We start from the raw sequence: 90783 nt of genomic DNA, 5'->3' as shown, positions 1-90783 counted from the left end.
GTAGTAGATCATCGGTTTGTCGTAGACCGGGACCAGCTGTTTGCTGACGCCCATCGTGATCGGATGAAGCCGTGAGCCCGTGCCGCCCGCCAGAATGATTCCCCGCATGAGCCCGAAGTCTTCCAGACCTTCCGATCACCCGTGCGGTTGTGCCTTCCCCGTTTCCGCTGCGTGAGCTCCGAGGTGCACCTACGCTCGCCGCATACGCAGCCTTCCGAGAGATCCGAGGACAACGATCGTGACGAGCCGCACCCAGATCGAAACCGGTATCAGCCAGGTCACCGCTCTGCTCTCTGCTGTGACCGCAGACGAACGCGCGTCGGCCACGCCCTGCACGGAGTGGACCGTCGCTGACCTGACGGACCACCTGGTGCACACCGCGGCCAACTTGGTGACGATGGCTCGAGGCGGGGAGATCGACTGGTCGGCGGTACCCGAGCCCTCCTCGGATCCGGTTCCGCTGTGGACCGCCCGGACCCGTGAACTGCTGACCGAGCTCGACGCAGGTTCACCGCTGCCGGCCGGCATGGTCGCTGCTGAGCTTTCGGTGCACGCGTGGGACCTTGCGACGGCACTCGGGCGCGGTACCGACGACTTCGACCAGACCGTGGCGGAGGAGGGGATGGTGTTCATGTCGGCCAATATGACCGATGAGCGCAGGGGCGGTGCCTTCGATCCCGAGCAGCCTGCACCCGACGGGGCAAACGCGTACGAGCGCATCGCGGCTTTTGCCGGGCGTACTGTTCGACGGTCCTGACACGTCCAGCGACGCTCACTCCCACGGGATTCGATAGGGCTGAGACAGGGCTTCGGTCGTCGGTGTCGGCCATTCCGACGGCCACACGATCAGCGGATCGGCTGTGAGCTCGTGCACCTCCGGAGGCAGCGGATTCGCGTCCATCTGGATTCGTTCCCAACTGCATTCGCCCGACGCGACGCGGCGTGCGTAGTGAATCAGGTCGGCCGACGCTCGCGGTGAGGACGCCACGCGGGCCAGTAGTTCCGTTGTGACGGTGCGGGTTTTCAGGTCTGCTTTCGAGGCGCGTGTACGCGTGGCTTCGAGCTCTCCGCAGGATGCCATCAGTCGGTCGTAGGCAGCGCGGGTGTGTGGAGGCAGGGACTCGATCATGCGTCCCGCCATGGTTCGTCGCCGGTGCCGACGGAGAAGTCCTCGTCCGGTGTGTCGAGTACCGGTCGGATATCCGCGGTCTTGCCCGCTTCGACGGCTTGCTTGCCGTAGTCGAGGAGGTCGTTCAGCGGCCGCAGCGTGTCGTCGATCTTCTGGCCCACCTGGCCTTCGGGGTCGCCGAGCGCGTCGAGGAACCCGCCGAAGTCGTCGACCACCTGCTCGATCTTCACAATGAGATCCTTGGACAGATCCATTGCCGTCAAGCATATTTCGATGATGCTCTGCACCTGCCATGCAGTGCCGACCACCGGCACTTTCTTGAGCATGACCTTCAGTGCACCGCGGGCGTTGTCGACGGCCACTTCGGACTCGAGCAATTCGACGATCTTGCGGACCACTGCCAGCGCTGCGCTACGAAGTTGCTCGGCAATGGCTGTACAGATTGCGGCGATCGTTCGGCCGGCATGCCCTTCCCATCGCATTGCGGCGAGTTGTCGGTCGGCATAGTCGGTGAATGCCTGAGCGGCTGCGCCGTCCCAGTGACCGTCGACGCGGCGTACTCCTGCAGCCAACGACTCTGCTGCGGCTTCCATGGCGTCGCCCGCAATCTGGTACGCCTGACCGATTCGACGGATTTCGTTCCAGTTGCCGGTGACAGGAATGGTCGCTTCGCGTAGCGGACTCCACCCGGCGAGTTCGAAGATCGTTCGGTCGATCTCGCCGAGCCGCTCGGAGGCATCGGCGAGCACGTCGCGGATGTCGTCGATGACGGGATTGGTTGGAGGATAATCGATTCCGTGAGGATATCCGTAGTCAGCGGCACCGTCGAATTCGTCTACATGCCCGGCCGCGGCGTGATCCGAACTCCCGCGGTCGCTGCCGGGTAGCGGTGGTACAGATGTGTGGGCGTTGAGCAGGTCGTAATTCTTTCGATCTTGATCGGCATACAACCAGGCAGCTTTGTTCAGCTCGGCCCCCATCTCGCCGCAGTTGGCCGACAGGTGAACGTGTCGGGTGCGGGTCATCTCTTGGAAGCGTGCGATATACGGACGCAGCTTCTTCAGAATTTCTCCGACCACGTTCTCGCCGAGGCCCGCGTTGTCGAGCAAGTAGTGGTGACTGACCAGGGTATCGGCACCGATGCGATCGAGAAGGTTACCGAGACCGGCGATTTCGGATGTCTTTGCCGCGAGCTGTTCGGTCATTCCGTCGAGCTCTTCCGTAGTGAGGAGATGAGGCCTTCGACGTCTTCGTCCGTCAGTGCGTTCTCGACATCACGGTCGGCGAGCACGACGAAGACCGCGACCTCTGCGGTGGCGAAACCGGTAGTCGTGACGACGTCGAATGTCGCGCGGGGAGGAGGGCAGTACGGCGAGTCCGGTATGTCTTCCACCAGGGCTGTGTAGTGGACAGCCGGAGCTCCGTCGATCTGCAGATACTTGGGGTCCCCGATCCTAACGGTGGGTTCCAGAGACCCATCTTCGTTGGTGAAGATCATCGACGCTTTCTGCACCTCTCGATAGGCGAGGACAGTCAAGTCACCGGCACGGCGACCGGTCATTCCGCTGATTGCCGAAGACTCGAACTCACCGGCTGCGCAATCGAATCGACCGTGAAGACCCATTGCGCCGTACGTTGCGGTCGACCCGTCCTCACCGACCCACTCCGAGAATCCGTCGTTCCAATTCTCCCAGTCAGCCGGAATGTCGTAAGTCCAGCCGAATTTGGTGGCGATGGGCTGCGGCTGCCCGTCGGGCACCTCGATTTGCGGTGGCGGGCGTTCCATCGACGGAAAACCCCGCGGCAGGGGCGGCGGCACGGTCGTCGAGCCCGTGGGTTTCGGCGACACCGGTGGCAGAGCCCGTACACCCTCGTACGGTTCCGGTACTTGCGGAGCCAGCTGCGGAATTGCCCACATGAACCCGAACAGCAGCGTTATCAGTGCCGCGAGACGGACAAGAATTTTTCCCAGACCCATTGACGTACTCCCCCCGAAGTCGAACAGAAGCTAGCACGCGCGCCCGACAAGAACGGCCCACACGACCCTCCAGCGGTAAAGTGCCTGTTCATGAGAATTCTCGTCACGGGTGGGGCCGGGTTCATCGGCGCGAACTTCGTCCATCAGACCCTCGCGCAGCGCCCCGACTCCCAGGTCACCGTGCTCGACAAGCTCACCTACGCCGGCAACAAGGCCTCCCTGGACCCCGTCGCCGATCGCATCGACTTCGTGCACGGCGACATCGCCGACGCCGATCTCGTCGACAGCCTCGTCCGCGAGACCGATCTCGTCGTCCACTTCGCCGCCGAATCCCACAACGACAACTCCCTGACCGACCCGTGGCCGTTCGTGCACACCAACGTCATCGGAACCACCACCCTGCTCAACGCGGTCCGCGAACACGACGTCCGCTACCACCACATCTCCACCGACGAGGTCTACGGCGACCTCGAACTCGACGATCCGGCACGGTTCACCGAATCGACCCCGTACAATCCGTCGAGCCCGTACTCCTCGACCAAGGCGTCGAGTGATCTGCTGGTGCGTGCCTGGACCCGATCGTTCGGGGTCCGCTCCACCATCTCGAACTGCTCCAACAACTACGGCCCGTATCAGCACGTGGAGAAGTTCATCCCGCGTCAGATCACCAATATCCTCAGCGGCTCACGCCCCAAGCTCTACGGTGCGGGGCAGAACGTGCGCGACTGGATCCACGTCGACGATCACAACAGTGCCGTCTGGGCCATCATCGACGGCGGCCGCATCGGCGAGACCTATCTCATCGGAGCCGACGGCGAAGCCAACAACCGCACCGTCCTCGAAGCGATCCTCGAAGAGACCGGCAACGCACCCGACGCATTCGATTTCGTCACCGACCGCCCCGGCCACGACCTTCGCTACGCCATCGACTCGACCAAGCTCCGCACCGAATTGGGTTGGACACCAACCTATGTCGACTTCCGCGCCGGATTGAAAGCGACCGTCGACTGGTACCGCGACAACGAGCAGTGGTGGCGACCGCAGAAGGATGCCACCGAGGCCGTCTATGCGGCGAAAGAGTCCGTACTGCCTTAACCTCTGCGCGACATCCGGTGTCGCAGCAACAGGTACACGGCGCGCCGCATGAACGAGGTCATGAGTGCCTTAACGTTTCCGATGCGAACGTCACTGTCGGACAACAACGTCGGGTCGTTCGCCTGGAGGGAGCGGTGGAAGTCGGCGGCCTGACGGGCCTGCTGGGTGGCCAGCTCGACGCTCCACTGTCCCGAGTTGATGCGGAACGACGCCAGCGGCTGGGGAATGGCAACGATGTCGCCGCGCAGCGCTACGGCGATGAAGGTGGCCTGGTCGATCAGATACGGGTGACTGTTGTCCCACAGTCCTACTGCGCGCAGTTCCGAGAGCTTCATCATGACGCCGCCGGGTTCACCGAAGATGTTGGCTCCGGCCCGAACTGCCGTTCTCGCGGCCACTCGACCCGACGTCTTGCCCTGTAGTCCGCCGAGTCCGCGCGCGGCGATGACGGTTTTGCTGTTGGCGTCGATCAACGTGCGCTGTGCGGCGACGAGTACCGCGGTCGGATGGGCGTCGAAAGCCTGTACCTGGGCGGCGAGCGCGGTGCGGTGGATGGTGTCGTCACCGCACACGAGTTTGATCAGCTCACCCGACGCTTCCTCGGTGACGCGATTCCAGTTGGCCTGTGCCCCACCGCCCGCAGGTGTGGTGAGGAGGCGAATGCGTGGATCGTCGTACTTCTGGGCAACGGCCAGGGTGCCGTCGGTCGACGAATGGTCGGCAATGACCAGCTCGAAGTCCGTGAACGTCTGGGCGAGAATCGAATCGATGGTCTCGGCCAGGTATTCGGCGTTGTTGTACGCCGGGACGACGACGGAAACTCGGGGTGTCATGGTGTGGGGTCCTGGCTCTTTCTGCGAAACGAGAAGTCGCGGTAGCCGAAGAAGCTGACGACTGCCATCACTGCTGTGACGACCAATTGGGAAGGGATGGGCGGGAAGTGGAATACCGAGACGGCGAGGGTCATCAGTGAGATGTTGGCGAGGAACGCTCCGAAGTTGACCACGAAGAACCGGAGCAGATCTCTGAAGAAGTGCCCGCGAACGCGAAACACGAGGTAGCGATACATAGCGAACGCGCACAGTACGTTGCACAGATACCCGAGCACGATGGCGGCGTGGTAGCCGTATCGCTCCCCGATCAGCAACTGCCACACGATGAACCATGCAGTGCCCAGTGCGGTGTTGACGCCGCCGACGAGCAGAAATGCGATCTTCTGATTCTTGACGATGCGCATCAGCGGTCCCGGTGCACCGTTCATGCCGGCCGGGGGTGCGGGAGTCTGCGGCTCGGTCATCGGCCCACCGCCAGTGCCTGACGCGTCGCGAACAGGGTCGAGGCAATGCCCGCAGGCAGTGTGCGGTGGGTGCGTCGATCGATCTGCGGCCAGACCGTCGACCGCAGGCGTAGGTCGCGTCCCTGGAACGCCGCGAGGGGAGAGGCCGCGAGCACCACGTTGGGCCGTCGACGAAAGACCGTTCGACAGGCACCGAGAATGGAACCGATGGTGACGGCCTCACCCGAGGCGAAGATCTTGATCGTCGGAGCGATACGCCGTTCGGCGGAGACGGCGAGGGCATCGGCCACCATTTCGGCGGCGTCGCTGACGTAGAGGTAATCGCGCAGGGTGTCCATGGGGACGTAGATCGACACCGGTGAGGCCATCAGGTATCCGCGGCACAGGTGCGAGATCAACCCCTGAGGTTTCGCGAGATTCTGTCCCGGGCCGTAGAGGTTGGCGAATCGGCCGACGACAACGTTGACCCCGGTGCGGACGCCGAATTCGGTCGCGACCGACTCGGATTGCAGTTTCGCGAAACCGTAGTCGCCCAGCGGGATCGGCGGTGTTTCTTCGTCGTGTGGGGCTCCCAGTGCGCCGGCGTAGACGCCTCCGGCAGACGAGGCGAGAAACACCGTTCCGGTGTCCGTGCGGTCCGCGGCGACGGACTCGACCCGGGCCAGTACGGTCCGGATCAGATCGTTCTCTTCGGCGAATTGTGCTGCACTGGTGCCGTTCACGCCGGCTCCGGCGGCCCAGACGACGTTCCACGCGCCGGTCCGGAACGAGTCGAAGAAGGCCGAACAGCGTTGCAGCAGAGTTTCTTCGGCCAGTGATCGGTCGGACCACGGGATTGCACTGGTGTGCACGTGATGTCCGCGTCGTCGAGCTTCCCGCGTCACCGATGCGCCGAGCAGTCCGCCGCTGCCGACGACCCAGGTGTGCGTCGCGCTCACGCCGGCGGTGCGGGATCGGTCGACGGTCCGGTGCGTCCGAGCGGCCCGTTTCCAGGGTCGGTCACGATCAGGTAGGGCGGCTTGCCCATGGCGGTCTTGACGTTGACGCCGACGTACTCGGCCACCACTCCGAGTGAGAACAGGGTGGCTCCGAAGCCGAACAGCAGGATCACCATCGTCGATGCCCAGCCTCGCACTTCGGCACCGGAATCGAAGACGAAGTACGACACCAGCACGTAGGCGACGAGAACGAGGCCGAGTAGCGCGAACGCGATGCCGATGAAGGACACCAGTCGCAGACCTTTGGTGCCGCTGGAGAGCACCATTCGCCAGAAGTGCGACAGAAGCGTCCGCAGTCGGTATCCCGATCGACGGTCCACTTCTTCTCGCAGTGCCACCGGGCTCGTCGTGACGTCGCCTGCAATCCACCCGAGTGCGATGTCGAGGTATGCCTCGGAGCCGGCGTAGGCGGCAACGGATCGACCGACTTCGCCGAGGACCAGGCGGTAGCTCTGGTAGTCGACGGTGTTGTCTCCGGCCAGAGCCTTGGCGATGAGCCACTTCGCTCCGCGTGAGGCGGCGTTGCGCCAGAGTCCGTGCGGTGCGACGTTCGTCGGCTTGGCGTAGACGACGGTGGATTGCCGGTCGAGGGCGGTATCGAGCATGCCGCCGATCGCGGCCGGGTCGTGTTGGCCGTCCTCGTCCATCGTGACGATCCATTCGCCGCCGCTCGATGCCATGCCGGCGAGGGTGGCGGGGTGTTGGCCGAAGTTACGACTGAGCCACACGCCGCGAACGAACGTATGCGCCTCGGTCAGCTGCCGGATCACGGCTGCGGAGTTGTCGGGTCCGTGATCGAACACGAGGAGAACTTCTTCGACGATCATCGGCCGCCCGAGGGGCGTGTGGGTGACCTGCGTCAACGGGATGATCTCGTCCATCAGCGCGCTGAGCGTCCGTTCGCCCTGGTAGACCGGAACCACGATGGAGATGCGGTGCGGAGCAGCAGCGTCGGACGTCACGAGGTCTGACCCTATCTGCTGGACGTCGTACTGCCGAACTCCGGCGCGGAGGGGCGTCGACGGCGTCGAACATCGAGTACGACCAGGCCGATCAGCACCATCACCCCACCGGCCATGGCAGCGAGTCCGAGTCGTTCACCGGGCGGCCGGAAGGTGAGTTCCAGGTCCGCTGCGTCGGTGCCGGGCGGCAGGTCGACGTACAGGAAGATATCGGCCAGGCCCTTCGTCTGCAGCGGTTCACCGTTCAGAGTGGCGGTGTAGCCGGGCCAGGCCAACCGCGAGAAGACGACGCTGCCACCGGCGGGCGCGGAGACGGTGACGTGTTCGGAGTCCGCGTCGGACGAGATCGGGTCGGCGGAGGCGTTCACCGTCGCTACGACGCGTCCCGACGCGGCAGGAATCAATCCATCGACGCGTTCGAGGACGTAGACCTGCCGAGCGGAATCGGGGGTGGGTGCGGTGACCCACTGCCAGCCTGCGGGCGCGGGTTGGGAATCCGCGAACGGATACTGCAGTTTCTGCAGCACGACGCGGTCGAGCTGCATCAGATCGGCGTAGGTCTTGCCGGTGTACGGCTCGATCTCGAAGAGCCGGTCGAAGGCGTCGGTGCAGGTCGAACCCTCGTGCTCGAAGCACAGCAGGTTGGCGAAATCGAGGTAGCCGACGGGGGTGTAGGCGTTGACGTAGTCCAGGCCCATGACCTTGGCGGAGTTGCCGTAGACCTGGGAGTGCCACGGCAGTTGCGGGTCGTCGGGCCCGTCGGCTTCGGTCTCGGTCAGCGCGCGACTGCCGAGCTGCAGCGTCGAGCCCTGCCACTGCGGGAACTGGGCTTTGGCCTCGGACTGAGAGGTGGGGAGCCACCATTTGGCGAACGGCGGTTGGTATCCGGCCACCTGGTACATCGCGATCGGCGCGATCGTGACCAGGATCAGCGTGGCGGTGGCCTGGGTGGAGAAGCGGTGGACGAGCAGCAGGGCGAGTGCGCCGACCAGCAGGATCGCGAGCGCAGCAACGATGTGGCGGCCGAAGAACTCCGGACCCGACGAGCCTGCACGCAGCAGCAACACCAGCGTCAGCAGGCCGGCGGCGAGCAATCGGGGCCGCAGCTTGTCCAGAGTTCCGTATCGGCTGATCAGGGTGACGACGAGGATCAACGCGACGATAGCGACGAAGGGGAGGATGCGTGCGGGCCAGCGGATGGGGCCGATGTCGCTGGGGCCCGCGGTGAAGACCAGCGCGAATGCCAACAGAATCAGTGGTGCGGCCAGCTCGCGCAAGGATGCGGGTACCCGACGCCACGCGATGAACGCGAGCGCGGGGACGAGGAACCAGGCTATGTAGGTGACCGGGGATTCGGTGGTCTCGCCTGCCCACGATTCGATGCTGGTCACGGCCGTCGGGATGCTGGCGGTCAACGATTCCGACCACGGTGCCGTCAGGAAGTTGTCGTTGAACGTTCCCTCGTCACCGCTGCGCCAGGTGACCGCGGACGTGAGCACTCCGGGCAGGAAGGTGACGGCCCCGCAGGCGGCGGCAGCGATGCCGACGCTGCACACCTTCAGCGCCGGACGCCACAGCCGCTGGAACAGTCGCTCGCCGATGGCGACGGATCCGATCATCACACCGGCCATGACCGCGGCGTGAACGTATCCGACGCTGATGGCCAGGTAGAGGAACACGAACGGCACGACGGGGCCGCTGTGGCCGCGGGCGTACTTCACCGAGCTCGCCCATGCGTTGGTGATGTACGCGGTGCCGATGAGGGCCGTCACCCACGAGGTGTTCTCGAAGAACAGGGTGAAGCCGACGAACGGCGCGCTTGCGCCCGCGACGGCGGCCCAGTTGGCGCGTGCCCCGTAGACGAGCGCGACGCGGTACACCCCCCAGGCCAGCAGGATCGAGAAGCCCAGTTTGACGACCGTCGCGAGCAGGACCAGGTTGTCGATCGAGGGCGAGATGTAGTTGATCGCCATCTGCACCGGGTTCCACAGTCCGCCCTGGCCTTCGACGGGATAGTTGCCCGCCATCCACTGATCGAGCACGAGGGACGGGAAGTGACCGTCACGCATGATGCGCCCGAGTTGAAGCCAGTTGGGGATGGCACCGGATTCGGTGTCGTCGATGTAGAAGAAACGCGGGTCGACGCTGAGCACCAGGAGATAGCCCAACACGACGACGGCCGCAATTGCCGCTCCCCATACGAGGCGCTCTCGTCTGCTGTCGGGCAGGGAACTGCTCGCGATCTGGGTATCCGTGGTGGGCAAGGGTCAACTCCGTGAGTTCGGGCAAAGACACCCGACTGTAGCTGTCGTCTTGCTCTCGAGCCGAAACGCCGAGGCATGCATCACGCAGATGTCCGCAGGAAAGCGGCTATTGCGAGTGACCACTCTCTAAGTTATGGTTTCGTCATTCTATGACGGAGGTCACATGAACCCGAACATTCCTTTCGACGTCGTCATCACCGGCGGGACCGTGTACGACGGATCCGGCGGTCCTGGAGTTCGGGCGGATGTGGGCATCGTCGACGGCGTCGTGCGGGCCGTGTCGGCCACGCCGCTCAAGGCGGGCGCGACGACCGAGGTGGTCGATGCCACCGGTAAGTGGGTCACGCCGGGCTTCGTGGACGTACACACCCATTACGACGCAGAGGTGTTGGTCGGGCCGGGTCTCGAAGAATCCGTCCGGCACGGGGTCACAACGGTTCTACTGGGTAACTGTTCGTTGTCGACTCTCTATTCCACTCCGGTCGACATCGCGGATCTGTTCAGTCGGGTCGAGGCGCTTCCGCGAGATCATGTCCTCAAAGCCGTCGATGCGCACAAAAATTGGAACAGTCCCGACGAGTACATCGCAGCCCTCGAGCGCCTGCCTCTGGGTCCCAATATCGCTGCGTTGGTGGGTCATTCGGATCTCCGTGCGCACGTCATGGGTCTCGACCGCTCGACCGACCGCAGTCAGAAGCCCACCCGCGAAGAATGGCGTGCCATGTCCGACGCGCTCGAAAAGGCGCTCGACGCCGGGCTGCTCGGAATGTCGACCATGACGAACCCGTGGGACAAGTTGGACGGCGATCGATACCGGTCTCGTTCGTTGCCGTCCTCGTACGCGCGGTGGAGCGAATTCCGTTCTCTGCACAAGATTCTGCGTCGACGCGGTCGGTTGTTGCAGAGCATTCCGAACCTGAACACCAAGTACGACATGTTGTTCTTCCTCGCCTCGGCCACCGGGGTGGGCCGCACTCCGCTCAAGATCTCGCTGCTGGCGGCGGCCGATGCCAAGGCGTCGCCGTGGATCCATCGCGTCTTCGGCCCGCTCGCCCGGATGGTCAACGGCCCGGGCAAGGGCCAGTTCCGCTGGCAGCACCTGCCCACCACGTTCGACGTGTATTCCGACGGCATCGACCTGGTGGTGTTCGAGGAGTTCGGCTCCGGCCGCGCCGCACTGCATCTGCGAGAAGAGTTGGGCCGCAACGAGTTGCTCTCGGACGAGGCCTACCGCCGCTGGTTCCGTGCCGACTTCGAGAAGAAGTTCAGCTCGCGCGTCTGGCACCGCGACTTCGCCGACGCCGAGATCACCGAGTGCCCCGACGCGTCGGTCGTCGGAAAGAACATCGCGGAGGTCGCGGCCGAGCGCGGTGTGCACGTGGTGGATGCGTTCCTCGATCTGGTGGTCGAGCACGGCCGAAAGCTGCGCTGGCACACGACGGTTGCCAATCACCGTAAGCGGCAGATGGACAAGCTGATCAATCAGCCCGGGGTGACCGTTGGTTTCTCCGATGCCGGCGCTCATCTCCGCAACATGGCGTTCTACAACTTCGGCATTCGGTTGCTGCACCGCGTGCACGACGCGCGAAACGATCGCAGGCCGTTCATGACCGTGGAGAAGGCCGTGCACAAGCTCACCGGCGAACTGGCCGACTTCTACGGTGTCGACGCCGGTCACCTGCGGGTGGGGGACCGCGCCAATATCGTCGTGATCGACCCGGAGGGCTTGAACGAGGATGTCCTGGCCTATCGCGAGGAGACCATGCCGGAATTCGGTGGCCTGAGCCGCATGGTCAACCGCAACGACCGAGCGGTCACCGCCACTCTGGTCGCGGGCCGAGTGGTGTTCTCCGGCGGCACCTTTGCGCCATGGTTCGGGGTGTCGGAGCGGGCCGGTAGCTTCCTGCGGGCGGGCACTCCCACGGCTCCTCGACGCCGGGAGCGTGTGTGAGTGGCGAGTCAACAACAGCGCCGAACCGAGACCATCGGAAAGCTGCTCGACGCGACTATCGCATCGTTGTGCGAGAAGGGCTATGCCGCAACCAGTGTCAGTGAAATCGTCAGCCGGGCCGGGGTGTCGTCCGGTGCCATGTTTCGGCATTTCGACACCAGACTCGACCTGATCGTCGCTGCAGCCGACGAGGTTCGTCGACGTCAGTTCGAAGAGTTTCGCCGCGGCCTGTCCGGTTTCGGTAGCGCGTCCATCGAGCACTGTCTCGAACTGCTCAGAGCAGCGTGCCGCGCCCCGATCAACGGGGCCTGGTACGAGCTGCTGACAGCCGCCCGCAGCGACAACGAGCTGCGAGAGAGGCTGCAGCCGTTCACCGTTCGATATCACGAGCAGATCGCAGAGCTTGCTCGTGCGCTTCCCGTTGCCGGTGTGATCGATCCGCAGCATCTGGAAACAGTGGTCTTCAGCGTCGTCCACCTGCTCGACGGCGAGGCGTTGGCAGCAGTGGTCCATCCGCAGCCCGAGCAGGAAGCCATGCGGCTGAGGATGATTGCCCACCTGTTGCGCGGTGGCGCACTGCATGCCCTGACCGACGCAGGATGACCCACTGGACCGTACGCACATCGGGGGCCGAGCTTCCCGTCTTCGATTACGGGAACCCGGCCGCGAAGTCCACGGTGTTGCTGGTGCACGGCTATCCCGACAACCATCACGTGTTCGATCCGCTGATCACCGCGCTCGGCGACACGGTCCGGGTGATCGCCTACGACACACGAGGCAGCGGAGCGTCAGTGCTGGAGCCTGCGGCAGACGTCGCCATCGAGCAGCTGGCGCGGGACGCCTTCGCGGTGGTCGAGTCGATCCCGGGGCTCACCGGCAAGGTCCACGTGTTCGCCCACGACTGGGGGTCGGTCCAGATGTGGGAGGCGATGGCCTCGCCTCGGGCGAGCACTGCATTCGCGTCGTACACGTCGGTGTCCGGGCCCAGTCTGGATCATCTGCGGCAGGTGGCACGGGCGCGGTCGGTCCGGCCGTATCGATGGCCGTCGCTGGTGGGGCAGTTGGCCAGGTCCTGGTACGTCTTCGGGTTTCACGTGCCCGTTCTGCGAACGCGAATACCGGCTCTGCTGGCCCGACTGCAGGCCGAGGGCGAGCCGACCCCGACGGCGGCCGACCAGCAGCGCGGCATCGCGCTGTACCGGGCCAACGTGCTGCGGCGGGTGCTCCGTAGGCCCGATCCGCGATGCGTCGTCCCGACCACCGTGGTGGTCCCGACACACGACCCGATGCTGTCGACGAACCTCACCGAGGGTCTCGATCGGTGGATCCCCGACCTGCGCGTCGTTCACGTCGAGGCGGGCCACTGGTGGCCGTACACGCACCCGGCCGATGCCGCTCGTGTGCTGCTGGAGAGGGTGCGGGAAGGGGAGTAGGTGGCGGGCAGTGCGGCGAGCGTCGGACGGATCGGCCTCGGGCTGTGCAACCATGGTAAGTGGTCTTCTTCTCGGTACGGCCACACCTGTGATCGCTCGAACTGTCACTACTCGAACTGGATGGGGTATTTCTCGGTATGGACGGCACTGCTCTCGATCGTCTCGGTTCCTCGGACGTGCCGGCTGCCGCCGGCGGTGACGACACGGCCGAACTGACAGTTCAGAGGCTTCTGTTCGACGGCCCGTCGCCCCTGGTCAGCGCGGACATGTACAGCGAGGTCGGCAAGGGCAATGCCGAGCGCACCCGCACCGGTGTTCGGATCGCCAAGCGCAGCGTCGTACATACCAACAGCTACTTCGGACGGTTCCCGGCCAGTTACTGGCAGCGGTGGACGACGGTGACCGAGGTGGTCTTCCAGGCCACCGTTGCAGGCGCGGGCCGCGTGGATCTGGTGGCCACCGACTACAAGGGCCACCAGCGCACGATGGCCAGCACCACCGTCGATTCCGCGAACGCGTCGACGCGATTGTCCGTCCCCGTCGCAACGACGCAGTTCCTCGACGGCGGCGCACTGTTCGTTCGCTTCACCACGACGTCCAGCGAGTTGTCGGTGCAGGATGCGGAGTGGACCGTCGCCGCTCCCGAGAAGCTGCGGCCCACCTCGGTGGTGATCTGCACGTTCAACCGTGCCGACGACTGCGCCAACACCGTCGCGGCGATGGCCGACGACCCGATCGCGTTGCTCGGCGTCGACAACGTCTACGTCGTCGATCAGGGCACCGATCAGGTGCAGACGCGGGAGAAGTTCCAGCGCGTGGCGGCCGAGCTCGGCGACAAGCTCGTCTACATCACCCAGCCCAACCTCGGAGGTGCCGGTGGGTTCACCCGCGGCCTGTACGAGGTACAGGGCAAGGGCGGCGATCCGGCCAACGTGATCTTCATGGACGACGACGTGCTGTGCGAGCCCGAGGCGATCGTGCGCATGAACTCGTTCGCCAACATGACCGTCGAGCCCGCGATCATCGGTGCCCAGATGCTGTACCTGCTGCACCCCGACCGGGTGCACGTCGGTGCCGAGGTGGCCAACCTGCAGAAGCTCGAGGCCGGAGTCCACGTCAAGAACGCGGTATCGGACAAGAGTGCATTCAAGCGCAAGCGTCAGCAGGACGTCCGCGTCGACGCCGGATACAACGGTTGGTGGTCGTGCCTCATCCCGTCGGAGATCGTCGGTCAGGTCGGCTACCCGTTGCCGCTGTTCTTCCAGTGGGACGACATCGAGTACGGATACCGTTCGCGCGCAAACGGATTCGCCACCGTCACGCTGCCGGGCGCAGCGGTGTGGCACGCCGACTTCGCGTGGAAGGACTGGGACGAGTGGCACCGCTACTTCAACCTGCGCAACGGCATGATCACCGCCGCCCTGCACATCGAGCTCGACGGTAGGACGCTGGCCAAGCAGCTGTTCACCGATCTGCTTCGCTACCTGGTGTCGATGCAGTACGGCATGGCGTACACGCTGATCAAGTCCGTCGAGGACTTCCTGGCCGGTCCGGAACATCTGCTCGACGGCGGCATGGACGCGGCCGGTTCCATCCGGCGTGAGCGCGCAGCGTACGGAGAAACCAAGCGGCACAACGCCAACGACGTTCCGGGGGTGCGTCCGGCCGATATGTTCATCACCCCGGCCGGCCCACACCCGAAGAAGAGCATGGAATTCGCCGTGCTCGCCAAGCGCGTCCTCAACCAGTGGCGCGGCACGGTGGATCCGGGCCCCGTTTCCATCTCGGCCGACGACGCGCACTGGTGGCACGTCTCGCTGTTCTCCCACGCGATCGTCACCGACCGCTCGCAAGAGGGCGTCCGAGTTCGCAAGCGCAACAAGGCACATGCCGTCGAGCTGCTCAAGCGCGGGGTGACGGCACTCAAGCGTCTGCGCACCGAGACACCCGCCGTGGCAGCGTCGTACCGCGCCGCCGTCCCGCAGCTGACGAGCCGCGAGAACTGGGCTCGTCTCTACGGACAGTAGCTAGTTCGACCGGACCTTGGGTGCCGTGCGAATTCGTACGACGACCTGTTCGTTGTCGGCGGTGTACCCGAGGTAGTCGAATTCGGTGCCGGTGCGTGCGACGAATTCCGTCCACGCCCGGTACTCGTGGTTGCGCCAGCCGGGGAAGTTGAAGTACTCGTCGAACACGATGACGGTGCCCACTGCGAGTCGATCGGCCACGAGGTCCAGCACGGTGACCGTCGACGAGTACAGGTCGGCGTCGAGGTGCAGGAAGGCCAACTTCTCGTGGTGGCCCTTCAGGAAGCCCGGCAGCGAATCTTCGAACAATCCAGGGACGATCTGTGCGCCCGGCACTTCGGGGATGGTGTCCTGCTCGAACAGTCCCTTCGGGAAGCCCGTACGCCAGGTCTCGGGTAGGCCGGAGAACACGTCGAATCCGGCGACGACGGTGATGTCCTTACGCGACGCCAATTCCTCGGCGATGATCTCGAGAGTCGTCCCGCTGGCCACTCCGAACTCGAGCGCCATGCCTCGAATGGAGACCTCACCGAGTGCGAATCGCAGGGTTGCGTGCGGCCGTAGGAAGGTCGGTGCCTCCGGCATCATCTCTTCGGCGAACTCTGCGCTCTGGGCGGCGGCTTCGACGTCGGAAGCGTACGGAATGTCGCGACGCATCCGCATCTCGAGACCGCGAATGAAGGCGTGGAGGTCGTCGATCTCACGTCGCTGACGTTCGAGGACGTCGAGCAATTTCGCTTGCTGATCGTTGGTCTGCTCGGCCAGTTGCGCGGTCTGCTGCGCCAGAACCTCACCGATTGCTCGTTGAAGTTTTTCTCGAGCCGACGACTTGATGCGATCCGCGAGCTTCCGAGGTTCCGTCATGGGCACACGGTAGCTGGTGAGGACGCGTTCGCAAACACGTCAGGGCTTGCGAAAGTGCTCTCGACGGCCGAGCCCGCGCAACCGGAACCACTCCGCCAGACCGCGAGGATTCCTGGTGGTGATCAGAAAGAACCAGGTGAACCGAATCCACTCCTGCGGCAACAGCTTTCGCATGCCTGGCTGCGACATCAAGTAACCGCGGTTGCGGTACGTGAAGTAGCGCTTGGTTGCGTCCTCTGGGTACTGCGTGTGCATCCGGCCACCGAGGATCGGCTTGAACTCCTCGGCCCCGTTGGGGTGGACGTACGCGGTGGTGAGGCACGTTCCGAACTTCAGGCCCGAGCGCTGCAGTCGGCGGTGTACTTCCACCTCGTCGCCGCGCACGAACAGCCGCAGATCGGGCACGCCCACCGCATCGATCGTCGACGCCTTGAACAGGGCACCGTTGAACAACGATGCGATGCCTTCGAGCAGATCGTCGTCCGGGTTCTCCGGGTCGATCAACTCCGAACGAAGACGACGCCACTCGACGCCGCGGCGCAGCGGAAACGCCAAGCGATCCGGATCCTCGATGTCGCAGACGACGGGGGAGACCTCGTCCAGTCCGTGCGCGAGCGCGCAGTCGTAGAGGGTCTCGAGCACCTTCGGGCCCTCGGGGCGGCCATCGTCGTCGGCGAGGAACACCCAATCGGCACCGAGGGAGAGCGCATACAGAATCCCGAGCGCGAACCCGCCTGCGCCGCCCAGGTTGTGCTGCGAGCCGAGGTACGTCGTCGGCAGGGCCGTCGATTCCACCAGTTCGCGTACAGCCGGCTCGTTCGCGTTGTCGACGACGACCAGATGATCGAGCGGACGCGTCTGAGCACCGATCACATCGAGCGACAGAGCCAGCAATTCACGCCTCTTGTGCGTGACGATGACCCCGACGATCTTGTCAGCCACCGGCTTGCCCATCAGGTCCGTCTTCCCGCTCGATCTCTTTCAGGATCTGCGCGACGTGGTCACCGGCGTCGTCGCCGTCGTATGCCCGCACTACTTCCTCGATGCCGCCCTGCTGCCGAATCTGGCCGTGATCGATCCACATCGCGGTATCGCACAACTGAGCCAGGAATTCGTTGGAGTGGCTGGCGAACACCAGGATTCCCGAGCGCTTCACCAACTGCTGCAGTCGGTGCCGGGCCTTCTTCATGAACTCCGCGTCGACGGCCCCGATGCCCTCGTCGAGCAGCAGGATCTCCGGGTCGATGCTGGTGACGACGCCCATCGCGACGCGCACCCGCATACCCGTGGAGTAGGTGCGCAACGGCATGTCGAGGTAGTCACCGAGTTCGGTGAAGTCGGCGATCTCGTCCATCTTCGCGAGCATCTGCTTGCGCGTCTGGCCGAGGAACAGGCCGCGGATGATGATGTTCTCGTAACCGGAGATCTCCGGGTCCATACCGACGCCCAGATCGAACACCGGCGCGACGCGGCCGCGGATGCTCGCGCTGCCTCGCGTCGGCTCGTAGATGCCCGAGAGCAGCCGCAGCAGCGTCGACTTTCCGGCACCGTTGTGTCCCACCAGTCCGACGCGATCGCCGTCCTTCAGGCTCATGGTGATGTTCTTGAGTGCTTCGACGACGACGACGTCGGAGGAGTTGCGGTCGATGGCACCACCGGCTTTACCGAGGAACGCCTTCTTCAGTGACCGCGTCTTGGCGTCGAAGATCGGGAAGTCGACGCACGCGTCATGGGTATCGATGCTGATGGACAACTGCTGACCCCTAAACCCAGTAGGGCACGCGGGCCCGGTACTTCTTGAGAGCGAGAATGGCCAGCGCCCATCCGACGACGGTGAAGCCGAGCACGATGTACCAGTGGTACGCCTGCTGGTCCTCGCCGATCAGAGGGGCGCGGATGATGTCCAGGTAGTGGAAGAGCGGGTTGATCTCGACGAGCTTGGCGCGATTCGCGGCCTCGCCGCCCATCTGCACGAGTCCCGATGTGGTCCACACGATCGGCGTCATGAAGAACATCAGCGTGACGAAGCTGCCGAGGATCGGGGCGATGTCGCGGTAGCGGGTGGCGATGATGCCGAAGAGGATCGACACCCACACCGCGTTGAGCAGAATCAGGACCAGCGCCGGAATCGCGAAGATCACCGTCCAGTGCAGTCCGCCGGGCGGCCAGAAGATCGCGATGATGATCACGTAGATCAGTAGGTTGTGGCCCAGGAGTAGCAGCTGGCGCCACACCAGGCGATACACGTGCACGCTGAGCGCGCTGGGCAGCTGCTTGATGAGACCCTCGTTGGCGACGAAGACGTCTCCGCCCTCGAGAATCGCGGCACTGATGAGGTTCCAGATGATCAGGCCGACCGTGACATGCGGCAGGAACGAGCGCAGATCGATGTCGAGAAGCACCGAATACAGCAGGCCCATGGCGATGGCCTGAACGCCGGTGGCGATGGTGATCCAGAACGGCCCGATCACCGACCGCCGATAGCGCTGCTTGATGTCCTGCCAGCCGAGATGCAGCCACAATTCACGCTGGTTGAAACCGGTCCGCAGATCGCCGAACGCGCGCCGATAAGTCTGTGAGTCCGAAACCGGAGCAGGCATCTGTTCTCCTGCCTCGCTCTCGGGATCCTTCGCTGGTGCCGACACGACGGTCGACACTACCCGTCTTCGACCGAGGGACTCATGTCGAGCTTGCTACAGATACTGGCCGGTACCGCTCCCGCCGTGGCCGCCGCTCGGTGTGGGCATGACACCGGGAGGCAATGCGCCCTGACGCATTTGCTCGAGCTGGGCCCGTGCGGCCATCTGCTGAGCGAACAGTGCCGTCTGGATGCCGTGGAACAGTCCTTCGAGCCATCCGACGAGCTGAGCCTGGGCGATCCGCAATTCGGCATCGGTGGGGACGACGTCGTCGCCGAACGGCAGCACCAGACGCTCGAGCTCGTCGCGTAGCTCCGGGGCCAAGCCCTGCTCCAGCTCCTGGATGGACGATTTGTGGATTTCCTTGAGCCGATTGCGGCTGGCGTCGTCGAGAGGTGCCGCGCGCACTTCTTCGAGCAGTTGCTTGATCATCGTGCCGATGCGCATCACCTTGGCGGGCTGTTCCACCATCTCCGAGAGGTCCGATCCGTCGGACGACTCCTCGTTGGCCGCCGAGCCGGAAGCGCGGGCTGCAGCAGCGGTGGCTTCTTCGCGGCTCAGTGCGAGTGGCTCTCCGTTGGGGCCGATCACGACGACGTGATCGCCGGGTGCATTGTTCGACTCGGATTGCGTCATGCATCCATCTTTACGCGTCGCCTGCCGTTGCGCGATCGACAGGGGCGATTATCCTGGTTCGGTCGTTCGCAACCGGGGTGTCAGGAGGATCGAAGCGTGCGTTGTCGGCTGCCGTTTCCTGGGGAAACGGGACGTGAAACACACCTCCGGCGGGTCGGCGCTTAGAGTGTCCGGCATGGGGTACGACGTCGCACGGGTCAGAGGGTCCATTCCCTCCCTCGGCGACGGGTGGATTCATTTGGACCCTCAGCTGGGAATGCTGATTCCGGATCGCGTGTCGACGGCCGTGTCCACGGCGTTCCGGCACAGTGCGTCCAATCATTCGGCCGGCAACATCGCCGCCAAGCGGAGTGCTGCTCTGCTCGAATCCGCCCGCGTCGCAATCGCAGATCTGGTCGGTGCCTATCCGTCAGGCGTGGTCATCGGACCGGATCGGGCGACGCTGCTGTCGTGGCTCGCCGATTCTCTGAGCTCTCGGCTCGGGCTGGGAACCGGCTTGGTGCTCACTCGTCTGGACGAGGAAGCCAACGTCGCACCGTGGCTGCGGGTCGCCAGCCGAACCGGCGCACACGTGCGCTGGGCCGAGGTCGAGATCGATACCTGTGAGCTGCCCACGTGGCAGTTCGAGGAACTCATCACCTCCACCACCCGGCTCGTCGCGGTCACGGCGGCGTCGCCGATCGTGGGTAGCGCTCCCGACGTTCGCGTCGCGGCCGATCTGGTCCACGAGGTCGGTGGACTCATCGTCGTCGATGCCGCCGGGGCAGCCCCTTACGCACACGTCGACATCAAAGAGCTCGGAGCCGACGTTGTCGCGATCGACGCGGCCGCGTGGGGCGGGCCGTCGGTGGGTGCGCTGATCTTCCGGGATCCGACACTGCTCGACCAGTTGCCGTCGATGTCGCTGAACCCGTCGGCGAAGGGACCCGAGCGGCTCGAGGTCAGTGGTCATCAGTACGCGCTGCTGGCCGGTGTCGTGTCGTCCATCGACTACCTGGCCAATCTCGACGACGCAGCGACGGGCACTCGACGTGAGCGGCTCGAGCTGTCCATCGGATCGCTGCAGCACTATCAGGATCGGCTCTTCGAGCATCTGATGGCTGCGCTCGCCACCCTCGATCACGTCATGGTGCTCGGCACTGCGCCCACGCGTATCCCTACCGTCAGCTTCACCGTCGACGGTATGCCCGCGGTGAAGGTGTCCGAGCAACTCGTGCAGGCCCGAATCGGCAGCGTCAGTGGAGTCCACGGTGGCAGTCGTCTGCTCGACGCCTTGGGCGTCAACGACGAAGGTGGGGCCGTCACCATCGGACTCGCTCCCTACACCACCCGGTACGAGATCGATCAGCTCGTGAAAGCTCTCGCTGCGCTCGCCCTGTGAGAGCGGCTGCGCCGCACGTGCACGAGGTGCCTCCGGGTCGTTCCGCAGGCTCCACTCCGGCCTCGTAGCCCACTACGAAGTTCCACGCACGACCCTCGGACGCACATCACTGCACGCGCAGGATGACTTTCCCGATCGTCTCGGCGTCGTCGAGCATCCGATGGCCTTGTGCTGCTTCGGTTATCGGGATTTCGGCATGCACGACGGCGGTGACGCGGCCCTCGGAGATCATCGGCCACAGGTGTGCGGTCATGTCGGCGACGATGTCGGCTTTGCTCGACGGTCCGGTCTCGGGGCGTCCACGCAATCCGGCCGCGTGTACCGAGCCGCGCTTGGCGAGGAGCTTGCCGAAGTTCAGCTCACCCTTCACGCCGCCCTGCATTCCGATGGTGACGACGGTGCCGTCCATGGCGAGCGCGTCGAGGTTACGGTCGAGGTACTTCGCACCCATGTTGTCCAGGATCAGGTCGGCACCGTGATCGTTTGTCTGTGAACGTATTTCGGTGACGAAGTCTTGGTTCTTGTAGTCGATGAGGATGTCGGCACCGAGGTCCGCGCACATGTCCAGCTTGTACGTGGACCCGGCGGTCACGGCGACGGTGACGCCCATCTGTTTCGCGACCTGGATTGCGTGCGTACCGATTCCGCTACCTCCGCCGTGGATCAGCAGCACCTGCCCCGAACGCATGTGCGCATCCATCACCAGGTTTGACCACACCGTGGACGCGACCTCCGGAAGTGCTGCTGCCACATGGAGATCGAGGCCCGCAGGGATCGGGAAAAGCTGGGTGGCAGGCACGGCGACCTGCTCGGCGTACCCGCCACCGGCCAGAAGCGCGCAGACCCTGTCGCCGACGTTCCAACCGCTGACGCCGTCACCGAGCTCGGAAATGATTCCCGAGCACTCGAGACCGAGGATCTCGCTGGCACCCGGGGGCGGCGGGTAGTTGCCCTGACGCTGCATCAGATCGGCGCGGTTGACGGCGGTGGCCGAGACGTCGACGATCACCTGTCCGCGGGCCGGTCGTGGATCGGGAACCTCGGTCCACTCCATGACGTCGGGATCGCCGAATTCTTTCAGTGTGATTGCACGCATGCATCCATGATGCGCCACCGCGGTCGCAGGCGCTTTACAGGTCCCAGAGGTTGATGCCGAAGTCGCCGGCGTGACTGTCGATCTGTTCGAGTTCGGCGTCGGAGAAGTCCAGATTGTCCAGCGCCGCGACGTTGTTCTCGAGCTGCTCGACGCTCGATGCGCCGATCAGTACCGACGTCACTCGTCGGTCGCGCAGCGCCCAACTCAGCGCGAGCTGAGCCAGTGACTGACCGCGGGCCGACGCGATGTCGTTCAGTGCGCGAAGGTGGCCGATATGGTCGTCGGTGAGCCAGTCCGGGTTCAGCGACTTACCCTGTGCTGCGCGCGAATCCGCGGGAATACCGTCGAGGTACCTGTCGGTGAGCATGCCTTGGGCGAGGGGAGAGAATGCGATGACGCCTGCGCCGATCGCGTCGAGTGTGCCCAACAATTCGGGTTCGATCCACCGGTTGACCATCGAGTAGCTGGGCTGATGGATCAGCAACGGAACACCGGCGTCGGCGAGCAGATCCGCCATCTTCTGCGTGCCCTCGGGCTTGTACGAGCTGATGCCCGCGTACAGGGCCTTCCCCTGCTGGACGGCGCTGATCAGAGCGCCGGCTGTCTCTTCGATAGGGGTGTCGTGGTCGGGGCGGTGGCTGTAGAAGATGTCGACGTGGTCGAGTCGCATGCGCGTCAACGATTGGTCGAGTGACGACAGCAGGTACTTGCGGGAGCCGCCGAAGCCGTACGGGCCGGGCCACATGTCCCATCCCGCTTTGCTGGAGATGATCAGCTCGTCGCGGTAGCCGGCGAAGTCCTCGGAGAAGATGCGGCCGAAGTTCTTCTCGGCGCTTCCGTACGGCGGACCGTAGTTGTTCGCCAAGTCGAAATGGTTGATTCCCAGATCGAAGGCGCGACGAAGAATCGCGCGCTGCTTCATCAGTGGAACGTCGTCGCCGAAGTTGTGCCACAGGCCCAGCGACACAGCCGGCAGTACCGGCCCACGCGATCCCACTCGGCGATACGACATGGATTCGTAGCGATCGGCGGCGGCAACGTACGGGGGGTCGATGTAGGGATCTGTCATAACTCGACCCTAGGTCGCATCGGCGAAACGGACCCCGAACCACGGCAAGCTACTCGTGAGTAGATTTCCTGCCTAAGATGACTCGCGTGACGGCCGAATTAGCCATTGGTCCCGGGGGGGACCCGCAGTGGCTCGACACTGCGGAAATGAGAGCTTGGCGTGCCTATGTCGACGGCGGTCAACGATTGATGGAGGTATTGAACAGGGATCTACAGGACAGACACGACCTGTCGATGGCCGAATACCGCATCCTGGTGATGCTGTCCGAGGCGGACGACGGCTCCATCCGCATGAGCGAGCTGGCCGACGGGGTCCTGTCCTCCCGAAGTCGCCTCACCCACCAGATCAGGCGAATGGAAGTCCAGGACATGGTGCGCCGCAGTACCTGCGCGCACGACGGCCGTGGCGTCCTCGCCGTCATCACCGAGGAAGGTCGACGACGACTGACGGAGGCAGCACCCACACACGTCCGCAGCGTCCGGCAACATCTGGTCGATCTCCTCACTCCGACCGAACTCGAGGTCCTGGGCGACATCTTCCAGAAGGTGGACGCCGCAATGGACGCATCGGCAACCCGACCCCGACGCTGACAGACCGGCAACGAGGGGCGATTGGGCCGGTGCCGCCCCGGCCGTTAAGATCGCACACGGAAGCGTGGCAGAGCGGCCCAATGCACTCGCCTTGAAAGCGAGAGACGTGTAAAAGCGTCCGGGGGTTCAAATCCCTCCGCTTCCGCCACATGTTCGTTGTTCGAACCCGGTCCACCCCGAGGGTGGACCGGGTTTGTTCGTTTCCGAAGCAGCGAATTCTTGGCGTGGCATCAATACCGGTTCAGTGGGTACTACCTGCCAATGAGCGAAGAAGCGCGGCGCAACGACGGCGACAACGAGGGGCCTCTGGAAGAGGAGCTCGAGGAGAGTTTCGACGCTGTCGTCACCGAAGGTGGCGAGCGCTTGCACCGGACCGTACGCACCGTGCTGATCACCGGACTCTTCGGCGGACTCGAGGTCGCTCTGGGGGTGATGGCGTACCTGGCGGTGCTGGACGAGACCGGCAGTCACCTGCTGGCAGGCCTGGCGTTCGGAATCGGCCTCGTGGCCATCTATCTCGCGCACGGTGAGCTGTTCACCGAGGATTTCCTGATGCCGATCGCAGCGATTGTGGCCCGCAACGGCACGCCTGCGCAGCTCGCGAAGTTGTGGGTCGGGACTCTGCTCGCGAATCTGCTCGGCGGTTGGTTCGTGATGTGGTTGATCGCGCACGCGTTTCCGCAGTGGCTCGAAGTGTTGTCCGAGTCGGCGCATCATTTCGTCTACGCACCCTTGGATCTTCAGTCGATCTGCCTCGCTGTTCTCGGCGGCAGCACGATGACACTGCTGACCCGCATGCAGCAGGGAACCGAATCCGATGTGGCGCGCATCATCGCCGCCATGGCGGCAGGTTTTCTGTTGGCCGGATTGCAGTTGTTTCACTCGGTCCTGGATTCTCTGCTGATCTTCGGGGCCATCCACGCAGGAGCGGATGTGAGCTACCGCGATTGGATCGAATGGTTCGGCTACACAGTGCTGTTCAACATCATCGGGGGAGTCGTGTTGGTCACTGCGCTGCGCTTGGTGCGCACGAAGGAACTGGTGAAGTCCGAGCGTGACCAAAATTCTGAATAGCCAGCGGAGCCCGGAGTCACGGACCTCAGTTCTACACCCAACGCTCCAGGCTCCGTCGAGTCTCTAAGCGTCGCAGAGCTTTCGAGATCGGGTCGATGAATTCGATTGCACTGGCGAGTAATTGGAGTGGAGCCGTGAAATCGTCGACGGCTCGGCCGGTTGCCGTCGGGTAGAGGTCGTCACCCAGGATGGGGATGCCCAACGAATTCATGTGCAGACGTAGCTGGTGGGTTCGTCCCGTCGACGGTGTCAGTCGATACCGTCCGATGCCCTCGCGGTGTTCCAAGAGTTCGACGACGGTGTGCGCGTTGGGTTCTCCGGTCACTTCGCGTGCAGTGAACTGGCCCTTGTCCGAGACGATCCGACTGCGTACCTCGGTGGGCAGGGTGAGCGACGGTTCGTAAGCCGCGATGGCCTCGTACTCCTTGCGGACCTTTCGATCCTGAAACAACGTCTGATACGCCCCGCGGAGGGCAGGGTCGACGACGAACAGCGCCAGGCCAGCGGTGACGCGGTCGAGTCGATGAGCGGGCACCAGTTGCGGCAGATCGAGTTCGAGGCGCAGTCGCACCAGAGCGGTCTGCAGAATGTGGCCGCCGCGCGGGATCGTCGGTAGAAAATGCGGCTTGTCGATCACCAGAATGGCGTCGTCTCGGTGCACGATCGAGATATCGAATGGCACAACGGTTTCCGTCGGCAGGTCGCGGTGAAACCAGACAGCCTCACCGGGGACATAAGAAGCATCCGCGGATAGAGGGCCGCCCATGTCGACGACCTCACCCGCAGCGAGCATCTCGTCGATGCGCTCCGGCGAGATCCGTTGCTCGGTCGCCGTCAAGAACTCGCGGACGGTGGGCCATGAGCCGTCCTCGGGCATTCGGACGCGCGCGGGGTCGAGGCCGTAGCGCTTCGCCAGGGGTGGTTGCTGGCGTCGTCTCATCGAGCGAGCGTATCCGCCCGCCGAGATCGCACTTGTGCAGACGATCGACAGCGATTCACCTGCACAAGTGCGAACTCGCTACTCGCAGCCGATGCCGTCGTTGTCGCGGTCGAGGTGGGGGCCGTAGCCGTACTGGCCGCGGTAGACCGGTGCAGCTCCGGCGGCGCGGGCGGCGTCGCAGTTCTGGTACTGGAACCCACCGTTGGGCCGGGGTGCGGGGGCGGGCGCACCCTGCGGTGCGGGCGGAGGAGCGAAGGCAGGCGGCGGCGGAAGGATGCAGAACTGCGCCGAGCCGGCACCACACAGGAAATCGGTGATCGGATCGGCCGAAGCGAGGGCGGGGGTGGTGACCATGGCTGCTGCAGCGATCGCGCTTCCGATGCCGATTCTGACCAGCAGGTTCTTCGTCTTCATGTTGCTCCAATTCGAGGGGGTGCGATGGAGCTTCCTCGCCGGATCCTTGAACTGTCAACGAAGTCATTCGCGCGACCGACGGCCGTGCTGAGCAGGGCGGCACCGAAATGGCAGGGTCGACGCGTTTGGAAACCGGCAATAGAGCGTATTTACGAACGTATGAGCGAAAACGAGCAGGTCAATCAGAACCCCGAGAAGGATCCCGACGACTGGGTCACCGGCGACGAGCCGATGACCGGCCCGCAGAAGAGCTACCTGAGCACCCTCGCGCAGGAAGCCGGGGAGGAAGTTCCCGACGACCTGAACAAGGCGCAGGCGTCGGAAATGATCGACAAGTTGCAGGGCGAAACCGGCCGCGGCTGAGCCTGCTCTGCCAGAAGTCCACTCGATGTGACATCGACCCCCGAAAAGTCCACCGAATGTCACATCGAGTGCCTTCTGAAGCACCTCCCGACGGCAGCATCCGACCAGGTAGACCGTTATTTCTTCGGTACATGTAACAAAGGATTACGCAGACTTTTGTACCTGAGATTTCGCGGCTACTGTGAGCGGACCCACAGCCCTCGGCGTGTCTGCGTCGCGGTGGGTACGTTGTGAAACGGATGTTGTTTGTGTTGCGCCCGCGAGGGTGCGCCTGGGGAGGATGGCAGATCAGATGCACCGTCGTGTGTTGGCAGTAGCGGGGGCTGCGCTGGCTGTGACCTTGCTGTCGTCGGGTATCGCCGGAGCGCAGCCGCTTCCGGGTACCGGCAGTGCCGATGGTGGCGGGGCGGCACCTGGCATGCAGGCCCAGTCCGCGCCCATGCCTGCCGCAAGAATCGACCGAGTCGACATGCTGACTCCGCGTCGTGCGGCCGTGTGGGTCGATTCGCCGGCCATGGGTAGGGCGATCCAGGTGCAGGTACTTCTTCCGGCCGCGCAGGCCGTGTCCCGTCCGACGCTCTACATGCTCGACGGGGTCAGTGCCGGCAAGGAATCCGATTACAAGGAAAGCACCTGGACGCAGAAGACCGACATCGTCGATTTCTTCGCGGACAAGCCGGTCAACGTCGTGTTGCCGGTCGGCGGATCGAGTAGCTACTACACCGACTGGAATGTGCCCGACCCCGTCCTGGGTGTCAACAACTGGGAGACGTTCCTGACGGCGGAGTTGCCGCCGCTGATCGACGCGCGGTTCTCCGGTAACGGCACCAATGCCATCGGCGGAGTGTCGATGGGTGCCCAGGCCGCGATGGATCTGATCACGCGTCACCCCGATCTCTACACCGGAGTAGCCGGTTTGAGCGGGTGCTACGACAACTCGCAGAACAACCTCAAGGACGCCGTGCGCGCCACGGTCGCCACCAACGGCGGCAATGCCACCAACATGTGGGGCGAGAACGCCGACGCGAAATGGATCGAACACGATCCGTCACGCAACGCAGAAGCATTGCGCGGCAAGGACGTCTACGTGTCGGTCGGCACCGGCCTACCCGGCCCGCACGAGCTGGGCCCCGGCGGCGGTGGAGTGCAGGAGGCTGCGATGGGCGGACCGCTCGAAGCTGCAGCGCTGTACTGCACCACGCTCTTCGACACACGCCTGCGCTCACTCCACATACCGGCCACCTTCACCTACCGCCCCTACGGCATTCATCAGTGGCCGTACTGGCAGGACGATCTTCGTGAATCTTGGCCGACGCTCGAGCGCGCGCTAGGACTGTAGAGCGAACTTCAGAAACGCGTCGTTCTCGTGCGGGTCGCCGATGGTGACCCGCACTCCGTCGTTTCCGTAGGAACGCAACAGCACGCCCTGTTCGGCTGCGCCCGAGGCGAATTCACCCGAATGTTCGCCCAGCGGCAGCCAAATGAAATTGGACTGGGATACGCCCACGTCGTAGCCACCCGAGACCAGGGCGTCGCGCACTCGATCACGTTCGGCGATCAACGCATCGGTGCGAGCCAGCAACTCGGCCGAGGCTTCGAGCGACGCCAGAGCCGCCTGCTGAGCAATGGTGCTGACGGCGAACGCAATTCGAACCTTCGACAGTGCGGTGATCACCTCGGGGTCGGCCACTGCGTAGCCCACCCGCAAACCGGCGAGGCCGTACGCCTTCGAGAACGTCCGTAGCACGATCACGTTGCGCCGACCGCGAGCGATCTCCACCCCATCGGTGTGATTACCTGCCGCGTCGGGGCGGGTGTACTCGAAGTAGGCCTCGTCCAGAACGACGAGGACGCTGGACGGCACCGCGTCCAGGAAGGCCACGAGCTTGTCGCGCTGAACGACGGTTCCGCTCGGGTTGTTCGGGTTGCAGACGAAGATGAGCCGGGTGCGCTCGGTGATGGCGTCGAGCATCGCGTCGAGATCGTGCACGTGGTCCGAGGTCAGCGGCACCTGAACGGGCGTCGCTCCCGTCACCCGGACGATGATCGGGTAGGCCTCGAACGAGCGCCACGCGAAGATGACTTCGTCACCGGGGCCACAGGTGATCTGGACGACCTCCTGGCACAACGCGACCGAGCCGTTTCCGGCGGCCACGTTCTCCGGGGGCACTCCGAGCTTCTTCGCCAACGACTCGACGAGCGCCGTCGCGCGGATGTCGGGGTAGCGATTGACGCCGCCGGCCGCTTCCGCGATCGCTTCACGGACACTCGGCAGAGGGCCCTGTGTCGTTTCGTTACTTGCCAGCTTGATCGCACCGGGAAAGCTGCGGCCGGGTACGTAAGCGGGGATGGCGTCGAGGTCGGGGCGGATGTGCACGGTCACGCCCGTCATTATGCGCCGACCCTGTCGGCAGTCGACTTCTGCCTGTCCGCGTCAAAGCTGTGCAGGACGGCCGGAATCGTCCTATCTTCGTACAGTATGTCGGGAACTTTCAGCGACTTCGCAGTCCTTCGGTCCGCCCCCGCGCCCACAGTCGGCGCGGACGACGAGGTGGATACGGCCGCATCGAAACCCGTCTCGCAGGAGAAAGTGCCGTTGACGGCCGTCGAGCCCGAGGGGTCCCCGCGCGGCGGCATCGTCGTGTTGCACGAGGCCAGGGAAATACCTGATTCCCTGAAAGATCTCCTGCGCGCGCTCGCGTTGGAAGGATGGCTGGCGGTAGCGCCCGACCTGTTCCATCGGGGGCACGGCGACGACAAGGAAGTGTTCGGCGACGACCTCTTCGCCGATTTCGACGCCACCTCCGACTGGCTCGTCCAGCGCGGGGTGTACTCCGATTGCATCGGCGTCATCGGATTCGACGATGCCGGAACTGCCGCGTTGATCGTGGCTACCAGCCGTCCGGTCGGAGCAGCGGTCAGCGTCGCCGCAGCAGGGATCGTGGAGCCGCTCAATTCGGACGCCGTCGCATTGGTCGACGCCGCGCCCAAACTGCAGGCACCGTGGCTCGGCCTCTACGGCGAGAACGACCCCCACACCCCACCCGAACACATCGAAGCCCTTCGCGATGCCGCCACGCGCGCCTCAGTGGCCACGAATGTCGTCAGCTACTCCGGGGTGGAGCATCGCGCCGATCATCCTCGGGAACAGCCGGGCAGCAGCGACGACACCGACCCCGCGGAAGCTGCTCTCGTCGATGCGCAGACGCGCATCTTCGACTGGTTCGACAGCTTCATGCGTTGACGAGCAACAAGCATCTTTTACGCGAACGCCGCGCGAACCTGGGGCGTCGACCAGCCGTTTTGCCTTCTGGCCTCAGCCGTGTGTAATCTCTTTCCTCGGCGGTCCGAGAGGGCCGGCAGCCTAGGAGGCGTGCCAGAGCGGCCGAATGGGAGTCACTGCTAATGACTTGACCCTTCACCGGGTCCGGAGGTTCAAATCCTCTCGCCTCCGCCACGCTGATCCGCAAGGATCGGCACGTCGGTTCCTCGGAACCGACACAACTGAACATGCGCCCGTAGCTCAACGGATAGAGCACTTGACTACGGATCAAGAGGTTAGGGGTTCGAATCCCTTCGGGCGCACAGAAGAGAAAGCCCTGAACTGCAGCGATGCAGCTCGGGGCTTTCTCGTTCACCATCCGAGTTGCGGCCGACTCAACACTTACTCAACACATTGGCCGGATTTCGGGGCGAAAGTGTTGAGTTTGACGCCGCCGAAGGCGATGTCGCCAACGGGTTGAGGCTCGACGACCGTCATCTCCTATCAGTCAATCGGGTCTCACGGACTCCGTGCACCCGTTGCCTCGGCGAGCCCCGTCGCTTGCGACTGCCCGGTTTGTAAGCTGTGTGATGCCACGGTTTACCTCGCTCACGCGATTGGGCCCCTGGCTCGTCCGTTCGAACGAAGGGTTGGTCGGTGTCCATCGAGGAGTCGTCAGAGTATGCAGACGCGCGCGCTGATGTCATCCTGTTCGAGTCGGACTGGTGGATGCACGACCCGGAAGTAGTCGACCTCTGCCGGAGAATTCCGGGTTTGCGCAGCGGGTTATCCGCCGTGCGCGCAGAGACCGGTCGTGTCGACACCGGCAATGTCTACGCGTTGGTGAACGATGACCCGCAGTGGCCTGCAGACTGGCGTAGTTGCAGGCGGCCGGTTCACGATCAGCTTTTAGGAGATCGTCGGAGCGGAAGGGGCCTTCTAGGCAAGAAACCACTAAAGCCCATGGCGTTCATTACTCTTGGGTTACCCGGCAGTGGAAAGACCGGGGTATTGAGACAAGAAGCATGGAATTACTATCGGTCGACGATCAGCGCCAGGGATCGCAAGCGGGACATCGAGGGGTATCCAGCGGGGGCCGCGGTGCTTGATGCAGACGAGGTCCGTGGTCGACTACCCGAGTTTCAAGGGGGGATCGGCAGCGCCGTGCAGTCCTCCCGCTCAGAAGGAACCCGCAAGACCTACGCGGCCGCGTGGAGGCGGTTCACCAGGTGGTGCGAGACGAATGGTCACGTGACACTTCCGGCGCACCCGATCACCGTCGCCGCATACCTCGTCGACGCCGCAGACACCCGCACCGAAACAGGGGAGCGGGCCTACGCCGTCGCCACCTTCGGCACTTGGATCGCCGCGATCAACCACCAGCACCGCACCACCGGCCACCTATCTTCGTGCGCACACGAACTCGTCACCGCAACACTGTCGGGGATCCGGCGAGAATTGCGGCAGCGGGGGACCGACCCCGCACCCCGCGGGACCCGTTGCTGGTCGAGGACATCAAACTGCTTGTGGAGACGGCGCGGAAACAATGCAAAGGTTGGGCAGATGAGGTCTTGGAACGCCGCGACTCGGCGATCCTGTTACTCGGGTTCGCCGGTGCGTACCGCCGCAGCGAACTCTCCGAGCTGGTGTGCGGAGACGTCATCATGCATCGGCACGACGGACTGCACGTGCGGCTGCGGAAGTCGAAGACCGACCAGGAGGGCAGGGGAGCGATGAAAGCTCTGCCGTACACCGACTCTCACGAGACGTGCCCGCCCTGCGCGTATGTCCGCTGGGTGCAGGTGGTCGCCGCGTTCGATGTCGGCGGCCGCCCCTCAATCATCCGGCTACTGCGCAAACGGGAACCCTTTGACGGACATGTGTGCCGTGGGGGAGTGCCACGCACCGCCGCACGATCGCCGTTGCTCCGGGCCGTCGCCAAGAACGGCAACCTTGGCAGCACTGCACTCTCGGGCGCTGCGATCCACCAGACCATCCGCCGCCGCGCTGAACACGCTGGCTACGACCCCGCCGCGCTATCCAAACTCGGCGGACACTCGCTCCGCGACGGCTTCGTCACTCAAGGCACCCGAAACGGTGCCGAAGGATCTGCCATCGCCCGCCAGACCGGCCACGCCAGCCTTGACTCGGTCGAGGTGTACCGACGTGAACACGCACCTCTAATAGGTAACGCTGTCAACGACATTGGGCTATAGCGAGTAAACAAGCGCAATGTCTACGCGTGCAACGCAGTTTGGAACACCAGTTCGATTCCGCAGACCTCGCGTTAGGTCGGTCCAGAGTCGAACTCCGCACTACGAGTACCACCATCCTTGGGTACGGCGATTTGGGCGTTTCTGATTCCGCCCGGTCCGCATCGGTTCCCCGCGGTTCCGGTAATCGTCGTAGCGTCGGCAACCGTGGTCGTCGCTGCGCTTGCATTGGTTCTGAGTCGATCGCGACGGATCAGTAGGCAGTCCCTGTTTGTGTGGAGGGCCCCGTTGGTTATTGCCCTCGCCACGACGGCTGGGTTCCGGGCGCTGTCCTCAGTCTGGATGCCTCGAAGTCTTGGTTTCACCTTCACTGCCCTTGACGGTTTGCTGACCTGGCTGGCGGCGAATGCCCTGTCAGGCAGCTGATTGGATCTACCTCGTAGAGCGCCTGGCGGTCGGAGCCCGGACCGGAGGTGCGGTGTCAGCCTTCGCGGCGCTCGGGCAACCGGCGGAATGAACAAACTTCGGGTCCCTCGCACTGAACCAGTATGCAACCAACGCGATTCGTAGATCGACTACCTGGGCGGGAGATCTCGGCGATCGGCGTGCCCTGCCTGTGTAAGCTCGGCCGGCGTCGAGTTCACCATTGTCGGGGCTACGACCGTACTCGTTACAACAGCATGCACTTCGGACCATCCGGCCACCGATTCGGCTCACCCTCCATTCGAAAAGTGTGCCTCGCGAGGATCCCGCTCGAGGCGGGTAGCACCGAGCAACCGGCGCGCGTCCACGGTGGCATCAACCGATCGGTTGACTCGTCAGTAACCATTTGGTTGATGTAGCGGTGCGCATTCTCAGCGACTGTAGATGCATGCCGATTATCGAGGTAACTCATCTGAGCAAAAGGTATGCGGGAGGTCGGGGCGTCGACGACGTGTCGTTTGCCGTCGACGAAGGCGAGATCTTCGGAATTCTCGGACCGAACGGTGCCGGGAAGTCCACTACGGTCGAATGTATCGGCGGTCTTCGGGTACGCGACGGGGGCCATCTCCGGGTCGCTGGTCACGATCCGGGGCGAGAGCCCCTGGAGCTACGGAAGATACTAGGGATTCAACTGCAGGAGTCCGTCCTGCCGGACAAGATGCGTGTCGGCGAGGCAATGGAGTTGTTCGCCTCGTTCTACGACAGGCCCGCGAACACGGACGAGTTGATCGAGCGACTCGGCCTCGGGAAGCACCGGAAAATGTTCTTCGCCAATCTGTCCGGCGGCCAGAAGCAGCGATTGGCGATCGGAATCGCACTGGTCGGGCGCCCTCGCGTGGCCATCCTGGACGAACTCACCACCGGACTCGACCCGCAGGCCCGCCACGAGGTGTGGTCACTTCTCGAGGATCTGCGCTCGACCGGACTGACCCTGCTGTTGGTCTCCCACTTCATGGAAGAGGCGCAGCGTCTGTGCGACCGCGTGGCTGTCATCGCCGACGGCACTGTAGCTGCTCTCGGGTCGCCTGCGGAGTTGGCTGCGCGCGGCGGCAGTGCTCAGATCGTGTCCTTCATTCCTTCTGGTCCGGTGGACGTCGAGGATCTTCGGGTTCTGTCCTCGGTTACCGACGTCGATCAGCACGGCCTCGAAATCCGCGTTGCCGGAAATGAAGACGTTCTCGACGAAGTCCTCGCAGCATTGCGGTCACGCGGCGTCAGGGCCGCACACGTGCGAGTGGATCAGCCCACGCTCGACGACGCGTTCGTATCGCTCGTCACCGACAGGAAGGCAGACCGATGACAGGTCTCGACACATCCGAATCAACTGCTGCACAGAGCTATTCAGTACGCTCGCATCGGATCCTGAGCTCTCTGTTCATTTCCGAGGCACGATTGATGTTGCGCAATGCGGCGTTGCTCGCGTGGGTGGCTGCAATTCCGGTCGTCGCGTCCATCGCCCTCGGCGCGATTCCTGCGACGCGGTCACCGATCGACGGCCTCGATGGGTCCAGCTGGTTCACGGCCTATCAGCCCATTCTGGTGATGTTCTCGGCCGTTCTACTGAGCGTGCAGATACTTCCCGACGTACTCACCAAGTATCGAGAAACCGGAATGCTCAAACGTCTGCGAACAACTCCGGCATCACCGTCTGCGCTACTCCTCGTTCACGTTGCGCTGACCTTGATCATCGAATTGGTCGTCGCGGCCGCTATGGTGCTATTACCCGCCCTGTGCGGTGCGCCGCTTCCCCGCAACGTGGTGGGATTCACGATCGCCTTCGTGTTCGCGGCGGGTGCGATGCTCGCGATCGGCATGATGCTGGCGAGTGCCATCAGGAGTAACAAAGTGGCCACGGCGGTCGGCACCGTCCTGTTCTTCGTTCTGCAGTTCTTCGCTGGGCTGTGGCTTCCCCGCGCCGCCATGCCAGGCTGGCTGGTCCACGTCTCGGACGCCACACCCAGCGGCGCGGCAGTCGCGGCGCTCACCGAAAGCGTGCAGGGCGGCTGGCCCGGTCTGATGCATCTGGCGATACTCGGCGCGTGGATGGTGGTGCTCTCTGTCGTATCGGTACGCATCTTCCGTTGGGAGTAGCGGTGTCGACACGCCAGCATCGAGGCGCGAATGCGTGCGACACTGAGCCCATGCGTGTCGAGCGCAGCAGCGCACGCCCCCTCCGCTGGGATCGATTCGATATCCCCCCAGCTCTATTGATCGTGATCCCTGGTGGGTTGTTGGTGGCCTCGGCGGCGATTACCGTTCTCTCCGGGTTCATCGGAGGCGGACGGCCCCTGCTCGAGCTGATCGGGCTGTCCGTCATCGCCTTCGCCCTGCATTTTTCGTGGATCCGCTCGACGGCGTTGTCGAATGCGGCGCGAGTGTCGATCTTCCTCGTTCAGTTCGTGGTCAATGCGGCACTGGTGTGGCTCAGTCCGTTCTACGGCGTCTACGTGGTTACCGGGTATCTGACCGCGCTTTTGATGTTCTCCGGCGCAGCATTCTGGGTTGCCGTGTTCGCGAATGCCGCTCTGTCCGCATCCGCTCAGATCGGCGGAATTGGACAGGTCCCGAATTCGTGGCCCGCATTCGTGTTGCTGGCCGCTATCAACACCGGTCTTGTCTTCGCGTTCACCTGGGTAGGCAGCCGACGCGATCGAATAGTCGAAGAAAGAGAAGCTGCGGTGCGCGCACTCGAAGCCGCCCAACTGCGGAATACCGAACTCCAAGAACAGCTTCTGCAGCGCGCTCGAGAACGTGGTGTCCTCGAGGAACGAGCCCGGCTCTCTCGCGAGATCCATGACACCGTCGCGCAGGATCTCGTGGCCATCGTCAGCCAACTCGAAGCCATCGACGGCGACACCGAGTGGAAACCGCGCGTGGAGACAGCCAAGACACTTGCCCGCTCGGGACTGGGAGAGGCGCGTCGGGCCGTCTACGCCTTGCGTTCACCGATGCTCGACGCCCAGCCGCTGCCGTCTGCCCTCGACGAGTTGGTCCGAGCGTGGGCCACAGTCCACGACGTGCGCGCGCACGTTCGCGTCGACGGAGATCCGGTACCCACCGATATGGATCAGGACCTGCTCCGCATTTGCCAAGAAGCGCTGTCGAACGTATTCCGCCATGCCGAGGCGAAATCGGTCGACGTCCGTCTGTCCTACGTAGACGAGGGCGTACTTCTCGACATCCAGGACGACGGGCAGGGATTCGAGCTGCGCCACGTCCGAGAAGGAAACGGCCTCAGAGGCATGCGAGAACGGGTGGCAGCGTCGGGAGGCACCGTGGACGTCACGACGCAGGTCAGCGGAGGTTGCCTGATCAGTGTGGTGGTTCCAGCATGAATACCGACATCACCGTCCTGATCGCCGACGACCATCCCATCGTGCGAGACGGCGTGAGGGGAATGTTGTCCACCGACAGCAGCATTCGGGTGGTCGCAGAAGCATCGTCCGGTCCGGAAGCGTTCGCTCTCGTCGCTCGTCATGACCCGGACGTACTGCTGATCGATCTTCGGATGCCCGACGGCGACGGCGTCCCGACCATCACCGATCTGCGGCGACGCAACGCAGATCGTCCAAAGATCCTGGTATTGACCACCTTCGACTCCGATCGAGACATCGCCACCGCCATCGATGCCGGCGCCGATGGCTACCTTCTCAAAGCGCTGAGCCGTCAGGAGCTGATCGCGGGCGTCGTCGATGTCGCTGCCGGGCGCAGTGTCTTGTCACCGAGTGCAGCGCATAGCTTGCTGGCTCGACGCACAGTAGAAAATCTCACCGGACGCGAGGTAGAAGTTCTGAAAAGAATCGCCCTCGGCGGCACCAACCGCACCGTTGCGCAGGCTCTCGTGATCAGTGAAGCCACGGTCAAGACCCATCTGCTGCACATCTACTCCAAACTCGGGGTTCGCGACCGAGCCGCAGCAGTTCGAGTGGCATACGAACGCGGGCTTCTCGGCTGACCGGCATACCCGCCCGCCCCCGCCTTGGAAGCTGTTGATTTGAGCCTGCCGTAACGTAAGCGTCTAGCTTCAGGGCATGACCATCACGGTTCTGGACACATATGCTGGTATCGACCATGTCCTCAGCGGCCCGGTCGCAGAACGCTCGGCACGACTGATCTCGATGCTTACTCCTATGGCGGGGATGTACCGGTACTTCTCGGGCGAAGTCGATCTCGAAGCAATACACCGGATGAGCTTCGTTCGTGCATGGACCGGTTCGGACGGTGATGTACGAAAAGCGTTGCAAATAAACAAATATAGAGTCCAGAGTAGTTCAGGTAAATCCACTTCTAGGGACTTAGAATCCGCACAGTGTCGGTTCGAGTCCGACTGGGGGCATCAGAGTCCATGTGGATCCGAAAATTTCTGCCAGCCGACGAGTTCCGGCGGGTGTCGTGGACTTCGGTGAACTTCGCTGGTTTTGAATAGACAAGTAAAGCAGCAGATTTGAAATCCACTGACGGGCCGGAGCCTGCTTAATCGCTTCCAGGCAAGTATGCGCAGTTCAGGGCAGGTCGCTGCGCCGAAATTCGGCGTAGCTACTTCGTCGACAACAACGATCTCACCACATAGATTTGCGGCAAACCGAAGCCCATTTTTTCGGTTGCGGCGCGAGTACAGGGTGGTCATGGCACCATCAGACCGGCGGGTCGGGACCACATAAACGAAAGTAGCCACCCAGATGCGCAAGACCACAACCGCCGCCCTCGCGGCCGCAGCCGCGATACCTATTGTCTTCCTCGCCGCTACACCCGCCTCGGCAGCACCCGGCGACGTCGCCGCCGTCTTCACCGCTACACCCAACAGAGGGGGAGGGGACAGCACTGTCACCGGAACATTCACCGCAACGGGAGAAAACGCGCCGGCCTACTGCATGATGGTCGACAACAATGTCATCAGTGACGCCGGCGGAGAACGCAATTTCGTACTGGTTGGCAACGCGTACGCATCCAGCGACACACCCAACGCAATCACGGTCGTCGACATGTCCGTGCCTGCCGGCACCTACTCCATCGACTGGGTGTGCTTTCAGAACTCGGGAGTTCTGGACGGTACGAAGTACAACACCGGCGACGACAGCTACGGCGAACCGACGACACTCGTAGTCCCGGTCGCACCTGAAGCGCCAGGTTGCATCGGATCGGTTTGCCTCCCCACTGGATCAGCATTCGGGTTCTGACACCGAAGCGCACGATACTCCGCCACTTCCTGAGTGGCGGGGCATCGTGGGTGCTTTGAGCATCTGCAATAGAGACGTATCGGTCACCGCAGAGATGCAGTCGAGCGAGGACCGTGCCGCGCAATTCCGAGATCTTCTCCTCCGGCCGCAATTCAGTGGCATATCGGATCGCCTTCGACGTGACAAGGTATCCGATCCTGACGCCGCCACCGAACTCTTTTCGGGGCCCATCTTTGATCGCTGGTTGCTCCGCACAGGTCCGTTCGACTCATCGTGGGTAGCGTGTCACGTCGCTCGCACGGTCCGCGCCTATCCCGACGGTCCGGACCATGCCGATCGAGCCGGATGCCGGTGCCATTTCCTCGTCTGGGCACTGTCGAATCAGAACAAGCAGACCTCAGTGCTGTAAACGGTGAGCTGCATCGGTGTTCATCTTCGTTCGGGCCGGGTGGCGCTCCCTGCCGACGTTGCGGAGGGGTGCGTCACGGCGGCGAGGGCGAGTCCGACGATGAACCCGCCGGTGAATGCGAGCCCGTGAGCGTCGCCCGTCACCACGAGACCGGCACCGACGATCACTGCTACGCCCGATGCGACCACGACCCCTCGGGTCAGGCCACGCACGAGAAGCATGCTCAGTACAGACGTGGCCAAGAAGAACGTCGCGCCCGAGTTCCCCCCTCCTGCAGACGGATATAGGTAGACGGCAGGCAGATCGAATGCCGCCGTCGCGAACACGAACAGTCCTCCCGTCCTCAGCCCGCCCCACAGCGGAACTGCGAGCGCTGCGACGATGTAAAACATGACGAGGTTGGTGACCGTCCCGAATACCCCACCGTCCTGAACGTAGGCCGAGGTGATCAGTCGCCACCACTCATGACCGTCGCGGATCGCATCCGGTTGCCGGGAGAGTGCGTCGTATATGGCCGGCACAGCGAACTGCGCAATGGACGGAACCGCGACCATCGACCACAGGACAAGCGCAGATCGGTGCGGCCTGCGCATCAAGGCACCGGCGTCGATGACGGTGTCGACCCCACGGAACACCGCGAAGATCACGACGGCATACGCCAGCGCGTTCAAGCCCCCGCCACCCGATGTAGTCACTGTTGCAGCCTGAACCACATCTCGCGCGCGCGCAACGACATCAGACGAAACGCTCGCAGGCTCGATAGGATCGGGCGGGGGTGGAGGTTCGAGCAGTTGGCGACGCACGCCGCACAGAGCCAAGCTTTCTCTCACTGTCCGGCGGGGAGCGGCAACGAGTTCTGATCGCACGCGCGTTCGCGCAGGAACCGAAGGTGCTGGTACTGGACGAGCCGACCAACCATCTCGACGTCCACCATCAATATGCTGTGCTCTCCGCCGCGAAAAAGCTCGGTGTCACCGTCGTCGCTGCCCTGCACGACCTCAACCTCGCAGCCCAGTACTGCGACCAGCTGTTCGTGCTCGGTGCCGGGCGGCTAGTGAGCCTGTTGCGTTTGCGCGCGTCGGTTAACGTCGCGGAATGGATATGGTGACGTCGGTTCTCTTGTCGCCGCGTGGGCGGTTATTCTCCGCGACCATCGCCTACAAGTGCAGTACGTCGCCGAGCGGCCCTGATTATTACAATCCCCGGACTGGGGTCGCATCGGTCTGTGTCGTCATGTGACCAGCTTGACGGCCCGATGCAGTCGCCGCATGACCGTGCGTCCACCGCACCTGATCATCCGTCTACATCGCTACCCGACTCGGCCGTGAAGTGGCTTCCATTCGTGGATAACAGTCTCATGGATCAAATTGTGGACAGAAAACGGATCACCGGCCAAGATCTCGTCGAGATCGAGGCGCGATGGTGATTCGAAGATCAGCAGGCCTCCTGATCCATCTGCGAACGGCCCTGTGCACAAGGCTGTTCCGCGAGCGATGAGCGATTGTAACCACTCATTATGCTGGGGTCTGGCTGACTGTCGTTCGCCTGCCAGCTCGGGGCTGTATCTGTACTGCACTGCGTACACAGTCATGTAGGGCCTTTCTTGCGCTAGACGGAAGCGACGATATTCGCGATGTCGTCGAGATATGGTGGGGTCACGTCCTGGCCGTGAAGTATGGATCTGGCGATGAGATCTGCTTGTAGGAGCGTGCGCGAGTTGACCAATGGCCGCGCGCCGATGGCCGTGACCCACTGGACCGATTCGGTCGGAGGTCCGTAGGTGTAAAGATGGCGTCTAGCTGCCCCTTGGGCGTCGATCAGTCGGAATGATCGATCGTCGACGTCGATTCCGCCGGTTTCGTAATGCTCGCCCGAGATGTCTGGGATGGAGTGCGCCCGGCACAGCCCCCCGTCGCGGACCGATTGCAGGAGCGGGTCTGCTGCGAATCGTATGTCGTTCTTCGGGAGGAACGCGTCGATGGAGACGTTTGCCATCTTCGGTTCTCCGCCGACGCTGTCCGAATTCACCTCGAAGGCGTGGGCGGTTTCGTTGATAGTGACCCGAGTGTCTGGTCCGGCGAATTCGATAATTCCGGCGTCGACGAGCGCGATGAGTTCCGCGATACGGCTTCGAGGCGGTCCGGAAGCGACGAGGTTGTTCAGTCCGCTGAACCAATGATCGATGTGGTCTCGATACGACCGTCCACGTAGACCTTGATGCGAAATAATTTGTCTTACTTCATCTCTGAGGTCTCGCATTATCGCACCGACGGTCTTGAGTGGGTTCACCCCAGGTCCCTCACATGAAGCGCGGTAGTCCGATTTCAATGCCGATCGGACCCACGCCGTGAAAGCTTCTCGTGTCGAGAACGTGCGGCCGAGGGTGGGCTTGTCGATACGGTCCCAGTCGAGCCGGTCGTTGCTATCTGGAACCAGCTGTGCAATCGATTCTTCGATGCGATGGTCCCCCCATGGGTGGGAGGACAGAAGGTCCAGAAGAGCATCCTTGCCTGTGGTGTCGTCGGCGAGGAGTGTGCTGTAGTAGACCCAGGCAGTCTCCTTCTGCACCAGCGGCCACACATCGTCGAGGAAGTCCAACGACGCGTTACCTACCTGTGAGCGGAACTTCGCGATGGTTTCAGCACTGATGAACTTCGGCACGTAGCGGGTGGAGTACTCCTGCTCGAATTCGGCGCGAGCGAGATACGGTACGCCACGGCGTGATCCGGCAATCAGCCGAGGTTCGCGACCTGAGGGCGTGTATTGGAGGGATCCGTCGCTGACGTTCTTGAATTGTCCGCCGCGCTCTGTCGTCAAGAGTGCGACGTAGTCGAAGAAGTTCAATCCCATGCCCTGAAGCGCAACGGTATCGCGTGCTGTGATCGAGTCCAGGTCTACCTCCGAAGCGTTGGCCGGTGGAATGTATGTGAGGTTGTGCTTTCGCGCCTCGGCGAGTTTCTTGACTACCGATGGGTCGGTCGCAGTGTCGAAGTGCCCCATGGAGAAGATGACGGCGTCGACATCGAGGTGGTCGTCTCCGGTCAACGTCAGCGAATACCTGCTTCCAGTCTCGGAGATCGCTGTTGCTTTGGCGCGATGAAGTCGAACCCTGACATTGGAAGGCGCGCCGTCGATGATCGATGACAGGGCCCAGGTGAGGTATTCGCCTTGCATCGAACGGGTCGGGTACGTCCACGGCAGGGTCATCTGTGCACGGTGGGCGACGGACACGGGTGCAGCTATGCGACCTGCCGCAACCTCCTTGGCCCATTGGTAGTGGCTCAGACCTGGCGTGATGGGTCCTTCGCAGTCGACTGTGTCATCGGTGAAGACTGTGATGTCGGCTGCAACGGTGTTCATCAGCAGCGACTGGGGCTGGTTAGTGTTCCAAATGCGTCCGCTCCCAGGTGGATACGGATCGATGAGGTGTACGACTATCTCGACGATGTCCGCGAGTTCGGCACCGTTAGCGCACAGACGCTCGAGTGCGATGGTTCCACGTGGTCCTGCTCCAACTACAGCGATCTCGACACTACGCATGGGTCTCCCTATCGGAGGCAGTCGCGCAGACGGCGCGACACAAGGATGGTTATGCGGTGATCGACTGGGGCGAACGAATCGGCCCACAGGACTAGCTGGCGGTTGGCCGACAGCTGTTGTGCCGCACCGCGCCGCCAACATACCAGGCGGTGTGCTCCTCATCCACTTGTCTCCGGGCTCGCATAAGCTAGAGGAAGGGGGGTGACTAAATGCGAATCAGTGAAAACGGCGCCGACAGTGACGATTCGGGCGTGCAAAGCGGGTGGACTGTAGTCGACGTGCAGGTACCGGGCAGGGAGCTGGTTATCGTGCACCGCGGCACTATCGCGCAAGGTAAGTCTGCTGCGCGACTTCGGCCGTCTCGACTCGGAGAGGCTGCGGTGCAGTTGTCGCGCCGAGCCAGCGAGGCAAATCACGATATCGATGAGACACTGGTCCGGCGGGGTGTGCGTGAGCGGCACTGCGCACGGGTGGTTCGTGGGGCCGACGGAGTAGTCCACTCGGTCGCAGTCTGGGTGGGCCCGCCCGAGAGCGAGCCACCGGAACCTCCGGCCACCGGTGCCTGGACGTGGGTGCTCGACAGCCGCACCACCTACTGGTCCGACTCTCTCTATCGAATGTACGGAATCGAGCGCGACGGAGGCCGTCGTCACGCCGTCCACCAGTTTCTGCAGATGCTCAATCCAGCTGACGCAGTCCGAGTTGCTCAATTGTTTGCGCGTGTATACGACGCCGAAATACATCAATTCCTTGGGGAAACGTTCTCCATCGTCACCCCGAACAACACAGTGCGTCGACTGCACGCACTGGGGAGGGTGATCGAGACCTCGGCAGGGAAACGGCTCTGGCGGGGCACCAGTGTTGATGTAACGAATTATTTGGCGGACTCGCCTCTAGTACCGACGCTCATCGGAATTGCGCTTCCCGACCCAACTGGAATACAAACCGCCCTGATTGAGCTGCCTCGACTCCGCCTGCTTCGATGGTTGTCACAAGGAATCCCTGACGTGGCCTGGCCTGTCGACGGGGATCTATCCACGGCAATTTCCGGTGAGTTCATAGGCACGGACGGAGTCGACGCGACCAAGATCTCAGCTTGGTCGAACGATGTTCCTCCGGCTGTGGCCGTCATACTTCGCGCTCTGGACGGAAGTTTCCATGAGGCACAAATGACAATTCAACTGTTGACCGAGCCGTCGGCAACGACACCGGCGTTGATCGTCATTCAGCGGGTTGGATAACGACCGGTCTCCTTGACACTAGGTAGCCGTTTCCGGATGATGAGAACAGTTCCCGTTTCCGACGGGGTGTCCCGGGTCATGGCTTCGTGCCGCCGGTTGACCGTTCGAGCAGAGCTCTCCACGTCGTGGCGTACCCGCACCATCCTGTGTGCCGTACCTCGCTCTGCAACGAGATCCATTGTCAGTCCGAGTGCCTTGATCTAGGCCAACCAACGACAAGAGGACCGAACGTGCTCGAATCATCATCCCGCGTACCTCGCACAGTCTCTGCAGGTGATCACACCGCAACTCCGCTGAACCCACGCGATGAAATGCGGCGCCTGCCGAACGTTCTACAAGTACCGTTGACCTTGCTGACCGGCAAGCCGTACACCGGGCAACAGCGAATCTCACTGAGCGTGTCCTTTCACGTCGTCGGTGCAGTGGCCAGCATGTCGGTCGGCTTCTCGATGGTCGCCATCGCCCTGACACTCGGCGGCCCATGGACTCTCACAGCTGTTCTCGGAATGGCCGTGACGCTTCACGGCATGCGCAACGCGAGAATGATGGTCCTCCATCAGGCCGCTCACAAGAACCTCTACCGGCGAGCGCGCACGGATCAGCTGCTTGGACAAGCATGCTCGGTCATCCTGTTGGTGCAGAGCTTTTCCCAGTACAGCAGCGAGCACACCGGTGAGCACCACTCGCGACACCACATGACGCTCCGCGATCCAACAGTCCAGGCATTTTTGATCGGACTCGGGCTGGCCCCGGGAATGTCTCGCCGGGAAATGTGGACACGGGTTCTTGCCAAGTTGTGTTCACCGTGGTTCCACACCGTCTTCGCAGTAAGCCGGTTGCGCTCGTTCTGGTCGGGAGCCAACCGGGGTGAACGTATCGGTGCGATCGTCTTTCACGGCTCGGTAGTCGCAGCAGTGTCGGTGACGGATTCGTGGTTGGTTTTCCTGCTGGGCTGGGTTGTCCCGTTGTTCCCATTGTTCCAGGTCAGCAATACTCTTCGACTCTGCGTCAAGCACACATTCCCTACAGCGAACGACGAACCCCTCACAGGAAAGGATCGGATGGCGGGTCTGACCAACGCCATTTTCATCGGAGAATCTGTTCCTCGTGTGCAACCGACACGGATCGCAGCATTCTGGGCGTGGACCCGGTGGACGATGCGTATGTTCTTCGTCCACCTCCCGGTGCGTTACCTCGTGCTCACCGGCGACACCGTATGCCACGACTTCCACCATCGATTTCCGCGGCACAAGGCTTGGTTCGATTACATCAGCGAACGCGCGCTCGACAGTATGTCTCCCAAAGGTGGATGGCCGGCCTACACGGAGGTCTGGGGCCTTGCGCATGCGATCAGCCACGTCTTCGACTCGCTGAGCAACGCCGATCCGAAAACTTTCGACCGCAGCAAGATCGGCGGCGTGAGCACCCGCGCACTCTTCGCCGCATTCGACGACTAATTTCACTCTTACAAGGAGCCGATCGTGCACCCAAAGCCCATCGAACCCAGACTCGGAACCGTAGTCCTGGGCGTTGCTGCAAGCGATGCTCACGCCGTCGCGAATCACCTCATTGCTCGCGATCTCCGCGAAACCGGTTACGACGTGGTCAACCTCGGAACTTGCACGCCCGTATCGGAGTTCGCAAGTGCAGTGCGCGAACGCCCGGACGCGATTGCAGTGTTGATCGGCAGCCTCAACGGTCATGTGCACGAGGATCTGCGAGAGCTTCCACTCGCCAAAGCATCTGGCGACATCCATTGCCCTGTGGTCGTAGGCGGAAACTTGTCAGTAGGCAGTGACAAGTCCGGAGATTGGCTCGAGCGCTTGTACGCGCTGGGCGTCGACCACGTACTCGAGAATGCAAGCGCTCTGCGGCCATTGTTGGCAAAGTTGACCGGCAGTAGAATCGAACAGCCGCAGGCGTCCTGACATCATGGCGGTCACAGACGCTGTCCCCAGCATCCCTGGTCTACCCCCAGACCTCCCGTCATTACGAAACAGTGTGCAATACATCGAACAGCTCGGTAAATCGAGCGCAGTCGATGTACTCAGCAAGGCCAACGATGCCGGAGTGTTCGCGCTTCAACCGCGATGCGGGGTGGGCGGCCACGATGAGATGCGAACACTCCTCGGCACGCTCGAGCATGCGGCCTCACCCGACATCCTCTCGCTGACAATCGATTCCCATACACGGCTCCAACGCTTCGACAGCGCATTGCGTTCACTAAATACACACCCCGGATCTCTCAACGGCTATCCCTTGGTCACGCACGGATGGAGACGAGGACGGGAGCTGAACGAACATGTAAGCGCACCGTTGGAGATCCGACACGGCTCACCTGATGCCCGCGCCTTGTTCGAGGTGGCAGCCGCCAGTGGGATCACATCGTTCGAAGGGGGCGGGATCTCGTACAACTTGCCATACTCGAAGGACGTACCACTCGCTACCTCGATACAAGCATGGCAGGACGTAGATTGCCGATGCGGGGAATTCGCTTCGCACGGAATCATCATCGACCGAGAACTCTTCGGCACGTTGACCGCAGTACTGATACCTCCGTCGATCAGCCTCGCCATCAGCGTGATCGAGGCGCTGCTGGCTACGGCGGAGGGTGTTGCATGCATCTCGGTCGCGTACCCCCAGGGTGGGCACCTGGAACAGGACGTGGCAGCGCTGCAGGCAATTCCAATTCTCGCGGACCGCTACCTCCCACCGGATGTATCCGTGTTCTCTGTCCTGCACGAGTTCATGGGCGCGTTTCCCGGAAGTCGCTCCGGCGCTGAGTCTTTGATTCTGTATGGGGCCTTCGCTGCCCGACTCGGAGGCGCAGACAAACTCATCACCAAGACACACCAGGAAGCCGTCGGCATACCCGATGCGACGGCAAATGCAGATGGCATCCGACTAGCGCGACTCGCTACATCTCCGGTGTTCGACTTCGTCGGCTACGACAAAGATCGGGTGAACGACGAGCTGAGGTACATCCTCGACGAGGTCGACGAATTGCTTTCGCCCTTGGATCTGGGGTCCGGTCTTCGGAAGTCGGTCACTGCAGCTTTCGAGGCGGGCCAACTCGACATACCGTTCAGCGCGAGTGTGCATGCACGATCCGCTGTAGTTCCGCGAAGAGATAGCGTTGGGGCCATTCGATATCACGACGCCGGTAATCTGTCGCTGTCGGACGCCACTCGCCGACGCCATCACGCCCAACTCGACACCGGGACGTCCGAGTTCGGCGGTAGCTTGTTCACCCGGCTCACCGACGACATCAACCATTTCGTCACCATGCTCGATTGCTGACCATACCGGAGAGTTCGTCGTATCCTGCGGTGGCACGAAGCTCCCGCAGGATACGACGGATCGGTGCTCCTGCTCTCTTGCTGTTACTGCCGCGACGGAACGTACCGGTAGGACAAGAAGACGATTGCGCCGAAAGCTACTGCGGTGAGGATGATCCCTAGCCGCATACCGGTCACCGGGTCGGCGAGTGCCAGGCAGACCCCGAGGACCGCGACCCCTATCGCCATACCGACCTGGCGCGAGGTGTTCAACACCCCTGAAGCCAGGCCTGCGTACCGACGGTCGGCGGACGCCATTGCTGCGCCGTTGCAGCTCGGCCCGAACAGTCCGCATCCGAAGCCGACAACTGCAGAACCTGCAAGCAGGATCGGCCAACTGTCCGGGCCAGCCGCCGCCAGGCACACCAGCGCTCCTACGAATGCGATTGTGGCCCCGGTGACCAACAGCCAGCGCATGCCACGGCCTGACCACAGTCGATTGAGCACCAGCGTCGCGAACGTCCACAGGACCGCGAACGGAAGGAAGAACAAACCGGTGGTCCGAGGATCGAAATCCCACTGACGCTGTACGAACAGTGCGAGCATGAACTGCAAGCCGTACGCACCGAACTGGAACGCAAAGCCGTTCACGATCGACGCCGTGAACGCCGGAACACCGAACATCCCCAGCGGCAGAACCGGTGCCGACACACGTCGTTCGACCACCACGAACGCGCCCAACACCGCCACCGCCGCGACCAGCAGAAGGATCGTCAACACATCATCCCACCCGCGCTCACCGGCCTCGATCAAACCGGCAACCAGCAAAGCCAAGCCACCGATCGCGAAAGCCTGCCCGAGCCAATCGAAGCCCCCATCGAGTCGCCGATCGGTTTCGGCGACCGCCCAAACAGTCAGCGCCAGTGCGAGCAGTCCGATCGGCACGTTGATCACAAAGATCGACCGCCACCCGAACGCCTCGGTCAGCACACCCCCACCCAGCGGACCAGCCACCAATGCGATACCGCCGACCGCACCCCACACCGTAATCGCCTTCGCACGCTCGACCGGGTCAGGATAGGTGCGGGCGATGATCGCCAGAGTCGTCGGCAAGACCCCAGCCGCGAAGACACCCTGGACGAAACGGAACACAACCAGCGCTCCAAGACCGGGTGCCAGAGCACACGCCAACGAGGCTGCGGTAAACCCAGCCAGCGAGATGATGAACACCCGCCGTGCGCCCCAGCGGTCCGCGAAAGTGCCCGCGCTGAGCAGTAACGCCGCCAACGGAATCGTGTAGATGTTCACCAGCCACTGCAGCGCCCCCATCGACGCACCGATCTCACTCTGGATCGATGGCAGCGCAATGTTCAGTGCGCTGCCATCGAGCAGAACCATGAAGAACCCGAGACAGAGTGCGGCCAAAGCAAGCGAAGCGTGTTGCGTGGGAGGCGCGTCACGCAGCTTCCTCTGTGTCGTTGTGCGTGCACCGATCGTCCCCATGAAACCTCCCCGAATATTGTCACTGTACCTACAGGTCCAGAAGTGTACCTCGAGGTACACTGAGGTGGTGGAAACCAGAGAGCGGCTCATTGCGAGCATGCAGGAATTGTTGTGGGAGAACGGTTACGCCGGGACCAGTCCACGCGCTGTTCAGAAACTGGCGGGTACCCGCCAGAGCAGCATGTATCACTTTTTCGACGGCAAGTCCGAGCTCGCCGTCGCGGCGGAGTACCGCATGAGCGAAGAGCTGAAGGCGCAGATCACCGAACGACTCGCGAGCGGAAACAGCGCTCGGGACAAAGTTGCGGCGTTCTTGTCCATCGACGAAAACGTCCTGCGGGGCTGTAGGCTCGGTCGACTGGTGCAGGATGCGGAGGTTGCCTCCAATGATGCGCTGCGCGAACCAATTCAAGAAATGTTCGAGTGGATCCAGGCCAGCATCGGAGAAGTTCTGCATCGAGCACACGCCGCAGGTGAGCTACCGGCCGACCTGGACGTAGAAGCCCTTTCCACTGCTGTCCTCGCGCTCAGACAGGGTGCCTATGTCCTCGCGCGGGGCGCACAGTCACCAGAACCGTTCCGCCGCGCAGTGATCGGCATACTGCAGTTGATCCCGTCTACGCAGGCGACGGGATGAACTCGGCAACCAATAGCCACCCCAACCTCGCATTCTCTCCATCATCAGACCCACCGACGGTGGTGCCGGTCGGAGTGACGCGATCGCCGCGCCGGAGCCAGGTGTCTGTCGAACTCGACTCCGATTACTACCGCTCAGGCGTCGAGGCACGTCGCCGCGCCCACACGGCGGCGTTGGCCGATGTAACGGATTTGGTCGACGACGTCGAGGACCGCATCGAACAGCTCCTCGAACGCACCCTGCAACTCATCGGCTCATCTGACAGCGGTGGTAGCACCTGACACACCGAGCCCGAGATCCGGCGCACGAAGACCCCGCCGTCGTACACCTCATCGAGCACAGCGATCGGACACCAACTCGTTGCCCAGAAGGGACCCAGCGCCTCAACGCGTAACCGCGACAAATGACGTGTGGCCTACGGGCTCAGTCTCGGCCCCTTCGTCAACCTTTCTTTACGGTGCGGTAACTGTCGTTTAGGTCGGGCGCGCCCGAGGCCATCGTGTTCGCACGGCGAGATCGGTGCCGATATGCGCAGTCACTTGCTGCGTCGTCGGACCTCCGTGCTCGTCGACGCACCGACCAGTTGGAAGGGTCCAGCCTAGGTGGCACCGGGCCCGCTAACCGGGCAGACGTTGATGGACTGCGTGAGACCTCGCAGGACGCTCGACCCTGGAACTCGCTCAACACTTACTCGACACTTTGATCTCGGTTCGGGTGGCTCCACGCGAACTTCGGTGGATACTTGAATTGCAAAAACCCCTGGCCGGATGGTGTATGTGGATCCATATCGGTCCGTAAATCTGTGTGAGCCACTACCAAGAGGTTAGGGGTTCGAATCCCTTCGGGCGCACAGAAGAAAGCCCCTGATCTGCGAACGTCCGCAGGTCAGGGGCTTTTTGTATGTGCTGGATGTGCCTTCGACTCAACACAAACGACCTGCACTGCGTCGGAAGTGTCGAGTGATGTGGACTCGTGTGAACGTTGGTGGCCGATCGACGGATTGCTTCGTGTGGGTGCGCTTCGACCTCAGCAACGAGATTTCGATGTCCAGAGGCGTTCGTACATTCCCAGCGAACTCTGAGTGGACACATGACATCGGAACGAAAGTTTCGGCGACGGCGCACTGCTCGACCGGCAGCGGCGAGGAGCGATCGAAAACTTGGCTCAGATGATGCTGCGGTAAGTGGCCTTCAGCGTCGCAGCCCGGTTGATCGATGGTCGACCACGATTGCTGTGCCCGCCGTGATGAGACACGTCGCCGCGGCGTACAACGCGAAGACTGTGTAGTTCGATGAGAACGTCTCGCGCAGGCTCGGTGCCGTCCCGCCGATCGATGCAACGGCAACGGCGTAGGGCAGACCGTTACCGACCCCGCGACTCGATCGCGGAAAAAGGGCGCTGATAACCGCGGGCAAAGCCGCACACAGTCCCGCCAAGGCCACCGTTGCCAGCGACGTGCCTAGCAAGTACATCGCCAGTGTCGCCGATGGCCGGGTCAGATACAGCACGGGCAAAGCGAATACTGCATTGGTGACCGCGGAGGCGGCGTACAGCCCGGTGCGGGGTCGGTGCCGCATCAGCACTCCGGCGCAAACAACCAGTCCAGCGAAACCAACCGTCTGCACGAGAGATATTGCGACCATGGTCGATTCACTAACGCCCAAATGCGTGACTGCATAGGGAACGGTGCCGGCGACCCAAATGTTGTAGGAGAGAGTGGTTCCCGCGGTGAGCGCGCAGACTGCCGCCATTCGAGCCAGCATCGCCGAACCCTGGAGTTTCGGCGCGGTGCTCACCTCTTCGGATCGTGATCGAGCGGCGTCTGTGCCATGGGTTGCGGTTATCGCCAGCAGCGCACCTGCCACCGCTCCGGCCGCGTAGGGAATCCGCCAGCCCCACCCGGCCATCTGCTCATCACCGAGCGAGGCAATCGTCACCAGGGTGACCGTCAGTGACACCACTTTTCCACCCGCGGCCATCGTGTAGATCAACGCCGACGGGTCCAATTTCCGCCCGCCAGAATGCATCTCGTACATATGCGCGTTGACCACCGCGGCCTGTCCGCCGTGTGCGGCACCCAGAATGACACGGAAGATCAACAACAACACCGGAGCTGCCCAGGCCACTCCGTCCATCGCGGGCGTGATGGCCATTCCGGTAGTCGCGCCGGCCCCGATCCACAAAGAGGCGACAAACGCCGTTGTGCGGCCTCGTCGATCAGCAATACTCCCGAGGACGTAAGCCCCCACCGGACGAGAGACGAACCCGGCGGCAAAGATTGCGAGGCCGACTGTCATCCCGGTTTCGTCGCCACCGAACAGCTCGTGGGTCATGTAGGGAAGCAGCGTAAGGAACGTCACCCAGTCGTAGCCCTCCACGGCCATCCCCGCTGCGACAACGGCAACCGATCGTCGGTTCGGTGTCATCGGACCACTATGCGGGCCGAATATCGAATCGACACGACACCAACACATGACGTGCGCCACTGCCGAATATCTGTGCAGCAAGTCACTCATGATCCGACAGTGTGACTTCATGCTCAGTCGGTTCTCGGGCGCGACGGAACTCGTTGCGCGCGCTAAGCTACTGCCAGTCCGAACAGAGTCGCTTGAGAGCCCCTTGCTTACAAGCCCGAGACCTGCCGGATCGCTTGAGACAAATCGCAGACGTGATCGGTGCCCGTGCGGTGCCCAGCAATACCTCGCGTCTGTGTTTCCGTCCGAACCTTCAGCAAGGGGCTCACCGTGACATCTACTCTTTACCCCCCACTTTCACATTCGACTCTGGTCCCGCGCGAACACGTGCACCGCGACGCATTGTCGGAGGTCTATCTCACCGACATCATCTGCGATCGGTACCCCAACTTTCGCGTCGGTATTCATCTTCCGAAGTCGCACAGCTACTACAGCGATCACGTCGGGCCCGCTGCCGGCCGATACGACCCGTTGCTCGTCCTGGAGTGCTTTCGGCAGGCGTCGATCTTGATCGCCCATCGCCACGTGGGAGTCGAGTTCGACCAGTCCTTCATTTTCAATGCCGGTTCCTTCACCGTTGTTTCGGATGATGCGATGACGGTGACGCCCGCCCCTGGCAACGGTGAGCTGAGTGCGGTGATCGTCGGCGAGAAGGTCCGCGACACCACGATCATCGGCATCACACTCGACATGACGGTCACACTTGCCGGGACGACCGCGGTCACCATGACCATGTCGATTCAGTGGATGCCGAAATCTGTCTGGTCTCGGGTCCGAACATCGGGACGGGCAAAGCTGGGACTGGCCGAATATCGCAGCGGCATAAGCCCTTTGCCCGGGCGTCACCCCCACCCGCTGGTCGGTGCGCATGAGCCGGAAGCCCTCGGCCGTAGCTTGGGTCGCAATGTTGTCGTCGGTGCTGCACGCCACGTATCGGGCGGCGTCGACATCGATGTACTCGTCGACCAGCATCACCCGAGTCTGTTCGACCACCCGCTCGATCACATCCCCGGAGCGGTCCTCTTCGAAGCGGTACGCCAGGCTGGGATCATCGGTGCCGACGAGTACTTCGGACTCAGTGCACGACGGCTCCGAATACGTTCTCTGTCAGCGACATTCATCCGATTCGGCGAGCTCGACCTACCGACCGATGCGCTTGTCCGGCCGCAGACCGACACCTGCGACCAGAGTGTCGGTTTCGACATCGACATCACGCAGGAAGGCGTAGTCATCGCCTCCTGTGAAGTGCTCTTCGATCGGTCGCACGCATCCAGCCATGTGGCGGTCGCGCGATGACCGCCTCAGCGCACGTCGGGACCGTCCCGCCGGTATCCGCCGCGTCGCGATACACGACGGTTTTCCTGGACTTCGGTGGCGTGCTCTCGCCCCCCATCGAAGACCTGTTCGTCGATTACGAACGCAAGACAGGTATCAGCCCAGCCGATCTCAAAGCAGCGATGGCGGGCGTCGCCGACGGTCTCGGTGTCGAGGTGCTCGCCCCCGTCGAACTCGGCCTGCTGACCGAGGCCGAGTGGGTGAGTCGCATGCACCGATGGCTCACATCCCGAGGGATCGACGTCTCGCGGGCGGAGAGCGACTTCGGTCGACAGTGGTTCGCAGGCCATCAGGTCAACACGACGATGCGCGACCTGGTCTACGAGCTGAAGGCGCAGGGATACCGAGTCGGGATTCTCACCAACAACGTCCGCGAGTGGGAGGCCCACTGGCGCCCGATGGTCGGACTCGACGACGACGTCGACGCGATCGTCGACTCCTACGACGTCGGGTGTCGCAAACCGGAGCCGGAGATCTTCGCGATCTCCGAGACTCGGATCGGGGCCGCCCCTGGAACCGCCGTCCTCATCGACGATCTCGAATCGAACTGTGCCGCCGCACGCAAATTCGGTTGGGGAGCAGTCCGCTTCGTCGACAACGATCGAACCCTCGCCGACCTCGTTGCGCTGCTACGCGCAGATCTCGGTGATATCGCAGACAGGGAGACCAGCGCATGACCGCACCCGCATCGTCCTCGACAGTCACATCGTCCGCCAAACCCAACCTTCTGTTGGCGGCGATCCTGCTCGGCGTCGTCGTCGTACCCACCGGTGTGTCCGGAACCGGTGTGGCGTTACCGCACATCGCGGCCGATCTCGGCTCCGATCCGGCACTGCTGCAGTGGGTCGTCAACGGTTTCAATCTCACTTTCGCAGTGTTCAGCTTGGTCGCTGGATCCATCGCCGATCATCTCGGCCGCCGACGCGGCCTGGTCCTGGGCGGCGCGCTGTTCGCCGGGGCGGCGGTCCTCAGCGCTGTTGCACCGTCGTTACTGCTGCTCGATGTCGGTCGAGCGCTCGCCGGCATCGGGGCCGCGATCATCTTTGCCTGCTCAGGAGCACTGTTGGCCATCACCTTCGACGGTGCTGCTGCGGCGCGCGCGTTCGCGCTGTTCGGCACCGCCGCAGGAGTGGGACTCGGTCTCGGGCCGACGATCTCCTCGACCGCCATCGCCGTGGTGGGGTGGTCAGGCATTTTTTGGTTCAACGCCGTCGTCATCGCTGTATCGACAGCCTTGGTCATCGCGTCGAAGGTGCACGACACGCCTGCCCAGTCCACCGGCAGGCTGGACTACCCCGGCGCGGTCGCCTTCGCCGCGTCACTCACGTTGGTGATTGCAGCTGTGGTGCAGTCGGATTCGTGGGGATGGCACTCGCCTGCGACACTCGGCACCTTGATCGCCGGGGTGGCACTGTTCGCGGCGTTCATCCGGATCGAACTCACCACCGCTCACCCGTTGCTCGACCTGACGCTGCTGCGATCATCCCGGCTCGTCGGTCTGCTCGCCGTCCCCGTCGCCGGCGCAGTCGGCTTCGTCACGCTACTCACCTATTACCCGACGTTCCTGTCGACGGTATGGCAGCTGGGCACTGGGACCGTAGGTCTGGTGATGCTGATCATGACCGTGCCGGTCATCGTCGGCCCGCTCATCGCCGGTGCCATGCACACCCGTGGCATACCGGTGTGGATCATCCTCGGCGGCAGCGTCTTGTTGTTCGTCGCAGGTGCGGCCGTACTCACTCTGGTCGGTACCGAGCAGAACATCGGCACCATCGTCGTCCCGTTCCTGTTGCTCGGCCTGGGGTTCGGGTTGGGCGTCGGGCTGGTGGACGGTCAGGCGATCGGATCGGTGCCTGCCGACAAGTCGGGCATGGTGTCAGGTCTGGTGTCCACGGTGCGGCTGGGTAGTGAGGCCGTCGTCGTGGCGGTGTTTGCAAGCGCGCTGACTGCGGGCGTCGGTGGTCAGGTCCGCGACCGCCTGCCGGCCGCCCTGGGATCCGGCGAGCGGGAGAGCATCGTCGACAAGGTCGTCACCGGGGAGATCGGAGGTATCGACAGCTCGGTGGACACCGGTCTGCTGCGAGCCGCGTTCGCCGACGGGTTCACTCCGTTGCTCTGGGTGCTCGCCGCCTTGTCTCTTGTCCTCGCCGTGACCGTCACACTCCTGCTGCGCCGCCCCGTCGATGCTTCGACGACACCTACCGCGGCCGATCCGGTCCTCGATGCCGATACCGCTCTCGATCGCGAGGAGATCCAGCAATGACCCAGACCATCCACCGCCCCGACGGCACATCGACAAACCCTCTGGTGACCGACATTCCGAATCTCGACACCCCGCCGCCGTACGTCCGGCAACTCGCCAGTGGCGACGGGCACCAGAGAATAGAGCTGCCCAGTGGACACAGTGCGATCTGCCTGACGTCATACGAGGACGTCAAGACGTTGATGCTCGACCGGACTGCCAGCCGCACGCTCTGCAACGTCGATGGCGGTCCGTCGTTCATGCCCACCAACTGGGCACCCGAGGTGCTCATCAATCTCGACGCCCCGGTGCACGGTGTGGTGAGGGAGTTCGTGTCTCACGAGTTCAGTGCCCGCGCCATCGCGGGACTCGAACCCACCATCCTCGCCCTCACCGATGCTGCGTTGGACACGCTCGACGCGATGGCCGATCCCGACGTCATGGCTCAGGTCTTCCGTGTCGTGCCGGCGCAGATGGTGTGCACTCTGCTCGGCATCTCGCTCGACCATGCGCCGTGGATGAACGAGCTCGGTCGACGAATCCAGCTCGCTCGTCGCGACGAGATACCTCTCATCGTCGACTCGTGGGTAGAGCTGTACGGCTGGGTCCAGAAACTCGTTGCCGACGACACCGAACACGACGACACCGGACTGCTCGCCACCTACAAGCGGCGGGCCCGGCAACCGGAATTTGCCGCCATCGACGACACCCTCATCAGCGGGACCGTGATGGGAATCGTCCTCGGAGGGGACAACAACGTCGCGACGATGCTCGCGAAAACGCTGTATGCCGCACTGGCGCATCGGGATCTGTATTCACAAGTTGTCGACGATCCTTCCCTCGTATCTGACTTGGTGGAAGAGATCATGCGGCTCATGCCGCTCGGAACGCCGGGGTCGTTCCCGCGTGAATTGACCCGTTCTCTCCACACCACGGCCGGTCGGCTTCCGATCGGGGCGATCGTCTACCCACACATCAACGCGGCCAATCGCGATCCGGCGGTGTTCGATGCACCGTTGGAGATCCGGCTGGATCGCCCGCGTGGTCGGCATCTGCAATACGGGTATGGCATGCATCGGTGCATGGGGTCGGCGCTGGCGCAGACGGAGTTGATCGCGATACTCACCCGGGTCGTCACGCGCTACCCGGACCTGTCCCTGCGTGTGGATCCGTCGAATGTCGAATGGGATCTAGGAACCGGACTGCGGCGACCTGCCGTCCTGCCGGTGGATCTCGGTGCGAGAGGAATTGTGTAGATGTACGACGTGATCGTGGTCGGCGGCGGGCCGGTAGGGATGCTCATTGCCAACGAGCTGGCGCTGCACGACATTTCGGCGGTGGTATTGGAGAGTCGCGATGCCGTGAACGAGTACCCCAAGGCCGGGACTTATCACGCGCGCGCTATCGCGACCCTTGCGCGCAGACAGGTCGTCGCCGTCCCACGCCGGACCAACGATCACACGACCATCTCTTCGGAGCTGTTCCAGTTCGCTGGATACCCGTGGCTGACGCTGCGGTCGCGAACCATCGACGGGCCGGTCATGATGGGCATTGCTCAGGCCGAACTCGAGCGCGCGATCGCAGCGAAGGCCGAAACGCATGGCGCACAGGTGATCCGAGGCATCACGGTCACCTCCGTGCAACAGTCCGCCGACCAGGCACTCGTCATTGCACATGACGCCGATGGCACCGAGCAGCGGTACGCAGCGCGCTACGTGGTCGGTGCCGACGGCGGCCGCAGCACGGTACTGCGTTCGGGTGAGTTCACGACAACCGAATACGCGCCGACGATGCGCGCGATCCTGGGCCTCGCGCAGTTGCCGTACCCCGAGCATCTCCGTGGAGGATGGAACCGCACCGACGCCGGATGGACGCTGCTCAACCTGAACCGCTACGGACACAGCCGGATAATTGTGTTCGAGTTCGACGGTCCAGCCGCCGACCGGCATGCACCGGTCACACCGGAGGAGTTCGGAGCCGCCATCGACCGCGTGGTCGGTTCGCACGTCGAGCTCGAGTCGCCGCACTACCTCAACAGGTTCAGTGACTTCAGCCGGATCGTGCACAACTATCGAGACGGTCGACTGTTCCTGGTCGGAGACGCTGCCCATATCCATTACCCACTCGGTGGGCAGGGCCTCAACACCGGAATCTCCGACGCGGTCAACCTCGGATGGAAGCTTGCCGCTGTGGTGACCGGTGCCGCAGACGACGCCCTGCTCGACAGCTACTCCACCGAACGTCAACCTGTCGGGCAGTGGGTCATCGACAACACGCGTCTTCAGTCGGCGATCATGAATCCAGATCCTGCACAGGACCCACTGCGTCGAATGGTCTCGCAGATGTTGTGCCACAAAGATACTCACGATTGGTTGGGCGACAAGATCAACGGTCACTCCCTGCGCCACGATATCCCCGGACTGTCGGAAAGCGAGCTCGACGGGTCGTTCCTGCCCGACCACGAAATCGACGTCGACGGCACACGGACAACCGTGTCGGAGCTTCTGGCCCGCGGCCGAATCGTGATACTTGTCGGTGCGCAAGCACGTTCGGCTCTCGAGGAGACGGCAGCCATCCCGTTCGCCGACACAGTCGTCGCCCAGGGATTGCCCGAGCTCTACCCAGAGATCGTCGTCGTCCGACCGGACGGATACGTCGCGTGGGCCGGCGAAAGTTCGCAGATCACACTGATGCGCAAGGTTCTGGAGGGTCATTTCGCGCTGCGCTGGACGCAGGAGCACTGATATCGTTGCCGCCCATTGCCGATTTCGTCGACTCGGCTGGAGACTGAGGGTGTCGTGGACAATGGCTGGTTTCTGGTCGAGACCTCGGGATCGACCCCCGCCGTGGTCATGGTCGGTGCGCGCTCCAAGCAATGGCGACCGGTCTCCAATATGTTCCGCGGCTCGGTCTACACAACGGTGCTGCAACTACTCGATACCGTCCTCAACAACCTGAAACAATCGCAGGTACTCCTCGACGTCGGCGGGCCGCGGTTGGCGCTGGCACAGCCCGTCCTCGGGCCGTCTCGACAGGTACACGCGATATTGATGTGGATCGGGGACGCCACCGAGACGCCACCACCCGAGCCCCCGGTGTGGGCATTCGCATGGGAACTGGCCGATCCGATCTCGCCGAGCTTCGTCGACGACCCGAAGACCGGCACGATGACCGACTGGCTCTCCGGATGCGCTCGACTGTCCGATATCCGTCGCACCGCCGCGGACGTCCACGGTGCCACTGTCGGCGATCGCTTCGCCGGAGACTGGATCCGCACCGATGGGACCGTCGAGCGATACACGATGCGGGTCGTGGCGACCTTCGATGGACCGGCCATCCTTGCGGTATCCGTACGCCTCCCTGAGCCGACCGCCGCCGTAGAAGACGAGCTACTTCCACGCGCCGCACTTCAGGCAACCGCTACCTACGCTGGAACATCTACGGCGGTGCTGCACGCCGCAAGCGGGCGTGTGCTCGCGTGGCTCACAGACGGGCGCCCTGACTTCCCTCCCGAAGTCGTCTCCGGGCTGATCGCAGCGCCCACACCATCAGCGACAATTCCGATCGACGAGACCGGACAACTGGCACTGGGAATCTTCGACCTCGAGCGATCCGAACCGTATCCCGGTTGACCGATGCAGCAGTGCGCTGCAGATTTGGACACTCTCGCACATCCGACGCCCGGCTGTGCCGCCGGAAATGAAATGGCCGCCGCGCGAAAATTGTTTCCACTTCTCGTGTCGTATTGCGCAGTCTGCGTATCGGCAGGTGCTGCCGGTCGCATCGATCAGCAGTCGGTCACGGGGCGCGCCGAGTGTCCAGCACAGTGTTGATATCGACAACAGTTTCGTTCTGCGGCAAACGATTACGGTATTCGGCGCGGTGCACGTCGGAAGGAGCGAAGTCGGCCGGCGAACAGCCGAAGATGTCGCACAATGCAATCAACGTGGTCAGGGACATCAGCATCGGACGCCGCGCAACGAGTCTGCGAACCTGTGGCTCGGTCAAGAGCACACCGCGGGCGGCCAGATGTGGAAGCAAATCGATACTGTCTCGCATTCCGCGAGCATCCATGAGCTCGGCCAAGCACGGGTTCTGTGCGCCTGTCGGTGTCATCGGTCGCCTTCCCACGCCTGTTGTTGCCAGTCGCGCCTCGGTGGTGTCACTGCTTCGAGTTCGAGAAGAAGGGACTGCACGATGATCAGGCCCGGGGAGGGAAACGATCATCGTGCAGCCCGATCTCTCGGATTGCGTACGGTCAGAACAAAAGGCCCTTGATCGCGTAGGGGATGACACCGATCACGAGGGCTCCGAGGCCGCCGGCGAGAGTCAGGGTGGTGATGATGGGATCGAACATGTTCTTCTCCTTGTGAAGTCGCCCATCGTGGATCGATGGGACGTGTAGTGGTGCCCGGGTCCGGACGTCTGGTTCAGAGTCCCAACCGTCGGGTGAGCGACGTGGTGAACAGATTGTGTGGGTCGAGAGCAGCCAACGTATTTGCAGCTATCGACCACTGCGGATACACGTCGGGAATTTCGTGGCTGAGCGCGTGGGGGTCGGTCCACGCACCACCGTCTCCGTGACCCCAGCGCTTCGCCCACTCGGGTCGAACGATTCCGAGTTCGGCTGGGAAGGGTCGAAAGAAGCGCTGCTCGAGGTCCGCGTAGAAGTCCGCGTGCCCAGGGGTGCCCGGCAAAGTCAGCGTGTCGAGCCACACCGCTGTATCGAAGTCGGCGCGTCCGGGTACCGGCGTAGCGGGGGAGAGGGCGGGAGCTCTGTCGACCGGGTATCGAGAATCCACCCCGGTCACCCTGATTTCCACACAGCTGTTGATGGGGTACTCGCCGTGTCCGGCGTACTCGTCGAGCATCGTGCTGATCACTTCGGTGAACTCGTGGACCACGTGCTGAACGTTGTCTCGACGGGTGATCACCGTATGGCTGGCCGCTGTGACGCGTAGCGTTGTGGGCCTGACGAAGTGAATGAAGTCTTTGGCCGGACCCCACATGTCGCGAGCACCCGTCAGGGTGAGGCCTGCATCGGTGGCAGCGATGACGGCATCCCCGAATGCCGGCGCCAGCTCAGTATTGCCTTCGACGATTCGGCCGAGAATCTGCGGAATCGGATCGGGCAGGTTGTCGGCGAACGGAAAGTTGAATGGGCCTGTGGTCGGTCGTGATTCGGCCGGGCGAGTGGGTGAGACGGACCATTGTTGAATCCACGGTCGATCGGTGAAGGTATACCAGATGATTCCGACTCGACCTGCGTCGTCGAGCATTGCGGTCAGCGACCGCGGGCCTGCAACGCTGGGTGCTGCGAACAGCTCCCGAGTCGGAATGTCTGTGAAGGTCCGACACCGCAGGTTGTGCGTCGGCACCGTCGACAGACGAACGCGCGTGACCAAAGTACGCCCCAAATGCACGAGTAAAGAGGAACATTCGGGATCGGAACGGGTGAACGTCCTCTCGATATAGGTACCGGTGCGGCTGTCGAACACAACGGCCGAGATGGTTTCGACGAGGTCGCTCACCGAACCGAACGGCAACGACCGGTTGCCCTGTTCGGCGGCCGAAGCGACGGCGCTACCGTGCCCACCCACTGCGAGCACACCTCCGACGGTGACGTCTCCCGGTGCCGGCGCGGAAAGCACTGCGCGACCGTGCGTGTGGAGGTAGGCGAGTAGGTCCTGCATGGAGGCACCTGCCTCGACGTCGACAACGGTGTCGTCGACCATCGCCATCGAGTTCAAGGTGGTCATGTCGAGAAGAAGCACTCGCGCCGACGAGGGCGTGCCGGAATCGACGACGAGCGGTGACCAATTGTGTCGAAATCCATGGGGGCGCAACGTATACGAGTTGATTCTAGCCCACTCGGCCCTGCCCGCCGCCGCTCAGGATGGGACGGAGGCTCACACGCGTGGGCGAGTGAGGTTGAGCCTTTGTTCGATATCGGCCGGATGGTTGGTCGAGGTGATGTATGCCGTCGTACGCCTGTGGGCTATGCGCCGTCATTCGAGGTGCCGGGGAATTGTCGAGTCCAGGACTTCGGGGAGCGCACACACCCCGTCCGAGCCCAAGAAGTGACCGCGCCCTGGTGCCACTCGCGCTTTCGTGCCCAACTTCTCGGCCAAGCCGTCGGTGAACTCGACCGGCACATAGGCGTCAGTGTCGGAGCGCAGCACAGTCAGCACATCGACCCTGTCGGCAATTCCGGACACGTCGCAGCCGTCGCCGATGAAAGTGTCCAACTCGGGTAGAGCCGGTAGCGGTTTCAAGAAACCCGCTACGAGTACCAAGGACCCCAGACGCCACGGCCGACGGAGTCCTTTGAGATGTCGCAGTGTGGCAAGACATCCCAGGCTGTGCGCGACCACCATCGTTGCTTCGTCCGTCTCGCCCACTGCAGCCGACACGGCGTCGGTCCACTCGATCGAGTCGGGGTTCTCAGGTGTTGGCAACGCCGGCACGGTGGCCTGAAAGCCGGAGCGCTCCAGGCGGTCGGCAAGCCACCCGAACCAGTGATCCAGCGGTGTGGCGGAATAGCCGTGAATAATGATCGCGCGGGGCCCCGATACGTCTGTGGTCACAATGGCGACCATAGGCGTTGACACCAGTGTGAAGGTCAAGTCGAACGTGGAGTGCACATGTTGATCGGTGAATTGGCGAAGCGGACGGGGGTCAGTGCGCGGTCGCTGCGGCATTACGAGCAACGGCATCTGTTGGTCCCACGACGCGACAGCAACGGCTATCGACATTACGACGAGTCAGCAGTGGGCGTGGTCGAGCAGATACACATTTTGATCTCGGCGGGATTGACCACCGAAGTCATCGAACGCTACGTGGACTGCGTCGATACCGGTGCGGACAAGCCGACGCTGCACGTGTGCCCAACTCTCCGAGTCGAACTCGAGCGAACAGCAGACTGCTTGCGGATAAAGCGTTCTGCGCTGGAAGCGACCGAGCGCCGACTTGCCGCACTGTGGCCGTCTCGCTAGACGGTACGGGTCGTTCAGCGTTTCTGGGGACGACGGCCTCGAGTCCTTCAGGACTTCGCGGACGGTGTGAGCTTCGAGGTCGCAATCCACCCTCGGTGTGCCGGCCGAGGTGTTCGACGCGAGGAGGCTGCGTGCGTTTGCACAGGGGGCACTGGGGTGCATCGCCGGCGGTGGGACACTGGCAGGATGACCAGTCCAGGTGACCCGAAGTCGGTGTGGACGACAGTCTCGGTGATCGTCGGCACCGTGGCAGCAGGCGTCGTAGTCGCCGGTCTTCTCCACGATCCGCAACCCGACGCCGTGTCGATACCCGGCTGTGCGGAGGTCGTCCAGCCCGAGGACATGCAGAGAATCAACTACGCCATTGTCGGTCCGGATTCCGCACCGGCGGGGTTCGACGCAGCAGCCAAGTCGTCCGCTTTGGCGCGAGCCCTTCCCGCCGGGACCACGGTAGAACCCGATGCCATGTTCCCACCACTGACATTCGACTTCAGCGCCTCTGCGTATGGGCGTATCTCGCTGGGCGGAGCCGTGGGTGACCTGAACGTGAGGCTGTCGACGTCCGACCAATCTGCCGGTCCATGTTTTGCCGGGCAGGTCGACGAGCGTCGGACGCTGAGTGACGGCACGGTCGTCGATGTCAGGTCTTCCGAAAGAGGCAGTCGCGTAGAGGTATACGGGACCGACGGCAGCATCGTCGATGTATCCGCCGACCCCGTGTTGACGCTCCAGCAAGTGACCGACATCGCGATGACGCCCGGTCTTCGCTGGAAGTTCTAGGCCCCCTCAACCGCCGTACTTTGCACGCCGGTGTCGGCACTGCCTCAACATGTCGGACCCGCCGCAAGGTCTGCGACGGGGTCGTACACATTCGTGTGCTTCTACGCGCGGGCGACCAGCTTTCCTGCGATTCCCGACAAAATTTCGGTCGGCCTCTGCTGCTCACCCTGCTGAGCACCCAGCACCACGAGGGTTCCGGTCAGGACCGGCAATGCCCACTGGAGGTACTTCAATTGCTTCTGTGCTGCGGCGGCCTCGCGTGGGGTGCCTGCTGACGGCTCGGTTGCCGAATCAATCGAATGGCCCTGAGCCTTGGTCGTTTTCGCGCCGAGAACGCCGCTGTATGCAGTGGCGGCGAGGGCGGCACCGGTAACGGCGATCTTGAAGTTGGTATTGGCGGTGACACCCTGCTGATGACGAGCACGACCGCGGTTGGCCATGAGTATGCCTGCCCCGCCGATGAGATGTGCACCGATGGCCGCGGCGTTGACCGGAGCCCATTTCGCCCACCCTGCCGCGGCAACCTGTGCGCGATCGCGTGGATCCTGCACCGCAGTGGCAGCACCGTTCACGCCGACGGCACCCATGAGCGAGCCGCCGAACCAGGCAGCAGCACCGAGATCGTGCAGCGAACGGACGAGGGTATTTCTGTTGGACATCTGAGGATCCTTCGGTTGTGTGCGCTGCTCCGATCGCGAAACGCGCGATTTAACAGAGGTTTTGGCGTCCGCGTGAACGGCTCCTTGTCCATCGGTTACCCGCGTGCGCGGTTTCCACACCTGGGCCCCACACCGACTCGAACCGGAACGCCACGGATGCGACCTCGCTCCTCGGCGTCGACGGCACTCATCGTCGTACGGATCCGTCGCATTATGGGGGTTCTTTTTCACTGGTCATACTGCAGCTCCACCCGCGCGGAATGTGCTCGATCGGCGCGCGGTCGTTTGATTCGATCGCAGGCGACAGAGAACGTCCCACCTGAGTGAACGAAACGCATCGGCAAACCTCTGCCGATGCGTTTCGTCCTCGAACTCCCGTCAGGCGTTCAGAGCAGTGAGCCGACCAGTCCGCCGTCCAGAACGAGGCTGCTTCCCGTGCACCACGACGACTGTTGTGATGCGAAGAACGCGACAGCTGCTGCCACCTCCTCCGGAGTGCCGTAGCGCCCTTGCTTGTCGGCGATGAGGGTGTCGAACCCTCCGTCCGGTAGCCCGAGAGCTGCCTCGAAATCGGGGGCTGCCTTGGTGACCAGGGCGGTGTCGATGAACCCTGGTAACACGGCGTTGACCCGAACACCCTGAGCCCTGAACTCCGTTGCGGCAGTTTCGGTCAAATTTCTCACCGCGGCCTTGCTGGCGGCGTAGGGCGCGAGCAGCGCCGAACCTGCCGTCGCGGTGATCGAGCTGATGGTGACGATGGAGCCGCCGCCGGATGCTGCGATCGCGGGTGCGGCATACCGGATGGTCAAAAAGACACCGTCCAGGTTGACAGCGGTGGTGCGCCGCCAATCGGCGTACGACATCTGTGCGATCGCTCTGACCTCGCCGACGCCGGCGTTGGGAATTGCTATGTGCAGGTTGCCGAAGTGTTCGACGGTCTGCTCGACGAGAGATCGAACCTGATCCTCGTCGGTGACGTCTGTCGCGACGGCGATCGCACCGTCGATCGAGGACGCCACCTGGCGGGCGGCGTCGAGATCGATGTCGGACACGACGACCTGTGCGCCGTCGGAGGCCAGTCGCCGCGCGATGGCTGCGCCGAGGCCTGCCCCGGCACCGGTGACGAGTGCGACCTTGCCGTGGAGAGATTCGTCGATTGGCATTGTGTTCGGTCCTTCCGTGGGAAAGCAGAGGTAGTGCCTTCTCGCTGACGACAGAGAAAGCGAAAGGTGTTGCTGTGTCGCTGTTTCAGCGCTTCAGCAGGTCATCCAGAGCTCGTCGCGCTGCGTTCAATCCCGCCATGCCGTGTGCACCGGGGCCGGGGGGAGTTGCCGCAGAGCACAGATAGAACCCCGGCGTTCCCGTGCGGTACGGGTCTCGGCCGGGCCGTGGTCCGAGGAGCAATTGTGTCGGCGACGACGTACCGCACAGAATGTCGCCGCCGACGAAATTCGCGTTTCCTTCGGCGAAGCTCTGTGGAGATGTGCTGACTGTCTCCACAATTCGTGAACGCAGGCCAGGTGCGAACTGTTCGATGCGGTCGATCACGACGTCGGTGACATCGTGGTCGAGGCCGGCGGGAACATGGGCGTATGCGTACAGCGGTACGACGTCTCCGTCCGCGCGCTCAGGGTCTGCCACGAACTGCTGCCCGACGAGGACGAACGGCCGATCGGGCATTCGTCCTGCAGCAACGGCCGCCTCGGCTGCGATGGTGTCCTCGGCGCTACCTCCCACGTGCACGGTGCCGGCTCGTGCGACTCTGGGGTCGGTCCACGGGACTCCGCCGCGCACCGCGAGGTCGACCTTGAACGCAGCCGGTCCGTTCCGAAACCTGTTGTAGGAGCGACGTGTACGCGTCGTCAGTTCCTGGCCGAGTACGTCTGCCACCACGGACGGCGTCGTGTCGAAGATCGTGATGTCCGACGACGGCAGATCGGCTCGCGAGGCAACCCGCGTCGAGGGCTGCACGGTTGCTCCGAGTTCGATGAGCGCGGAGTGCATCGCCCGTGAGATTGCCGCGGTTCCGCCCTCCGCAACGGGCCATCCGTTGTGGTGTCCCGCGGTCAGGATTCCCACCCCGATGGCGGAGGAGAACACTTCGGTCAACGGCCGCATCGCGTGTGCCGCTGCTCCGACGAACAACGCCCGCGCCTGCGGTGTGGTGAACACCCGTGACAACACCGCAGCGGGCAGAGCAGTCGGCGCACCGAATCTCGCCAGCAGCAGTGGATGTCGGGGCAGGTGCACGACCGGTCCGAGTAGGTCTGCGGACAGTCTGTCGTACGACGACGACGGTTGCCCGAACAGTGCCTTCCATCGTTTGCCGTCCGCACCCAGGCCCACAGCAGTCTCGTTTACCGATCGACGGAGCAGCGCTGCCGCGTCGTCGAGAAGCGGATGTGCACAATCGATCTCGGGCCACCGCCACGTCAGCCCGTGTTGCTCGAGACCGGCGAGGGCAGGTGAACCCACCGCCATCGGATGAAAACCGGCACAGTGATCGACGAGCAGATCGACGGTGGTGAACGGCCGGTGGCTGCGGGTGCCGCCGCCGATCTCGCTCTCCGCCTCCAGCACGGTGACGTGAATTCCGTCGCGTGCCAGAGCAAGTGCGGCGGCGAGCCCGTTCGGGCCGCTGCCCACTATCGTCGCGGATCGCGTCATGATGTCGATTCTCCAGCACCGGCGGTCGCTGCCGACGCCTCTGGTGCGGAGTGTCGAGCGGTTGTCGAGTCTGCGCGACGCCGCCACGTCACCGACAGGGGGATGGGGCCGTCGGGTAGCCACGGCTGGGCGGACACCGCGTCGTCGACGTTCCACGTACCCGTTTCGATGACGCCGAGAGCGGCATCGATGAGTTTGTACGACTGCGTCTTTCGATGGATGGGCTGCGATTCGACCCACGCCACCACGAACTCGCCCGGCTCGAAGTTGCAGCGTCGCTGAATTGCTGCGATGAGGGAGGCGTCGTGCAGGTGGCCGTCGCCGAAATTGAAGCCGATAATCGAGTTGCAGGCGAATTCGCCTTCACGCACCGTCCATCGGTCGATGTCGGGAACGTTGCGAATCAGAAGCGAGAACAATCCGCGGCCCTGACTGTGCATCGAGCGCCATGCGATGGTCTGCTGCATCGTGATCTCGGCAACGGCAGGCGGGTAGCCCATTGCTTCGAGCTGTCGTACCTGATTGCGGGTGGGGCGCACGATCTGATCGAGCTTGTCCTCGGCACCCGGTGCGAACGCCCACAGACCGGAGGCCCAGTTGCCTGCGTACTGGCGCATCGAGGGCGTGAAGGCCACGAGGTCCGGGCGTAGATTGCCCAGAACCGGGAAGAAGAACAAGCACACCAGTGCTGTCGCCACGAACCACGGGGAGGCGTCGAAGATCGAGAATCCCTGTCCTGCAGGGTGTCCGACGAAGAGGAATACCGCTGCGTAGGCGAACAACAGATTCCACTCGAGCGGCACCGCGAGTGGGAACGTCGAGATGATGAACAGGTGGAATGCCACCATGAGGAGTGCTCCGACGAGTGCGACGGTCGTGTTGGTGGTGAGCAGCAACACGATCGGTACTGCGATCTCGACGGTGGTGCCCAATACGTGCGCGATCGACTTGGCCGTTGCAGAGGGGCGAATGTCGTCCGGGAAATTCCGGTAGTGCTTGCGCCTGGCCCAACGAGTGGGAATGCAGGGGCTGTTCGAGACCATGGGCGGAACGACATTGGCGAAGTGCGCACCGAATTTCGAGATGCCGGCCCCGACCCACACCGAGAAGATGAGCAGTTTCAGTCCGACGACGAGGTCGACGATGGCGTTGTCACCGAGAATTCCCACCAGACCGAACAGGACTATCGCGGGACCGTACTGCTCGGCGCGGGCTGCGATGAAGATCGTCTTGTCACGAAGGCCCACAACGATGGTGAGCAAGACCGGCGCGATGGCCCAGCGTGGATCGACGAGGTTGCCGATGCCCTCGGGCAGGATCGAGGTAAATGCACCGGGCGGTGTTCCGGGCGCGATGACGGGTACGAAGAGACTCACCAGGAGCGCGAGATACAGCACGACGTCCAGCGGCGTCCTGGTGTCACCCGAGGTGAACGGCACCTTGCCCGGCCAGGGAGGCATCCTAATTGTTCCCGTTTTCGCCCAGAACAGGATTCCGCCTGTCATCGGCTTGAATTTGCCGGCGATCGGTCCCCATGACCCCGCGAGTCCGACGGTTTCGAGCAGCATCGTCCAGTAGACCAACTTCTGGTAGACGATCATGTCGTTCCACCACGAGCCGACGTCCCACGGCATCCCGACGCCGGAAGTCAATGTCGCCAGAGTCAGGCCGATCCCGATGTAGAGCACCAGGAGCTTGACGACGTAGGTGGTGGGGATGACCTTCGGCGAGCCGAAGCCGTAGTCGACCCAATGCAGTGCAAGGGTTTTCACTCGTTCCAGCAGAGGCCGGTCGAGGAAGGTTTCGAGGTCGACAGGTGGAAACTGTCCGTTCTTGAATCCCATGAGTGAGCTTTCTGTAGCGAGCGCTGAGGATGAAGGAGCAGGAGTCAGCCCTTTCGCCCGAGGCTCGGGTTGCGGTGATGCAACCATCGGACTGTGTCCTGCACCACAGAAAGCTACGGGGTTCCTATCGGCGGTCCCAATGGTTCGCCGACCCGAGGCTCACCTCGGTTTTTGTGACGTCGACACAAAGCGCACTCTCAGGCGAGGATTCGAGCCCCGAGCCACTGACATGCGGTGAGGGCAACCTCGACGGCGAGTCGGTCGTCGGACAGTGGCCGGGGGAGCAGCTTCTCGGCGTTGTCGACGCGGTAGCGAATCGAGTTCTTGTGCATCGTCATCACCGCAGCCGCGGCGGAGAGGCTCCGTTCGCACGCGAGGTAGACCCGCAACGTGGTGCGCAGTCGTTCGGCATGTGTGGTGTCGGCGGCCAACTGCGGTCCGAGGACGGTCAGGACCCAGGCCTGCAGTGCCGACGGGTCGCGAGCGCACAGGTCCACCACGGCCAACCCGGGGTCGTCGTAGCGTTCGATAGTTCGGCCTCGGCCACCCAGAACGGCCACGTGATGGGCGCGCTGAGCCTGCCGGTGGGATGTGACGAACCCGGCCGCGTCGAGTCCGATGGCCCCGGCCGCCAACAGGGGTGCGTCCTCGGTCCGCGGTCGAGTGTTGATGCGATCGAGAACGACGGCAAGATCTGTGTCGTTCGGGGGAATCTGAATCCATCCCCACGCGGTTGCGCCGTCGCGTCCGACCACCAGGGGAGGGGCCGGACTGTCCACGTCCGCGGCCAGAGCGCGAATGGTGGTGGTGAACCTGCGCATCCGGTCTCCGCGAACGGCGGACTCGCCGACCCAGGCCACGACGGCCAGGTGTCGTCCGCGCAGTCGATACCCGGTCACTCGCTCGACGACATCCACCGACCCCTTGCCGTTCAGGAGATCGAGCACCGCATCGAGTCGAGCATTCTCGCGATCCGCCAGCCAGGACTCTCGTTCGGTCTCGTACACCGCGACCACCCGTTGCGAGATCCAGTCGATGTAGTCGAACACCGAATCGACGATCACGCGATGCGCTTCCATCCGAACCGGGTCCGGCGCGGCCAGCGACATCGAGGTCTCGAACGCTCGATCGAGCAGAAACTGCTGTCCGAGTCGATAGGCGCGAACGAGGGCATTGACCGGCACGCCCCACTGAGCCAGCCGGCGCGCATATTCGATGGCCGCCGCCGGCGGCTCGAATCCGGCACCGCCGATGTCGTGCTGCAGAGCGTGCAGGATCGTGTCGACGTTGCCCTCGATACTCGATCCCAGCAACTCGATCAGCGAAGGTTCGTTGTTCAGTTCCGTGATGCGCGACGCGAGTGTCGTGCGCATCTGCGCCACCACATCTGCCAGCCGGGCATTGAGGTGCGCGGCAACCGCGGCCACGTGAGTGCGCACCGCTTCGGCGGAGGCAGGCGAGATGTCGGCAGGTGTCGGCACGGTGTTCCTTTACGTTTCGGGCTACAAATTATCCACGGTTTTTGTGCTGCTGGACCGAAGTCTTTCGAGTGGGCAATCCGTAACCTACGTCACATGCTGCCAATTCTCGACGCCTCCTCGCCTGTTCTGCAGGACATGTACCGCCGCATCGACAACGACCCCGACGGCGCGTGTCTGTCCGACGACTCCACTCGGTTGAGCAATGCCGAGTTCGGGCTCGAAGTCGATGCGGTCGCCGCCGAACTCGTCGACGCGGGGGTTGCAGCGGGTGATGTGGTTGCAGTGCTGCTCCCGAATCGCATCGACATCATCACCACGATGTTCGCGGCATGGGTGCTGGGAGCAACGTTGACGCCCGTCAATCCCGCACTCACCGACGACGAGGTGCGCTACCAGCTCGAGGACTCGACCGCCCGGGTGCTCGTCGGCAGCGAGCGAGCCTGCACTCTCGGACGTGCGCAGGGTATTTCGTTCATCGACGTGGATTCCCGCGACCGTCGTCCCCGGACGCCGCAGATGGACGTCGCGCACGGTCGAACGGGGCCTGTCGACAGCTCGGCACCTGCGTTGATCGTCTACACCTCGGGAACGACGGGACGGCCGAAAGGCTGTGTGCTGACTCATCGCAACGTCGACCGGATGAGCGCCGCGATCGTGACGGCCTGCGAATTGACCGATGCCGATACGAGCCTGTTGGTGCTTCCGCTTTTCCACTGCAACGGACTCGTCGTCGGCTCGGTCGCTCCGCTGCGAGCCGGCGGACGTGTGCACATCGCCCCACGCTTCTCGCCGGACACGTTCTGGGACAACGTGGAGACTGTCCGGCCCACCTACTTCTCCGCTGTGCCCACCATGTACTCATTGTTGGCGGACCGCGGCTCGACCGACCGCGATATCTCGTCGCTGCGATTCGTCATCTGTGGAGCAGCGCCCATGCCTGCCGGCCTGATCGCGTCGTTCGAATCGATCTTCGGCGTGCCGGTCGTCGAAGGGTACGGCCTGTCGGAATGCACTGTGGCGGCAACGATCAACCCGCCGAACGGGATTCGTAAGCCGGGCACGGTCGGCATCGCACTACCCGGTATCGACATCGCGATCGATACACCCGACGGTCCTAGCTCCCTTCCTGGCCGGACCGGTGAAGTGTTGGTGAGCGGAGAGACGGTCATGCAGGGATACCTGGGCCTGCCGGACGTGACCTCGAAGACCGTTCGAGAGGGGTGGCTGCACACCGGCGATATCGGAGTTCTCGACGAGGACGGATATCTCGTATTGGTGGATCGACTCAAGGACATGATCATTCGCGGCGGAGAGAACATCGCACCGAGCGAAATCGAACACGTCCTGCAATCCCATCCCGACGTCCTGGAAGTGGCCGTCGTCGGCGAGGCGCATCCGATCTACGGTGAGGTGCCCGTCGCACACGTCGTTGCCCGAGCCGGTCGCAGTATCTCGGTCGACGAGCTGGATGCACACTGCGCGCAGAGCCTGGCCAAGTTCAAGAGGCCGACCCGGACAGTCGTCCACGACGCTCTACCGAAGAACTCCGTCGGAAAGATCGTGAAGAAGGAGCTCGGCGCGTAGTCCGATCCGGCCTTCTCCGTCGCTACCGGCTCGGGACGGTCGCGATCACATGGACGAGGCCGCGAAGGTCAGGAACACGACGAACAATCCGATGCCACCGAGCGCCGCACCGATCACAGCGTCGCGACCGTTGGACGCGTCGCCTTCGACTGCACGGCCGAGACCGATCCAGCCACTGACCACCGCGACCACCCCGGCCGGGATGGTCACGAAGTCTCCGATGAACGGCACGAACGCGCAGACGACCGCGACGATGCCCGCAATCAACGCCAGATTTCCGGCACCGTCGCGGAACATCGACCGCGAAGGGGACTTTCGCATCACCGGCACTCCTCCTCGCATGCATCGCGGCAGCACCGTCCCGACCTGCATTGTGGGCAGGTATCCGGCAATGACGCCTCCATAGTAGGTACTCGATTCCCTGCGCACCGGTTCGATCCGCGATTAAGCTGGCGGGGCTGCCGAGGTGCGGCCGGAGTGATCTCGAGGAGCCGTGATGACGTGAGCTCGGTGTTCGCGCAGCGCTCCAGTTACATGCGGCAGGGAATTCGGTTCGAGGGCGGGACGCTCCCGCTGTCGGCGGAGTTCGGCGTCTCGGGGGCCATCGAACACAAGTTGACGCGTGATCATCTCTTCGTCGGCGACGGTAGCTCGGATTTCGTCGGCACATGGCGGGGCAGCCGCGTGCAGTTGTACGCGCTGTCGCGTCGGGCGATCGACGCGATAGTCAATCCCAAAATTGCCAGTGTTCACATCGATCGGGACACCGCCGCACGCCACTCGTTCGGGCAGTTGAGCCCCGAGGCCATCACCTTCGCGTCGGCGAGGCGAGCCGACTTCAAGGAGCGCAAGCGCAACCTGGTCCTGGCGACCGGTTCGACCCATGCACTCGACGCCACCCTGCGCGCGCTGGACCGGCATCTGCCCGCACTCGGTGATTCGATCGGCCTCGACCTGCGTCCGGTGATCGACCTGCGTCCGGTGATCACGGACTGTGTGCGCGACGCGGTGGCCGAGGCGGTGTGGGGCGACGCAGCATTCGACCCCGTCCGGTACGTCGACCGGGAGGGGCAAGCGTGCATGCTCCCGTTCGCCGAGGCGTTGTACGAGAACTTTCTGCGGTTGCGGAAGTTCGCGAACACGTATGCGATGCGGGTCGAGCCCAGGCTGCAGCACCTGCCGTTGACGCGCGAGCAACGTCTGATGCGGAGGAACACACGCGCCCTGCAGCGGCACATGGCGCTGATGTCGGCCGACCCACCGAGTGGGACGGTCGCCGGTCACCTCACGCTGCTGCATCGTGCGTCCGGGTTCTCTTCCGAGATCGTCCGAGACGACACCGCGACCTCGTTCGTGGCAGCCGTGGACACCACTCGAACCGCCGTACTAGCGACCTTGAAACACGTCCTTGCCCCGGCCAATTCGATCTGGAAGGCGCATCTCGGCGCAGTTGCTCCGGAATCCGCGAGCGCATCGGCTGTGGTGCGGGCGTGTGTGATGGAAGCGTTGCGGGTCGATACGCCCGGGTCGGTGTTCAACAGCCGGGTCACCGAGGACTTCGACCTGAAGGTCGGCGACCGCATCCTGCGGCTGCATCGAAACACGTTGATAATGCCGAACATTCATGCCGTTCATGCGCTGAGCGGGCCGACTTTCGACCCTGCTCGACTACTGAATGCGCATGGAGCAGTAGTGGATTCAGCGAAGGTGATGCCATTCGGCAGGGGGCCGAGATCATGCCCGGGAAAGTCGTTCGCGATTGCGATGATCGCCGTCTTCGTCACCGCATTCCTGCGCGAGTACCCCAACGCTCACATCGACCCGACGCAGCTCGACAATCGATACCCGATCCATACGGCGTCCGAACACGGCTTGTACGTCGAGCTTCGCAGCTGACCGTGCCGTCAGTGGTTGGGCTCATCCCTCCGGACGCGGTAGTTGTGCCATGCCTGTGCCGCCAGGGGTGCGCCGACAGCGCCGATGCAGACGACCGGCAACGCGATGAACCACGGTACGGATGCGCTCTTTGCGGCCAATACAACACCGAGAACGACCATCGGAAATCCGAAGGCCTCCAGCAGGTCTACTCTCCGGGGTTCGATCGGTGGCCGACCGTTCCACGGAATTCGCCGGCCAGCGTTCTCGCGCAGTGTTCGCCTTGTCGAAGCGACAGTCAGCGCCGCGCCTATCGCCGTCGTGCATACCCCCGCGACGATCATCCAGGACTGTCCGTCCTCGACCAGCATCGCCGTCAGAACAAGTGCTACAAGGACGATGCGCGCACCCCACACCTTCCACTGGGGTGCAGACTCACGTTCGTCGTGCTGCACGTCGACCGGCCGCATCGGCTGCAGGGGCTCCATGACTCGACCCTCCCACATCGCTGCTCTTGACCGGCCGAGGCGACGCACCGTACCCTGGCCGACAGTTGATATATCACGAAGAAGCCGAAGGCCCGAGGAGTCGAACGTATGACGACAGCGCTCGAGATCGACGGGACGGCGGTCAGCGCGATCGTCAAGGACGATCTGCGACATCGCGTCGAACGGCTTGCCCAGCGGGGGATTCGGCCCGGTCTCGGCACGATTCTGGTGGGCGAGGATCCGGGTAGCCGTTCCTACGTCGCAGCGAAACATCGCGACTGCGCCGAGGTCGGACTGCATTCGATCCAGGTGCGGTTGCCTGCGTCCGCGAGTCAGCAGGAGATCGAAGATGCCGTGCACGCGCTCAACGACGATCCCGAGTGCACCGGTTTCATCGTTCAGTTGCCGCTGCCCTCGCACATCGACACCCATCGGGTGATCGAGCTGATCGATCCGCGCAAGGATGCCGACGGGCTGCACCCGACCAATTTGGGTCGGCTCGTCCTCGGCATGGACGGGCCGCTGCCCTGCACCCCACGCGGGATATTGGAACTGCTTCGCCACCACGATGTTCCGATCACCGGTGCTCGCTTCTGCATCATCGGATGTGGAATCACGGTGGGTCGTCCGCTCGGCTTGATGCTGACGCGTCGCAGCGAACACGCCACTGTGACCATGTGTCACGAGGCGACGGTGGACATCGCCGCGCACACTCGGGCCGCCGACGTGGTCATCGCCGCAGCGGGCGTTGCGCATCTGGTGCGACCGGACTGGATCAGTGCCGGAGCCACGGTGTTGTCGGTGGGAATCACCCGAACCGTCGAGGGAATTCTGGGCGACGTGCACCCCGGCGTCGAGCACATTGCGGGGCGGCTCAGTGGGGCGACGGGCGGGGTCGGGCCGATGACAAGGGCGATGCTGCTGACGAATGTCGTGGAGTGCGCGGAGGCCGCTCAGGCCGAGGGGATGAAGGACTCGCGGTAGCCCATCTTCTCGCTGATCTCCGCGGCGGCGGCCAGGACGTCGGGGACGATGGCCCGCATTCTCGTTTCGTCGAAGCGGTAGACCGGCCCCGAGATGCTCAGTGCGGCGGTCGTCTTGCCGGTGTAGTCGAGAATCGGGGCAGCAATAGCGTTGAGTCCGGTCTCGAACTCTTCGACGACGACGGCGTATCCGAGGGATACCGCAGCATCGAGTTCGGCAGTGAGACCGGCTTTGGTGGTGAGTGTGTGCTCGGTGAATCGGTGCAGGTCGAGTCCGTCCACGACGTCCTGACGCGTATCCAGGTCGAGGGCAGCCAGCAACACCTTGCCGCTCGCGGTGGCGTGCAGCGGCGTCTGCTCCCCGATCCAGTTGTGGGTTCCCACCGAACTCGGCCCGCGGGCCTGGTCCAGGTGGACCGCTGTATTGGACCGCAGCACAGCGATATTGACCGTTTCGCCGAGCTTGCCGGCGAGGCGTTCACAGACCGCGTGGCCGTATTCGGTGATCTCCAGACGCTCGGGCACGGCGGCGGCGAGCCGAAGTACTCCGAGGCTGAGCCGGTACTTGCCGCGATTGTGCGTCTGCATCACCATGTCGTGTTCTTCGAGCGACGCCAGCAGCCGCGACACCGTGGACTTGTGCACACCGATCTCGGTTGCGATGGCGCTCACGCCGGCCTCTCCGAGCCGTGCCACGACCTCGAGCACCCGAAATGCGCGGTCGACGGACTGGACGCCACCCTCGGGGGCACGTGTCGAATCGTCGCTGGCCACCCCCGCGACTATACGTAACAGGCACTTGGCCGTGGTGTTGCCCCTCGGGGCCTGGCCGGAGCCGTTGAACTAGATGACGGCGCGCACCGCGTCGTCGAACTCGGTCACGTGTGCTCGGGCGATGGCCGCGGCCTTCTCGGCGTCCCCGGCTGCAATGGCGCGCAGCAGCTCGGTGTGCGTTCCCACGTGGTCGGCCAGCGGGGGGAGCCGATCCATGAACAACCAGAAGATTCGCGTCGCGAGATTGTTGTAGCGGATCAACGCGTCTTCGAGAACCGGGTTCGCCGCCAACCGGTAGACGGTGCGATGCACTTCGGCGTCCCAGTTGATCAGGTCGTGTTGGCTCGGTGGCGTCGCCTCGAACTTTTCGGTCCGGTCGGCCATGCCCAACAGAACTTGGCGTTGGGTTGCGGTGGCCGCGGTAGCAGCCTTGGCTGCGGCCAAGGGCTCGAGCCGCTGGCGGATTTCCGAGATGTCGCCCAGATCGGCGACGTCGATGGCCGTGGCGAAAGTCCCGCGGCGGGCGTGCGAGATGACGAGGCGCTCGTATTCGAGCCGTTTGAGAGCTTCCCGTACCGGCGTGCGCCCCACGCCGAGCTCGGCGGACAACGCCGATTCGACGACGGCCTCACCCGGCTTGATCGTCAGCATGATCAGTTTGTCGCGGATAGCCGAGTAGGCGACGTCCGCCATTGTCGCTCCCGGCTCGGCCGGCACCCCCGACGATCCGGGGGTGCCCGGCGACGCGACCTCGACACTCATGGTTACCGATCCTATCGGCACCGAGCGCGGGGCAGCGTGCGATCAGCCCTCGATGCGGTTCTTCAGCCAATCGTGGAAGATGCCGATGTGGTGTTCGCTGCCCACCAGCACTCCGCCGTCGCGGTACTTCCGTGAGCTCATGGCGGGCTGGCAGCGTTCGCACGCCTCGAAGTCCTGCAGATTGACGCGGTGGAACAACTCCACCGATTTCTGCAGATCCCGTCCCGATGCGACGACACCGGGCAGGTACAGCCAATCGCATTCCACCAGAGTGCGATCGGCGGCGAGTGGATACATCCGATGGATGATCACGTGATCCGGGACGAGGTTGACGAACACCTGTGGCCGGACGGTGATGGCGTAGTAGCGCCGGTCCTGTTCGGGTGCGATTCCGGGAATGGAGTCGTGTCCCTCGGAACCGTCGAGCGTGAATCCCCGGACGGATTCCCCGAATTCGGCTCCGTGGCCCACGTAGTACTGGGCGGCGTAGCCGTCGGCGAATTCGGGTAGCACCTCGGTCAGCTCGGGGTGGATGGTGGCGCAGTGGTAGCACTCCATGAAGTTCTCGATGATGAGCTTCCAGTTGGCCTTGACGTCGTAGCTCACGCGTCGGCCGAGTCCGAGGTCTTCGATCTTGTAGCGGTCGATCGACTCGACGTCACCGAGTCGATCGCGGATGTCCTGCACCACAGTGGTGTCGAAGGACGCTGGATTGTCGCTCAGATTGACCCAGACGTATCCGAGCCATTCCTCGACCGATACCGACGACAGGCCGTAGCGAACCCGGTCGATGTCGGGCATCTTGGTGAGATTCGGTGCGGCAATGAGCTTTCCGTCGAGGTCGTACGTCCAGGCGTGGTACGGACATTGGAACGATCGCTTGACTTCGCCCTTGTCCTCCATGCAGATTCGCGCACCGCGGTGCGCGCAGACGTTGAGGTAGGCCTTGATGGCCCCGGTTCGGGTGCGCGTGACGATAACGCTCTCGCGGCCGATCTGCACGGTACGGAAGGCACCGGGCTTGTCCAGATCCGCGGCACGCACCGCGCAGATCCACAGCTCCTCGAAGATCTTCTCCTGCTCGAGCTCGAAGATGGCCGGATCGGTGTAGTAGCGACCGGGGAGGGTGGAGATCAGACTCTCGGGCAGGGGAAGGGAGGGTGCGGGCGGCGTGGTGTCGGGAATGGTGGTCACTTCGGTCCTCCGTACGTGGCCGATCTTGTGGATCGGTGACGAGACGTCAACTGGGATAGTGGAATACGACGAGCGGAACAACAGTCTGGGTGTGGTCAGACCGCGCGAGCGGGCGCCGAGAGCTGACGGCGCCAGCGGGTGAACAAACGAACCTGATTGACGCCGAGTACGCCGACCGGAAGTCCGTCGGATCGGTAGACGGCGAGGAAGCTCCCGAGTTCGGGCGACCCCTCTTCGATGGTGCATTCACTGTCCGGTCCGGCGGTGCCGGCGAACTGAATACGTGACCCGTACTGGTCGGACCAGAAATACGGAGGTTTGACGTGTTGGCCGCCGTAACTGCCCGAGAGCAGGGTGGCCACCGCGACGGTGGGTCGTTCGGACGCCCCGGCCCAATGCTCGACGCGTCGGTGGACACCGGTCGAATCGAGCCATGCGGCGCAGTCGCCGACTGCGACCACTCCGGGTACAGCAGTCGCGCCGCCGCCGTCGCACAGGATTCCGTTACCCAATGCGAGTCCGCTGGTGCTGAGCCAGTCGATGTTCGGAATGCCGCCGATGCCCACGACCACGACGTCGGCGTCGAGAACTCGGCCGTCCGCGAGGCGAACGCCTGTCAGTCTGTCGGTGCCGGTCAGGCCGTCGACGGCAATTCCGCAGATCAACGTGGTGCCGTTGTCGCGGTGCAGATTTCCCACCGCGCTACCCAATCGTGCGCCGAGTGGCCCGGCGAGCGGTGACGGGGCGGCTTCGACGACGGTGACGTCCAGGCCCAGTTTTCTTGCGGTGGAGGCTACTTCGGCTCCGATGAAGCCTGCGCCGATGACGACGAGACGTGCGCCGGGCGTGAGATCTGCACGCAGCCGGTCGGCGTCGTCGATCGTGCGCAATACGTGCACACCGGCGAGGTGATCGGTACCGGGAAGCGATCGCGCGCGTGAGCCGGTGGTGAGGACGACGCCGTCGGAGGTCAGTTCGCCGCCGTCGTCCAGGGTGACGGTTCGACGCGATGGATCGAGGGCGGTGGCGGTGCGACCCAGAATCCAGGTGGCGTCGAGATTTTCGTCGTCGGGCTCGAGCGCGAGAGTGCTCGCGTCCACGTCGCCGGCGAGGTATTCCTTCGACAGGGGAGGACGGTCGTAGGGGCGGTGGCTCTCGGCGCCGACGATGGTGACCGAGCCATCGAACCCGGCCGCCCGCAGTGCACGCGCAGAGCACAGGCCTGCCAGGGATGCACCGACGATGGTGACGGTCTTCATGAATGTCCTTCGGCGGCCAACCGGCTCCGAACGTCGGGCGGGAGATTGGGAGCCGCGGTGCTCAGCTCGACGTAGATGATGCCGTCCTCGACGACGACGGTATGCGTGCGGACCGGCAACTTGGCGGGCGGAGCGTCGACAGCTCCGGTCCGCAGGTCGAAGGTGGATGCGTGCAGCGGACATTCGACCGCGCACCCTTCCAGCCAGCCGTCCGCGAGCGACGCGTCCTGATGCGTACAGGTGTCATCGATCGCGAACAGCTCACCGTCCTCGGTGTGGAACACCGCCACCGGAGGGGTGGTGTCGACGCGCAGAGCTTCGCCGCCGGGGAGGTCGGCCAAGGGACACACCTCGAGCATTCGGATCCTTTCTGTATCGCTATGCGGAACACGTCTTACTTCCCGCAACAACAGTGTGAACATCGCCACAAGAGTGTGTCAATAGATGACGGCACTTTTCATACACGCGAAACACGGCGTAACCGGAAGCGGACAAACCACGCGTTGTACCAGCTGAGCACGTATTTAGCGCGCGCAATGACTTGTGTACTCGATGCCACTTCCGCTCGACTCGATGATGGCCCCGACGCCGGAATGCGTCGAGGGCACCGTGGAGTGAAACGCTACCGACGCGTAGAAACGCGATTTTGATATATCAGAGCAGGCGAGCCGCAGCGTACGGGCTCGGGGTTTCGACGCGGACGACCTTCTGGATCCGGAACTGCCCGCTCACAGGACCACCACCGAACGCAGGACCTTGCCCTCGTGCATCGCGGTGAACGCCGCCTCGATGTCGTCCAGACCGATGCGTTCGGTGACGAACTTCTCCAGCGGCAACCGACCCTGCTCGTACAGATCGACCAACATCGGAAAATCACGTTCCGGCAGACAATCGCCGTACCACGACGACTTCAACGACCCACCCCGGGAAAAGAAATCGATCAACGGCATCTCCACCGTCATCTCCGGCGTCGGGACCCCCACCAACACGACGGTCCCGGCCAGATCACGGGCGTAGAAGGCTTGCTTCCAGGTCTCCGGGCGACCGACAGCGTCGATGACCACATCCGCCCCGAACCCACCGGTCAACTCCTGCACCGCCTCGACAGCGTCGACCTGGGAGGCATCGACAGTGTGAGTGGCACCGAGATCGAGAGCCCAGTCGAGCTTTCCCTGGTCCCGATCGACGGCGATGATCGTCGACGCCCCCGCCAACCGGGCCCCGGCGATCGCGGCATCACCGACACCGCCGCACCCGATCACCGCCACCGAATCACCCCGGGAGACGTTGCCGGTGTTCATCGCCGCACCGAGCCCGGCCATCACCCCGCACCCGAGCAACCCGACGACCGCCGGATCGGACTCCGGGTCGACCTTGGTGCATTGGCCCTCGTGGACGAGGGTCTTGTCGGCGAACGCACCGATCCCCAACGCCGGAGAGAGCTCGGTGCCGTCGTCGAGCGTCATCTTCTTCGACGCATTGTGGGTGTCGAAGCAGTACCAGGGCTTGCCTTTCTTGCAGGCTCGGCATTCCCCGCACACCGCGCGCCAGTTCAGCACCACGAAGTCGCCGACCTCGACATGGGTGACGGCATCGCCGATGGTGTCGACGGTGCCTGCGGCTTCGTGGCCGAGCAGGAACGGGAACTCGTCGTTGATACCGCCCTCGCGGTAATGCAGATCGGTATGACACACCCCGCACGCGGCGATGGTGACCACGACATCGTTCGGGCCGGGATCGGGAATGGTGATCGACTCGATCGAGACGGGCTCGCCCTTGCTCTTGGCGACGACGGCGCGGACCTGCTGCGGCATGGTTGATACTCCTCAGGTTCGGATGAAGCGGCATTCGGCACCGCTGCGTGTCTTGGAATCGAGTTAATATATCAGTTACCGGACAGTATCGAATGTTAAATGCGAGTATCGAATTCGCCTCGAATTTCGCGCTGCAGCGTGAAAGTGCACTGGTGAAGGCTTATATGTAGTGAGCTATTTCCGCAGTGAGTGCATCGAAGCGCATTGCCATCTCTTGACATAGCCCTCGGGTCGGCTCAGTCTTGTTCGGGTTCGAGTAAATCGTAGTTGCGCACAGAGCAACGCGTCGCGCACCTTCGAAGACCATTCACGCTGCGTGCACGGGCGACATACCTATTCGGCGAGAGCCGGAGGGAGAACGATGTGACAACGAACAGCAAACCCCGGGGCGACGAAACACGGGTCGCGTCACCCGACAAACATGCCCCTCATCAGTACGGCCCGCTCGAGGTCTATCACCACGGAGAGGAGGGCAAGCCGCGCACCGACAAGGTGGTGTTCGGTATCACCGCCGCCATCGTGATCGCAATCCTGGCGTGGGGCATCCTCGGCACCGAGAACATGAAGTCCGTCAACGCGTCCGTACTGGACTGGGTGGTGACGAACGTCGGGTGGTTGTTCATCTTCTCGGCCACCGGATTCGTGATCTTCGCGCTGTGGCTCGCGCTCAGTCGATACGGAAAGATTCCGCTCGGCAAGGACGGCGAGAAGCCCGAATTCAACACCGTCAGCTGGATCGCGATGATGTTCAGCGCCGGCATGGGAATCGGCTTGATCTTCTGGGGAGTGGCCGAGCCACTCACCCACTTCGTCACCCCGCCTCCCGGAATCACCGATTCGACTGTGGGAACTGCACTTTCGACGGCCATCTTCCACTGGGGATTGCATCCGTGGTCGATGTACGCGGTGGTCGGACTGTCCATCGCCTACGGCACCTACCGGATGGACCGCAAGCAGCTCATCAGCTCCTCGTTCATTCCGCTGATCGGACGCCACGCCGAGGGCCCCATCGGCAAGGTCATCGACATCCTGGCGATCTTCGCCACGATGTTCGGCACCGCGGCATCGCTCGGACTCGGTGCACTCCAGATCGGTTCGGGTATCGAAGTTCTCGGCTGGGTCAACCAAGCAGGGACTCTTCTGCTCGTGGCCGTCGTCGCCATCCTGACGCTCGCGTTCGTGGCCTCGGCAGTATCGGGCATCTCCAAGGGAATTCAGTGGCTTTCCAACATCAATATGGTGCTGGCCCTGCTGCTCGCGGTGTTCGTGTTCGTCCTCGGACCCACGGTGTTGATCCTGAACCTGTTGCCCACCACCCTCGGTGACTACGCCGCGCACATCGCCGGCATGTCGGCGCGGTCGGCTGCATCCGGTGGTCCCGAGACCGAGTCCTGGCTCTCGTCCTGGACGATCTTCTACTGGGCCTGGTGGATTTCGTGGACCCCCTTCGTCGGTATGTTCCTCGCTCGCATCAGTCGTGGCCGCACTATTCGCCAGTTCGTCATCGGCGTCATTCTCATCCCGACGTCGGTGAGTTTGGTCTGGTTCTCGATATTCGGTGGAGCCGCGATCGGCGAACAACAGAAGGGAACAGAAGATCTGGTGGCCCTCGGCAAGCCGGAATCGCAGCTGTTCGCGGTTCTCGATCACTTCCCGTTGGCAGGAATCTCCTCGGTGCTGGTGATGGTGTTGGTCGGCATCTTCTTCGTCAGTGGTGCCGACGCCGCCTCGATCGTGATGGGCACCCTCTCGCAACGAGGCACTCTGGATCCGTCCCGTGGCGTCGTCGCCTTCTGGGGTGTGGTCACCGGCGGCATCGCGATCCTGATGCTGTGGACGGGAGGATCGGACGCCCTCAACGGGTTGCAGACGATGACCATCATCGTGGCGGCACCGTTCGTGCTGGTGATGATCGGTACGTGTGTCTCGCTGTACAAGGACGTCACGAGCGACCCGTTCATCGTCAAGGGCCCGAAGGCTCCCCCGAAAGTCAAGTCCGACAAATGAAGTGAACGATGGTGCGGGACGCGTGATCATGCGTCCCGCACCATCGGTATTTCGGGGGTTGACCTCGACCACCCCTGCCCATACTCTTGATATATCAATCTATGGTTAGTTGTCGTGCAGGCCGTCGATTATCTCGGCCGGGCTCCATCTCTCCACCCCGATACGGAAGGACCACCATGGGTTCACCGAGAGTTGTCATCATCGGCGCCGGCATCGTCGGTACCAACGTGGCCGACGAGCTCACCGCGCGCGGCTGGGATCGCATCACCGTCCTCGATCAAGGGCCGCTGCCTCTCACCGGTGGATCCACCTCGCACGCACCGGGACTGGTGTTCCAGACCAACGCATCCAAGACGATGACCGAACTCGCCCGGTACACGGTCGAAAAATTCATGGGCCTCGAGGTGGACGGGCAGTGGTGCTTCAATCAGCTCGGTGGCCTCGAAGTGGCGACCACCGAGGAACGACTCGCCGACCTGCACCGCAAGCAGGGCTGGGCCACGTCCTGGGGAATCGAAGGATCGGTCATCGACCCGTCCGAATGCGCCAAACTGCACCCGCTGCTGGATCGTGCGCGTGTTCTCGGCGGTCTGTACGTCGAGACCGACGGACTCGCCAAGGCGTCCCGCGCCGTCGTGGCACTGACCCGACGCGCAGAATCGCGCGGAGCCGTGTTCCGCGGTTCCACCAAGGTCATCGGCATCGAACAGACGGGTGGCCGAGTCACCGGTGTGGCAACCGACAACGGCGTCATCGAAGCCGACATCGTGGTGTCCTGCGCCGGCTTCTGGGGCCCCGATGTGGGCGAACTGGTCGGCATGAAGGTGCCGCTGCTGCCGCTGGCGCACCAGTACGCCAAGACCGACCAGATCCCGGAACTGGTGGGACGCAACACCGAAGCGGCCGAGGCGGGCATGCCCATCCTTCGCCACCAGGATCAGGACCTGTACTTCCGCGAGCACGTCGACCGTCTCGGCATCGGCAGCTACGCCCACCGCCCGATGCCCGTCGACACCAAGACCCTGCCCGGCGGAGACGGCGTATCCGACGAGGCCATGCCGTCCATGCTCGACTTCACGCAGGAAGATTTCGCCCCGTCGTGGGAGCAGTCAAAACTGCTGTTGCCGTGCCTCGAGACCGCCAAGATCGACCACGGCTTCAACGGAGTCTTCTCGTTCACGCCGGACGGCGGACCGCTGCTCGGTGAGTCCCCGGACGTCAAGGGCTTCTGGATCGCCGAGGCCGTATGGGTCACGCATTCGGCCGGAGTCGGCAGGGCCATCGCACAGCTTCTGGTCGACGGTCGTTCCGAGGTGGAACTGCACGGATGCGACGTCAACCGCTTCGAGGACTTCCAGCTCGACCCCTCGTACGTCAGCGAAACCTCGCAGCAGAACTTCGTCGAGATCTACGACGTGCTGCATCCCTCGCAGCCGCGGTTGTCCCCGCGTGATGTTCGGGTCAGCCCCTTCAACGCGCGGCAGCACCAACTCGGTGCAGTGTTCCTCGAAGGTGGCGGGTGGGAACGCCCGCACTGGTACGAGTCCAATGCCGATCTGGTGCAACAGCTTCCCGCCGAATGGCAGCCGCCCGAGCGCGACGAGTGGGCATCGATGTTCCATTCGCCCATCGCCGCGGCCGAGGCGTGGAAGACCCGTACGTCCGTCGCCATGTACGACATGACCCCGCTCAAGCGGCTGCGCGTGCGCGGCCCCGGTGCGCTGGCCCTGCTCGAAGGATTGACGTCCGGCAAGATGGACAAGACCGTCGGAGCCGTGACGTACACGTTGGCTCTCGACGAGAAGGGCGGCGTACGAAGCGATCTCACCGTCGCTCGGTTGTCGGCCGACGAATTCCAGGTCGGTGCCAACGGCAATCTCGACTTCGACTACCTGCGCCGCGAGGCGCCGAGAGACGGCAGCGTCACCGTCGACGACATCACCGGATCCACGTGCTGCATCGGTCTGTGGGGTCCGCACGCCCGCGAGGTCGTCGAGAAGCTGACCCAGGACGACTTTTCCAACGAGAACTTCAAGTACTTCCGCTGCAAGCAGGTTCGGATCGGGGGAGTACCCGTCACTGCGATGCGGCTGTCGTACGTGGGTGAGCTCGGTTGGGAGCTGTACACCACTGCCGACTACGGTCAGCGGCTGTGGGACATGTTGTGGCAGGCCGGTTCCGAGTTCGGCATCATCGCAGGCGGGCGCGCTGCGTTCAACAGCCTGCGCATGGAGAAGGGCTACCGGTCGTGGGGTTCGGACATGACCACCGAACACAACCCCTACGAGGCAGGTCTGGGCTTCGCGGTGCGCCCGCAGAAGGGTGAATTCCGCGGCCGCGACGCCGTCCTGGAAATGTCGGACGACACCGTCTCGAAGAAGTTGGTCTGCCTGAAGATCGACGACGGCACGTCGGTGGTACTCGGTCACGAGCCCGTCCTGGTGGACGGCGAACCCGCCGGTTACGTCACCAGTGCCTCGTTCGGGCACACCGTCGGCGCGCCCATCGCGTACGCCTGGGTGCCGGCCAGTAGCGCAGAACCCGGTGCAGCAGTACAGATTCGATACTTCGACCGGCTCGTGTCCGCCACCGTCGTGGCCGAGCCCCTCGTCGACCCCGAGATGGCCAAGATCCGCAGCTGACGACCCACCAGTACCAGGAGATTCGATGACCGAGAACTTCACCCTCACGCTCAGCTGCGGCCAGCGGCCGGGCATCGTCCGGGCCGTCAGTGCGTTCCTCTTCGACAACGACTGCGACATCGCCGAACATCAACAGTTCGACGACTCGACGGACGGCTCGTTCTTCCTTCGCACGTCGTTCGTGGCCAGCCGCACCACCGATATCGAGAAGCTCACCGAGAGTTTCCGCGAAGTGGCCGAGCGATTCTCGATGATGTACACCTTCAACGGGTGCAGTCAGCCGCGCGTGCTCGTCGTGGTCTCCAAGATGGGGCACTGCCTCAACGACCTCATCTTCCGTTGGCGTTCACAGAATCTCGGTGGGGAACTGGTGGCCGTGGTGAGCAACCACGAGGTGCTGCGGCCGATGGCCGAAGCTGCCGGGCTGCCGTTCGTCCACGTTCCCGTCACCCCGGGTACCAAGGCCGAGGCCGAGCAGCGTCTGCTGGACCTCGTTGCCGAGTACGAGGTGGACCTGGTGGTGCTGGCTCGCTACATGCAGGTGCTCTCCGACGAGACGTGCCGAGCGTTGCATGGCAAGGCCATCAACATTCACCACTCCTTCCTGCCCGGCTTCAAGGGCGCGAAGCCCTACCACCAGGCCTTCGATCGAGGCGTCAAGCAGGTCGGTGCGACGGCGCACTACGTCACCCCCGATCTCGACGAGGGCCCGATCATCGAGCAGCAGGTCATTCGCATCGACCACACCCACGACCCGTCTCGTCTGGCCACCGTCGGGCAGGACGCCGAGGCACTCGCACTGTCACGCGCGGTCCGCTGGCACTGCGAGAATCGCGTTCTGCTGCACGGACACCGGACGGTCATCTTCAGCTGAGCCGACACACACGAGGGGCCCGTACCGATCCGGTACGGGCCCCTCGTCATGTGAGGTTCTGTCCCGCTAGCACTCCACGCTCTAAGATTCCACGCTCTAACATTCCACGAAGTTGACCGGCACGTTGATCGCGAGGCCGCCGCTGGAGGTCTCCTTGTACTTCGAGTGCATGTCGGCACCGGTGGAGCGCATTGTCTCGATCACCTGGTCCAGGCTGACGCGATGAGTGCCGTTACCGCGCAATGCCATTCGAGCTGCGTTGATCGCCTTGCCGGCCGAGATAGCGTTGCGTTCGATACACGGAATCTGCACCAGCCCGCCGATGGGGTCGCACGTGAGGCCGAGGCTGTGTTCCATCGCGATCTCGGCCGCGTTCTCCACCTGTTCGGGTGTGCCGCCCAGTATCTCCGCCAGACCGGCGGCGGCCATCGACGCTGCCGAACCCACCTCGCCCTGGCAGCCCACTTCGGCACCGGAGATCGACGCCATCTCCTTGTAGAGGGATCCGATCGCGCCGGCGGTGAGCAGAAAGCGCACTGTGCTGCCGTCGGGATCGGCGACCCCTGCAGCGGTGTAGCGGGTGGCGTAGTGCAGCACGGCCGGGATGATGCCGGCCGCGCCGTTGGTGGGTGCTGTGACGATGCGCCCGCCCGACGCGTTCTCCTCGTTGACCGCGAGCGCGACGAGATTGACCCAGTCCTCGGCGAATTCGCTCGAGCGGTGCGGATCCTCGGCGTCGAGTCGGAGAAACCATTCCCTGGCTCGGCGTCGCACTCCCAGCGCGCCCGGGAGATAGCCGTCGCGGGAGATGCCGCGAACCTCGCATTCGACCATGACGTCCCGGATGTGCAGCAGCCCATCGCGTATCTCGTCGAGCGTGCGGCGTTCGAGCTCGACCTCGGTCATGACTTCGCTGATACTGCAGCGTCGCCGTTCGCAGAGTTGGAGCAGTTCCTTGGCCGACGCGAATCCGTTCGCGGAGGCGACCGGCGCGACGGCCTCGACGCTTTCGGCCTCGGTCACCACGAATCCGCCACCGACCGAGAAGTAGGTCTCGGTGTGGAGTTCGGTCGAATCCGACGCGCGGGCAGTCAGTTTCATTCCGTTGGGGTGGAACGGCAAGACCGTCAACGGGCGCAGCACGATGTCGTCCACCGCGAGGTCGATCTCGCGGGTACCGCCGAACAGAATGCGCCCGGTGGCCGCCATCGATGCTTGCCGCTGTTCCATGACCTCGGTAGAAATGGTGTCGGGCAGTAGTCCTTCCAAGCCGAGCAGCACTGCGGTCATGGTGCCGTGTCCCGCTCCGGTTGCGGCCAGCGAGCCGTACAGGTCCACTGCCACCCCACGAACGTCTTCGAGGGCAGACATGGTGCGCAGATCGTCGACGAACCGAGCAGCCGCACGCATCGGACCGACGGTATGCGAACTCGAGGGGCCGACTCCGACGGAGAAGAGGTCGAACACACTGATGGTCATGACGTCGTCCTCACTGTGCCGGTCGGCTCGCGCATGGTGAGGTCGTCGAACGTCGAGGCAGCGGGAGTCAGGACGGCGAAGAGCCAGCCGGCACCGAGTGGATCGGCAGCGATGAGCGACGGATTCTCGCGCACAGCAGGATTGACGATCGTGACCATACCGCTGGCGGGGGCGTACACCGTGACCGAGCCGGCGGAGGTGTGGATGGTGCCGCACGCGTCACCGGCGGTGAGCGCGGTACGAACTGCAGGCAGGTCGACGCCGACAATGTCGGCCGCGTCGCCCAGAGCTTCCGGTGTCACGCCCACGCGGCTCGGAGTCTGTGCGGGTGAACCGAACGGATCGACGGCCATCCAACCGTGCTCGGCGCTGAAGAGCCGGCGGGCGGAGGAGAGGGATGCGGTCATGAGGTGGCCTCGGCATTCGTCGTGGATTGACCTGGGGGTGAGTGCAGTACGTCGAGCGACCGCACTGCCCGCATCACGGCCAGTGCGTCGATGGTGGCGGCGACGTCGTGGACCCGCAGGAGTGACGCCCCGTTCTGGGCCGCGATGATCGCGGCGGCAAGTGATCCGGCGAGTCGTCCGTCGACCTCTCGGCCGGTGATGGCACCGATCATTCCCTTCCGCGACACGCCCGCCATGATCGGTCGACCGGCCGCGGTGAGCGCCCGAAGGCCCTGCAGCAGTTGCAGATTGTGCTCGAGAGTCTTCCCGAATCCGAATCCGGGATCGACCAGGATGCGGTTCGCCGGGATTCCGGCCCGGATGCATTCGGTGGCCCGGTCGTCGAGGAACTCGCGCACCTCTGCCGTGACATCGCCGTAGCGAGGGCAGTGCTGCATCGTTGCCGGCTCGCCCTGCATATGCGTCAAGCACACAGCGGCGTCCAGTTCGGCCGCGGCAGAGAGTGCGCCCGGAAGGCGAAGAGCGCGAACATCGTTGATGACACTCGCCCCGGCGCGAACCGCCTCCCGCATCACCTCGGGCCGTGAGGTGTCGACCGACAGTGGTGTCGAGGTGCGTCTGGACAGGGTGTCGATCACCGGTACGACTCGGGCGATCTCCTCGTCGACGGTGGGTGGGGTTGCCCCGGGCCGGGTCGATTCGCCGCCGATGTCGAGCAACTCCGCTCCCTCGTCGACCATCGACAGTGCATGCGCCACAGCACGATCCGAGTCCAGGTAGCGGCCGCCATCGGAGAACGAATCCGGGGTGACGTTGACGATCCCGCAGACTACCGGATGCGAGGTCGTCAGCCGGGTCAGCAACCGGTCGCGGGCATCGGCTGCCCGGGTTGCCGTGGAGACGGTCGTGAGCACTGCGGTCACCCTTTCTCTCGCGCGAATCCAACGGGACAATCAGACGTCGGTGTATTCCTCGGCCGCGTCGGTCAACCAGGCCGCGAGATAGCGTGCGAACGACGAGCGCACCAGGATGGAAAAGTCCGTCCCGGTTTCGTCACAGGCAATCAGGATCATGCCTGCCATCGCCAGCATCGTCTGTACCGTCGACCCGGCCGGAAATACGGTGGGATGCAGATCGATCGAGCATCCCTTCGCCAATACCTCGCGGGCTCGAGAACCACTCAACCGCAGACTGGTTCGCTGTGCGGACACATCGGTGGCAGCACCGCGATGCTCACGAACGGCCGAGCCGAGGCGGTGTTCGAGTTCGACCGGATCGAGTCCCGCCCCGATCACCAGCCACTCCTCGGGACCGAGCCAGATCACGGTGTTGTTGGTGCCCTCGGCGACGCGGCCGGGCCCGGGGAGCTCGGTGCCGAGTTCGGCCGAGGCGGCGGCACCGCCAGGTCCGTTCGGATCGACCCACAGGTCGATCCCGGCGAGGAAGGGCTCCTCCACGATGCGGATAGCAGGCGAGTCCGGCAGAACAGTCTCTGCGAGTCGGCTTCTGGTGGCGAGTCGGTCAGCCATCACGACGGTTACCTTCCGGGTCGACGAGTACGGAGCCGGTGACTTCCACGGCGATCAGGGTGTCGCCCACCGGGACGTGCAGGATGTCGCCGAGTCGGTCACGTCCGGCTTCGAGCAGGGCCAGCCCGAACGGCCGGCCCAATTCTGCGCTGGCGTAACTCGATGTGACGTGGCCGAGCATCGGCACCGGAAGTTCGGGGAGGACGCCGCTCTCGGAGTGCTCGATGATCTGCGAACCCTCAGGCAGGACGGTCTCCCGATCGACGGGCAGCAGCCCGACGAACTGCTTGCGCAACGGGTTCCGGTTCTCGGCACGGTCGAACGAGCGCTTTCCGATGAAGTCGAGCTTCTTCTTCGATACCGCCCAGCTCATGCCGAGGTCCTGTGGCGTGACGGTGCCGTCGGTGTCCTGGCCGACGATCGGGTAGCCCTTTTCGGCCCTGAGCACGTGCATGGTCTCGGTGCCGTACGGGGTGATGCCGTACTTCTCACCCGCATCGATCAGCCGCGACCACAGTGCGTGGGCGTGCCAGGAATCGATGTTCACCTCGTAGGCGAGTTCACCGGAGAAACTGATGCGCGCCACGCGTACCGGCACACCGTCGACCGAGGCATCTCGCCAGGCCATGAACGGGAACGCCTCGTTGGACACGTCGAGCTCGGGGAAGATTTCGCCGACGAGGTCGCGAGAGCGCGGTCCGACGACGGGGAACGTGGCCCACTGCTCGGTCACCGACGTCAGCCGAACCGCGAGGTGCGGCCACTCGGTCTGCAGCCATTCCTCCATCCAGTCGAGCATTCCTGCTGCGCCACCGGTGGTGGTGAACACCTGAAATCGGTCGTCCGCCAACCGCATCACGGTGCCGTCGTCGATCACCATGCCGTCGGTACCGCACATCACGCCGTACCGCACCATGCCGACCTTCAGGTTGCTCATCATGTTCGTGTAGAACATGTCCAGCACCACACCGGCGTCGGGGCCCTGGACGTCGATCTTGCCCAGGGTCGAACCGTCGAGCATGCCCACACCCGAACGTACGGCCGCGCACTCGCGCAGCACGGCGTCGTGCATCTCCTCGCCGGGCAGTGGATAGTAGCGGGGCCGCTTCCACTGTCCGACGTCCTCGAAGATCGCACCGCGCTCGACGTGCCAATCATGCACTGCAGTAACCCGTTCCGGGTCGAACGCCATACCGCGATTGCGTCCGGCCAATGCCGCGAACGCCACCGGCGTGTACGGCGGGCGGAAGGTCGTGGTGCCCAGGTTTTCCACCGGCTTGTCGAGCAGTTCAGCCACGATGCCCGAGGACACCACACCGGAGGTCTTGCCCTGATCGTGCGCTGTGCCGATCGTGGTGTAGCGCTTGATGTGTTCCATCGAGGACATGCCTGCACCGACAGCGCGGACCAGATCGGCGACGGTCGCGTCGCGTTGTACGTCGACGAACTGGCTGTCGGCTCCGTAGTCGTCGCGCACCCGCCACAGCACCAGCGACTCGGTGCTGGGTACGGAATCGACTGCTGGTAGGGGACTTTCGGAGACAGAGAGGCCCAAACGGGTGAGTGCAGCTGCCGCGGCAGAACCGCCGTCCCGTAGGCATCCGGCCAGATCGAAGACCCCCGATGCCGATCCGGCGACACTGATGCCCTCGACGTCGTCCGCAGGCACGAATGCGCCGAGTTCGCCGTCGTAGCGCAGCTTTCCGCGGGCCTGGCTGAACAGGTGGACGGCGGGGTTCCAACCACCGCTGACGAGTAGTACGTCGCACGCCACGGTATCGGTGGCACCGTCCGCACCGGTCACCAATGCATGTGTGACGCGGGTGTCGCCGCGGGTGCCGGATACGACGCTGCCGGTGCACACCTCGATTCCGCGCTCGCGGCACAGGCCTCGCCAGTGCTCCGGTGCCGCGGAGCGGGCATCGACGATGCGCGCGATGCGGACCCCGGCGTCGTGCAGATCGACGGCGGCCTTGTAGGCGCTGTCGTTGGTGGTGAAGACCACGGCCTCGGTGCCCACTGTGACGCCGTAGCGATGCAGGAACGTACGTGCGCTGTGCGCCAGCATCATTCCGGGACGGTCGTTGTCGGTGAAGACGACCGGGCGTTCGTGCGCACCGGTGGCCACCAGGATGTGACGCGAGCGAATACGCCAGACTCGCTGACGGCTCAGCGCTGCAGGAGCTTCCAAGCCCAGGTGATCGGTGCGGCGCTCGAGGGCGAGCACGAAGCCGTCGTCGTAGGAACCGAACGCGGTGGTGCGGCGCAGCAAGGTCACGTCCGGGAAGGTCGACAACTCGGCCACCGCGTCGGCAACCCAGTCCAGGGCCGGCCGCCCGTCGATGACGTCGTCGGAGCCGAGCAGGGAACCGCCGAACTCGCTCTGATCGTCGACGACGACCACGCGAGCGCCACTGCGGGCGGCGACCAGAGCGGCCGTCAGACCGGCCGGGCCTGCGCCGACGACCAACAGGTCGGCGTGGGCGTGCATGGCGTCGTACTTGGCGGAGTCGGAGATCTCGGCGAGACGCCCCTGTCCGGGGATGCCGCGCGCGACCAGGCCGTCGTACAGCTCGATCGTCGTGGCGAGCAGCATCGGCTCGGGAAACGGCTCCTCGATCTGTACGAGTCCGCCGGTGTCCTCGGCCCATGCTGCGGTGAATCCACGGGGCCTGCCGAGCTTGATGCTGGT

At 63.6% G+C, this 90783-nt stretch carries 81 protein-coding genes, 3 tRNA genes and 2 pseudogenes (1 of these 86 only partly in view); 42 read left to right on the top strand and 44 right to left on the bottom strand.

The window, feature by feature from the left end; all coding sequences use genetic code 11:
• Positions 1-108: sugar phosphate nucleotidyltransferase (locus E4P29_RS12080; protein WP_245154281.1), on the bottom strand; the 108-nt coding region annotated here is incomplete at its 3' end.
• 130 nt (positions 109-238) lie between these two features.
• On the opposite strand from E4P29_RS12080, the gene E4P29_RS12075 reads away from it, so the two are divergent.
• The gene (locus tag E4P29_RS12075; protein WP_167735456.1) at positions 239-757 is read left to right on the top strand and encodes a maleylpyruvate isomerase family mycothiol-dependent enzyme; all 519 of its coding nucleotides are present in this window, start codon (positions 239-241) and stop codon (positions 755-757) included.
• A 15-nt stretch (positions 758-772) separates the two neighbouring features.
• On the opposite strand, the gene E4P29_RS12070 is transcribed toward E4P29_RS12075, so the two are convergent.
• The 3 genes from E4P29_RS12070 to E4P29_RS12060 are packed head-to-tail and all read right to left on the bottom strand — an operon-like array spanning position 773 to position 3107.
• Positions 773-1129, bottom strand: coding sequence for a hypothetical protein (locus E4P29_RS12070; protein ID WP_135044886.1), 357 nt, complete (start codon positions 1127-1129; stop codon positions 773-775).
• Entirely contained in the window at positions 1126-2334 is a 1209-nt protein-coding gene (locus E4P29_RS12065) for a WXG100 family type VII secretion target (protein WP_135044884.1), read from the bottom strand. The genes E4P29_RS12070 and E4P29_RS12065 overlap by 4 nt, the downstream gene beginning before the upstream one ends.
• Complete coding sequence (locus E4P29_RS12060; RefSeq protein WP_135044881.1) at positions 2331-3107, bottom strand: hypothetical protein; 777 nt, start codon at positions 3105-3107, stop codon at positions 2331-2333. The genes E4P29_RS12065 and E4P29_RS12060 overlap by 4 nt, the downstream gene beginning before the upstream one ends.
• Positions 3108-3197: 90 nt before the next feature.
• Between E4P29_RS12060 and rfbB the strand changes: the two genes are divergently transcribed.
• Positions 3198-4202, top strand: a complete 1005-nt coding sequence (rfbB, locus tag E4P29_RS12055) for a dTDP-glucose 4,6-dehydratase (protein WP_135044879.1) — start codon at positions 3198-3200, stop codon at positions 4200-4202.
• Here the strand turns inward: rfbB and E4P29_RS12050 are convergent.
• From E4P29_RS12050 to E4P29_RS12030, 5 genes are read right to left on the bottom strand one after another with little or no spacing between them, the layout of a single operon-like run.
• Complete coding sequence (locus tag E4P29_RS12050) at positions 4199-5035, bottom strand: glycosyltransferase family A protein (RefSeq protein WP_135044877.1); 837 nt, start codon at positions 5033-5035, stop codon at positions 4199-4201. The two genes, rfbB and E4P29_RS12050, sit on opposite strands and share 4 nt — an antisense overlap.
• Entirely contained in the window at positions 5032-5499 is a 468-nt protein-coding gene (locus E4P29_RS12045) for a GtrA family protein (RefSeq protein WP_032374162.1), read from the bottom strand. The genes E4P29_RS12050 and E4P29_RS12045 overlap by 4 nt, the downstream gene beginning before the upstream one ends.
• On the bottom strand, positions 5496-6437 hold the full coding sequence (locus tag E4P29_RS12040; protein ID WP_135044875.1) for an NAD(P)-dependent oxidoreductase: 942 nt from the start codon (positions 6435-6437) through the stop codon (positions 5496-5498). The genes E4P29_RS12045 and E4P29_RS12040 overlap by 4 nt, the downstream gene beginning before the upstream one ends.
• On the bottom strand, positions 6434-7429 hold the full coding sequence (locus E4P29_RS12035; RefSeq protein WP_135044977.1) for a glycosyltransferase: 996 nt from the start codon (positions 7427-7429) through the stop codon (positions 6434-6436). Before E4P29_RS12035 ends, E4P29_RS12040 begins: the two co-directional genes overlap by 4 nt.
• A 41-nt stretch (positions 7430-7470) precedes the next feature.
• Positions 7471-9723 (bottom strand): hypothetical protein, encoded by a 2253-nt coding sequence (locus E4P29_RS12030; protein WP_135044873.1) that lies wholly within the window; start codon positions 9721-9723, stop codon positions 7471-7473.
• A gap of 163 nt (positions 9724-9886) precedes the next feature.
• On the opposite strand from E4P29_RS12030, the gene E4P29_RS12025 reads away from it, so the two are divergent.
• From E4P29_RS12025 to E4P29_RS12010, 4 genes are all read left to right on the top strand, one after another.
• Complete coding sequence (locus E4P29_RS12025; RefSeq protein WP_135044871.1) at positions 9887-11674, top strand: amidohydrolase family protein; 1788 nt, start codon at positions 9887-9889, stop codon at positions 11672-11674.
• Positions 11675-12277: a TetR/AcrR family transcriptional regulator gene (locus E4P29_RS12020; protein WP_135044869.1), complete on the top strand. Its 603-nt coding sequence runs from the start codon at positions 11675-11677 to the stop codon at positions 12275-12277.
• On the top strand, positions 12274-13107 hold the full coding sequence (locus tag E4P29_RS12015; RefSeq protein ID WP_135044867.1) for an alpha/beta fold hydrolase: 834 nt from the start codon (positions 12274-12276) through the stop codon (positions 13105-13107). Before E4P29_RS12020 ends, E4P29_RS12015 begins: the two co-directional genes overlap by 4 nt.
• Positions 13108-13244: 137 nt before the next feature.
• Entirely contained in the window at positions 13245-15134 is a 1890-nt protein-coding gene (locus E4P29_RS12010; protein WP_135044865.1) for a glycosyltransferase, read from the top strand.
• Here E4P29_RS12010 and E4P29_RS12005 read toward each other — a convergent pair whose 3' ends face one another.
• From E4P29_RS12005 to E4P29_RS11985, 5 genes are all read right to left on the bottom strand, one after another.
• The gene (locus tag E4P29_RS12005; protein ID WP_135044862.1) at positions 15135-15998 is read right to left on the bottom strand and encodes a TylF/MycF/NovP-related O-methyltransferase; all 864 of its coding nucleotides are present in this window, start codon (positions 15996-15998) and stop codon (positions 15135-15137) included. It abuts the gene before it with no gap.
• A gap of 39 nt (positions 15999-16037) precedes the next feature.
• Complete coding sequence (locus E4P29_RS12000; RefSeq protein ID WP_167735455.1) at positions 16038-16952, bottom strand: glycosyltransferase family 2 protein; 915 nt, start codon at positions 16950-16952, stop codon at positions 16038-16040.
• Positions 16933-17745, bottom strand: coding sequence for an ABC transporter ATP-binding protein (locus E4P29_RS11995; RefSeq protein ID WP_209205388.1), 813 nt, complete (start codon positions 17743-17745; stop codon positions 16933-16935). The genes E4P29_RS12000 and E4P29_RS11995 overlap by 20 nt, the downstream gene beginning before the upstream one ends.
• Positions 17746-17761: 16 nt before the next feature.
• Complete coding sequence (locus E4P29_RS11990; protein ID WP_167735454.1) at positions 17762-18598, bottom strand: ABC transporter permease; 837 nt, start codon at positions 18596-18598, stop codon at positions 17762-17764.
• A gap of 93 nt (positions 18599-18691) precedes the next feature.
• On the bottom strand, positions 18692-19273 hold the full coding sequence (locus tag E4P29_RS11985; RefSeq protein WP_057474004.1) for a bacterial proteasome activator family protein: 582 nt from the start codon (positions 19271-19273) through the stop codon (positions 18692-18694).
• A 175-nt stretch (positions 19274-19448) separates the two neighbouring features.
• Between E4P29_RS11985 and E4P29_RS11980 the strand changes: the two genes are divergently transcribed.
• Positions 19449-20654, top strand: a complete 1206-nt coding sequence (locus tag E4P29_RS11980; RefSeq protein ID WP_135044857.1) for a cysteine desulfurase-like protein — start codon at positions 19449-19451, stop codon at positions 20652-20654.
• Between the two features lie 106 nt (positions 20655-20760).
• On the opposite strand, the gene E4P29_RS11975 is transcribed toward E4P29_RS11980, so the two are convergent.
• Together E4P29_RS11975 and mgrA are read right to left on the bottom strand one after the other, a co-directional pair.
• Positions 20761-21750 carry an NAD(P)H-quinone oxidoreductase gene (locus E4P29_RS11975; RefSeq protein WP_135044855.1) on the bottom strand — a complete coding sequence of 330 codons (990 nt, stop codon included), beginning with the start codon at positions 21748-21750 and terminating at the stop codon, positions 20761-20763.
• Positions 21751-21784: 34 nt separating this feature from the next.
• Positions 21785-22819 carry an L-glyceraldehyde 3-phosphate reductase gene (gene mgrA / locus E4P29_RS11970; RefSeq protein WP_135044853.1) on the bottom strand — a complete coding sequence of 345 codons (1035 nt, stop codon included), beginning with the start codon at positions 22817-22819 and terminating at the stop codon, positions 21785-21787.
• 146 nt (positions 22820-22965) lie between these two features.
• On the opposite strand from mgrA, the gene E4P29_RS11965 reads away from it, so the two are divergent.
• The 3 genes from E4P29_RS11965 to E4P29_RS11955 all read left to right on the top strand — a co-directional run bounded on the left by E4P29_RS11965 (position 22966) and on the right by E4P29_RS11955 (position 24483).
• Positions 22966-23409, top strand: coding sequence for a MarR family transcriptional regulator (locus tag E4P29_RS11965; protein WP_222085094.1), 444 nt, complete (start codon positions 22966-22968; stop codon positions 23407-23409).
• A gap of 58 nt (positions 23410-23467) precedes the next feature.
• Positions 23468-23557: transfer RNA gene (locus E4P29_RS11960), tRNA-Ser, on the top strand.
• Positions 23558-23670: 113 nt separating this feature from the next.
• Positions 23671-24483 carry a formate/nitrite transporter family protein gene (locus E4P29_RS11955; protein WP_135044851.1) on the top strand — a complete coding sequence of 271 codons (813 nt, stop codon included), beginning with the start codon at positions 23671-23673 and terminating at the stop codon, positions 24481-24483.
• Positions 24484-24514: 31 nt separating this feature from the next.
• On the opposite strand, the gene E4P29_RS11950 is transcribed toward E4P29_RS11955, so the two are convergent.
• Together E4P29_RS11950 and E4P29_RS11945 are read right to left on the bottom strand one after the other, a co-directional pair.
• Positions 24515-25423 carry a pseudouridine synthase gene (locus tag E4P29_RS11950; protein WP_209205380.1) on the bottom strand — a complete coding sequence of 303 codons (909 nt, stop codon included), beginning with the start codon at positions 25421-25423 and terminating at the stop codon, positions 24515-24517.
• Positions 25424-25501: 78 nt separating this feature from the next.
• Positions 25502-25837, bottom strand: a complete 336-nt coding sequence (locus tag E4P29_RS11945) for an excalibur calcium-binding domain-containing protein (RefSeq protein WP_135044849.1) — start codon at positions 25835-25837, stop codon at positions 25502-25504.
• Between the two features lie 159 nt (positions 25838-25996).
• On the opposite strand from E4P29_RS11945, the gene E4P29_RS11940 reads away from it, so the two are divergent.
• Both E4P29_RS11940 and E4P29_RS11935 read left to right on the top strand, forming a co-directional pair.
• The gene (locus tag E4P29_RS11940; protein WP_027494766.1) at positions 25997-26200 is read left to right on the top strand and encodes a DUF3072 domain-containing protein; all 204 of its coding nucleotides are present in this window, start codon (positions 25997-25999) and stop codon (positions 26198-26200) included.
• A gap of 292 nt (positions 26201-26492) precedes the next feature.
• Positions 26493-27539, top strand: a complete 1047-nt coding sequence (locus E4P29_RS11935; RefSeq protein WP_135044973.1) for an alpha/beta hydrolase family protein — start codon at positions 26493-26495, stop codon at positions 27537-27539.
• Here the strand turns inward: E4P29_RS11935 and hisC are convergent.
• Positions 27528-28583 (bottom strand): histidinol-phosphate transaminase, encoded by a 1056-nt coding sequence (gene hisC, locus E4P29_RS11930; protein ID WP_135044847.1) that lies wholly within the window; start codon positions 28581-28583, stop codon positions 27528-27530. The two genes, E4P29_RS11935 and hisC, sit on opposite strands and share 12 nt — an antisense overlap.
• A 96-nt stretch (positions 28584-28679) precedes the next feature.
• Here hisC and E4P29_RS11925 point away from each other — a divergent pair, with 96 nt between their 5' ends.
• From E4P29_RS11925 to E4P29_RS11885, 9 genes and pseudogenes are all read left to right on the top strand, one after another.
• Entirely contained in the window at positions 28680-29444 is a 765-nt protein-coding gene (locus tag E4P29_RS11925) for a dienelactone hydrolase family protein (RefSeq protein ID WP_135044845.1), read from the top strand.
• 123 nt (positions 29445-29567) lie between these two features.
• Positions 29568-29657: transfer RNA gene (locus E4P29_RS11920), tRNA-Ser, on the top strand.
• Positions 29658-29712: 55 nt separating this feature from the next.
• Positions 29713-29785 (top strand) — tRNA-Arg (locus tag E4P29_RS11915).
• An 829-nt stretch (positions 29786-30614) separates the two neighbouring features.
• Positions 30615-31678 (top strand): annotated as a pseudogene (locus tag E4P29_RS11910) (integrase).
• An 868-nt stretch (positions 31679-32546) separates the two neighbouring features.
• The gene (locus E4P29_RS11905) at positions 32547-33458 is read left to right on the top strand and encodes an ABC transporter ATP-binding protein (protein WP_135044843.1); all 912 of its coding nucleotides are present in this window, start codon (positions 32547-32549) and stop codon (positions 33456-33458) included.
• The gene (locus tag E4P29_RS11900; protein WP_135044841.1) at positions 33455-34249 is read left to right on the top strand and encodes an ABC transporter permease; all 795 of its coding nucleotides are present in this window, start codon (positions 33455-33457) and stop codon (positions 34247-34249) included. Before E4P29_RS11905 ends, E4P29_RS11900 begins: the two co-directional genes overlap by 4 nt.
• Positions 34250-34299: 50 nt before the next feature.
• Positions 34300-35493, top strand: coding sequence for a sensor histidine kinase (locus E4P29_RS11895; RefSeq protein ID WP_135044840.1), 1194 nt, complete (start codon positions 34300-34302; stop codon positions 35491-35493).
• A complete protein-coding gene (locus E4P29_RS11890) occupies positions 35490-36113 on the top strand; it encodes a response regulator transcription factor (protein WP_135044838.1) in 624 nt (207 codons plus the stop codon). The genes E4P29_RS11895 and E4P29_RS11890 overlap by 4 nt, the downstream gene beginning before the upstream one ends.
• 724 nt (positions 36114-36837) lie before the next feature.
• Complete coding sequence (locus E4P29_RS11885) at positions 36838-37335, top strand: hypothetical protein (RefSeq protein WP_135044836.1); 498 nt, start codon at positions 36838-36840, stop codon at positions 37333-37335.
• Positions 37336-37764: 429 nt separating this feature from the next.
• Here the strand turns inward: E4P29_RS11885 and E4P29_RS11880 are convergent, their stop codons facing one another.
• Positions 37765-38439, bottom strand: a complete 675-nt coding sequence (locus E4P29_RS11880) for a rhomboid family intramembrane serine protease (protein WP_135044835.1) — start codon at positions 38437-38439, stop codon at positions 37765-37767.
• Between the two features lie 131 nt (positions 38440-38570).
• Between E4P29_RS11880 and E4P29_RS11875 the strand changes: the two are divergent.
• Positions 38571-38783: pseudogene (locus E4P29_RS11875) on the top strand (ATP-binding cassette domain-containing protein); the annotation flags it as partial.
• Between the two features lie 569 nt (positions 38784-39352).
• On the opposite strand, the gene E4P29_RS11865 reads toward E4P29_RS11875, so the two are convergent.
• Positions 39353-41284 carry an FAD/NAD(P)-binding protein gene (locus tag E4P29_RS11865; protein ID WP_167735453.1) on the bottom strand — a complete coding sequence of 644 codons (1932 nt, stop codon included), beginning with the start codon at positions 41282-41284 and terminating at the stop codon, positions 39353-39355.
• 572 nt (positions 41285-41856) lie between these two features.
• Here E4P29_RS11865 and E4P29_RS26305 point away from each other — a divergent pair.
• The 4 genes from E4P29_RS26305 to E4P29_RS11845 all read left to right on the top strand — a co-directional run bounded on the left by E4P29_RS26305 (position 41857) and on the right by E4P29_RS11845 (position 45825).
• A complete protein-coding gene (locus tag E4P29_RS26305) occupies positions 41857-42525 on the top strand; it encodes a PAS domain-containing protein (RefSeq protein WP_135044828.1) in 669 nt (222 codons plus the stop codon).
• Between the two features lie 344 nt (positions 42526-42869).
• Entirely contained in the window at positions 42870-43982 is a 1113-nt protein-coding gene (locus E4P29_RS11855; RefSeq protein WP_209205379.1) for a fatty acid desaturase, read from the top strand.
• A gap of 24 nt (positions 43983-44006) precedes the next feature.
• Positions 44007-44453, top strand: coding sequence for a cobalamin-dependent protein (locus E4P29_RS11850; protein WP_135044824.1), 447 nt, complete (start codon positions 44007-44009; stop codon positions 44451-44453).
• Positions 44454-44457: 4 nt separating this feature from the next.
• Positions 44458-45825 carry a methylaspartate mutase gene (locus E4P29_RS11845; RefSeq protein ID WP_135044822.1) on the top strand — a complete coding sequence of 456 codons (1368 nt, stop codon included), beginning with the start codon at positions 44458-44460 and terminating at the stop codon, positions 45823-45825.
• Between the two features lie 83 nt (positions 45826-45908).
• Here E4P29_RS11845 and E4P29_RS11840 read toward each other — a convergent pair whose 3' ends face one another.
• Positions 45909-47306, bottom strand: a complete 1398-nt coding sequence (locus E4P29_RS11840) for an MFS transporter (protein ID WP_135044820.1) — start codon at positions 47304-47306, stop codon at positions 45909-45911.
• A gap of 67 nt (positions 47307-47373) precedes the next feature.
• Here E4P29_RS11840 and E4P29_RS11835 point away from each other — a divergent pair, with 67 nt between their 5' ends.
• Together E4P29_RS11835 and E4P29_RS11830 are read left to right on the top strand one after the other, a co-directional pair.
• Complete coding sequence (locus E4P29_RS11835) at positions 47374-47943, top strand: TetR/AcrR family transcriptional regulator (RefSeq protein ID WP_135044818.1); 570 nt, start codon at positions 47374-47376, stop codon at positions 47941-47943.
• A 101-nt stretch (positions 47944-48044) separates the two neighbouring features.
• Positions 48045-48224 (top strand): hypothetical protein, encoded by a 180-nt coding sequence (locus E4P29_RS11830; RefSeq protein WP_135044816.1) that lies wholly within the window; start codon positions 48045-48047, stop codon positions 48222-48224.
• A 909-nt stretch (positions 48225-49133) separates the two neighbouring features.
• Here E4P29_RS11830 and E4P29_RS11825 read toward each other — a convergent pair.
• Complete coding sequence (locus E4P29_RS11825) at positions 49134-50369, bottom strand: MFS transporter (protein ID WP_167735451.1); 1236 nt, start codon at positions 50367-50369, stop codon at positions 49134-49136.
• Between the two features lie 318 nt (positions 50370-50687).
• On the opposite strand from E4P29_RS11825, the gene E4P29_RS11820 reads away from it, so the two are divergent.
• The 6 genes from E4P29_RS11820 to E4P29_RS11795 are packed head-to-tail and all read left to right on the top strand — an operon-like array spanning position 50688 to position 57626.
• Complete coding sequence (locus E4P29_RS11820) at positions 50688-51713, top strand: AfsA-related hotdog domain-containing protein (RefSeq protein ID WP_167735450.1); 1026 nt, start codon at positions 50688-50690, stop codon at positions 51711-51713.
• Complete coding sequence (locus E4P29_RS11815; protein ID WP_032392937.1) at positions 51710-52429, top strand: HAD family phosphatase; 720 nt, start codon at positions 51710-51712, stop codon at positions 52427-52429. The genes E4P29_RS11820 and E4P29_RS11815 overlap by 4 nt, the downstream gene beginning before the upstream one ends.
• Positions 52426-54015 carry an MFS transporter gene (locus E4P29_RS11810; protein WP_135044810.1) on the top strand — a complete coding sequence of 530 codons (1590 nt, stop codon included), beginning with the start codon at positions 52426-52428 and terminating at the stop codon, positions 54013-54015. Before E4P29_RS11815 ends, E4P29_RS11810 begins: the two co-directional genes overlap by 4 nt.
• The gene (locus E4P29_RS11805; protein ID WP_135044809.1) at positions 54012-55250 is read left to right on the top strand and encodes a cytochrome P450; all 1239 of its coding nucleotides are present in this window, start codon (positions 54012-54014) and stop codon (positions 55248-55250) included. Before E4P29_RS11810 ends, E4P29_RS11805 begins: the two co-directional genes overlap by 4 nt.
• Entirely contained in the window at positions 55251-56738 is a 1488-nt protein-coding gene (locus tag E4P29_RS11800; protein WP_135044808.1) for an FAD-dependent monooxygenase, read from the top strand.
• Between the two features lie 54 nt (positions 56739-56792).
• Complete coding sequence (locus E4P29_RS11795; protein ID WP_135044806.1) at positions 56793-57626, top strand: GAF domain-containing protein; 834 nt, start codon at positions 56793-56795, stop codon at positions 57624-57626.
• Positions 57627-57792: 166 nt separating this feature from the next.
• On the opposite strand, the gene E4P29_RS11790 is transcribed toward E4P29_RS11795, so the two are convergent.
• The 3 genes from E4P29_RS11790 to E4P29_RS11780 all read right to left on the bottom strand — a co-directional run bounded on the left by E4P29_RS11790 (position 57793) and on the right by E4P29_RS11780 (position 60581).
• Complete coding sequence (locus E4P29_RS11790) at positions 57793-58110, bottom strand: helix-turn-helix transcriptional regulator (protein ID WP_167735449.1); 318 nt, start codon at positions 58108-58110, stop codon at positions 57793-57795.
• 314 nt (positions 58111-58424) lie between these two features.
• Positions 58425-59855, bottom strand: a complete 1431-nt coding sequence (locus tag E4P29_RS11785) for a cholesterol oxidase substrate-binding domain-containing protein (protein ID WP_280634541.1) — start codon at positions 59853-59855, stop codon at positions 58425-58427.
• A gap of 147 nt (positions 59856-60002) precedes the next feature.
• Positions 60003-60581, bottom strand: coding sequence for an alpha/beta hydrolase (locus E4P29_RS11780; protein ID WP_245154273.1), 579 nt, complete (start codon positions 60579-60581; stop codon positions 60003-60005).
• Between the two features lie 57 nt (positions 60582-60638).
• Here E4P29_RS11780 and E4P29_RS11775 point away from each other — a divergent pair, with 57 nt between their 5' ends.
• The gene (locus E4P29_RS11775) at positions 60639-60989 is read left to right on the top strand and encodes a MerR family transcriptional regulator (protein ID WP_135044798.1); all 351 of its coding nucleotides are present in this window, start codon (positions 60639-60641) and stop codon (positions 60987-60989) included.
• Positions 60990-61175: 186 nt separating this feature from the next.
• A complete protein-coding gene (locus E4P29_RS11770; RefSeq protein ID WP_135044796.1) occupies positions 61176-61769 on the top strand; it encodes a hypothetical protein in 594 nt (197 codons plus the stop codon).
• Between the two features lie 101 nt (positions 61770-61870).
• On the opposite strand, the gene E4P29_RS11765 is transcribed toward E4P29_RS11770, so the two are convergent.
• The 5 genes from E4P29_RS11765 to E4P29_RS11745 all read right to left on the bottom strand — a co-directional run bounded on the left by E4P29_RS11765 (position 61871) and on the right by E4P29_RS11745 (position 68420).
• A complete protein-coding gene (locus E4P29_RS11765; RefSeq protein WP_135044794.1) occupies positions 61871-62428 on the bottom strand; it encodes a hypothetical protein in 558 nt (185 codons plus the stop codon).
• 386 nt (positions 62429-62814) lie between these two features.
• Positions 62815-63591 (bottom strand): glucose 1-dehydrogenase, encoded by a 777-nt coding sequence (locus tag E4P29_RS11760; RefSeq protein ID WP_135044793.1) that lies wholly within the window; start codon positions 63589-63591, stop codon positions 62815-62817.
• 85 nt (positions 63592-63676) lie between these two features.
• Complete coding sequence (locus tag E4P29_RS11755; RefSeq protein WP_135044791.1) at positions 63677-65095, bottom strand: NAD(P)/FAD-dependent oxidoreductase; 1419 nt, start codon at positions 65093-65095, stop codon at positions 63677-63679.
• Positions 65092-66939, bottom strand: a complete 1848-nt coding sequence (locus E4P29_RS11750) for a DUF3556 domain-containing protein (RefSeq protein WP_135044789.1) — start codon at positions 66937-66939, stop codon at positions 65092-65094. Before E4P29_RS11750 ends, E4P29_RS11755 begins: the two co-directional genes overlap by 4 nt.
• A gap of 197 nt (positions 66940-67136) precedes the next feature.
• Positions 67137-68420, bottom strand: a complete 1284-nt coding sequence (locus tag E4P29_RS11745; protein WP_135044787.1) for a helix-turn-helix domain-containing protein — start codon at positions 68418-68420, stop codon at positions 67137-67139.
• Between the two features lie 93 nt (positions 68421-68513).
• Here E4P29_RS11745 and E4P29_RS11740 point away from each other — a divergent pair, with 93 nt between their 5' ends.
• Positions 68514-70004 (top strand): AMP-binding protein, encoded by a 1491-nt coding sequence (locus tag E4P29_RS11740; RefSeq protein ID WP_135044785.1) that lies wholly within the window; start codon positions 68514-68516, stop codon positions 70002-70004.
• A 45-nt stretch (positions 70005-70049) separates the two neighbouring features.
• Here the strand turns inward: E4P29_RS11740 and E4P29_RS11735 are convergent, their stop codons facing one another.
• On the bottom strand, positions 70050-70325 hold the full coding sequence (locus E4P29_RS11735) for a hypothetical protein (protein ID WP_135044783.1): 276 nt from the start codon (positions 70323-70325) through the stop codon (positions 70050-70052).
• 180 nt (positions 70326-70505) lie between these two features.
• Between E4P29_RS11735 and E4P29_RS11730 the strand changes: the two genes are divergently transcribed.
• On the top strand, positions 70506-71900 hold the full coding sequence (locus E4P29_RS11730; protein ID WP_135044781.1) for a cytochrome P450: 1395 nt from the start codon (positions 70506-70508) through the stop codon (positions 71898-71900).
• Between the two features lie 8 nt (positions 71901-71908).
• On the opposite strand, the gene E4P29_RS11725 is transcribed toward E4P29_RS11730, so the two are convergent.
• On the bottom strand, positions 71909-72367 hold the full coding sequence (locus E4P29_RS11725) for a hypothetical protein (protein ID WP_135044779.1): 459 nt from the start codon (positions 72365-72367) through the stop codon (positions 71909-71911).
• Between the two features lie 108 nt (positions 72368-72475).
• Here E4P29_RS11725 and E4P29_RS11720 point away from each other — a divergent pair, with 108 nt between their 5' ends.
• Positions 72476-73351: a bifunctional methylenetetrahydrofolate dehydrogenase/methenyltetrahydrofolate cyclohydrolase gene (locus E4P29_RS11720; protein WP_135044777.1), complete on the top strand. Its 876-nt coding sequence runs from the start codon at positions 72476-72478 to the stop codon at positions 73349-73351.
• Here the strand turns inward: E4P29_RS11720 and E4P29_RS11715 are convergent.
• From E4P29_RS11715 to E4P29_RS11690, 6 genes are all read right to left on the bottom strand, one after another.
• Positions 73321-74124: an IclR family transcriptional regulator gene (locus E4P29_RS11715; RefSeq protein WP_209205377.1), complete on the bottom strand. Its 804-nt coding sequence runs from the start codon at positions 74122-74124 to the stop codon at positions 73321-73323. The genes E4P29_RS11720 and E4P29_RS11715 overlap by 31 nt on opposite strands.
• A 69-nt stretch (positions 74125-74193) precedes the next feature.
• Positions 74194-74886: a GntR family transcriptional regulator gene (locus E4P29_RS11710; protein WP_209205376.1), complete on the bottom strand. Its 693-nt coding sequence runs from the start codon at positions 74884-74886 to the stop codon at positions 74194-74196.
• 42 nt (positions 74887-74928) lie between these two features.
• The gene (locus tag E4P29_RS11705; protein WP_209205375.1) at positions 74929-76080 is read right to left on the bottom strand and encodes an aromatic ring-hydroxylating dioxygenase subunit alpha; all 1152 of its coding nucleotides are present in this window, start codon (positions 76078-76080) and stop codon (positions 74929-74931) included.
• Between the two features lie 95 nt (positions 76081-76175).
• Complete coding sequence (locus E4P29_RS11700; protein ID WP_209205374.1) at positions 76176-77339, bottom strand: FAD-dependent oxidoreductase; 1164 nt, start codon at positions 77337-77339, stop codon at positions 76176-76178.
• Complete coding sequence (locus E4P29_RS11695) at positions 77336-77698, bottom strand: bifunctional 3-phenylpropionate/cinnamic acid dioxygenase ferredoxin subunit (RefSeq protein WP_135044773.1); 363 nt, start codon at positions 77696-77698, stop codon at positions 77336-77338. Before E4P29_RS11695 ends, E4P29_RS11700 begins: the two co-directional genes overlap by 4 nt.
• A 369-nt stretch (positions 77699-78067) precedes the next feature.
• Positions 78068-79153 carry an S-(hydroxymethyl)mycothiol dehydrogenase gene (locus tag E4P29_RS11690; protein ID WP_135044771.1) on the bottom strand — a complete coding sequence of 362 codons (1086 nt, stop codon included), beginning with the start codon at positions 79151-79153 and terminating at the stop codon, positions 78068-78070.
• A gap of 495 nt (positions 79154-79648) precedes the next feature.
• On the opposite strand from E4P29_RS11690, the gene E4P29_RS11685 reads away from it, so the two are divergent.
• The 3 genes from E4P29_RS11685 to purU all read left to right on the top strand — a co-directional run bounded on the left by E4P29_RS11685 (position 79649) and on the right by purU (position 84676).
• Entirely contained in the window at positions 79649-81160 is a 1512-nt protein-coding gene (locus tag E4P29_RS11685) for a BCCT family transporter (RefSeq protein ID WP_135044965.1), read from the top strand.
• 176 nt (positions 81161-81336) lie between these two features.
• The gene (locus E4P29_RS11680; protein ID WP_135044769.1) at positions 81337-83802 is read left to right on the top strand and encodes an FAD-dependent oxidoreductase; all 2466 of its coding nucleotides are present in this window, start codon (positions 81337-81339) and stop codon (positions 83800-83802) included.
• A 25-nt stretch (positions 83803-83827) separates the two neighbouring features.
• The gene (gene purU / locus E4P29_RS11675; RefSeq protein WP_135044767.1) at positions 83828-84676 is read left to right on the top strand and encodes a formyltetrahydrofolate deformylase; all 849 of its coding nucleotides are present in this window, start codon (positions 83828-83830) and stop codon (positions 84674-84676) included.
• A 96-nt stretch (positions 84677-84772) separates the two neighbouring features.
• Here purU and E4P29_RS11670 read toward each other — a convergent pair whose 3' ends face one another.
• From E4P29_RS11670 to E4P29_RS11650, 5 genes are all read right to left on the bottom strand, one after another.
• Positions 84773-86155, bottom strand: a complete 1383-nt coding sequence (locus E4P29_RS11670; RefSeq protein ID WP_135044765.1) for an L-serine ammonia-lyase — start codon at positions 86153-86155, stop codon at positions 84773-84775.
• Positions 86152-86562, bottom strand: a complete 411-nt coding sequence (locus E4P29_RS11665; RefSeq protein ID WP_135044763.1) for a glycine cleavage system protein H — start codon at positions 86560-86562, stop codon at positions 86152-86154. Before E4P29_RS11665 ends, E4P29_RS11670 begins: the two co-directional genes overlap by 4 nt.
• On the bottom strand, positions 86559-87425 hold the full coding sequence (folP, locus tag E4P29_RS11660; protein WP_135044963.1) for a dihydropteroate synthase: 867 nt from the start codon (positions 87423-87425) through the stop codon (positions 86559-86561). The genes E4P29_RS11665 and folP overlap by 4 nt, the downstream gene beginning before the upstream one ends.
• 90 nt (positions 87426-87515) lie before the next feature.
• A complete protein-coding gene (locus tag E4P29_RS11655; protein ID WP_135044761.1) occupies positions 87516-88091 on the bottom strand; it encodes a sarcosine oxidase subunit gamma family protein in 576 nt (191 codons plus the stop codon).
• Positions 88084-90783, bottom strand: partial view of a 2Fe-2S iron-sulfur cluster-binding protein gene (locus E4P29_RS11650; RefSeq protein WP_135044759.1) — the 3' portion only. Its footprint extends 144 nt past the window's final position; the window shows 2700 of its 2844 coding nt (coding positions 145-2844); the start codon falls outside the window, past its right edge — the gene reads right to left on this strand; it ends in the stop codon at positions 88084-88086. Before E4P29_RS11650 ends, E4P29_RS11655 begins: the two co-directional genes overlap by 8 nt.

Source organism: Rhodococcus sp. 1R11, from assembly GCF_004563845.1.
Taxonomy (GTDB): Bacteria; Actinomycetota; Actinomycetes; order Mycobacteriales; family Mycobacteriaceae; genus Rhodococcoides.
The sequence above is the reverse complement of the archived record's forward strand: the minus strand, read 5'-3'. Positions and strand labels throughout refer to the sequence as shown.

Coding starts and splice junctions, on each gene's coding strand:
- E4P29_RS11950 (WP_209205380.1), bottom strand. CDS start 25,423: ATGAGACGACGCCAGCAACCACCCCTGGCGAAGCGCTACGGCCTCGAC.
- E4P29_RS11805 (WP_135044809.1), top strand. CDS start 54,012: ATGACCCAGACCATCCACCGCCCCGACGGCACATCGACAAACCCTCTG.
- E4P29_RS11945 (WP_135044849.1), bottom strand. CDS start 25,837: ATGAAGACGAAGAACCTGCTGGTCAGAATCGGCATCGGAAGCGCGATC.
- E4P29_RS11845 (WP_135044822.1), top strand. CDS start 44,458: ATGGCGGTCACAGACGCTGTCCCCAGCATCCCTGGTCTACCCCCAGAC.
- E4P29_RS12010 (WP_135044865.1), top strand. CDS start 13,245: ATGGACGGCACTGCTCTCGATCGTCTCGGTTCCTCGGACGTGCCGGCT.
- E4P29_RS11895 (WP_135044840.1), top strand. CDS start 34,300: ATGCGTGTCGAGCGCAGCAGCGCACGCCCCCTCCGCTGGGATCGATTC.
- rfbB (WP_135044879.1), top strand. CDS start 3,198: ATGAGAATTCTCGTCACGGGTGGGGCCGGGTTCATCGGCGCGAACTTC.
- E4P29_RS11760 (WP_135044793.1), bottom strand. CDS start 63,591: ATGCCAATCGACGAATCTCTCCACGGCAAGGTCGCACTCGTCACCGGT.
- E4P29_RS11665 (WP_135044763.1), bottom strand. CDS start 86,562: ATGACCGCATCCCTCTCCTCCGCCCGCCGGCTCTTCAGCGCCGAGCAC.
- E4P29_RS11725 (WP_135044779.1), bottom strand. CDS start 72,367: ATGGAGCCCCTGCAGCCGATGCGGCCGGTCGACGTGCAGCACGACGAA.
- E4P29_RS11840 (WP_135044820.1), bottom strand. CDS start 47,306: ATGGGGACGATCGGTGCACGCACAACGACACAGAGGAAGCTGCGTGAC.
- E4P29_RS11815 (WP_032392937.1), top strand. CDS start 51,710: ATGACCGCCTCAGCGCACGTCGGGACCGTCCCGCCGGTATCCGCCGCG.
- purU (WP_135044767.1), top strand. CDS start 83,828: ATGACCGAGAACTTCACCCTCACGCTCAGCTGCGGCCAGCGGCCGGGC.
- E4P29_RS11965 (WP_222085094.1), top strand. CDS start 22,966: ATGAGAGCTTGGCGTGCCTATGTCGACGGCGGTCAACGATTGATGGAG.
- E4P29_RS11750 (WP_135044789.1), bottom strand. CDS start 66,939: ATGGGATTCAAGAACGGACAGTTTCCACCTGTCGACCTCGAAACCTTC.
- E4P29_RS11755 (WP_135044791.1), bottom strand. CDS start 65,095: ATGACGCGATCCGCGACGATAGTGGGCAGCGGCCCGAACGGGCTCGCC.
- E4P29_RS11980 (WP_135044857.1), top strand. CDS start 19,449: ATGGGGTACGACGTCGCACGGGTCAGAGGGTCCATTCCCTCCCTCGGC.
- E4P29_RS12025 (WP_135044871.1), top strand. CDS start 9,887: ATGAACCCGAACATTCCTTTCGACGTCGTCATCACCGGCGGGACCGTG.
- E4P29_RS11735 (WP_135044783.1), bottom strand. CDS start 70,325: ATGCGAAAGTCCCCTTCGCGGTCGATGTTCCGCGACGGTGCCGGAAAT.
- E4P29_RS11710 (WP_209205376.1), bottom strand. CDS start 74,886: ATGAGTGTCGAGGTCGCGTCGCCGGGCACCCCCGGATCGTCGGGGGTG.
- mgrA (WP_135044853.1), bottom strand. CDS start 22,819: ATGACAGATCCCTACATCGACCCCCCGTACGTTGCCGCCGCCGATCGC.
- E4P29_RS11720 (WP_135044777.1), top strand. CDS start 72,476: ATGACGACAGCGCTCGAGATCGACGGGACGGCGGTCAGCGCGATCGTC.
- E4P29_RS12045 (WP_032374162.1), bottom strand. CDS start 5,499: ATGACCGAGCCGCAGACTCCCGCACCCCCGGCCGGCATGAACGGTGCA.
- E4P29_RS11680 (WP_135044769.1), top strand. CDS start 81,337: ATGGGTTCACCGAGAGTTGTCATCATCGGCGCCGGCATCGTCGGTACC.
- E4P29_RS11890 (WP_135044838.1), top strand. CDS start 35,490: ATGAATACCGACATCACCGTCCTGATCGCCGACGACCATCCCATCGTG.
- E4P29_RS11925 (WP_135044845.1), top strand. CDS start 28,680: ATGTCGGGAACTTTCAGCGACTTCGCAGTCCTTCGGTCCGCCCCCGCG.
- E4P29_RS11935 (WP_135044973.1), top strand. CDS start 26,493: ATGCACCGTCGTGTGTTGGCAGTAGCGGGGGCTGCGCTGGCTGTGACC.
- E4P29_RS12070 (WP_135044886.1), bottom strand. CDS start 1,129: ATGATCGAGTCCCTGCCTCCACACACCCGCGCTGCCTACGACCGACTG.
- E4P29_RS12065 (WP_135044884.1), bottom strand. CDS start 2,334: ATGACCGAACAGCTCGCGGCAAAGACATCCGAAATCGCCGGTCTCGGT.
- E4P29_RS11955 (WP_135044851.1), top strand. CDS start 23,671: ATGAGCGAAGAAGCGCGGCGCAACGACGGCGACAACGAGGGGCCTCTG.
- E4P29_RS11670 (WP_135044765.1), bottom strand. CDS start 86,155: ATGACCATCAGTGTGTTCGACCTCTTCTCCGTCGGAGTCGGCCCCTCG.
- E4P29_RS11695 (WP_135044773.1), bottom strand. CDS start 77,698: ATGCTCGAGGTGTGTCCCTTGGCCGACCTCCCCGGCGGCGAAGCTCTG.
- E4P29_RS12005 (WP_135044862.1), bottom strand. CDS start 15,998: ATGACGGAACCTCGGAAGCTCGCGGATCGCATCAAGTCGTCGGCTCGA.
- E4P29_RS11900 (WP_135044841.1), top strand. CDS start 33,455: ATGACAGGTCTCGACACATCCGAATCAACTGCTGCACAGAGCTATTCA.
- E4P29_RS11790 (WP_167735449.1), bottom strand. CDS start 58,110: ATGACACCGACAGGCGCACAGAACCCGTGCTTGGCCGAGCTCATGGAT.
- E4P29_RS11975 (WP_135044855.1), bottom strand. CDS start 21,750: ATGCGTGCAATCACACTGAAAGAATTCGGCGATCCCGACGTCATGGAG.
- E4P29_RS12050 (WP_135044877.1), bottom strand. CDS start 5,035: ATGACACCCCGAGTTTCCGTCGTCGTCCCGGCGTACAACAACGCCGAA.
- E4P29_RS11940 (WP_027494766.1), top strand. CDS start 25,997: ATGAGCGAAAACGAGCAGGTCAATCAGAACCCCGAGAAGGATCCCGAC.
- E4P29_RS11990 (WP_167735454.1), bottom strand. CDS start 18,598: ATGCCTGCTCCGGTTTCGGACTCACAGACTTATCGGCGCGCGTTCGGC.
- E4P29_RS11740 (WP_135044785.1), top strand. CDS start 68,514: ATGCTGCCAATTCTCGACGCCTCCTCGCCTGTTCTGCAGGACATGTAC.
- E4P29_RS11700 (WP_209205374.1), bottom strand. CDS start 77,339: ATGAAGACCGTCACCATCGTCGGTGCATCCCTGGCAGGCCTGTGCTCT.
- E4P29_RS11905 (WP_135044843.1), top strand. CDS start 32,547: ATGCCGATTATCGAGGTAACTCATCTGAGCAAAAGGTATGCGGGAGGT.
- E4P29_RS11810 (WP_135044810.1), top strand. CDS start 52,426: ATGACCGCACCCGCATCGTCCTCGACAGTCACATCGTCCGCCAAACCC.
- E4P29_RS11690 (WP_135044771.1), bottom strand. CDS start 79,153: ATGCCGCAGCAGGTCCGCGCCGTCGTCGCCAAGAGCAAGGGCGAGCCC.
- E4P29_RS11885 (WP_135044836.1), top strand. CDS start 36,838: ATGCGCAAGACCACAACCGCCGCCCTCGCGGCCGCAGCCGCGATACCT.
- E4P29_RS11825 (WP_167735451.1), bottom strand. CDS start 50,369: ATGACACCGAACCGACGATCGGTTGCCGTTGTCGCAGCGGGGATGGCC.
- E4P29_RS11985 (WP_057474004.1), bottom strand. CDS start 19,273: ATGACGCAATCCGAGTCGAACAATGCACCCGGCGATCACGTCGTCGTG.
- E4P29_RS11655 (WP_135044761.1), bottom strand. CDS start 88,091: ATGGCTGACCGACTCGCCACCAGAAGCCGACTCGCAGAGACTGTTCTG.
- E4P29_RS12015 (WP_135044867.1), top strand. CDS start 12,274: ATGACCCACTGGACCGTACGCACATCGGGGGCCGAGCTTCCCGTCTTC.
- E4P29_RS11865 (WP_167735453.1), bottom strand. CDS start 41,284: ATGCGTAGTGTCGAGATCGCTGTAGTTGGAGCAGGACCACGTGGAACC.
- E4P29_RS12060 (WP_135044881.1), bottom strand. CDS start 3,107: ATGGGTCTGGGAAAAATTCTTGTCCGTCTCGCGGCACTGATAACGCTG.
- E4P29_RS11775 (WP_135044798.1), top strand. CDS start 60,639: ATGTTGATCGGTGAATTGGCGAAGCGGACGGGGGTCAGTGCGCGGTCG.
- E4P29_RS11800 (WP_135044808.1), top strand. CDS start 55,251: ATGTACGACGTGATCGTGGTCGGCGGCGGGCCGGTAGGGATGCTCATT.
- E4P29_RS12000 (WP_167735455.1), bottom strand. CDS start 16,952: ATGGGCAAGCCGGTGGCTGACAAGATCGTCGGGGTCATCGTCACGCAC.
- E4P29_RS11765 (WP_135044794.1), bottom strand. CDS start 62,428: ATGTCCAACAGAAATACCCTCGTCCGTTCGCTGCACGATCTCGGTGCT.
- E4P29_RS11770 (WP_135044796.1), top strand. CDS start 61,176: ATGACCAGTCCAGGTGACCCGAAGTCGGTGTGGACGACAGTCTCGGTG.